We start from the raw sequence: 115,343 nt of genomic DNA on the forward strand, positions 1-115,343 counted from the left end.
CAAAAAGGGCAGCGTTGCAGAGCCAAAGGCACCAATACGATTCCATTCCATCGCAATGAAGGCAAAAAATGCCAGAAAGCAAACCGCGGCGGCTAATGCATCCGAAAAACGCAGCGTATAATATAAGCCCAGCAGACAAACTACTCCTGCAACGGATAAAAAGTAAGACGTATCATCAATTGTAGAATGTGAAAATGCAGGCCAGAGAAAAGCGCTTAAAAAGAATCCTGCAGAAATCCAGATCAAAGCATCATCAATCCCGGAGCGGTAATGTTTATTGGTTTTAACCACAAATTCCAGTGCGGCATAACTGATAAGTCCCAGGACAAGAATATAACCCCAATTATCTACTAAATTTGAGAGCATAAGTGAAATCAATCCGACAGAGAAAGAAACAGTAATACAGGTCAGTATAAAGAGACCACTCCGGATAAAGAAATTAGGGGTGTAAAAAGAAACAGGATAAGCGGCAGACACTTTTTTTAACTCGTCATTATCCATCATATTCATATGCAGCGCATTACTGGCTTGCTGTTGTATAATCAGGTTGTCCAGATTGGTTTTATCATAAATAATCATACCTCTTTTATTTTTTTATTTAACCGGATTAAAAATATAACAAGCCCTATTGACGAAAGTGTAAAATACAGGAAGCCAAAAATGATATTATCATTATCGCGCATACTGTCGAGTCCCCTGATAACCAAACTGCTAATCGTAAAATAGCTGTAAAGTATGGTCAGCAGCAGGAAATAAAAGGATTTATTTTTTACGGCATCCAGATATAAGAGATAAGCCAGAACAAAAACACCTAACAGCCATAAAACACATGATGGCTGCTCATAATGGAAGAAATAACCGCTTAACAGGGAAATAAATCCAATATGAACACCAAAGTGGAGATAGTTGAATTTGAAATGTTTTTTGAAATTGTAACGTTCCGAAAGGAAGGCAACGGCCAATAATATAATGGCCAGCAGTAAGTAAACATTAATCAGCGATGGATCATCATAAGTTCCAGCGCTCAGTAATGCTTTAGGTGTTGCGGCTACCCCCATGTAAATGGCCATGTTGGTAATGGCTAGCCCCAGTATTCCCTGATGATCAAACTGATAAGCAACATAATACAATACCAGCATAGGGATGAGCGTGGCGAGCCCGTAATGGTCGCCGAAGACAGTATACTGAAACTGCAGATAACCCAGAAAGCTGACAAAACTCAGGCAGCCCAATAGCAGGATATAATCAAAAAATGAGTCAGGTGATTTTACTTTTTCCCTGTCAAAAGTTTTTTTCCTTTTAAAGCAGTAAAAAAAACAGCTGGCACTCAGGAGGGCAATCATTAATAAGATCACCTGGTGACCAATAGTATCAATGTTTTTGTAAATCAATATTCCTAAACCGGAGCTCAGTAACATCACGCCTAAATACAAAAGCGTTTTCAACTCCCAGTGTACAGAAAATAGGGGATGATCATGTCTTTCTTTCACTTTTGCAAGTGATGTATCACTGATCAGTCCTTCCTCATGTAATTTTTTATATAAGTCAAAATTCATATCAGACAGGCAATATATTATTCAATTATGTAATCATACGAAAAAGATTTTGTTAAATTGAGGGCGACTGAAAAAATTGAAAAACAGGATTGAAAAACTTATCTTTAATCCCGGGCATATTTAGCCTGACTATTCTTTTTATCCATCAATGGCTTTTTCAGGACAAGGCCAGAATTTACAGGTGCTGTTCTGAAAATCAGAAAGGTACTGTTTCCAGTAGTGCTGGTATTCAGGCTCTGGTTTTACTCATAATTTGAACGGATATACGACGAGAGTAAGTCGGGATGGAAGCACATTGGAAGCAGGGTGGAAGCACGTTAAAAGCACGTTTTTCCAGAGAAACCTGCTTTTGACGTGCTTGCATCATTCATCGTGTCTGCTTGCAATGCACACTATACCCACGCTACATCCCATACCCTTCCGGCTTAATCTTGGGGCAGACCCAAGCCTGCCTTAACCCTGTTCCTTTAGTAAACATACAATCCCTTTCGTGTATCCTTTTACCGGAAAACATATTCCTAAGCAAATTACTGTCAATTTGACAAAAAAAATGTTTGGAACATCCCTTGATATGGCTGGTATGTACTTAAAAATGAGTTAATATATGAGCATAGAAGAAAAGGGAAGTATTTCCATACACACCGAAAACATTTTTCCCATTATTAAGAAGTTCCTTTACTCTGATAATGAGATATTCCTGCGTGAATTAGTTTCCAATGCAGTTGATGCGGTACAAAAGATCAAACGTTTAGCTGCACTGGGTCAGTATGATGGAGAGCTGGGCAATCCAATTGTTGAAGTAGCTTTGGATGAAGAGAAAAAAACAATTACCATTAGTGATAGTGGTTTGGGGATGACAGCTGAAGAGATCAAGAAATATATCAACCAGGTAGCATTTTCGGGCGCAAGCGAATTTGTAGAGAAATTCAAGGATGCTAAAGATGCCAATGAAATCATCGGTAAATTTGGATTGGGTTTCTATTCTGCATTTATGGTAGCTGATCTGGTTGAAATACAGACTTTATCCTACCAGGAAGGTGCTGAGCCGGCACGTTGGGTTTGTGATGGCAGTACAACTTATGAAATCACTGAAGGTAGCCGCACCACTCGTGGAACGGATATTATTCTGCATATCAATACTGAATCTGAAGAATTCCTGAGCAAAAGCAAACTGGAAGAGATTCTTGATAAATATGGTAAGTTCTTACCTGTGCCGATTAAATTTGGTACTAAAACAGAACAAATTCCTGATGGCGAAGATGAAGAAGGCAAGCCTAAACATGTTGCGGTAGAAACTGATAATATTATCAATACCACTAACCCGATATGGACAAAAGCACCTGCAGATTTGTCAGATCAGGATTATCTTGATTTTTATAAACAATTATATCCTTTCTCTGAAGATCCTTTGTTCTGGATTCACCTGAATGTTGATTATCCTTTTAACTTAACGGGAGTACTTTACTTCCCGAAAGTGAAAAACGACTTCGATATGCAGCGCAATAAGATCAAATTGTTTAGTCGCCAGGTATTCATTACTGATGAGGTTAAAGACATCGTTCCTGAATTCCTGATGTTATTACATGGTGTGATCGATTCTCCTGATATTCCACTTAACGTATCAAGAAGCTTCCTGCAGGCAGATAGTAATGTGAAGAAGATCAATAGCTATATCACTAAAAAAGTAGCTGATAAATTACATGAGCTCTTCAATAAAGACCGTAAAGGCTATGAAGAAAAATGGGGTGATATCGGACTTTTCGTAAAATACGGAATGGTGAGCGAAGAGAAATTCAATGATAAAGCGAAGGACTTTGCACTGTTGACCAATACTAAAAACGAGCATTTCACATTAGATGAATACCGTGAAAAAGTACAGGCGATACAGACTGATAAAAATGGTCAGGTGGTGTATATCTACAGTAATGATCCTGCTAAACAGGATAGCTTTATTCAGGCTGCAAACAAAAAAGATTATGATGTATTGCTGATGAACTCTGCAATTGATAATCACTTTGTCAGCTTCCTGGAAAATAAACTGGAGAAAACATTATTGAAGCGTGTTGATTCAAGCGTGGCCAGTAAACTGATTGAAAAAGATGAGCTGGTGGAATCTGTATTAACAGAAGAACAGTCGGCCAAAGTGAAAGAAGTTTTCGAGAAAGCAATTGTTAAACCAGGTTTCCAGGTAGAGATTGTAGGTCTTAACCCGGAAGAATTTCCTGTTACAGTGACTATGGACGAATTTATGCGCCGCATGAAAGATATGGCACAAATGGGTGGAGGAATGAGTTTCTATGGGAATATGCCAGATAGCTATAAAGTGGCGATCAACGGTAACCATAAACTCGTGAACCGAATTCTGAAAACTGAAGATGCAGATGAGCAAAGTGCTTTAGCTAAACAAGCTGTAGATCTTGCCTTACTTTCACAAGGAATGTTAACCGGAGCAGAATTAACGGCATTTGTTAACCGCTCTGTAGAGTTAATCTAATCATTTACCTGTGCATAGATTGCACATATAAACATAAACCCCGCAGTCTGATAAAGGCTGCGGGGTTTTTACTGGCATTTAATTTATTTGCTAATGCCTTCCAAAGCGAAGAGGAAAGCATAATTGAGCGCAATATCCTTTAAATAATCAAACCTGCCAGAGGCACCACCATGCCCAAATTCCATATTGGTTTTAAGGAGCAGGATATTCTTATCCGTTTTTTCGGCGCGTAATTTTGCTACCCATTTAGCCGGTTCAAAATATTGTACCTGGCTGTCATGCAGTCCCGTAGTCACCAGCATATTAGGGTATGCCTTTTTCTGGATATTCTCATATGGAGAATAACTTTTCATGTAATGGTATGCATCTGCTTTTTTAGGATTTCCCCATTCATCAAATTCATTGGTGGTCAGTGGAATACTTTCATCCAGCATGGTATTCACCACATCAACAAAAGGTACCTGTGCAATTATACCATTCCACAGCTCAGGCTCAAGATTGATGATTGCACCCATTAAGAGTCCCCCGGCACTGCCACCCTGTGCATACAGGTGCGCCGGACTAGTGAATTTTTCTGCGACGAGATACTTTCCGCAATCGATAAAATCGGTGAAGGTGTTCATTTTTTTCATCAGTTTACCTTCTTCGTACCAGGCCCTGCCCATTTCCTGTCCGCCACGGATATGTGCAATAGCGTACACAAAACCTCTGTTGAGCAGGCTCAGGTTATTGATGGAGAATGCCGCATCGATACTATGACCATAAGAGCCATAAGCATATAAAAGCAGTGGCGCATTTCCGTCCTTTACAAGGCCTTTTTTATAGACAATAGATATCGGAACCTTAGTTCCGTCTTTTGCTGTCGCATATAAGCGCTCAGTAGTATAATCTTCCGCATTATAACCACCTACTACTACCTGCTGCTTCATCAATTTCTTCGCCTTGGTCTCCATATCATAATCAAATGTGGATACCGGGGTCGTCATCGAAGTATAAATATAACGCAAGGTCTTACTGTTATATTCCGGATTGTTTCCTACAGCAGCAGTATAAGCGGGTTCTTCAAATTCAATATAATGTTCGTTGCCATTTACATTCCGGATTCTTAATTGTGCCAATCCGTTTTTACGTTCTGAGATGACGATGAAATCTTTGAATTCATCAACTCCTTCCACCAGGACATCCTTACGGTGAGCAATCACTTCTTTCCAGTGCGCTTTACCTGTCTGATCCAGCGGGCATTCCATTAGTCTAAAGTTTTTTGCATTCCAATTGGTCAGGATCAGGAATTTATCTGCCAGTGGGGTAACACTGTATAAGACGTCTTTTGTTCTTGGTGTAAAAACGGTGAAGGCAGCATCAGGCTGATCAGCAGGAATCATCCTGGCTTCTGAAGATAAAGTAGCAGAAGAATAAATAAAGATATACTTGCCTGATTTAGATTTATCTACGCCAATATAATTTGATTTGTCTTTTTCTTCATATACAACAGGATCTTTTGTAGCATCAGTTCCCAGACGGTGTTTCTGAATTTTCTCGCTTAATAAAGTTACAGGATGTTTGGCTGTATAAAATAAAGTCTTGTTATCCGCCGCCCAAACAGGATCACCCTCTGTATTCTGGATATGGTCCGCTAACATGGCTCCCGTTTCCAGATTTTTGACCTGGATGGTGTATTGTCTCCGGGAGACATTGTCTACGCCGTAAGCCAGTAATTTATTGTCAGGACTAATACTGAAGCCTGTAGCGGAATAATAGGAATGGTCCTTTGCCAAATCATCGATATCAAGCAAAACTTCTTCTGTGGCAGTCAGGCTGCCTTTTTTACGGCAGTATTTAAAATACTGTTTGCCTTCTTCTGTTTTGGAATAATAGTAATAGCCGTTCTTAAACACGGGCACAGACTCATCCTTTTCTTTGATCCTGCCCTTCATCTCTTTAAAAAGATCGGACTGCAGGGCATCAGTACCTTTCATGATCTGATCCAGATAAGTATTCTCTGCTTTCAGATAATCTACCACCTTTGTGCTGTCGGGACCCTTTTTAAAATAGTCGATCATCCAGTAGTAATTATCAGTTACGGTATCTCCATGTAAAATTCTGGTGGTAGGTTTGATTTCTGCAACGGGCGCTTTAACGTCCGGCCATTTATAAATTTCCATTTTCTTATCTTTGTTTGTACAAGCTATAGTCATGCTAAGTAAGAGCATTCCAGGTAAAATTCTCTTCATTGCTGGTTCGGTGTGAAGATTTAGGATAATGCAAATTAAGATTTTATAATCATATCTGACATGAAGAAATTAATTACGAGAAAGAATATTATCAATGTGATTTTTGCCGGGCTGCTGCTGATCCTGTTATTTTTGCCCTCGGCGAAAGCAATGGTATTACAGGGACTAATGGGTATTGGTTTTTTCAAGCCTGATACGAATATGGCGAAAAAGGAGCCTGAAGCAGGGCTTTCGGGAGTTTTATTTAAAGATGCATCTGGCAAGGTGGTTGATCTGGGAGCGTTGAAAGGTAAGGTGGTTTTCCTGAATTTCTGGGCTGCCTGGTGTCCGCCATGTTTAGCTGAAATGCCTTCAATAAATAAGCTTTATGAACAGTTTAAGGACGACAAAAATGTAGTTTTTATTTTTGTAGATGCGGATAGTGATTTGCCGAAGGCCAGGGAGTTTATGGAGAGGAGGAAATACCAGCTACCTATTTATGCCGTGGCCAGTGAAATTCCTGATCAGCTTTTTAAGGGCTCCTTACCCACCACTGTTGTATTAGATAAACAAGGTCGGATAAGTTATAATGAATCAGGCGCCGCAAATTACGGCGACAACAAGTTTATCGCATTTATGACAAAGCTAAGGGATACGAATTAGTATATTTGTACACTGATTCATCATTAAACGAATAAAACAACAATGCAAGAACCATTTGATATTACTATCGGAACTATTGATTATGCAATTTTTCCTGAAGGGAATGATACTTACGTAGTTTTTAAAGACGGTAAAGAATATTTACAGATACAGAAAGATACGGAATCTACCTGGCTGAAGCTGGATCCTGAGACTGCACTGCCTTTGTTTGAAGAAAATGCTGAGATCAATGCTATTGGTCAGGCTATCGTTGCTTATGTATCGGAGCCGGAAGAGGATGAAGATCTGGAGGAAGAATTGTAATCAGCCCGACCAATGATCGCGGTCCAGGCTGCGATAATGAATGGCCTCGGCCAGATGTTCGATTTCAATGTTTTCACTCCCGGCGAGGTCTGCTATCGTACGGGATACTTTTAAAATCCGGTCATATGCCCTTGCCGAAAGACCAAGTCTCTCCATTGCTTTTTTAATTAAGGCACGTCCCTGATCATCTATCAGACAGATTTTTCTCACGCTATTTGGGCTCATTTGAGCATTATAGTGAATATCCGGATGGGCATTAAAGCGCAGGTCCTGTTTTTCCCTTGCATTAATTACTCTTTGCCGGATCACCTCACTTTTTTCTGCCGGTTGCAAAGAGGTGAGGGCATTAAAATTTACCGGTGTCACTTCTACATGGAGGTCAATCCTGTCCATCAATGGGCCTGAGATTTTATTCAGGTATTTCTGTACCAAACCTGGCGGACAGGTGCATTCTTTCTCCGGATGGTTATAAAAGCCGCAAGGGCAAGGGTTCATAGACGCAATGAGCATAAAACTGGCTGGGTATTCTACACTGAGACGGGCCCTGGAAATCGTTACTTTCCTGTCTTCCAATGGCTGTCGCATCACCTCCAGTACACTTCTTTTAAATTCCGGCAGTTCATCCAGAAACAGTACACCATTATGGGCAAGTGAGATTTCCCCCGGTTGCGGATTGGCACCACCGCCTACAAGGGCAACATCGGATATCCCATGATGCGGACTCCGGTAGGGGCGTTCTGTCATCAAGGCGCTTGCGGCATTTAATTTTCCTGCTACTGAATGGATTTTGGTGGTTTCCAGTGCCTCTGATAAATTCAGGGGCGGAAGGATAGTGGGCAGCCGCTTTGCCAGCATGGTTTTTCCTGAACCGGGAGGACCAATCAATATCAGGTTGTGGCCCCCGGCTGCGGCGATCTCCAGTGCCCTCTTGATACTTTCCTGACCCTTAACATCCGAAAAATCCTGATCATAATTACTGCTGTTTTTCAGAAACTCATCCGCTGTATTGACAATTACAGGTTCAAATGATTGCTTCCCATTGAAGAAACTGATGACCTCTGCAAGATTTTTCATGCCGTAGATAATCAGACCACCTACTATCGCAGCTTCTACTGCATTCTCTGACGGAAGGATGAAACCCTTAAAACCTGCTCTTAAAGCTTCAACAGCAATTGGCAATACACCTTTCATGGGCTGCAGGCCGCCGTCTAAGGATAATTCTCCCATAATGAAGTAATGACCTGCATCTTTACTTGTAATCTGCCCGGAAGCTGCTAAAATGCCAATAGCTATTGGCAAATCATATCCTGTCCCTTCCTTCCTGATATCTGCAGGGGAAAGGTTGACTACGATCTTTTGTCGCGGCATTCTTAACCCTGAGGATTGAATAGCACTTTCTATCCTTCTTAAACTTTCCTTTATTGCATTGTCCGGCAAACCGACGATATGGTATTTATTACCACTCCCAATGCTTACCTCAATGGTAATCGTAATTGCATTTACCCCGAAAACGGCACTTCCATAAGTTTTTATCAGCATCTGCTAACTTATTTCCAAAAAAGTTATGGATGGTAATTTATTTTAAAATAGCAGGCATAAAAAAATGGCTGCCACCAAACCGGTAACGGCCATTCTTCGTGTTTTATTTTAAACTAAAGATGCATCCAATGAAATCTGTAAGGCAGCATATGCTTTACTTACCGGGCAGCCCTCTTTGGCACCTGCGGCAATCTCCTGAAACTGCTCTTCAGTAATTCCCTCTATTTTGGCTTTAAGAACCAGTTCAGATTTAGTGATTACACCCTCTTCCAGTGAGATATTACAGGTAGTTTCCAAAGACTCAGGATTAAATCCTGCCGTAGTTAAATCAAGGCTCAGTTTCATGGTGAAACATCCTGCATGTGCAGCAGCCATCAATTCTTCAGGATTTGTTCCTACTCCATCAGCAAAACGGCTGTTGAAAGAATATTGAGTGTTGTTTAATGTAGTGCTTTGTGTGGTGATATGACCTTTTCCTTCTTTAATTGTTCCGTTCCAAACGGCAGTTGCATTACGTTTCATCCTGTTTTATATTTAAATGATTTAATACTCAAATGTACATGCTCAGAATAGATCGGTCAATGGATTATATTCCCTATTTATTGGATAATTTTCCCGACGGCCGCTATTACTGCAATTGGCTACATTCTTCCTTGTGGCATTTTAGGCATTCCACGCATTAGTTTAGCGGCTGCTGCCGGATTAGAAAACTGTTTCATCACCTTACGCATATCTTCAAACTGTTTGATCAGTTTAGTTACCTCTTCAATTTTATTACCTGATCCTTTTGCAATACGCATACGTCTGCTTTGCTGGATGCTGTCCGGATTTTCGCGTTCGTATTTCGTCATCGATTGAATGATGGCTTCCACATTTTTGAAAGCATCGTCTTCAATTTCCACGTTTTTCATCATTTTACTTACACCGGGAATCATGCCCATCAAATCTTTCATGTTACCCATTTTTTTGATTTGCTGGATCTGGTTGTAAAAGTCGTTGAAGTCAAACTTATTTTTACGGATCTTTTTCTGTAGTTCAGCAGCTTCTTTCTCATCAAACTGCTCCTGAGCACGTTCAACCAGGGAAACCACATCACCCATACCCAGGATACGTGACGCCATCCTGTCCGGATAAAACACGTCAAGTGCCTCCATTTTCTCTCCTGTACCTACAAACTTGATTGGCTTGTTCACTACAGATTTGATCGAAAGGGCTGCACCACCGCGGGTATCACCATCCAGTTTTGTCAGCACTACACCTGTAAAATCAAGACGATCGTTAAATGCTTTGGCTGTATTAACCGCATCCTGTCCGGTCATGGCATCAACAACGAACAGGATTTCGTGCGGTTTAGTATTTAATTTTACATCCGCAATCTCATTCATCATTTGCTCGTCAATCGCTAAACGACCCGCAGTATCAATGATAATTACGTTGTTATTCTGTTTTTTACCTTCAGCAATACCTTCCAGTGCAATTGCAACAGGGTCTTTGGATTCTTTATTCGCATAAACCGGAACACCGATTTGTCCCCCTAAAACCTGTAACTGGTCAATTGCTGCAGGACGGTATACGTCGCCCGCCACCAATAGCGGCTTTTTACCTTTACTTTTCAGGTAGTTTGCCAGTTTTCCGGAGAAAGTAGTTTTACCCGCACCATTTAAACCAGCAATCAATATAATTGTAGGGTTGTTCTTTAAGTCTAATTCTGTAACCTCACCACCCATTAAGGCTGTAAGCTCATCGTTCATTACTTTGGTTAACAACTGTCCCGGAGAAACCGCAGTCAGTACATTCAAGCCCAATGCTTTTTCCTTTACCTCATCAGTAAAAGTTTTTGCTGTTTTATAATTTACGTCGGCGTCCAGCAAAGCTTTACGAATTTCCTTCATGGTTTCGGCCACGTTGATCTCTGAAATGCTTCCTTGTCCTTTTAGAACTTTAAATGCGCGGTCTAGTTTATCCTGTAAATTTTCAAACATTATCTTTACTCCTTTTTGCTCAATTATTGTAAGTAACAAAGTTATTAAATTTTGCCTGAAAGAATTGAATATCATCAACCTTTATTCATTTGAAATTTATTTCGGGCATTATTTTGATTGTTGTAGTATATCTTCTGATAGTCAGGTATGAAATAATGGGTAAATGAATAGCGGTTGACAGGGGCTCTGCTTTGGGACTATTTTTATTTAGCGGTATTTTGAAAAGTAGTTGAAAGTCTGTTAAATAGCCGTTAACGGGGCTACAGACCTATCAAAGCCCTATTAATACCTTGTCGATGACTTGTCAAGGCCCTGTCAACCTATACCTGTCCCATACGAGTTCCCAATTGAACCCGGTACACAGCCATTTGCCTTATATGGTAAAAAATAGCTCTTGTTATTGCAACATCTAAGAAAAAGGAGTGTCTCATAGACATAACTATTTTCTATGAAGCGGCTCTTTTTGTTAGTGATTTGCCTATTGACTACCATTTGTAGTGTAGCGCAAACTGTACCTGTTAAAAAGGAACTCGCCGCGGTGAGAGCTGCAATTATGCCTAAGATTGATGGACTATTAACTGATAACGTATGGTCTGGGGTGGCGGTGGCAACGGATTTTGTGGAGAACAGACCTGTTCCGGGGCGACATGAAGTGCAGGCTCAGCGAACAGAGATCAGGGTTTTATATGACGACAATGCGATTTATGTAGCAGCAAGAATGTATGATGCGCCGGATAGCGTGGTGCAGGAACTGGTGTCGAGAGATAATATTGGCAATGCAGATTTTATCGGACTCATCTTCGATACTTTTTCTGACGGAATGAATGGAAATGGTTTTTATGTCACTGCTGCTGGTGTGCAGTTCGATGCTAAATATTCCCAGGTCGGTGATGAAGACGTCAATTGGAATGCTGTTTGGGAAAGTGCCGTAAAACACGATGAGCAGGGCTGGACGGCAGAGTTCCGGATACCTTATTCGGCATTGCGGTTTTCGGGCAAAGAGGTGCAAAACTGGGGACTGAATATCGTAAGGAGAAGACAAAAGGCGAACAGTCAGCTTTTTTGGAATTTCGTTGATCCTAAGGTAAGCGGGTTAATTAACCAGAGTGGGGTCTGGAAAGGATTGACGGGCATTAAACCGGGTGTGCGTTTATCCTTTTCACCCTATTTATCTACTTATCTCAATCATTATCCCAACAACATTCCAGGGGTAAAAAATACGACCAGCTCTTTTAATGGGGGGATGGATGTGAAATATGGGATCAACAAAAGTTTTACCTTAGATATGACGCTGGTACCCGATTTCGGGCAGGTGCAGGCAGACAATAGAATTCTGAATTTAACACCTTTTGAAGTAAAGTTTGATGAACGCAGGCAGTTTTTCACTGAGGGAACAGAGTTATTTAATAAAGGAGATTTGTTTTACTCCAAAAGAATTGGCTCTATCCCGGCCTACTTCAAAGATGTATCCACAGGCCTTAATACCGGTGAAACAGTGATAAAATCTCCTCAGGAAGGTAAGGTATTAAACGCGACAAAAATCTCCGGCAGAACTGCTGGCGGATTGGGGATAGGACTTTTTAATGCGATTACCAATAAAATGAATGCCGTAATTGAAGATGCGGAAGGTCATCAGCGCGAAACAGAGCGTCAGCCGCTTACGAACTATAATGTCATCGTACTGGATCAATCGCTTAAAAATAACAGCTCCGTTACGCTGATTAATACCAATGTATTGCGACAGGGAGCGGATTACGATGCGAATGTTACGGCTTTTCTCTTCAATCTTAATGATAAAAACAACAAGTATTTTATCAAAGGAGCGGGTAAAATGAGTTATCTGACCCTGACTGAAGACAAAAAAAATGCATATGGATTTAATACTGAACTGGAACTGGGTAAACAAAGCGGAAACTGGACCTGGAGTTATGAATTGAAACTGGCAGATGATCAATTCGATCCTTCTGATATGGGCTTTTTTACCAATAACAACTTCCTGGATCATGAGATTGAATTAGGTTACCAGGAATATAAACCCGGGAAATGGTATAATCAATGGCAAAGCTGGGCGAATATACAGTACTCACGCAGGTACAATCCGGATGCTTATCAGAATTTTAATATTGATGGAGGTTATTATGTGCAGTTTAAAAATTTCTGGACGTTTGAAACAGACCTGGAATGGCGGAGAGACGGGCAGGATTTTTATGAGGCAAGAAATAAAGGGCGACTGTTTAAAACCGGGGCGACTTTTAACGCGCAGATTTATGTAAATCCCGACCGGACAAAAGCGTATAATTTTGGCGGAAATCTGGGCTACCGGAAAAATGAGCTGTTTGACGGGAAAGGGTATGATGCATATTTATATCAGAATTTCCGGCTGAATGACAGGATTTCTTTCGGATCAGACCTGACTTATCAGCCCAGATATAATTACGCCGGCTGGGTGGCTGCCCAGGAGAGCGAAATCCTTTTTTCGCGGTATGACCGACAAACGGTAGAGAATGCTATAGATGCAAAATACAGTTTCAGTAATAAAATGGGACTTTCTTTAAGGATCCGGCATTATTGGTCGGATCGCAGAAATAAATCGTTTTATTTATTAAACCAAAATGGCACCCTCAGTCCTTATGCAGCTACGGCACCAAAAGATACCGACAGAGATTACAATGTTTTTAATGCGGAGTTCATCTACTTATGGCAATTCGCACCAGGCAGCGAACTGAGCATTGCCTATAAAAATGCAGCAGAGCTAAGTGAAAACAGCTACAGAAAGAAATACGCGCGTAATTTCGACTTTATATTGTCCGGTCCACAGAACAATAGCTTATCCATTAAAGTGCTGTATTATATTGATTACCTTGATTTGAAAAAGAAGAAATAACACCTTTTTTACCTTGGAAAGATAAACATGAAGCCCATAGCGAGCGTTTGGCTACCCTGAATCTTAGAATCCGTATTCCTGTCGTATAAACCTACACCTGTAAGAGAAACGTTCATAAATCTATTGATTTTTGCTGTAACAGCCACATCCAGACGATGATTGATATATCCGAAGTTATTGTAGGGTACGAAAACTGCATATCTGGTTTTAAGATTCACGTTTTGAAACACATCTTTTTCAAATGCTGTTACGACCTGAAAAGCGAGGTCATTTCTGAAAGTGGATCCAATAGGTACACCGTAAAAATCAGTTTTTGTAGAAGGGTTATTTGGGTCTCTTGCCTCATCCGCAGCTAAAAGACCTTCATTATCTAACACGAAAGTCTGTCTCGCTGTACCTGTACCAATCCTGGTCGAGAAATATTTGCTTGGTTTGTATTCAAAACCGACAGATTCTGTCAGGTAACCGGGCGACATAAATCTTGAAATCAAGGTTGGAACTTCACCATCTGTTCCTCCAGCATAAGAGAATCCATTGTCAAACTGCGATTCAAATGTAACTGAACCAAAGAAATACCAGTTCTTTGATAATTGTAAGGCGGCCTTGTTATCCCAGAAAATCCGGTCATTGTTTTTTTTCTGCAGTTGATTTTTATTCTTGATCTTTCCGTACTGCAGCACAACTTCGCTCACGTAGCTATAGCTGTCCTTATTATATTCTGCTTTATAATTTACTAATCCACCAACAGCCAGTGAGTTTACACCACCACCTTTCCAGTTATCACTAAAAGAAGCCTGGTTAATGTTAATCCCTATAGATGTTTTAGTTTTCCAGTAATTGATTTTGGTACTAACGATTACCGGACTGATTTCAACAGGTTTAAATTCGATACTTCCTTTTATGACAGGCAACGGACTTCTTTTCAACTTAAGATCCATGTCCTTAATCTCGATAGGGATGGTATCAACCTCCTGTGCAATACTCTGTGTTGAAACTGCAAATACAATTAGTAAACAAGCATATATACCTTTCATTGTTACAAAGAAAAAGAAAAATGTTCTTATTGAAGAATTAAAACAGAAAAGTTAACCATGAATAAAGCTTCCTGGTTTTCAAATAATTCAGATTATAGTCGTTCGCATACGCTTCACGCTCAAAACTGATCATAAAATAAGCTTTAGAATGATTTTTATAGCGAACCAGATTTAACAGATAATTCAATAAATACAGTACATAAAATGGAAGTATCAATAATTCCAGTTGTTGATGGAAGTGAATCTTTTCATGATTGATAATCACGAGGTTCTTTTTCAAACCTGCATTTTTAAAAATCATAAATGGGAATAGTGCCATTGCGTTGGCAGGAAGACCGGACCAGATTACAGGCAGGTACCTCATAACTTTTCAATCTTTATTTTTGGCAGCGATTTCAGACGGAATGCATTCGGGTTCCGCTTATAAGTTGCGTAATTGTTTTTCAGGAATACGATAAAAGCATAGTCGGACGCCATGAGTACAAAATCGTAACTCGGACGGTATTGCTGCATATAATCTTCCAGTTCGTAACCTTTGATGCGTAAGACACGACCAACAAAGGCGGGGTTATATTTATAGTCAATAATCTGCTCTTTATAATCCCTTTCCAGTATGGCTTGCAAATGCCTCGCATTCCGGCCTTTTCTGCTGAGCAGATTGTAAATGGCATCAATTCCGAGCCCTACACCCGATCTGCCCAGATTAAGCAGGTCTTTAGAACTTCCCCTGTCCGTAGCATATTTATATTCCCTCAGTGTCTGGTCGTATCGCTCTTTAGGCGTTAACGCACTACCAATGATGGCAACTTCTCTCAGCTGAACGGCGAGCGACTTTAGCTGGAAAATCACTGTATTATTGCCCTTATATACTATCGTATCTAAACCATAGCCTTCGAGAGCGGCAAAAAGCGTATCACCTACTGCGGCCTGTGTAGCAAATTCTCCTTTATTGTTATTGTATAGCCCCTCGTCATCATGAGAATTGTATATATATACTTTGGCTAAACGCTGCTTGGAATCCTTATCCACCACAAAACCCTTAACTGGCTTTTTTTGTGCCAGCATAGTGCCGTAGATGAAGGAAAACAGGAATAGCAGAACAGATAGTTTCATTGACAGGCAAAATTACGCATAAGCCGCGCTAAGGGCTGTTATATTAACATTATTTAACTACTATCAGCTTCTGGCCTATCTTAACACCGTTGTCCGTAAGACCATTCAGTGCTTTTAATTCATCTATAGTCATATTGTAGCGCTTCGCGATATTGTATAAAGTGTCTCCTTTCTGAACAGTATAATCAGGCGATGTCGTATTGATCACCTGTCTGGAAGGTGGCGTTTCAACAGGAGTGAATTTTTTAGTTTCCTTAGGAATATTCGCATTGATCTCGGTAAAAACACGGTCTTCACGTTTGATCTTGTCAGGCTCCGATTCCGGCTGGTCATACTGGTGCAGCTGATATTTCTCGATGGTATTGATCAGCATATCCGGATATCTTGGGTTAGTGGCATAACCGGCCTGTTTCAGTCCCTTAGCCCAGTTTTTATAATCGTTTTTATCCAGTTCAAACAGTGCACTGTAACGCTTCCGTTTTAAGAATTCTGAGTGATCCTTATAAGATTCTCTTGCGTCTTTATATACCCGGAAACAGTCGTTACTCTTATCGTCATCTTTGTAATATGCTTTTCCGCGCCAGTCTGACGTACATTTGATGCCAAAGTGATTATTTGCATACTTTGCCAGACTGCTGTTTCCGCTGCCTGATTCAATAATTCCCTGTGCCAGGGTGATACTTGCCGGAATACCGTAAGTATTCATCTCTTCGATAGCAACACCTTTAAAAGACTCAATATAACTTAAGGTAGTGAAGTCCTTAAAATTTGGATTGTTCTTATTTGCCGCTTTTTCAATCTGCTTGTTATTGCGGTGGTATTGCCTGGTTTTACAGCTCGAAAAGAAGCCGATTACAAGCACAAGAGGAATTACTATTTTGTTCATTAGAATCTGATTTTCTGTCCTGGTTGCAGCGCTGATCTTTTTAATCCGTTTTTACGCATCAAGAATTTGGCCGTTGTGCCATGAGATTCTGCAAGCCTGTTTAAGTTATCTCCCCTTTTCACCGTATAGGTTCTTCCGGAAGATGCATGTTTAACAGCGGAACGGTTTTTCTTTCTGGAAGAGTAATAATGTCTTTTTTTAACGGCAGCGACTTTTACTACCGGTGCCACATAATCTTCCGGACGGTTATCATACTGATATAATTCGTATTTATTGATAATCGCGATCACCTGAGAAGCCCAGGTTCTGCTGCTCGCATAACCGCCGCGTGCAATGCCTCTGGCCCATCCGGCATAGTCATACTGATCATGTGAATTGAACAGTTTGCTGAATGATGAATTGTTCTCCAGTACCTCTACGAAATTATTGTAAGAATCATCTACGTCTTCATAATCACGGTAAGAGGAATTGATTTCTGTATTGGTGTTCGACCCTTTGATGCCGAAATGATTATTAAGGTGACGTGCTATTTTACTTTTTCCGGCTGCGGATTCATGAATAGCGACAGCTAAAATTACGCTTGCAGGTACTTCATGTGCTCTCATTAATTCCTGAGCATGATCTGTGTGCTCTTCAACGTAATCTTGTATGGTTTGGCTCTGTGCAGTTGTGGTGCCCAGTAAAATAATGCTCAGCCAAGTCAGCAATAGGTGTTTTATCATAATATTATTTTTTTCTGATGATAAACAAGCCATCCCGAACAGGTAAGATTAATTTCTCTACCCGCTCATCGGCGGCAACTTTATCATTAAACGTACTGATATTTTTAGTGTCTTTGTCTTGCTGGTTCGACAGTACTTTTCCGCTCCATAACACATTATCTACAATGATCAACCCCCCGCTCCGTACACGGTCAAAGACCATATCGTAATAGGTACCATTGTTTTTCTTATCCGCATCAATAAAAACGAGATCAAAGCTTTCATTTAAATCATTTACGGTTTGGGTGGCATCCCCAAGAATATATTTTATTTTTGAATCATAAGGTGATTCCGCGAAATATCCACGTACACGATCCTCCAGTTCCACATTAATATCTAAAGTATACAGCAGGCCATTAGGTGCCAGACCTTCGGCGAGACATAGGGTAGCATATCCCGTAAAAGTGCCAATTTCAAGAATCCGTTTAGGGTTAATGAGTTTGCTGAGCATACTGAGTACCCTGCCCTGGTAGTGGCCTGAAAGCATTCTGGGCATTAAAACCTTCAGATGCGTTTCCCTGTCAATTCGCTGCAACAGCGCATTTTCCGGTTCGCAGAATTTTAACAGCAAATCTTGTAAGTCTTCTTTAATCAGGCTCATGTAATGTTCTATAAACGGTGTTCTTCCATATAATATTGTAAAATGATTGTCGCGGCTATCGTATCTACCCGTTCTTTATCTCGCCTGTCATGTTTTTTCAGTCCGCTTTGCATGATGGTTTGATGTGCCAGTTTAGAGGTAAAACGCTCATCTACCCAGAACTGAGGAATCTGTGGAAAGTTCTTTTTCAGGATAGTGGAAAAACCTTTCACATGCTGTGCAGAGTCGGATGGTGTACCATCCATTTGTTTTGGATCGCCAATTACAAAAGCTTCTACCTGTTCTGTCAGCAGGTATTTTTTCAGGTAATCTACAATATCCTTGGGGTGTATGGTTTCCAGTCCGGTAGCAATAATCTGCAGTGGATCTGTAACGGCAATGCCGATACGCTTGGTGCCATAATCAAATGCGATAATACGGGACATATGCTGCAAAGATTGTGATAAATTTACTATTTTGCACCAAATGCAGTTTAAAGACATCGTAGGACAACAAGAAATAAAGCAGCAGCTGATTCAGACAGTTGCTGAAAACAGGGTAAGTCATGCCCAGTTATTTCTGTCTGCGGAAGGTACCGGCGCATTGCTGCTGGCTATTGCTTATGCCCAGTACATCAATTGTTTAAACAGAACAGCAACAGATAGTTGTGGTACCTGTTCTTCCTGCCGGAAGTATGAAAGATATATTCATCCGGACCTGCATTTCTCTTATCCGTTTTTTGCCTCAAAAGATGTAAAGATAGCGGTGGATGTGCTCGAAGAATGGAGATCTATGCTGCTCGCCGATCCATACGTGGATCTGGATATCTGGCGTTCGCGCTTACACGCAGATAATAAACAGGCGAATATCAACATTGCGGAATGTCACGATATCATCAAGAAGTTAAGTTATAAAGCTTTTGAAGCGGAGACGAAAGTACTGATCATGTGGCTGCCTGAATATCTTGAAAAAGAAGGTAACTCTTTATTGAAAATTATTGAGGAGCCACCTGCGAATACGTTGTTCCTGCTGGTGGCGAATAATCAGGAACATATCCTGTCCACCTTATTATCCAGAACGCAGATTGTCAAGATTTCAAAATTGCCACACGATACTATTGAGCAGTACCTGGTTGATCATCACCATCTTTCTGAAGAGCAGGCAGCTATTTACAGCTTCCTGGCAGACGGGAACCTGATCGAGGCGAAGTCGCTCGCCGCCGATGCACACAACGATAATGCAGAGATTTTTGCAGAGTGGCTGCGCATGGGATATGGTAACCGGGTTTCGGACCTGATTACCTTTGTAGATCAGGCTGCGGGTTGGGGAAGAGAGAATCAGAAAAACTTTTTAAAATATGGAATCAGTTTTTTACGGGAGTGCAGCCTCATTTTAAGCGGGGCGGATGAATTGGTTAAATTACCGGCCAGAACGCTGGATACTGCACAAAAACTAAGTAAACATGTACTCAATTTGAATATGTCTTCAGCCATAATTGCAGAGCTTGAGCAGGCACATTACCATATTGAACGGAATGCAAACCCTAAAATTCTCTTTTTAGATGTATCTTTACAATTGGTTAAAATAATAAAGTTTAAAACGCTCCCGAAAGGGACTCAATATATATACAATTAGTTATGGGATGTGGAAGTTGTTCTACAGGTGGCGGTTGCGCCCCCTCGGGTTGCAAAAGTAATGGCTCATGCCTTACCGGAGGCTGCCAGAAAATGGAAGTTTACGATTGGCTGTCTAATTTGGACATGCCTTCAAATTATACACCGTTTCAGGTGATCGAAGTTAAATTTAAAGGCGCGAGGAAAGAGTTTTATCTGAATACAGACAATATTTACCTGGAAATTGGTGAATTAATTGCTGTAGAAGGGTCTACTGGCGGATATGATATCGGGCACGTTTCTCTAACAGGAGAACTGGTACGGATGCAGATGAAGCGCAGAAAAACGCCATTAGATCAGGTTACCCGTAAAATTTACAGGAAGGCTACTGAAGCTGATGTAGAAAAATGGAAACTGGCAAAGGATTTAGAATGGGAAACCATGCATAAAGCACGTACGCTGGCATTGGATCTGCGCTTATCGATGAAAATCAGCGATGTGGATTATCAGGGTGACAAAACAAAGGCAACTTTCTTTTATACTGCTGAAGGTCGTGTAGATTTCAGGGAACTGATTAAAAAGATGGCGGAGACTTTCCGCATCAGGATTGAGATGCGTCAGATCGGGATGCGTCAGGAAGCTGGCCGTTTAGGCGGAATCGGCTCATGTGGTCGTGAGTTATGCTGCTCTACCTGGTTAACTAATTTCAAGACGGTATCTACCGCTGCCGCAAGGTACCAGAACCTTTCTTTAAATACATTGAAGTTGGCCGGACAGTGTGGAAAGTTAAAATGCTGTCTCAATTATGAGCTGGATACTTATCTGGATGCGCTGAAAGACATTCCCGACCGTATAGAGAATTTACAAACGGAGATTGGCGTTGCCCGCCATCAGAAAACAGACATTTTTAAGAAACTGATGTGGTTTAGTTATCCTAATCAGGAAGACTGGATTCCTTTGAAAGTAGACCGTGTAAAAGAAATCATGGCGATGAACAAAAAAGGACAGAAGCCAAGTAATCTTAAAGATGAGGCTGTAGAGCTTGAAACTACGGTTATTATTGAAAAAACACATGATTACGAAAATGTGGTTGGTCAGGATAGTTTAACCCGTTTGGACGAGAAGCCAAGGAATAAGAATAACCGTAACAATAATAATAACAACCGGAATAAGAATGTAAATCCGAACAGGTCTGAAAGGCCGGAGCGGGTAGCACGACCAGTGCAGCCTGCACAGAAGGCGGTACAATCTCCTCAGAAACCGGCTCAACCGAATCAAAAGACGGCACAGCCGAATCAGAAACCTGCTGAAAACAGAAAGCCTGCCGAAAATAGAAAACCAGCAGAGCCCAGAAAACAGGGAGAGAACAGAAGACCTGTTGAAGTAAAGAAAAATCCGGAAACGGCTCCGGCTCCAGAAGGAGCTACGGCTGTAGACGGAGAGGCACCAAAAGCTCCATCCCGTAATAACAGGAACAGGAATAATAACCGTAGACGTAACAAACCATCGGATAAGCCAAAGAATGAAGAGAATTAGAATTTTTGCATTGTTTTTTTCTGCTGTTCTGTTTTTAGGAATAAGCGGATGCAATACAAATAACCTTATTGATACCAACCAGGAGATGCCATCGCGTAACTGGAGTTATGTAAACAGGGTAAAAGCCATTGTTGAGATAAAAGATAACAGCAAGGTTTTTACCCTTAGGTTTAAATTACGTCATACCGCGGATTACGGGTATTCAAATATCTATATACTGATGCACCTGGGCGGCGGCGGCAAGCCTGTTGTTACCCGGCGTTATCAATATAAACTGGCTGAGTCTGACGGCCAGTGGCTCGGAAAAGGATCGGGTAATTTATACACCTACAATCTTCCTTTGCTGTCTGACTATCATTTTCCGGCGCCAGGAAAATATACCATTGAAATTGAACAGAATATGCGCGATAACCCATTAAAGGAAGTGAGCGATGCAGGTATAACTGTTTCGGAAGTGACTGTTAAATAAAAAACTGATCTGTTTACGGTTACTTACAATTTTGGCAGCAATTGTTCGAGTGCCATTCCCCTCGACCCTTTCAGCAGGATCAGGCTATTTTTTACAGGATTATTTTCCAGCCATAGTTCTGCATCTTTAGGTGTGGAGAAGAACTGCCCCTGGTACTTGTCCTTTACAGCGTAAAAATGGGCACCTATAAACAGGACTGTATTCAAGCCTGCTTTTTCTGCCAGTGCAGCAATTTCGTTATGCTGTTGTTCCGCTTCCGGTCCTAATTCAAACATATCTCCTATAATCGCTACCTTATTTTGTGCTGCTAAAGCGGATATATTTGCTAAAGCTGCGCTCATGCTGCTCGGGTTGGCATTATAAAAATCACAGATCACTGTATTGGTCTCAGTTTTTTTGAGTTGTGATCTGTTGTTTACCGGAAGGTAACCTTCCAGACCAGCTTTAATCTCTTCTGGTGTTAGTCCGAAGAAGTCGCCTATGCAGATGGCTGCAAGTATGTTTTCGAAGTTATAAGAACCTGTCAGGTTAGTTTTGACGGGGAAAGATGCTCCGCTTTTATTCCAGCTTAAAGCAATTACAGGATCTGTTGCAGACAGGGTTCCCGATACTGCATTATCTGCCCCTGTTCCGTAATAAACGATTTGTTCAACCCGGGTACTCATTTCCATGATATGAACACTGTCCCTATTGATAAATGCCGTGCCCTTATGTTGCTGAAGGAAGGTGAATAATTCAGCTTTTCCTTTTTTTACCCCTTCAAATCCGCCGAAGCCATCCAGATGGGCCATGCCGATATTAGTGATCATACCATGAGTAGGATTGGCTATGCTGCACAGAAATTCGATCTCTTTCTGGTGATTTGCACCCATTTCTATGACTGCGATTGCTGTATCGTCTGCAATTGACAGGACAGATAAGGGTACGCCGATATGGTTATTGAGGTTGCCTTTTGTGGCAAACGTTTTGTATTTCTCTTTAAGTACTGCATTGATCAGCTCTTTTGTAGTCGTTTTTCCGTTACTTCCGGTAAGCCCTATTACTGGTATTGTTAACTGTGACCTGTGGTGTCTCGCCAGTTCCTGTAAGGTTGTCAGTACATCATCCACCAATATACATTTGTCATTCAGCCTGTAATCTGCATTGTCAATAATTGCATAGGCTGCTCCCTGTTCCAAAGCTTTCGCTGCAAAAGTATTTGCATCAAAGTTTTCCCCTTTTAAGGCGAAGAATAAGCAGCCTTCGATTATAATCCGGGTATCTGTACAAATGATGCGGTTTGTTAAATAATGCTGGTAAATAAGCTGGATGGTGGACATGGCGCAAAATTAATCTAATGTATCGGGTAAAAATACATTTTGAATCGCAAAAAAAAGATACATTAGTATTTAGTAGTGAAATACTATAGCCTAAACCAAAAATACTGTTATCAGCTGCATAGGTCATTCTTTTTATCTCATAAACAGGAGTAAATCTGCTCTGGCAGAGATAAGTGATTGCGGGAGCTGGTCAAAGTTAGACCATTTATTTAAGATGAAAAAAATATTTCTATCGCTCTTGTTATTGTCCACTGGCCTGATCAGCGCTTATGCGCAGGTAAAATCTCCCGATGCTTTTCTTGGATACCCTTTGGGTAGCAGGTTTACTCCTCACCATCAAGTCGTGGCTTATTTTAAATACCTGGCAGGTATTAATAAAAACATTCAGCTGATCAGTTATGGTAAAACATATGAACACAGAGAGCTTATTGCTGCGGTGATCTCTTCAAAAGAGAATATGGATAATCTGGAGCAGATCAGGAAAACTAACCTTAGCCTGAGTAAGGCAGAGAAGGGAATGAATCTGAATAAGCAGCCGGCAATTCTTTGGCTGAGTTATAATGTTCATGGCAATGAAGCGAGTTCTTCTGAGGCCTCAATGAAAACCTTATACACATTTGCCGAATCGTCAGATCAAAAGGTTAAGGAGTGGCTTAAAAATACGGTAGTTATTATTGATCCCTGTCTCAATCCGGACGGCAGAGAGCGCTATGTCAACTTCTTCAATTCGGTGAAACGAGATATTCCTGATGCAGATCCGGATGCAAGAGAGCACAACGAGCCATGGCCAAGAGGCAGAATCAATCATTATTATTTTGACCTTAACAGGGACTGGGCATGGCAAAGCCAGGTAGAGACACAGCAACGAATGGCACTGTATCATCAGTGGATGCCTGAAGTACATGTTGACTATCATGAGCAGAGTTATAATGACCCATATTATTTTGCTCCTGCGGCGGAGCCTGTTCATGAAGATATCACACCTTTTCAGCGTGAATTTCAAATCACGGCGGGTAAAAATAACTCAAAATACTTCGATCAGAATGGATGGCAGTACTTTACCAAAGAGCGGTTTGACCTATTATATCCTTCCTATGGTGATACTTATCCACTATATAATGGCGCAATAGGAATGACTTATGAGCAGGGGGGAATTAATGCAGGTTTGGCTGTAGTAACGGCAAGCGGAGATACGCTGACTTTAAAAGACAGGATTGAACATCATTTTACAACAGGGATGGCTACGCTGGAAACGGTGTCCACACATTCAGCGAAGCTGGTCGCTGAGTTTAAGCACTATTTTGAACAATCGGTACTTACTCCGCCAGGAATTTATAAAACTTATGTTGTGAAAGCAGATAACCTGAGCAGGCTGCGGAAGCTGGCCGACTTATTAACCAGGAATCATATTGATTATGCTTTTGGCGGGGATAAAAGCCTGAATGGATTTAGTTTTGAAAGCAGGAAAAGTGTGGGTTTCAAATTGGGCAGGAATGATTTGGTTTTGAACCTGAAGCAGCCGGCAGCAGTACTGGCGAATGTATTATTTGAACCTAATACGATGGTGAGCGATTCCAATACTTATGATATTACGGCCTGGGCATTACCCTACGCCTATGGTTTAAATGCTTATGGCGTTAAAGAATCTATTAATGGGGCTTTTAGTTATATAGAAGATAAGCAAGATGTTCCTTCGGCTGTAGTGAACCCATACGCATGGGTTTTGCCCTGGAATGGATTGGAGGATGCTAAAGTTCTGATCGCGTTACAGCAGGCGAAAATTAAAGTTCGTATTGCGGAACAGGAATTTACTGTTGGGGGCAAGACCTATCCTGCGGGCGCGCTGCTCGTTTACCGTGCTGAAAATGAAAAATTGAACAAGGGAGTTGCTGCCAAAATTGCTGCTATAGCGAAGGATTTAAATAAGTCTTTTACCACTATAGCGAGTGGTTATGTTGAAAAGGGAAAAGATTTTGGCTCTTCTATTTATCCTCTGCTTGTAGCGCCCAAAGTTGCAGTGGTTGCCGGTGCCGATGTATCTGCCCAAAGTATGGGTGAGGTTTGGCATTTTTTTGAGCAGGAACTGAACTATCCATTGACGGTGCTATCTGAGCAGAAATTAAAAAACATTGAATTGTCAACTATAAACGTCTTGATTTTACCAGATGGATCCTACCTGCGCAATAATATAGAAAAGCTCGAGGACTGGATTAGTCTTGGCGGAAAAATCATTGTGATGGGCGATGCGATTGGAAGTGTAGAAGGCATTAAGCCGTTTGATATAAAAAAGAAAGAATTCCCTGCTGTGCTGGAAAAGGAGAATCTTGCACGTACCTATGCCTCGAAAGACAAGGATAATGTAGACAATGCCATTCCGGGGGCGATCTTTAAAGTTAACCTCGACAAAAGTCATCCCCTGAGTTTGTCGCTTGGAGACTATTATTATACTTTGAAAACAGATGATAAAATATATGAGCCGCTAAAAAAAGGCTGGAATGTTGGTCTTGTTAAGCCGTCTTCCATTGTTTCCGGTGTTGCCGGGACAAATGTCCTCAAAAAATTAGATAACGGATTGCTTTTTGGTGTTCAGCCTGCTGGCAGAGGGAATATTTTGTATTTTTCTGACGATATTTTATTCAGGTCTTTTTGGGAATCCGGAAAACAGTTATTTATTAATGGGTTGTTCCTTATTAATTAAGTGTGTTTGAACACTTAGCTAGTGTTTTGGTTGTGTTTCTGGCTTTTTTAGTTTGGTTAATTGGCTTTTGTGCCCCTTTTTTCAAAATATTCATAAGTTTTTTGTAAAATACATTAGCTTTTGAGATAATATCAGTACATTGTATTATTATTAACTTATTATCAACCTAACTTTACTGATCTATGAAAAAACTTATACTAAGTTTGGTCATGTTTTTGTGCCTTGCCGGGACGGTATATTCGCAAAATCGAACCATAACGGGTACTGTTACCGGAAAGGAAGATGGCATGCCGCTTCCAGGTGTCACTATCAAAGTCGTTGGAGCCCCGGGAGGCACTGTGACAAGTACCAATGGAAAATTCTCTATAACAGTCCCTTCCGGTGGTACAGCATTAATAATTTCCTATTTAGGCTACATTAGCCAAACCGTCAAAATCGATGCTGCTAATACAATTAATGTATCGCTTGCGAGCGATTCAAAAGCATTGTCTGAAGTTGTGGTAACGGCACTGGGGATCCAGAGAAACCGTAATCAGGTAGCCTATGCTGCACAGACGCTTGACGGTACTGCTGTTAGTGAAAACCGTTCACCCAACCTTGGAAGCAGTTTATCTGGTAAAGTATCTGGTTTGGAAATCCGCCAGAACAACACACTCGGTGGTTCTACTAATGTTGTGATCAGGGGTGTAAAATCCATGACACAGAATAATCAGGCTTTATTTGTGATCGATGGGGTTCCTGTAGCGAACAACAACATGAATACCAATGATCAGCAAACTGGTATCGGTGGTTATGATTATGGAAACCCGGCTTCAGATATCAATCCCGATGATGTGGAAAGTATTACTGTATTGAAAGGTGCTGCTGCATCTGCACTATATGGATCACGTGGTAGTAATGGTGTGATTCTCGTTACTACTAAAAAGGGTAAATCAGGATTAAACATTACGGTAAATACCGGGCTGACCTTAGGGGTGATTGATAAAAGCACCTTCCCTAAATACCAGAAGAAATACGGGGGTGGTTACGGTCCTTATTACGGAACTGATGAGTCTAATTATTTAGTAGATAATGTTGATATCAATGGAGATGGTGTGCTTGATCTGGTTGCGCCCTTGACAGAAGATGCTTCATACGGACAAAAATTTGATCCTAATCTGCTGGTTTATCAATGGGATGCTTTTGATCCGACCTCACCGAATTTTGGCAAAGCAACGCCATGGGTAGCTGGTGCAAATGATCCAACAACTTTCTTTGAGAAACCACTATCTAATAACCAAAGTATCGTAATCAGCAATTCTTATGATAAAGGTTCATTCAAATTGGGTTATAACAGGGATGATCAGAATGGTATCCTGCCAAACTCTAACATTCAGAAAAATGTGGTTAATTTCGGGTCTACCTACAAAATCACCGACAGGTTAACTGCAGGTGCTGATGTAAATTATTCAATAGTAAAAGGCCGCGGACGTTATGGCACGGGCTATAACGGCGAAACTGCCTATAATCCAGCTAGTAATTTCAGGCAATGGTGGCAGACTAACGTAGATATTAAAGAGTTAGAAGCTGCTTATTGGAGAGCTAAGGATCGCTCTGCTGCTAATCCTGCATTTATAGGAAAAGAAAACATTACATGGAATCCTGCAGATTACTCTGTGGGCAGTGCGCCGATCTTTTGGGATAACCCTTATTTCTCGCGATATGAGAATTTCGAAACAGATTCAAGGGAACGTGTAATCGGAAATGTGAACGTGAACTATAAAGTAGCCGACTGGTTGAATCTGATGGGAAGATATTCCCTGGATACGTATCACCAGATTCAGGAAGAACGTATGGCTATCGGAAGTTTAAATGTTCCTATGTATTCTAAATATTTTCAGGATTATACAGAGTCTAATATAGATTTCCTGGCTACTTTTAACAAACAACTCAGTACAGATTTTAATCTGTCAGGCTTATTAGGTGTCAATATCAGAAAGCAGAGAACGCAGTCTACTTATGCAATTACTAATGGTGGTTTGGGAATAAATGGTATTTACTCTTTGAACAACTCTGTTAATGCGATTGAAGGACCGATAGAAATAGATGCCAAACGGGAAGTGCAGGGTATATTCGCAGGTGCGACATTGGCCTATAAAAATACTTATACTTTAGATGCAACAATAAGAAGAGATGCTTCCTCCACCTTGCCAAAAGGAAATAATTCCTATTATTACCCTTCAGTATCTGCCGGATTTGTATTCTCTGAATTGTTGAAAGAGGAAAAAGACTGGTTGTCTTATGGTAAACTGAGAGCGAATTATGCACAGGTTGGTTCCGATGCGCCAATTTATATTACACAGAATACTTATAATATCGCTACACCATTTGATGGCAGGGCACAGGCGTCGATCTCCAGTACAAGAGGGTTGATAGAAGCCATCCTGGCTAATCCGAATTTAAAACCAGAGCAGTCAAGAAGTAAAGAGATTGGTGTGGAAGCGTCATTCTTTGGTAGTCGTTTAGGTTTGGACGCAACATATTACAGCACTAAAACGGTTGACCAGATTTTGCCTGTTAAAGTTTCCACTGCAACTGGTTATGACGCAATGTACCAGAATGCGGGTAGTGTTGTGAATAAAGGTATTGAGCTTTCACTGAATGGTTCACCTGTAAAAACAAATAACTTTGAATGGAAAGTAAATGTAAACTGGACAAGAAACAGAAATGAAGTTACTGAATTATTTAAAGACGATGCTGGAAATGAAGCAACCAACTTATCAATTGCGAGTTTTCAGGGCGGTATCACAGTAAACGCAACTCTTGATCAGCCATACGGCACGATCCGTGGAAAGGATTTTGTCTATTTAAATGGTCAGAAGGTGGTAGGTGCAAACGGAAGATATCTGATATCAGAAACTTCTAATGAGGTGATTGGTAACATGAATGCTAAATGGACCGGTGGTATCAACAACAGTTTCAGGTATAAAGATTTTAATTTGAGCTTCCTGATAGATGTTCGTAAAGGAGGAAGCGTATTTTCTTTAGACCAGTATTATGGATTGGCAACTGGTATGTATGAAGAAACTGCAGGTCTTAATGAGTTAGGAAACGAGTCACGTTTACCGATCAGTGAAGGTGGTGGTATCCTTAATGAAGGAGTTTATGCAGACGGTACACCGAATACCACCCGGGTAACCAATGAAGAATTTGGCTCTTATGGTTACAGAAGGCTGCCAGACAAGGCTTTTGTGTATGACGCAGGTTATATCAAATTGAGAGAGGTGATTATTGGTTATAGTTTGCCTAAAACGTTTATTCAAAAATTAGGTCCTGTTAAAGGTGTTGATCTTTCCCTGATTGGCAGAAACTTATGGATTATTCATAAAAACCTGCCTAATGCTGATCCGGAAGATGGTATCAGCTTTGGAAATGTGCAGGGATATCAGGTTGGATCATATCCTAGTGTAAGAAATTACACAGTTAATTTGAAGGTTAGGTTTTAACATTAGTCATAATTATGAAAAAGATATTATTAGCATTAGTTCCGGCTCTCTTTATGATGGCCTGTACTAAAGATTTAGAGACATTAAATGTCGACCCCAAGAAACCACTTAGCGTAACCTCTGCTTCACTGTTCACCAGGGCTCAGCATAATTTCGTGGATATAATTACCTCTGCCAATGTAAACAGGAATGTATTTAGACTTATTGAGCAGCAGTGGCAGGAAACTACCTATATTGATGAGAGTCAGTATGATTTCCAAACGAGAGAAATTCCTGATAATTTCTGGGATATCTTCTATCGTGATGTGTTGAACAATTTTGAAGCATCCAGAAAAACAATGGCCGTTGATATCACAGATCCGGCACAGTTGAAAAATCAGATTGCTATTCTGGATATTATGGAAGTTTATTCGTGGCATTATATGGTAACAACCTTCGGAAATGTTCCTTATACGGATGCATTAAATACAGGTAATGCCTTTCCTAAGTATGATGATGCGTTAACGGTTTATCGTGCGCTTTTAACACGATTGGATTTAGATATTGCAGCTTTAACTGTTGGTCAGCCTAGTTTGGGCGCAGCAGATGCCATTTACGCCGGTGATCCTGCGCAATGGAGAAAATTTGCCAACTCTTTGAAATTGAAGATGGCCATTACTATTGCTGATGCTGATAATGCGTTGTCAAGGACTGCCGCTGAATCAGCTATTGCTAGCGGAGTTTTTACTGCAAATACGGATAACGCTAAGTTTCCATATGTGTCAGCCACACCTAATACCAATCCGGTTTGGGTGGATCTTGTTCAAAGTGGAAGAAAGGATTTTGTTGCTGCAAGTACAATTACTAACATCATGAATACTTTAAATGATCCCAGAAGACCATTGTTTTTTACATTGGATCCAACAGGGAATTATTCTGGAGGTACACCAGGAAGAAGTAGTGCCTATAGCAACTTTTCTCATCCTGCTGTGCTGATTACAACAGCTCCTTTCCCGGGAAACATTCTTGATTATGCTGAAGTACAGTTTTTACTGGCAGAAGCTAAGGAAAGAGGTTATAATGCCGGTGCTTTAACTGCTTCCGCTTATTATACTGCAGCTGTGACGGCTTCAATTTTAGACTGGGGTGGTACTGCTGCTGCTGCAACTACTTATCTTGCGCAGGGAAATGTTAATTACCTTACTGCAGCCGGAACTTATAAAGAAAAGATTGGTACTCAAAAATGGCTTGCATTTTATAACAGGGGTATTGATGCATGGGTGGATCAGCGAAGACTTGATTTTCCGGTATTACCTGAAGCAGAGGATGCGCTATCTGGATTTCCTAATCGTTTAAATTACCCTGTAAAAGAACAAAACGTTAATAATGTGAACAGGTCGGCTGCGGCTGCTGCTATTGGTGGCGATGTGGTGGAGACAAAACTGTTTTTTGATAAAAATTAAAGATAATTTACTTCTTTCACAGCCGGCCCCCTATACGAAGGGCCGGCTTTTTTATTGTTATATATCGGGTTTGTTACGAAATTTGGGTTCTTTCTATATTAAAGGTTGTTGAGTTTGAAAAAGCATAAACATAAAGTCAAATTTATGTAAAATAGCGAGAGGAAATGTTAAAATGTTCTTCTGGCCTTTTTCAAAAAATTATATTTAGGCCTTATTATTAACTAACCTAATTTTTATTACATGAAAAGAAGTATACTCAGTGTACTGTTTTTTCTATTTGTAGCAGTAGCTGCATTTGGTCAAAACCGTACAGTAACAGGTACAGTAACGTCACAAGGGGATAATTTACCTATTCCCGGTGTCAGTGTCAAAATTATCGGAGCTGCGGGCGGCGCAGTAACGTCCAGTGATGGAAAATTCACTATCAGTGCGCCGGCTGGTGCAACATCCTTACAATTCTCGTTTATCGGTTATGTTAGCCAAACTAAAGCGATTTCTGGTTCTGGAACTATCAATGTTGTATTAGCAAGTGATAGTAAAGGCCTTAGTGAAGTTGTTGTTGTGGGTTATGGAACACAAGTTCGTAAGGATATTACAGGATCAGTAGGATCTGTAAAAGGTGCTGCTATTAAAAACTTAGCAAGTCCGAGTTTTGATAAGCAGTTAGCTGGTCAGGTGACCGGTGTTCAGGCTTCAAATACAAGTGGTATTTTAGGGCAGCCGGCACGTATCCGTATCCGTGGAACGAACTCTATTTCAAGTAGCGGTGATCCGTTATATGTTGTAGATGGCGTGCCATATATTTCTGGAGATCAGGGTGCTGTTACACAGTATAACCCTCTTGGAGATATCAATCCTAACGATATAGAAAGTTATGATGTTTTAAAAGACGGTGCAGCAACGGCTATTTATGGTTCAAGAGCTGCAAACGGTGTAATTTTAATTACTACAAAAAGAGGAAAATCGGGTAAAGCCAAGATGACTTATGATTCATGGTTTGCTTTGGCAACGCCATCTAAGCGTTATGATTTATTGAATGCAGATCAGTTTATTGAAATTTCAAATGAGAAATTTGGTTATACTTATCCTGATTCTGTTGTAGCTTATCCTTCTATAAACGCTAATGGTTCGGCAGTTAATACTGACTGGCAGGATGTAGTGCTTAGAAATGGCTTCCAACAAAATCATGCCTTTTCAATCAGTGGTGCAACAGATCAGACAAATTATTATGTCTCTTTAGGATTTGCAAATCTAACAGGAACAACAGTTAACAATGATCAGCGTAAATATAACTTCCGTACTAAATTAGAGCAAAAGGCATTTAATAACCGTGTTACATTTGGTATCAATACTGCGGTTACTTATTCTAAAAACAATGGATTAAATGACGGTGCCGGTTCTGGTGCGTTGTCAGGAAACTTATCCGCTGCTATCAGGTCTTTACCAAACGTTTCGGTAAAAAATGCTGATGGTTCATATAATTTAAATGCAGACCAGACCACTCTGGGAGCCGGATCAAACGTTAAAACTATCGACGATAACTATCCTAACATTGGATATGTTCTTGCTAATAATATTTACAGATCACAAGCATTAAACCTTACCGGAAATGCATTTGTAAAAGTAAATATTTTAGAGGGTTTGAATGCGATGTCTCAGATCGGTATTAACTATATCAATGCTGAAGATTATATGTACTGGAATCCTGTTCATGGTGACGGTAGAGGATCTAACGGTATTGTAGATCAGTACTACCAACCATTATTCAGATACAACTGGCAAAATACTTTAGATTACTCAAAAACATTTGGAGAGCATAAAATAGACGTTGTTGGTGGTCTGGAATTCCAGAAAACACGTCAGCGTTTTATTGAGGCTCAGGGAACTAACCTGTCTTCACCATATTTTGCTGAAAATGGTAATATTATCTCCAGTACATTGTCTAATCAGTTTTATGGTGGTAATGCTTATGAATCTGCTTATGCATCTGTTTTTGGAAGGGTAAGTTATTCATTAATGGATAAATACTTGCTTTCTGCTTCTGTGAGAAGAGATAAGATCTCAGATCTGCCGATAGGAAATCAAAATGTAACTCTTCCTGGTGCTTCCATTGGATGGAGATTATCTAAAGAAGATTTCTTCGCAAATTCTTCTGCTTTGAAATTCATCAATGATTTAAAAATCCGTGGAGGTTATGCTAAAGTAGGTAATGTTGAAATTGGCCGTTTACCAGGTGTTGGTGTATTTTCCCCGGTACAATATGGTGATGTGAGTGGTATCAATTTCACCCGTTTAGGCAACCCATCTTTATCTTTCGAAACCAGTAAAAAAATCAACGTTGGATTTGATGTAACAATGCTTGATAACAGAATCACTTTCTCGGCTGATTACTTCAAAAATAATGTGGATAATCTGATTCTTGATGTACCTACCCCATCTTCTTATGGTGTTCCGTCTAATAAATACTCTGCTAACGTAGGTAGTATGAATAACAAAGGACTTGAATTCTCAATTTCGAGCACGAATATGAAGACTGATAATTTCTCATGGAATACCAATCTGAATATGACTTTTGTTAAAAACAAGATTACAACGCTTGCCAACAACAATGCAGACCTAATTGATACTTATAATATTACACGTGTTGGTGAGTCTATCGGTGCTTTTTATGGTTACAAATCTGCCGGTGTAAACTCTGCTAATGGTAATCCGATGTTTTACAAGGCTGATGGTTCTATCGTTCAGGCAAGTGTTGATACTTATGAATGGTATAGATACAATGCCAGCAACCCTGCCGATATCTCACAAACAGGCGAAGCATTAACAAGTACAGATAAAACTGTTCTTGGGCAGTCTAACCCAACCTGGTTTGGAGGTTTGAACAATACATTCACTTACAAATCCTTCGATTTAGGTTTAATGTTAACCTTTGGCGGTGGTAATAAAATCTATAATGTGACGAGACAAGAGGCTTTAAACAGTACTGGTTTCGTAAATAATGGTGTAGAGATTTTAGAGCGCTGGACAACTCCTGGTCAGGTAACTACTGTTCCTAAGCTTTCTTATTCTGATGATGCTTTGGTATTGCAAACAGGAAATCTGAACAGCAGATTTTTAGAGGATGGTAAGTTCTTAAGGGCACAGAACATCTCTTTAGGTTATACGATTTCTCCAAGATTCTTAAACAAGCTTCAGATCAATAACCTGAGAGTTTACGCACAAGTGCAGAATGCTTTTGTAATCACAGGATATTCAGGTCTTGATCCAGAATTGGCTACTGGTTACTCTACAGCTGCAGGTGCAAATAGAGCTCCTGGTGTAGATTATAATACCAATCCGGTTCCGCGTACTTACACGCTTGGTATTAACTTAGGCTTTTAATCCATAATAATTTAAAAATGAATATTATATCTAAAAATAAAAGTAGCAGAAATAAGATAGTGGCTTTATCCGTTTTGGGATTGCTATTGTTTACTGCTTCGTGTAAAAAGTTTACAGAAATAAAACCTCTGGACGGCCTGGTTGAAGAGATTGCTTTTGATACGAAATCGAATATCGAATTGGTAATGAACGGCGTTTATCAACAGGCTGCAATTGGTAAATACAATGGTGAGGGTGGTAGAGGGTATCCTTTTGGAGGCGCTTCTATTATTCAGGCTGAAATGCGCGGAGAGGATATGGTGAACTTACAACAGTTCTACCAAATTACTTATCAGTCGACGCAATCAACATCTTCGGCAAATAATGTAAATCATTATGAAAACCTTTATTTTCTGATTAATCAGGCAAATATATTCATTGCAGGTGTAAAAACAGCAGTAGAAAAAGGTGTGCTTACTGATGCTGAAGAGAAGGCATATGAAGGGGAGGCAAGATTCTTAAGAGCTTTAGCTCACCATGAACTGGTTCTTAATTTTGCAAAACCTTATGCAGATGGACAAGGCAATAAGCCAGGTGTTCCTTACCGTACAACTGCAATTCGTTCTACAACAGATTTTGATGAGGCTAGTAAAGTGGGCAGGGGACTTGTATCAGAAGATTATACCAAGATTCTTGAGGACTTAGATTTTGCAGAAGCAAATTTAAGTGCTACCTCTACTAATTATTCCAGAGCCACTAAAGGTGCGGCTATTGCTTTGAAATCACGTGTTCACTTACATATGGGTGATTATTCAGCTGTAATAGCTGACGGTGCTAAATTAGGTACTGATGCTTCCGGGCCAACTTTTACAAGTCCGGTTGGTAATTACAAATTAACAGATAGTCCAGATGGCCCATTTGTTAACTATAGATCGAACAGTGAATCTATGTTTTCAATTGCTAACAGTGCTGCTTCTAATGGAGATGTCAATGGCGCATTAGCAAGTATGTTATTGCCATCTGATTTAAACGGAAGAAGCCTTGTGTCAACAAGTCCGAATCTTTATAATGCTAGTTTCTGGGTAACAGGTGATTTAAGAAAAAGCCTGTTACAGGTAAAAGGTTCTAATGATGGTGTTTATTATAATAATAAATATCGTGATGCAATCACAAAAGCAGATTGGGCACCAATCATCAGGTATGCTGAAGTATTATTAAATGTTGCTGAAGCGGAAGCGCGTTCTGGATCTGCTGCTCATGCATTTGTATTATTAAATGCAGTTAGAAATCGTTCTGTCCCTGTCGCTAATCGCTTTATTTCAGCTCCTGCGGATTTGGTTCTGGCTATCTTAAATGAGCGCAGAGTTGAATTTGCTGGAGAAGGAAGAAGATGGCCTGATTTGCATCGCTTAGCATTGGATGCAACTTATGGTCAGGGTGGTATTCCTGCTAAACTTAATGCTGGGCAAGTTACTGGTGATGTCTTTAACGAGAGCACTATTTTAACTCCTGCCAGAGCAGCTATCGCGTATACTGATTATAGGTTCTTGTGGCCTTTCCCATTATCTGAGGTTAACTCTAACCCTTTGATTAAGGCTTCCCAGAATCCTGGGTACTAATTAGAATAAACATATTAGTTGAAAATGGACTGCGTCACTATGATGCAGTCCATTTTTTTTTTTGCTATTATATTTGCGAGCTCTTCATTCCAAATCAGGAATCTGGTCGGTTTCTTTTGTTTACTTGGATGATTATATGCTTAAGATAGCCGAAAATAAAATTGTAAATTTTATTAATGTAAATGGTATGTCGTTGTTTTGTTTCTTAGTTGGTCAATTTGATTATTTTTGACTTTCTTTAATTTATCCATGGATTTTTGGGAATAATTTAGTTGATTTTATAAGATATAGGATGAATTATTCCTAATACGGATTGTTTATTATTTTTGTTTATAATAATTCAATTATTTACTTTTTATTTTCTGGTATTTTTTCAAATAATTGGCTTTTTGTAATCTCTTTTTAATGTTATGTGCATTTAACAGTGATTTTACAATACGTACTGATAATTTTCTACGCAAATTATCAGTTTTTTGAGGGTAAATAGATTTTATTTAGAGCGGTAAATTTATTGTGTTAGAAAAGTCATAATATTGTCATATAAGGGATTCTTTTAGTTTATCTTTTTAGTAATCTGGCTAAATCGTTATATTCGGTTTTAACTATAATTAACCTAAACTAATTTTATGAAAAAACTTCTACAAAGTTTGTTCGTGATGATGCTATGCGTGAATTTCGCGATGGCTCAAGACCGGACAATCACAGGAACGATTACATCAAACGAGGATAAGAATCCTATTCCAGGTGTAACCATTCGTCTAAAAGGTGCCCAAGGCGGCACACAAACTGATGCAAGTGGTAAATTCTCATTAAGAATACCAGCTTCCGTTACCGCTCTTCAAATTTCTTCCCTGGGATTTGTTGCACGTGAAGTTTCAGTTGGCAACTCAAACGTTTTAAATATCACACTAGAGCCTGATGCTAACTCTTTGAGTGAGGTTGTAGTAACTTCTTTTGGTGTACAAAGAGATAAAAGAACTCTCGGTTACGGAATTACTCAATTGAATTCAGAGCAATTGACCACAGCAAAAGCAACAAACGTAACTAATCAGCTTGCTGGGAAAATTGCCGGTGTACGCGTTTCTGGTTCAGGTGGTGCATTTACGAGTTCAAGTGTAATTATGCGGGGTATGACTACATTTACGGGTAGTAACCAACCATTATATGTTGTTGATGGTGTACCTATTGATAACAGTGGAGGTGCAAGTGCGCTGCAAACGGGTGCTGCGGTATCCAGTAGAGCCATTGATATCAACCCTGAAGATATTGAAAACATGGTGGTTTTAAAAGATGCAGCCTCAACATCTGTTTATGGACCACGTGGAGCATCAGGTGTAATTCTGATCACCACAAAAAAAGGTAAAAAAGGGGACAAGGGAACAATTACATACACAACAAATTACAGTTTGGGTAATGTGAATAGATTGCCTAAATACCAGAACGAATATGCTCAAGGTACAAACGGGCTGTTGACGGCAGGTAATATTGGTAATGCTACCGTAGCAGGAAGTGGTATTTCTACTTCATGGGGACCAAAAATTATGGGACAGACGATTACGAATTCATTTGGTAATCCTGAAGTGTTGCAAGCACATCCTGATAATGTGAAAGATATCTTCCAGCAGTCTTATAATTTCCAGAACAATATCAGTTTCACTGGTGGTAACGATAAGTCTACTATGCGCGTTGCTTATGGTAATGCAACCGAGACTTATGTGATTGATAATAACAAGCTAAAAAGAAATAACTTAACGTTTAGCGGAACAACTGATATCACCAGTAAATTAACAGTTGGTGCGTCGATGACTTATACCAACACAAGTTCAATCAGAACACTACAAGGTAATCAATTGTCTAACCCTTTATTCAGGGCATACTTTACGCCAAGAAGTTACGATTTAACTAATATGCCTTTTGAGGATGAGAATGGAAATCAACTTTGGGCAGGTGGCGAGGATCACCCATACTGGACTATCAAACACAATAAGTACAATGATGAAGTAAACCGTATTTTGGGTAACGTTAATGCGAAATACAAATTTACAGACTGGTTGAATGCTGACTTAAAGGTAGGATCTGATTTTTATACTTTGAGAAGTAAAGGTTTTGATGAAATTGGCAACAGAGGTGGTGGTTTTGCTGGTGCAAGTTCAAATGGCGTGGGAGGTATTGTTGATCAGAACAATAGTGTCAGAAATTTAAACTCGTATTTCACATTAAATGCTAACCATAAATTTGGGGATTTTAATCTGAGTGCTACGTTGGGTAATGAGATTTATGAGAATTATAGAACAAATAACAGACTGGATGGCTATGAACTGGTAATTCCTGGCTTTGACAATATGAAAAATGCATTGATCTATAACCCTACTGTTTTCTCTACGAGATCAAGGGTGCTAGGTATTTTTGCTGACGTTGTTGCAGACTATAAGGGATATTTATCTTTAAACCTTAAAGCAAGAAATGACTGGTCATCTACATTAACACCAGCGAACAGATCTATCTTTTATCCAGGTGCTGCGGTAAGTTTCATTGCGACTGAGGCTTTCCCTGCTTTGAAAGTTGATAAATATGTAAACCTGATTAAGTTCAGAGCAAGTATTGGGGAAGTTGGAAAGGGAGCAGATGCTTATAACACTGCGACTTATTATGATATTTCTGGTGCTAGTGATGGATCTGGTCCGATAATCAATTTTCCTTATGAAGGATTAGCTGGTTTTACGCTAAATGATTTTGCTGGTAATCCAGATCTTACGCCTGAATTTACCAGAGAGATATCTTTCGGTACAGAATTAGGATTTTTCAATAACCGTTTAACTATTGACGGAAGTTACTACAATAGAAAAACGCGTGATGTTATTTTAGATGTTCCGGTTTCGGCGACATCAGGTATCACGACTGTAACTAAAAATGCAGGTAGCCTTTCTACTAAGGGCGTTGAATTAATGATTGGTGGAACGCCGTTAAGAACCAAAGATTTTTCATGGGATATTAGTGCAAACTTTACCAAGTACAAATCAGTAGTTGATGCGCTTGCGCCAGGAGTTACGAATATCTTTTTAGGTGGTTTCACTACACCAAATATCAGGTTAGTTGCTGGTGATGAATATGGACAGATTTATGGTACTGCTTATCAGCGGAATGAAGCCGGTCAGCTATTACTTAGTCCGGCTGGTTTACCATTGCCTACTGCTGGTGTAGTTAAAATCGGAAATCCTAATCCTGATTACACTGTAGGTATCAATAACAACTTCAACTATAAAAGCTTCTCATTATCTGTCCTTTTAGACATTCGTAAAGGTGGAGATCAATATTCAAGAAATATAGCTGATGTTCAGCGTAATGGTGTTGCTGCAGAAACAGGAGAGTTTCCACGTTTTGAAGCAGACAATCTTACATTAACAAAACCTTACATCTATGAAGGTGTATATGCTTCAGGCCCTAATGCTGGACAGGCCAATACAACGATGTTGACTGCCCAAAGTTTCTATGGTAATACTGGTAAATATGTTGCCGCAGAAGGTTATATCTATGATACTTCGTGGTTCAGAGTACGTGAAGCTGCGTTGAACTACAGATTACCACAAGATATCTTGAAAAAAACACCTTTTAGAGGTTTAGAATTCGGTGTATTTGGAAGAAACTTATACCTGAGAGCTAAAAATTACCCGCACTTCGATCCTGAGCAAAATGCTTTGGGGGTTAGTAATGCTCAGGGACTTGAGTTTAACTCACAACCAAGTTCAAGAACGTTTGGTGTGAATTTGAAAATAACATTATAAGTTTAAATTGTGAATTATATGAAAAAATTAAGATATATAGTCATTGCCTCATTTATTATGATAGGCATTTTGACAACAAGTTCATGCAAAAAGTTTTTCGATATCAATACAAATCCTGATGCTATCGCTTCTGCACCCATTGATCAGCAATTAAGTTCATTGACGGTAAATGTAGGCTTCTATGCAGGAAGTGATATGAACAGGTTTAGTTCAATCATTGCACAGCAATTTTCTGGTCAAAGCACCGGGGCACAAAATCAGACTCAAGATTATGAAAAATATCTTATTCAAGGCTCTGATGCAAATAATGCATGGGGAACGATGTATGCAACGATTTTAAATGATGCAGAAAACATTATCGTTAAGGCAACTGCAGAAGGAAGTCCTCATTATTCTGGAGTAGCGAAAATTCTTAAAGCTTATGCTTATCAGATTACTGTGGATTTTTATGGTGATGTTCCTTATTCTGAAACCCAACAATTAACGCTGAATACTCAGGCTAAATATGATAGTGCAGAGCAAATCTATACTTCGCTTATTACTGTATTAAATGAAGGAATTGCTGAAGTTAATGCTACTACTTCTAGCAAATCTCCTGGAGACAACAGTACTATTTTTCCAGGTGATTTTGATGACTCAAAAGCTAAGTGGGTAAAATTTGCAAACACACTTAAACTAAGATTGTATTTACATTATAGTGAAAAAGATCCGGCTTTTGCTAAAGCACAAATTGATCAGTTGATTAATTCTGGAGCTGCGTTCATTGCTAGTAATGATGATAACTTTCAGATGTTTTTCGGATCGGTTGCTGCATCACAAAATCCAATCGATCAATACCAGAATGCACGTATTGGATATTTAGTGGCAAACAATAATCTTGTTTCTCTAATGAACAGTAAAGCAGATCCAAGAAGACCATTTTATTTTACTCAATATCCAGCGGGTTCAGGTCAATATTTAGGAAGCATTGGTGGGGCTTCACCTTCTCAGAATTATTCAAAGTTTAATACTTATTTGAGAGGTGCATTAGCTAATGGGTCTTATGCAGGAAATGCTCCTATCAGGATGCTTACTTTTGCAGAGTATAACTTTATAAGAGCAGAAGCTGCACTTAGATTTGCTTCCCCAGGTGTTGCACAGACGTTTTTCGCTGCAGGTATAACTGCTTCAATGAATGATGCTGGTGTTGCTGGTGCTGACATCACTACATACCTAGCTACTCGTGGCGTGTTGGCAGGAACTCCTGCGCAACAATTAGAGCAAATCATTAACGAAAAATATGTTGCAAGTTTTGGTGTGATTGTTGAACCATGGACTGATTGGAGAAGAACAGGTTATCCTGCTACAATTGTTCCACCTGCCAATGCAGTAGTTCAGTTTGTTCCAAGATCACTATACTATCCACAATCAGAAATTGATTTGAATCCAAATGCTAAGCAGAAATCGGGTTTAAATACTAGAATTTTCTGGGATACAAGGCAATAACAATAAGTTTTAATATTAAAAAGCGGCCTTCTATAATTAGAAGGCCGCTTTTTTTTGGAATAACTCCGGTTGTTAATTAAATATAACCCTGGGCTGTAGTTTAATCTACGTTGAAGACCACTGATGCAGTTTTATCAGTGATAAGAAGATCTATTTTCTTTCCGTTGATCATCGCCATATTGTTATCTATATGGCCTACAGGGAAGTTAAAACAAACGGGATAGTCGTAATCTTTTACCAAATCCCATATAATTTGTTCCGGTGTTTTGCCGAAAGGAATGTCTTCCGTTTTAGTTTCATTGAAAGCGCCCACAATAAGGCCTTTAAGGTTTGACAGTTTTCCATTCCGCTTTAGCGTTCGCATCATTCTATCTATGGAATATTCATATTCACCCACATCTTCCAGGAATAATATTTTATCAGTATAGTCCATTCCAGATGCTGAACCCTCCAGGGCAAGGAGGATACTTAAGTTCCCTCCTACCAATATTCCTTCTGCGTTGCCTTCTTTATTTGGGAATTCGCTGATACAATCATATCTAAGTGATTCTCCGAATAATGCTTTTCTCAAACTTTCAAGAGATTCCGCAGTTGCATCCTCGAATGTGCCCGGCATTTGTCCGTGGATGCTTTGTATCTGGCAAACCGCTATCAAATGGGATAGCAGCACAGTGATGTCGCTAAATCCAACAATCCATTTAGGCTGTTCATTAAATTTTGTAAAATCAAGCTGATCAATAATACGAATTGTGCCATATCCTCCGCGTCCCGCTATAATTGCTCTGATTTCTTTATCATCCAGGAAAGATTGCAGATCTGATGCCCTTAAAGCATCATTTCCGGCGAATTGATTGAATGATGCATAGACACTTTTACCTATGATTACTTCCAGGCCCCACTCTTCTAACAATGCTATTGCAGGGGCAATTGACTTCTTTAATTTTTTTGCGGGACAAACAATAGCAATTTTGTCTCCCTTTTTTAGGTGGGGCGGCTGTTTAATCATTGGTAAAACACTTATCTTTGACAAAATAATAAAAATAGTTTTGGATAACAGTAAAATAAAGAGATATACCGTTACGGCGGCATTGCCTTATACGAATGGCCCTGTACATATAGGGCATTTAGCTGGTGTTTATTTGCCTGCGGATACTTACGTGCGCTATTTGCGCTCAAATAACAGAGATGTTAAATTTATTTGCGGCTCTGATGAGAATGGTGTGCCGATCACACTAAAAGCAAAAAGAGAAGGTGTTACACCACAGGTTGTAGTAGATAAATATCATAAAATAATAGGTGATTCTTTCAAAGAATTTGGGGTGTCATTTGATATTTACCATCGTACTTCTTCTCAGATGCACCACCAGACTGCGTCTGATTTCTTTGAAACACTTTATAATAAAGGTATTTTTACGGAAGAGATCACAGAGCAGTATTATGATGAGAAGGCGCAGTCTTTTCTGGCAGACAGATATATCACAGGAACTTGTCCGAAATGCGGTTACGAGCATGCATATGGCGATCAGTGTGAAAACTGTGGCAGTACATTGAATGCGACTGATCTGATCAATCCAAAATCTACATTATCTGGTGAGCCGCCAGTTAGGAGAGAGACTAAAAACTGGTTTCTGCCTTTAGAAAAATATGAAGAGCAATTAAGAGCATATATTGAGAGTCATCCTGAATGGAAACCGAATGTTTATGGTCAGTGTCAAAGCTGGTTAAAGGCCGGTTTGCAACCAAGGGCAATGACTAGGGATCTGGACTGGGGTGTCAAAGTGCCGGTTAAAGATGCAGAAGGAAAAGTATTGTATGTTTGGTTTGATGCACCTATCGGTTATATATCGGCCACGAAAGAGCTTTTTGAATATGCACGTCTTGATGTTTGGAATCCTAAAGCGGAAGAGTATTATATCAACCAGAACGGTGTAGAGAAAGGCAATTGGGAAGAATATTGGAAAGATGATGCTACCAAACTGGTGCATTTTATAGGAAAAGATAATATTGTATTCCACTGTATCATTTTCCCGGCCATGTTAATGGCGCATGGCGATTATATTCTGGCGGATAATGTACCGGCTAATGAGTTCCTGAATTTAGAAGGTCAAAAGATCTCGACTTCTAAAAACTGGGCGGTATGGCTAAATGAATATCTGGTTGAATTTAAGGATAAACAGGATGTTTTGCGCTATGTATTAACGGCTACAGCTCCGGAGACCAAGGATAATGATTTTACCTGGAAAGATTTCCAGGCACGTAATAACAATGAGCTGGTTGCTGTTTTCGGTAACTTCGTGAACAGAGTGGTTGTGTTGACACACAAATACTTTGGCGGTAAAGTGCCGATGTTAATGGAAGTAACTGAGCTTGACCAGCAAGTACTAGATGAGCTGGCTTTATATCCTGCAAAAATCAGTGCTTCGATAGAAAATTACAGGTTCAGAGAAGCGTTGACTGAAGTGATGAATGTGGCTCGCTTAGGTAATAAATACCTTGCGGAGACAGAACCATGGAAAGTAATCAAAACTGACGAAGACCGTGTGCGCACAATCTTGAATATCAGCTTGCAGATTGTGGCTAATCTGGAGATTCTTATAGAGCCATTCCTGCCCTTTACTGCGGATAAGCTGATGAAGATGCTGAATTATGGTGGTCATCAATGGGATGATGCTGGTAAAGCAAATCTGTTGGTTCGCGGACATCAGTTAAATGAAGCGTCTTTATTGTTCGAGAAAATTGAAGATGCAGAGGTTCAGGCGCAGATTGATAAGTTAAACCAGAGCAAAGAAGATAATACCAAAGCGAATGCTGTGGCTGTTCCTGTTAAGGAAAACATAGATTTTGAGCAGTTCAGTGCTATGGATATCCGTGTAGCAACGATCATTGCTGCGGAAAAAGTGGAGAAAACTAAAAAATTGTTAAAGCTTACTTTAAATACTGGCATAGATGAAAGGACAGTTGTATCCGGAATCGCTGAGTATTTTACGCCTGAAGAAGTTATCGGACAGCAGGTTAGTTTACTAGTAAACCTTGCTCCCCGAGAAATTAAAGGAATTTTATCACAAGGAATGATTTTAATGTCTGAAAATTCAGATGGAAAACTTACTTTTGTGGCACCTTTACAAAACCATGCAAATGGAAGTGTAATCAGGTAAGGTATTGGTCCCGTAGTTCAACGGATAGAATAGAAGTTTCCTAAACTTTAGATATGAGTTCGATTCTCGTCGGGACCACAAAAAGCTCGGTAGTATAAGTGCTACTGAGCTTTTTTATTTCAGTTTAAAGTCCCGTATCATTAAATCCTGCATCTCTGCAATTCATCAACTTTTAAATAGAAGGGGTAATTAGTGATGTTTAGCAAATTTCGATGCTGTAACCTTTGGGATAATTACCAAAAAATCATATCCCTTAATTATTCTTTGTAGTTTGATGTCTGTAATATTCAGTCGCCCCGAATTCAGTTCTCTTCTTAACGGAATTAGGTCAAAACAATGCCACTGCTCACCATTAACTGTTTTAATGATAGGTTCCAGAGTCTTGAGCATGTCACTATCAGTATCTATCTTCTCTGACGGAAAACCTTCGAATGGAGATGCCTGTGTACCTGAAATTCCCAATATCATGATGTGCAGGGAGCTTTTATAGTTAGCATCATTGAGGTTGCTCACCATGTTTCCTATATCATAGACTTCAAGAAAGCCCTCCCCCCTGGCGAGATGATTCGCGCCATATTTGAACAGGTTTCGTTTGCCTGACCATTTGCTATAAAGTTCCATCAGTTGGTGCTTCATCAATTGAACCCTTAGCTCATGACTTTGCGATTTATAGATCTTTGCACTTAGTTTGAGCATATCGATAATCTTCAACTCTTCTTTACTCAATGGAAGTTTAGATAAACTGTCTGTTTTTTTTGCAAAATCGTCAGTCAAAAGGTAAAACGGCTTGCTTTGGTCTTTTAGGAAGTTGTCAAAATACAATTTTGAATTAATAGCGATTCGCTTATAGATTTCCTTTGCAGTTTTGTTCCTAGTGGTTTGATAGAGTTCATTACAAATTACTCTATCACCAATTAGTAAGATCTGATCCGTTCCGAGGATTGTAGTATTTGATTGGGTCAGCTGTTTTAAAAGTTCGAATTCCGGGCTGAAGGCATAGAAAGAGAAACTATTTCCATAAGTGTCTACGTAGTTTTGCAAAGCGTCTTTGGACAGATTTTTAATCTTACTCTGCAAGATGGTCGCAGTAAACGGATCGATCTCACAGATGAAATTTTCGAATACAATCTTTGAGGTAATTGCAGAAGTAAAGTAGGGAATTTCATTGGTAAAATGGTCTTCTCCGATAAGGATATCATTAGATGTTTTTGCTTTTTTAATGATTTTTTGCCATCCAAGACCTGTAAATGTATCTGCTTGTTTTATAAAAGTTGTCAGATTTTTTTTTGACAGATTAGTGATAAGGCTATCCTGAGCACATGATATTGTAGTTATGCATGATAAAAATATCGTAAATAGTAGCTTTGGCTGGTTCATTTAAGTTCGGGTATAGTTAATGCAAAATAAGTAAATTATGGCTATCGCAATTTTAATTTTGCTATAAGGTATGTTCCCGGTCTATTTTGTTGAAAGATGTATATAATTCCATTGTCTTATTTAACTGTGCTTTAATCTGCTTTACTAAAATCCTTGGCGCTATTACCCGCATTTTAGCCCCAAAACCCAATAATTCTCTTTCAAGTTCAAAATTCAATATTACTTTAATACTGAAGATCTTTCCATCAGCTTCATTACTTAACAGCTTTTGAGTATGATGTAAAGGTTTTGTAATCACGTAAGGAGCATTGTCATTATCCACCCAGAAAATAACTTCACAATCACGCTGACCGGGGCTTTTCGTTACACCAATACAATCATCATAATAGGTGACCAGATCCAGCGTTTTATTTTCTTTATACTCTTCGTCATGCTCTTCTACCGTTTCTATCCTATCCAGCGCAAGATTCATGATGTGGGAGTTTCGCATATGTTGCATGCCTAAAACAAACCAGCGGTTTCGATATTCTTTGAGCAGGTAACCACTAAAACAAAAAGTGCTCGCCTGCCTTGCTTTAAAAGACCTGTAAGTAATACATATAGTTTTTTTGGCTACGATGGCTTTACGGATCACCTCAATCCATTCCAATCCCTTCAGGTTATCATTCTTTTCGCAATCTACTATCGGCGGACTATGCATTTTCTGCGAATAAATCTTGTCTTCCAGTTTACTCACCATCTCGGTGAGGTCTGTGAAATGATTGAAACCTTTAAATTGTTTCAGCAAGTCAGACACTTCTGACAGTACCTGTATGTCCTGCTGATTTAAAGGACTGTTTGTGATGCTATAATCCTTGTCACTATAGGTGTAATATTTTTTATCGACTACAACAATTGGTGCCTCATAACCTAGCTTGTTGCTGCGCATCATTTCCATGTCAGCCTGTATAGTTCTTCTGCTCACCCCCGTATCTATCCCCTGATATTCATACAGTGCTTCACTGCAGGCATCAATAAGATCATCGAGAGTCCATTTTTTATGTCTGTTCTGTAAACACTGATCAAGAGTACGATAGCGAATAAGGGCATTACGGTTAACTGGCATCTGATTAAAATTATTTTGATGAATTTATGAATTATTTTTTACTGCGCAAATACACTGCGCAGGACCTGTATTTCTTTGTATCATCAAATAACAAAACGATCATGGAAAAAGAAAAGATCAGTAATAGTGAATTGCAAGGCTTAGGGGTCAACGAAGTGGAAATATTAGTGAGTTTTAGTCGTGTGGCTAATGGCTTGCTGAAACACGGGGTAATGTCTAAGTCGGAAATACTGGCTAATCTGGAGGCGTTGATTGATGATCCAATGCCTTATGCCTTAAGAAAAGGTGGTAAGTTTAAGAACCTGGCAGATAGTGTTATTGCTATGCGGAACGAAGGGAAGTTCGTGAAACAGGAGCGTAGTAATTTTAAATTGAAAGAGGAAATAGCTGAATTCCCGGTGTGGGGATTAGAACATATTGAAGTGGGCGCCTTAGCACAGATGAGAACGGCGATACAATTACCTATTGCAGTTGCAGGCGCCCTTATGCCGGATGCTCACCAAGGTTATGGTTTGCCAATTGGTGGGGTATTGGCTACTACAGCAAATACAATTATACCATTTGCTGTTGGGGTAGACATTGCATGCCGCATGTGTCTGAGTATCTTCGATCTCCCTGCCAATATGGTAGATACGCAAAAGGACAAATTGAAAAGTATCCTGGTCGACAATACCTATTTTGGTATGGGATGTACGACAAAATCATACTTTGACAGTTCTCTGTTTGATAGTAAAACATGGAATGAAACAAAGGTTATACGTTCATTAAAGGATAAAGCTTATGCGCAGTTGGGGACAAGCGGAACGGGCAATCATTTCGTAGAATGGGGTGAGTTAACTATTGCGGAGGGGGCTTTGGAAGGTATTCCCGGGGGTAATTATCTGGCCTTGTTATCACATTCCGGATCTCGGGGGTTTGGAGGTACGGTGGCCAACCATTACAGTAGGATTGCAATGACCAAAACCAAGTTGCCTGCTGAAGCAAAACACCTGGCCTGGCTTGATCTGGATAAGGACGAAGGACAAGAGTACTGGATAGCAATGAATCTCGCGGGTGAATATGCAAGCGCTAACCACCATGAAATACATAACAAAATAGCACGGGATTTAGGGATTAATCCGATTAAGAGAATAGAAAATCACCACAACTTTGCCTGGCAGGAGAAGCTTGCCGATGGTACTGATGTCATGGTACACCGAAAAGGAGCAACGCCGGCTGGCGAAGGAGTATTGGGTATTATCCCTGGCTCAATGAGTACGCCAGGATTTGTAGTGCGTGGAAAAGGAGATCTGACCAGCATTAATTCTGCAAGCCATGGCGCAGGGAGGCTGATGAGCCGAAGTGCCGCTTTTAAAACACTGGACAAAGCAACTATTGCAGCTAACCTCATTGAAAAACGTATTACGCTGATGGGTAGTGATATGGATGAAGCGCCAATGGCTTACAAAGATATTCATGCTGTTATGGCTGCGCAAAATGATCTGGTAGAAGTTCTGGCCAGCTTTGAGCCGAGAATTGTGAGAATGGCAGATCCAAGGGAAAAGCCGGAAGATTAATGAGTTAAAATCAATTAAATATTTTAGCTGCGCAAATATATTGCGCAGAACAGATGTTTCTTTGGATTAACAATAAGAAAGAAGGAGGTTTAAAATGAAATTTAACAACTTAAGCAGAACAAAAGATCAGGTAGTCAACAAGGAAGGTGCAAAAGCATTTGCGCTCACTGCGGAAATGGAACTATACACCGCTGTTGTTACCTGGAGCTTAAACGATTCCTTTTATGAAAAGAATGAGGCGCGTTTAATCCGTCTGCAAAAATTGATAACAAAGTGTGATCCCATATTTGTGGGAAAGCTGGCAGTATATGCCCGCACTAAAATGAATATGCGTTCGGTTCCTTTAGTTTTGGTAACGGAACTGGCTAAGTCGCACTCGGGTGATGATCTTGTTGCCCGGGTTACGGCAGGGGTAGTTAATCGTGCGGATGAGATCACAGAACTACTAGCCTGTTATGAATTGTTAAATGAGCGTACTGGTACTAAAAAATTAAACCGGTTATCAAAGCAAATCCAAAAAGGGTTGGTGACAGCCTTTAATCGCTTTGATGAATATCAGTTTGCCAAGTACAACCGGGACGGTAATATCAAACTGCGCGATGCTTTATTTTTGGTTCACCCAAAGGCAAAGGATGATGCACAGCAACAACTATTCGATAAAATAGTAAGCCGCACTTTAAGAACAGCTTATACCTGGGAAACTGAGCTATCAGCATTGGGTCAACTCAATTATGATAGTGAGGAGGCAAAAGCTAATGCTTTCTGTACCAAATGGGAGGAGTTGATAGATAGTGGTAAACTAGGTTATATGGCTTTATTACGTAATTTGCGCAATATAATGCAGGCTGGTATAAGTCATGAGCATTTCCAAAAGGTGTGTGTACGCTTAGCTGATCCCGATGAAGTGACCAAGGCTAAACAGTTCCCTTTCCGTTACCTGGCGGCCTATCGTGAATTGTCATTGGTTTCTCAAAGAGAAGTTCCTTTAAAAGGTCTAACGGAAAGACTGAGTGCTTTTTTATTCGGGAGCAAAGTTTACGCCGAGCGGTTGTCGGCTGCTTTAGAAAAAGCAGTTGAGGCAAGCGCTGTTAACATCAAAGGATTTGATCATACATCCAGCGTACTTCTGGCCTGTGATGTTTCAGGTTCGATGCAAACTCCGGTATCTGCAAAGTCAAAGATACTACTGTATGATGTAGGTCTGATGTTGGCAATGTTGTTACAATCACGTTGTAAAAATGTGGAAGTGGGTATGTTCGGTGATACATGGAAGACAATAGTAGTGCCAGACAACAATATCTTAAGAAACGTTATGGAGTTCCATCGCCGTGAGGGCGAAGTCGGTTATGCAACGAATGGTTACCTGGTAATCAAAGATTTGTTAACCAGGAAAGTTAAAATGGACAAAGTAATGTTGTTTACTGACTGCCAATTGTATAATACATCTTCTACAACGGGTGATCATATTCATGCCTTGTGGTTGAGATACAGAGCGGAAGTTGCACCAGATGCAAAATTGTATATGTTTGATCTGAAAGGCTATGGGCAAGCTCCATTACAAGTGTTGCGTAATAGTGTATTCCTAATAGCCGGCTGGAGCGATAAAGTTTTTGAAGTATTAGATGCGCTGGAGAATGGAGAAAAGGCTTTAGATGTAATCTGTCAAGCAGAACTATAAATTATGTATGGGAACGGTATGTTCCCATACTTCAAGAAATTTGAAAATATAAAGATGCCGTAGAACCGGGTTACTTCGCCCACATGAAGGAGGTTGGTCATTATAACGCAGGTTATAGTGTGGGTTCGAGTCCCAAAGCGATTCCTCCGTCCCGCGTTCGCTGGTTGCTCTTTATAATTATCATTAAGGTGCCGTAGATATATGCTACTTCGTGTCGCCGGTTCGATCCCGGCCTATGGATGATCCATAGTAGCTCAGAATTTGGTAGAGCAGTTGGAGCTTTTGCTCACATATACCGAATATCGCCCTTATAACACATATGCCGTAATTAAACATAAATATACCTCTCAGCTAGCTATGTTTATTGATTGCAGGTTTATTTAAAAATAATAAAAAGGTGCCGTAAATTGGTAATACTTCGGTATGATATTCCCTAAGGGGAAAGGTGCAGATTCAAATTCTGCCTGCAGGTAATTGCAGTAGTCTAAATTAATAACCAATTGCTTTTAGCCCTTTTTAATAAGCATATCAGGAAATAATGAAAAATAGACCTCTAAAACAGAAATCGGCTTGTGTTATTTTTGTTGTATTTGATAAAGATCGTTTCTTGTGGTTTTCTAATTTGTCTTCGTTTTCCTTCTGTAAAAATAATATTTCAAATATTTCTACTAATTTGAAATAAATATTTTAATTTTATGGCTTAACAACACACATAATGAAAAAAATATTATTTACCGCACTGGCAGCATCACTGTCCTTATGTGGGTATGCACAAACGAAAGGCACCAATACTTTAGGGTTCGGTGTAAATGTTAACAGTGGTAAGACTGAGTATAATAACAGTCCGGAAATTAGGAATGAAAACAAAACAAGATCCTTTACTTTGGGTTATGGGCTGTTTATAGAAGACAATACCAGAGTAGGGCTAGACCTAAATTATGGGACTAATGAATTTAGTACTAATGAGAATATTGATCAGTCAAGTAAATTGTATGGTGGAAATCTTACCTATCAGAGATACTATCCTTTGATAAAGACCTTATATGCATATGCAGGTGGTAAAGCAGGTTATTCGTATTCAAAGCAAAAAAATTATAATAGGACAACAAACCAACGGGAAGATACGGCAACGGGTAACAGTTACTCTCTGGGTGGATATGGTGGTTTAACCTGGTTTGTTTCAAAGTGCTTCGCTTTCGAAACAAACTTATTATCAGCGAATATTTCTTATAATAGTCAGGAGCAAAATAACACTAACTTTCAGGACTATAAGACAAAGCAAACTAGCTTTAACATGAGTACAGATGGTTTTATCGACAATCTTGGATTCAAAATTTATCTTTTATTCTAATTCTAATTTTCATTCAAAGCCCTGTAATATTTGCAGGGCTTTTGTTATTTTCTTTTCACTAACGATTATCTGAATTTCCAGCTTCTATGGTCCATCTTTTACATCGTTTCAATTATCAAATAATTCCTGTTGAATTAACTGCTTGATATTGATTATCTTCGCTTTCAAATTAACGCTATCTCAAAATGTTTGAACTTTGGAGCAACTATTACTATTTTGCCGTCCCCTTACAGATTCTTGCTATTATTCATGCGCTTAAAACGGGTAGAAAACAATGGTTATACCTATTGATATTTCTTCCGCTTGTTGGTGTTGCAATTTATTTTTACATGGAATTACTGCCTGAAATTACTCATGGCACGTTCTTGAATAATCTGCAGAAATACTTCCTGCCCAAGCAAAAGATTAAAGAATGGGAACGTAAGGTTTTAATAACGGATAATATCACTAATAGATTAGGGCTTTCAGCAGCTTATGCTGAACAAAAAAAATATGATAAGGCAATAGATTTATCATTGAGTTGTCTGAAGGGCTTATATGTTGACGATCCGGGAATCTTTTTACAATTAGCCAGGCAGTATTTCCATAATGAGCAGTACGAAGAAAGTATTGCCTATTTCGACAAATTAAATGCGAAAAATAGTGGACGTTTTAGTATCGCAGAGGATGAACTGCTCTATGTTAGGGCGCTGGACGGTACAGGTAAAAACGACCTTGCTGATGAAGGATACCGGCGGGTTATCCGGATCCATCACTCGCTGGAAGCTAGATATTATTACGGTCAATTCTTAAAAAAGCAACAAAATAATGCAGATGCCCGCCTGCAATTCCAGGCGATACGTGCAGAAATTAAATTGTTACCCGGATACTTACGCCGGAAAAATGCGCAATGGTCCAGGCGCGCATTAAAAGAGTTGATGTCTACCAAATAATCTCCATCTGTGGATAAAATATTTTGACTACTTTAGGTATCAATTGCCTGATCTGAACAACCAAATATTTTATGGCCCAAAGACGTTTCTTTTTTATATTCTTAATTCTGGCCGTTTTCGTATTTGCGATTGTGCAATGTACTCAGATAGAACGTAAGGACGGTCGTGGGCCTACATATGCTGGTAGTTCTACCTGCATGAAATGCCACAAAGATTTAGCAGAATCGTATACGCATAACGCACATTTCAGTGCTTCAAGAATGGTTACGAAGCCAAATTCTGCAGATAGTCTCCATTTGCCGGACGGTGAGTTCCTTTTCAGTGAAAATACCAAAGTTGGTGTAAAGCATCTTAAAAATGGTTTATATCAGTCGGCCATCGTCAACGGGAAGGATATGAAAACCGAACATACAGATATGGTGTTTGGAGCCGGAATCAGCGCTTATACTTTTGCTTTCTGGTTTGGCGATAAGCTGATGCAGATGCCATTGAATTATTTGACTAAAGAACATCAATGGGTTAATAGTCCTGGTTTTCCGACCGACCAGATTTATTTTGGACGTCCTATTGTTTCGCGTTGCCTGGAGTGCCACAGCTCATTTGCTGATAAAAAACTTGTTAAATCTGCTAATTTTGGCGTAGAAGAAGAATTCATTAAAGGTTCCCTGATCGCTGGTATAGATTGTGAGCGCTGCCACGGACCTGCCGCTCAGCATGTAGAATTTCATGAGGAAAATCCACTGGTGAAAAAGGCTAATTATATGGTAAGTTATAAATCGTTGGCGTTTACAAGAAGAATTGATATGTGTGGGGTATGTCATTCGGGTACAGGGATACAAACGCTGACTTCAACATTTTCTTTTAAACCGGGAGATACGCTTAAAACCCTGCCCCAGTATAATGTTTATAGAGGCGAAGATCCGGATGTGCACGGGAAGCAGAAACAATTGCTGGAAGCGAGTATGTGTTATAAAGTAGGGAAGGCAGAATGTATCACTTGTCATGATGTTCACGATAATACGAAGGTCAGTGTAGAAATCTATTCCAACAAATGTGTAAGCTGCCATAAAGATGCGCATAAAATGGTGCCTGAAAAAAATAAGGTGATGCTTGCTAAAAACTGTATCGACTGTCATATGCCTGTGAAGGAATCTCATGCGATAGGTTTCCAAATGAGTAATAGTAAGGAAAAGATCCCCTATAAGCTAAGGACACATCGTATAGCTGTTTATGAAAGCATCGTAAAGGGTGGAAAGTAAATGTGTTTATTAAAAAATTAGCGGGTAATAATAAGCCTGAAAATTCGTTAGTGTTTTGATTTATAGAATAATATTGGCTGCTATATTGAAATCATGTTTTTAATCATGAAATCTATAGTTGCTTTAAAGCCGTTACTTTTTCAATATGACAGACAGGACCCCTTTAGTGGAAGCACTATTAAACAATAATTTTGAACAGGCTAAAGCCTTGTTAGACAGTGGCGAACGTATTCCCAAAGATATCAGGGAAAATGATTTGCAAACTATATATTCCAGGGTATTCAGAGGAAAGGCATTTGATATTATTGATAGTTTAATAGCGAATGGTGGTATCGAGACAGATGTTTATGAATATGATTCATTTGATAAATCTGTATTTCGTGCTATTGTGAACCTCTCGGCAGAAGAAGATACCCTTGATTTCTTAGGCCGCTTTATCGGCAAATTGGACAATCTTAATGACGAAGTACAGGATGAAACGATTTTAAGTTATTCGCTTGATCAAAAGGCAGATGTCAAGCTGATTAAATGTTTGATAGATGCCGGGTGCAGTGTTAATTACCTGAATAAAAATGATGAAACGCTTATTTTTCAGATAGTCAGTAAGAATATGCTGGATCCAAAGATCGGCGCGGGATATCTGGATCTGCTGATCAATGAAGGTGTAGATATAAATAAAGCTAACATTGTTAGGGAAACACCTTTACTTGTAGCCGTGCAGAAACGAAAATTGGAACTGGTCGATTTGTTACTGGCTCAGGGAGCAAATCCTAATGAACAGGGAAAGGATGATCATACAGCCTTTTTCTGGGCTGCGGCACTTATGTTCGATTTAAAACTATATGAACAATTGTCTGCCTACGCTTCACCGGATTTTGATTTAGTCAGTAAAAACGGGCAACATATTTTAACTGAGTTCTTAAGGATTGCGAGTCGTGAATCTGATATTCCTTTGCTGGTAAAGATATTGGAGCAGGGGGCAGATTTGAAGCAGACTGCTAAATATTATGAAAAGGATAAATCCGGATTAGACTGGCTCGCAGAAAAACCAGCAGTAATTTTTGAGGCTGGGTTTAACGCAGGTGGAATAGAAGTGAATGAACAGGATAATGAGGGGAACACCATCTTGCATAAGGTATGTGCTTTCAATGTAAACTACGATCAGAATGTAGCGAAGGAAACCTATCGGAAAGTCAAGTTTCTCCTGGAAAATGGAGCAGATATATCTCTTACGAATACGAAGGATCAAACAGCTTTAATGCTTGCATCGGATGATAATCTAAAAACCAAAACAGTACAATTATTACTTTCTACCTCAATTAAATCATAGCGAAGATGTCGATGTCGTTCCTTGTAGCCTGTGAAAATGGCAATAGAAAAATAGCTGAATTATTACTTGCCGCCGGCGATGCGGATGTTACTTATACTGATGAAAAGGGCCGTACGGCCTTGCACTATGCTGCTCACAGGGGATATCTTGATATTGTTAAAATATTAATCGATAAAGGGGCTGATCTGGATTACGAAGATCATGATGGTGAAACGCCGCTGTACTTTTCATTACTGCAAAAGCAGAAACAGACTGCGCTTTATTTGCTTGATAAGGAAGCCAGGATAAACATCAATGATAAGCAGGGAAACAGTTTTCTTCACCTCACTGCCAGTACGGGCCAGACAGAAGTTTTAAAAAGATTAATAGAACTGGGACTAGAAGTAGATCAGGACAATAATAAATCGGAAACACCGCTATTGATTGCCGCCGGTTGTGGCAACAGAGAAATTATAAATACACTGCTTATAAGTGGTGCAGATATCAACAGAACAAATAATACCGGAGAGAATGCATTGCTGTTTGCTGTGAGAGCAAAAAATACAGCGATGGCAGAACTGTTGCTGGATAATGGTATTGCTATCAACCATCTTAATCATGAAGGTGAAAGTGGGTTGCTGATTGCTTGTATTGAAAACAACCAGATGATAGTTAAATTGCTGACTAAGAGAGGTGCCGATATCTTTATTACTGCCAAAAACGGTCTCTCTCCAATTTGGTATGCCTGCAATAATAATCAAAAGGAGACAGTCTTGTTATTCCTGGAAAATGGGCTGGACGTAAACTATGCGAAACCCTTCGCTGGTCAGGATGAGGCTATGGATTCTTATCTGGATTGGGCGGAAATGATTAATAATGCTGCATTAGACAGCAATTTTAGCTTAAATGGCAAGAGTACCTATGGTGGTGAGAGTCTATTGCAGGCTGCTGTTAAGGGTGGTTATTTAAGTATGGTAAAATTGCTGGTAGATAAAGGTGCGAGTATTAATCATCAGGATGAATCTGGAAATACAGCTTTACATTATGCAGCCGCCAACAGTAAAAAAGATATAGTGAAGTACTTACTTGAACAGCATGCTGATGTGACCATCGTAAATGTGAAAGAGCAAAAAGCAATCGACTATTCTAATATCAAAGGACACAATGAAATTACGGAACTGATCCTGAAATTCAGTGCGCCGGGAACAGTGGTACAGGCTGTACCGGCGGAGAAAGTTGAAGCATCAACTGTAAATGATATGGCATCCAAAAAGCAGGCACTGATGGATCTTAAGGATTTACTGGATTCAGGAATACTTACCCAGGAAGAATTTGACCTGGAGAAAGCTAAGGTGTTAAAAGGATAAATTTTGATTTGCTGATGTCAACATCTCTTATTTTTTAAGCATACTTCTAAAGAGACCCTGTAAGTAATACTTGCAGGGTCTCTTTTTATAAATATCTCTTTACTTTGCTGAATCGATTAGTCTTATTGCTTTGATAATAAATGGATTATCACTATAATTACAAAAGCGGTTAGGTGAAGGGCGTTTTACGATTTTATTGCGGCCACCACCGTGTAATATGATGATGAAAATGGATCAAAAGTGATGAATAAATTGCTATTCACAATTAAAATATAAACAGATGAAGCAGTTTTTAATAGTACTGATAATAGGTATTCTGGGGACGGATACTTTTGCACAGATTAACCTGATTAGCAATACAGAAGCAAGGAAGTCCCAGAATCTGAATGGAGATTGGCAGTACATTATTGACCCTTATGAAACAGGTTTCTATGATTACCGCTATAAGGAACTAAATGAAAATAATCCGGATGCTTACTGGAATACAGATGTCCAGGTAAACAGAACAGAGAAAAAGGAACATGGATATATTGACAAATATAGCTTGAAGGTGCCGGGCGACTGGAACCATCAGAATCCTGTATTTACCTATTATGAAGGGACGGTATGGTACAAGAAATCTTTTGACTTTGAACAGGTAGCTGCGGGACATAGGTTCTTTCTTTATTTTGGGGCTGTAAATTACCGGGCTGATGTATACCTGAACGGTAAAAAATTAGGTACGCATAAAGGTGGATTCACACCATTTAACTTTGAAGTCCCGGTCAAACTATTGAAGCAGAAAGGCAATTTTTTGGTGGTAAAGGTAGATAACAAAAGGCATGTGGAAGAGATTCCTACGCTGAATACGGATTGGTGGAACTATGGTGGAATTACGAGGGACGTAAAGCTAATGGATGTGCCTTCGACTTTTATACAGGATTTTGTATTGCAGTTAAAAAAGAATACCTCAGGCAAGGCGCCGGAAAAAATGCCTGAGGCAACAGGTTGGGTAAAACTAAATGGTAATACGGCTGACGGGGAGATGGTCACTATTGAAATCCCTGAACTTAAGTTCAGGAAACAGATTCCGGTAGTAGCGGGCACAGCTGCACTTAATTTTAAGCTCCCAAAGCTGCAGCTCTGGGCACCTGCAACTCCTAAGCTGTACAAAGTAATCGTCCGCACAAAAAATGACGTTACAGCAGATCATATCGGGTTCAGAACAATTGAAGCACATGGAACACAGGTGCTGTTAAATGGAAAGCCCGTCTTTATGCGTGGAATCAGTATTCATGGCGAAATTCCTCAGGAGGCGAGACGGGCATATAGTCAGGAAGATGCAATGCAGTTACTTAGTCAGTCCAAAGAGCTCGGCTGCAATATGGTAAGGCTGTCACATTATCCCCACGATGAAAAAATTACACGTCTGGCCGACTCGCTGGGAATGCTGGTATGGTCAGAGATTCCGGTGTACTGGACAATAGATTTTACCAGCGCGGAGGTATTGGAAAAGGCAGAATTACAGTTGGAGGAAATGATTATGCGTGACCATAACAGGGCGAGTATAATCATTTGGTCTGTCGGTAATGAAACGCCAATTACGCCGGCCAGAACTGATTTTATGCATAATTTATTGACAAAGGCCAGAGCACTGGATAATACACGTATGGTCTCTGCTGCGCTGGAAGTAAGTTATGGTTCTGGTAAGGACCACCATATTATCGACGATCCTTTGGGCGAGTTTGTAGATATCGTGTCTTTCAACGAATACCTGGGCTGGTACGGTGGATCACCTGATAAATGTCGAACTACTACATGGGACACGCCTTATGATAAGCCTTTGTTTATCAGCGAAACCGGAGGTGATGCAAAAGGAGGTTTTCATGCAGATTCTCTGACCCGTTTTAGCGAAGAGTACCAGGAATGGTATTTCAGGGAACAGGTGGCTATGTTTAAACGAATGCCGGCGAAGTTTGCAGGTGTTTCTCCCTGGATTCTGGCTGACTTCCGTTCACCGAGACGTAACAATCCATTTTATCAGGAGGGCTGGAACCGTAAAGGTTTGTTTGATGAGAAGGGTAATAAAAAGAAAGCTTTTTTTGTGATGAAAGCCTATTATGATAGTATTGCACAAGCGGAGAAAAAATAATCCTTCAGCTTTTCGTAAATCAATTAATATATTAGCAGGATGTCATCGCATCATATAGTAAAAGAAAAACAAGAGCCTGCCTTATATATCCACGATCTGGGCACGTTCGACGAAGAATATTTAGGTCAGCTGCTGGAATGGAGTCCAACGATAATTGTTAATGGCGCTATTTATGAAAAAGTAATCAGCATGGGGCTAAAAGTAGATGTTGTATTGAACGCTGTGGAAGGTTTAACTTTTCAGGAGAATACAAAATCTATTATGGGTCCGGGTGATGAGTATAATACGGTATTAAACTATTTGATCTCTGAAAAGTATCCGGCAGTAAACATTATAGATAGTGATAAGTCGGTGGCCGACCTGGCATTTTACCTGACCAGGATCAACATTGTTGTCTTCACGCCGCTGTATAAATCATATGCCATCAAAACGGGATTCAGTGTCTGGAAACCTGCCGGAAGCGTATTTTATATTGATGTAGTCTCCTATTTCGAAGCCACCAACCTGTTGCAAACAGAAGAACGTGAATTTGTAGTGGTGGAAGATGGCTTTGTGGAATTTACTTTCCTTACAGAATTTGTGTTTTTGTCCGAAAAATTATGATTAGCCTCAGAAAAGCAAAAGAAGAAGATTTGTTAATAATCCAGAAGATAGGAACTACGACTTATGGGCCGACCTATGGTCACCTGCTGGGTCAGGAACAGGTAGATTATATGTTGAACAAGTTTTACAGTAAGGCGGCTTTATTAGAGCAACTGATTAGTGGTCATACCTTTTTGATTGCACAGGAAGGGAGTAAAGACCTGGCTTTTGTGTCTTACTCTATAGTAGATCATGAACGGTTTGTATTTAAATTACATAAGCTGTATGTCTTACCAGAAGCACATGGGAAAGGCATTGGCAAATTTTTGATCAATGAAGTAGTCAATAAAGTAAGGGAGGCCGGCGGACTCTGGCTGGAGCTGAATGTAAACCGTTACAATAAGGCGAAAGATTTCTATGAAAGGGCTGGTTTTAAAATAAAAGAAACCGTCGACATAGAAATTGGCAACGGTTTCTTTATGAATGATTATGTAATGGAGCTAGCTGTTAGTTAGGCAGCTGGCAAATGTCTAATTGCTTAATTTAGGAATTCTTGTAGGTGTATCTGTGCCTTTTACAATTGTTATTGCACTTTTGGCAATCGCTTTGATCGTAGATAATATATTATCGGTATCGAGCGAACTATACTCATCTTTCACCGTATGGTATAAGGGATCAATGTCAATCTTATCCGTACTGATTGTATGTGCGGGAACGCCTAATGCTGCCAATGTAGCATTGTCACTTCTGTAAAACAGATTTTGCTGTGTGTAAGGATCAGGATGAAATGTAAAAGCGGTTCCTTTCAGGTTTTTCTGCAGGATTGTTCCGAAGTCTGATTTTTCAAAGCCGGTAATAAAGGCAGTATTCTTTCCGAATTTGCTGTCCTTCCCTATCATTTCGATGTTAAACATGGCTACAACATCATCCGGGTTAAGTTGCTGAGAGAAATATTTTGCGCCAAACCCACCGATTTCTTCTGCTGTAAAGGCAACAAAAATCAGGGTGCGTTCATTGTTGTTGAGTTTCTTATAATATTTAGCTAAAGCAATCATTGCTGTGGTACCTGAAGCATCATCATCTGCACCGTTTGCGATGCTATCCTGCCCTACTGCTTTCAGGATTCCCAGGTGGTCATAGTGACCAGAAAATACCACGAGCTCTTTAGTTTTGGATTTTCCTGGTATTACTCCTGCGACATTAAACAGCGGCATTTTTTTTAATGTGTTTGTTAGGGAAACTTTAAATTCTTTTACATCGGTATCAGCAGACAGTACCATAACTAATGCTGATGGAGTGGCTTGCTGAATATCTTTTTCGTCCAGTACGGCACCATTTGAAAGATAGTCTCTCAGCTGACTGAAATCAGCTTTAAATTTACGATCTACCAGAACCAACTGACGTTTCTTACTTCTTGCCAGGGTGCGGTACTGATCTCTGAAAGTTTTTGATGGATCTAATTTAATCCATCCATCACTACTGGTCTGATCGAAAGTCAGGCTTTCTGAACTATTACCAATAACCAGTACATCTTCACTGTTCAGGGCTTTGGTATTCAGAGTTACTCTTGCAGACACAGGGCTAAGCTGATACTTGTAAAATGTCTGTCTGAAGTTAGTTGCTCCATTTAATGGCTTTAGCCCGATTTTTTTAAACTCGGATGCTATAAAGGTAGCTGCCTTATCAATACCCGGACTAAAGGTGGCTCTTCCCTGCATATCATCACTACTCAGCGTTTTTATCAAATGATCAACATAATCTTTAGTGATTATTTTATCAATGTCTTGTGCATCGGCAGTCCGGACCACAAAAATTAAGAGAAAGGCGTAAAGGAAATATTTCATCATTATTTAGTTTTTATTTAGGTTAATCTTCTTCTCTGTCGAAAGAATCCGGATGAAGATAAGAAGGGTCATTCAGTTTTCGCTTCTTTTTTTCTATTGTTGTGGAAACCCTGGTATCATGCACACCATCCACAACTTCAATATCAAAGTCCTTATCCTTTACTGAAGTATGTACCTGACTATCTTCCTGATTCTCTACAGACCTGTCGTAAGGTCCCCTTGAGCTCATCATTTTTACAAATACGGGTAAACATTCAAAGAAAATAAATAACAGACCTATGAAGGTAACCGCCATAGCGGTGGTTGTATCTTTTGTGCCGTCTTTGTTAAAACTGAGTTGTCCTAATGCCCAGTTACGGTCGGCGAAACCCGCTATATTGGCCAGGCTATCCAACTCGTTACCGGTATACAGTTTTTCTGATAATAGGCCGTCAAACTGTTTCCTGCCATCAACAAATGATTCCAGTTTGTTAATACTTGAGTTCAGGGAGTCGAGGTTACGCTCCCGCTGCCTCAGCTCTTCTTCCTTTCTTTTTGCATAAGGACCGTATCCCATCACGCCAGATGTTTCATTCGTTTTGGTACCGAATACTTCAAAATTTAACTTCTGGCGATCAGCTTTTATTCCGCTGTCCAGGGAGTCTCGCTGGGCTTTAACTTCATTCAGTTTATTAATTTCGATGGTATATTTATTATTAAAAGCTTTGTTCAGGGTATCTATTTTTGACCGTTGGTTATTCAGGTAGCTGACTTTTAGCCTTTCCTTAATCTCTTTGTCGAAGATTTTCAATTCGAGCGGGCGGGAGATTACCATTCCGATCATAATCGCCAGTAAGATACGCGGAGTAGCCTGTGCAATCTGCTTCCAGGAGGAAGAGTTCTTGTTAATACTGGATACGATATACCTGTCCATATTAAAAATGGCAAGTCCCCATAGCAGACCAAAAAATATAGCAAAGAGTACTGCGGCGGTATCTCCTTTAAAGACGAAATACATGGCATAACCACCTGATAGCGCTGCGAATAAACCAGTGAAGAATATGGTGGCACCTATACCAACATACTTATTATGTTCGGTGGGGTGTTTTTCTAAGGTAGGCTGATGTACGCCAGAGCAGAACCAGAAGAAACGTGACAGAGCATCCATAGGTGTCAATTTAATAATTTGTTATTTAAACGCCCGGCTACCCCAGTTGTTACAGTACTGAGGCTGAAATTACAAATTTTGACCTCGCCTTGGCATATATATCAATACATAAACTTTATATTTGATTATTAACATTAAAAAAACAAAGAGATGAAAGAAATTAGTGTTCAGGAACTGAAACAGAAAATAGATAATCAGGAAGATTTCCAATTGGTAGATGTGAGAGAGACTTTCGAATATGATACTTCTAACCTGAACGGAGAGAATATTCCTTTGGGTGGATTACTGATTGAAGTCGATAAAATCGCAACTGACAAACCGGTTATTATGCAATGCAGAAGCGGAAAACGTAGTGCTGCTGCGGTGATGCAGCTGGAGCAAATGCATGGTTTCACCAATCTGTATAACTTAAAAGGTGGTATTCTTGCATGGCAGGAAGCTTTTGATCCTAACATGCCTGTCTACTAAGATGAAAAAAAGGATCATTTTAAATACATTTTATACGCTGGGGATTGTGATTTCTGTGGTCGGTTTAAAATGGGCGTGGCAAAATGCCAATTATCCGGTGATGGCTTTACTTGTCGCAACTGCCTTATTCTTTTTGTATTTAAAGATCAATATCGTAAAGGAAGTGAAATCAGATCTGAAAGAGAAAGAAGCCCAGGTCAATGCAATGCCTAAAAAGGAAATAGATTAACCGGAAGACCTCTCAGACCTAATCCTGGGAGGTCTTCCAGTATATATTTCCCCTGTACTAATGCTGGCCTGGCAAAAGGATTGTTTGTAGTGAGATAAGGGCCGTCAAGGTCTGCCCAGTCGCACAAAGGCGCAAGTGTAATACCTGCCTGCGTAGCTACGGAGGTTTCACTCATACAACCAATCAGTACTCTCATCCCATATGACCGTGCTTTTAAAATCATCTGATGTGCTTCGTACATCCCTCCGCTTTTCATCAGTTTGATATTAATACCGTGATAAGCACCTCTGATATTGTCGATGTCTCCAAGTCTTTGTACGGCTTCATCTGCAATCACCGGAATGGGACTACGGCCCGTTAGCCAGGCATTACCTTCTTTATCTAATTTATTCATGGGCTGTTCTATAAATACCGCCCCCTGATCATGCAGCCAGTAAATCATTTCTATGGCCTGTTTGCGATCTGTCCATCCCTGGTTGGCATCTATGTAGATCGGTACATTGCTTACACTCCGTATAGTTTCAATAATCTCTCTATCATTAGCTGAGCCGAGTTTTACTTTTATCACTTTAAAATCTTTCGCATCGGCCACTTTTTCTTTGATGATCTCCGGTTTATCAATTCCTATGGTATAAGAAGTTACGGGCATTTTTAGGGGATCGGCTCCGTAAATCTGATAACAGGGTTTTTGCTGGATTTTGCCGTTAATATCATTCAATGCAATATCTATTGCGGCTTTTATGGCAGGATGACCGGCCTCCAGACTATCAAGGTAAGTAACGATTGCTCCGAAATCAAAGGGATAGCTAAACCGGCTCCAGTCTACTTTGCTCAGAAACTGTTCTGCGGAGTTATAGCTTTCACCCAGGTAAGGTACCATTGAAGCCTCGCCGTATCCATCCGTATTTTCGTAAGTTAATTTCAGCAGTAAGAGTGGCGTGCTCGTTCTGGAAAACCCTGAAATGCTAAAAGGATGTTTGAGTTCCAGGTTAAATGCGGTATGGGATGCTTGCATGGCTAAACAGCTTTGGTAATATCAAAGTTAAAAAAAGGAGTGGGCCACCGAATGTAAAAATAATATCCATAATATTGCGCATTATGATCAGCTCGATATATCAACCCTTTAAAAACTTCGATTTCAAGTTCGAAAACTGTTTTCTCAGTGGAGATACTTTTAAAAGTCCGGTAGTGCAAAGCAATGTGCTGCCTGCGTGGCTGTTGGAAGTAGCTAATTTTAGCGGAAATGAGCAGATTAAATTGCTGGATGAAACTATCCGTTCTTACAATGAATTGAAAGTTCCTGTTAATGCAGAGGTACTTACACATTTTATCGATCCGCTGGAAGATAAAATTGCTGCCGCATTTGCTGAAGGATATGCCGGAGTTTCGAAACTGGAAGAAGTTGAGCTTTTCAAATGGGTTGGGAAATTTTTATACAGCCTGATTTATATAGAGATGAATGCTGCAGTTGGGTTACAGCAACTGAGTAGTGATGGCATTAATATGTCGCAAGGCCTGATGCATAAATTCGGGAATCTGCAAACGATGATTCAGAGTATCTACCTGAATGTGGAATTTGAAGATTTCACACCATGGTCTTTCGTGATCGTTCCATTAACCGAAAGCAGCACTGCATTTAGCTTCAGGGATGAAATCAATACACTCACTTTCTCACTTAAGCTGAAAGATTTTGGAATCATTGCCTGTTTGCAGGATAATGGAACAAATAAGCGGTATCACCAGGAAATACTGGATCAGATAGGTACATCGCCCGTAACTGAACAGCAATTCGAGGAACTTTGTGCCAGATTCTTTTATTCGGCTTACCTGTTTAATCGCCTGCCTGAATATACGGTGATGCCCGTTGAGGGGTCAATCTACATTGATGCTATGCCACTAAGAGGCACAACCAATAAACCGTTGTTTGATGTCTGGCAGCATAAGATCTACGCGCAGGTTTTAGAAAATTTCTGGAAGCCCTGGGGGAACCTGCTGATGGAGATCAGAAAGGATCCTGCGGCTCCAACGAGTTACTTCAATCCACCTTCTTTACCTGCTGCGGGTTAAGCTCCAAAACGTGCGGTGATTGCCTGGATAAAGTGAGGTACAATACCCGGTACCAGCAATATGGTGACGATAATACCTGTAATAGCGCCGAACAAATGGGCATCATGGTTAATATTATCCCTTGAGCTTTTTGACATGTAGTAGCTATATACCAGGTACAACACGCCAAACAGCGCTGCCCAGATCGGAATAGGTAAAGGGAAAATCATCAGAGTGGTCAAAGGATAAAAAAGGATATAGCTGAAAAGCACCGCAGATATTGCTCCGGAAGCACCAAGGCTATGGTAAAACATATCATTCTTGTGCTTAATTACAGAGGGAATATCGCTCAGGATCAGTCCGATAAAATAGACCAGGGCAAAGCGCCAGCTACCTATTGTAGCTTCCAGCTGGAAAGCAAAAAAGAAAAAAGTAAACATATTGAATGCAAGGTGCATCCAGCTGCCATGAATCAATCCGCTGGTCAGCAAAGTATATATATTCGATTTGCGGTATACGCTGTAAGGATGAAGCATGAACTTTGCCATGAGTGATTCATCATTAAAAGCGTAAATACTGGTAACGAGCGTAAAAATAAATATTATGGAGGCAACGGGCGTATTTTGAAGATATTCTATCATGTTTTTTCAGATCTGTAAGTATGGTCTTGCAATTTAGCAAATGGATGGCGTAAACATGGGATTAATATCTCCTGAATGTTTTCCGCGATAGGCCCATTCCTCCGAACTGGTATTTAAGCCCGACAGATAAAAAGGTGTATATGTCTGTTTTTCCTCCGCGGAAGGTTACCCGTGAATCGTCATATCCATCCAGGTTTTCACCGAGTGTAATGTTTCCCTGGTAATTGAAATTCAGTACATATCTGTAAAATCCTTCCCTGTCCGCGAAGTAAAAGTTGATACCGAGGTTCAGTGGAAAATTGATGTCTTTGGTTTTATTTAAGCCTACATAAACAGAGTCTGTATTGATGATATCCCGGGTGATAAATTCTGTGCTGTTCTGAATAAGACCCATGCCTGCGCCGATATATAGGCCTCTGAGGTTGTTTGAAAGACTGTTATAGTTATTATCTATAATTTGGCCCAAAGATATTTTTCCATTTAAAGAGAAGGATGTATAGGAATTAACAAACTGACGTTGCTGCGGATCTGTAGTGTAATCACCGCCATTAATTTCACCCTTTTGCAGTTCCAGCCCTAAACTCAGGAAAGGAGTGAACAAGTAATCCAGTGCGCCATATCCTCCCAGACCAAAGTCGCGCTGAGGCACTTCGGTGAGCGGTCTGGTCAACCCCGCTCCGGCACCTGCAGATAGTCGATAGAAGTTAGACTGTGCAAATAGAGCGCTGGTCAGCATCAGCATAAAGGTGAAGGTAAGTGCCGCTTTCATTTGTTATATTGCTTGAGGATAATGGTGATCTTTATTTAACTTTACTTTTTTTAAAATTATGCTAAAATATAATAACACCAGTCATTCATTACAAAATAGATTTATTGAATACGTTCAGATAGATACGCAATCAGACCCTGAGTCGCCCACTGTACCTTCTACAGAAAAGCAAAAGAACCTGGGTAAGGTATTGGTAGCGCAATTGCTGGAGATAGGGATTATAGATGCGCATCTTGATGAATTTGGTTATGTGTATGCAACGATTCCTGCAAATACAGAGAAGGATGTTCCTGTGATCTGTTTCTGCTCACACATGGACACTTCGCCCGACTGTAGTGGTTTTGGTGTAAAACCGATTATTCATAAAAATTACCAGGGTCAGGATCTGATCCTTCCTGATGATCATACTATCGTTTTGAGGATGTCAGAACATCCCGATCTGAAAGCGCAAATTGGCAATGATATCATTACTGCCAGCGGAACGACATTACTTGGTGCCGATAATAAAGCCGGATTGGCAGAAATTATGGAGGCGGCTGCTTTTATGATGCAGCATCCGGAATTTAAACACGGTACTATAAAAATCTTGTTTACTCCGGATGAAGAGATTGGCAGAGGAGTAGATAAAGCAGACCTTAAAAAGCTGGGTGCGGATTTCGCTTATACCATAGATGGGGAAACCTGCGGATCTATAGAAGACGAAACTTTCTCTGCAGACGGAGCTGTGCTGATTATTCATGGGGTAAGTTCTCATCCCGGTTTTGCCAGGGGAAAGATGGAGAGCGCCATTAAAATTCTGAGTGATATTATCAGTGCTTTGCCTAAAGATAGATTAACACCAGAGGCTACAGCACAAAAGGAAGGGTTTTTACATCCGGTAACCATACAGGGCAATGTAGAGCTGGCAGAAGCACATTTTATTATTCGTGATTTTGACGATCTTTTGCTGGAAGCGCATGGTAAAACACTCGAGGCTATAGTGAAGCAGGTAATGCAAAATTATCCGAAGTCCACTTACGAGCTGAGGATAAAGGAACAATACCGGAATATGAAGAAAGTACTTGATCAGCATCCGCAGGTCCTGGAATATGGTGTTTTGGCAATAGAACGCGCCGGAATACTACCTAAAAGACAAAGCATCAGGGGTGGTACTGACGGATCGCGACTGTCATTAATGGGCTTGCCTTGTCCGAACGTTTTTGCCGGGGAACATGCTTTTCATGGAAAGCAGGAATGGGCTTCGGTTCAGGACATGGAAAAGGCCGTGGAAACGATTATAAATATTGCGGCGATCTGGGAAGAGAAAAGTAAATAGATTATTGTTCAGGATCAGTGAGCCTCATTTCTGCCAGGTACTGATCCTGACCATCATCAAATAACAGGTGGCATTCCCATCCATTTTCGCGGGCTATCTTTTTCAATAATTGCGGATCAATATAAACCCAGTTGAACCACTCTCCTTTTTCAGATTTATATTCGTACTGATATGCTACTTCACCATAATATTTATCGGCAGGCATCTCCGTATCTTCATATAGGTAAGTGATATCCGAACTATCGAATAACAATTGTCCGCCTTGGTTCAGTAATGATTTAGCATGATCAAGAAAGTTCTTGAATCCTTCGATTGTGCCTGTGAGCCCAATTCCGTTCATCAGAAATAAAAGGGTGTCAAATTTCTCTCCCTGGTAATTGAAGATGTCGCCTTCAAAGACATTTTTCAGTCCCCTGCTTCTCATAATATCAACTGCTGCAGCTGAAATGTCCAGCGCTGTAACATCAAAACCCCGCTCTTGTAAAATCAGCGCATGGCTGCCCGCGCCTCCTCCTACATCCAGGACTTTCCCTTCACATAAATCCATCGCTTCCAGCTCAATGTCGGGCATTTCTTCTTCCGTACGGAAAAAAATATCTACCGGCATCTCTTCTGGTTCATCATATGAATTATTCAGCCATAATGTATCTGTAGTGCCATTATTGAACTGATCTTGTAAAGCCTTTCCGAAAACATCCATAGGATAAAGGTATCAAATATATTTTTTAAGGAAGCAGCGGACTGTCCTTGTTGTCAGATTTTCCTGAGTATTCCAATCTTGTTTTAGGCAGACTGTCGGGGTAATTGTCTCTGATAAAAGCGATCATCTCTTCTCGCACAAAGCAGCGCAGGTCAAATGCCTGAGAGGAGTTTCTTGCGCTCATTAAAAACCGGACTTCTACAGTAGCTTCTTTATTGTCTGTGAGCTGCACTACGTTAACTCTCTGGTCCCAGAGTGGATGGTCTTTTAATAATCTGGTCAGCTCATCTCTTAACGGTGGAATGGGAATAGTATAATCCAGATAAAGAAATACTGTTCCTAATAATTGTGCAGAAACCCTTGTCCAGTTCTGAAAGGGTTTTTCTATAAAATAAGTAATCGGTAATACGAGACGTCTCTGGTCCCATATGTTCACTACTACGTAGGTAAGTGTAATTTCTTCTACACGACCCCATTCTCCTTCAACAATCAAGACATCATCTATCCGCATAGGTTGCGTAAAAGCAATCTGGAAGCCCGCCAGTAAATTCCCCAGTGATTTCTGCGCGGCAAAACCGATGATGATACCTCCTATACCTACACCAGTGAGTAGTCCTGTCCCTATTTTTCGCATACTCTCAAAGCTGAGCAGTACAATTGCAACAGTGACCAGTACAATCAGTGAAACCACAAACTTCCTGATAAACTGCAGTTGGGTTCTTATCTTTCTCTCTTTTAAATTATCTTCTTTATTGAGGTCATACTTATGATAAAAATGATCTTCCAATACCTTGATAATGCGAATGAGAATAAGTGCAAAGGTAATGGTGAGTGAAATTTCAATGATCCTGCCAACCTGAGCCCTGACCGTTTTGTCCATCACCATCATGACCATGGACATATTTAATAATAAAAGCGGGAGGAAAAGGCCGACCGGATGATCCAGATGTTTGATAATTGATCTGATCTGAAATGAAGCCCAGTAGCGGGAGACGAACTTAAATATTTTGCTACCTATAAATTTCAGGATCAATCCGAGAGCAATTGCGGCAACAGCAATGATAATGTTCTGAAAGAACTGAGGGATAGGATAACCAAAAAAATCGTCTATATACTCCATGCTGGTTCGGGATTACAATCAAATACCTGATGGTATTCTGGAATAGTTACATGCTTAAAGCCATGGCTTTTGATTCTTTGTGCAAAATTCTGCTGTACATCATACTCACCATGTACTAAAAATAATTGCTGCACCATTTTAGGGTCCTGGCAAGACAGGAACTGCAGCAGGTCTTCATAATCACCATGCGCACTCATTGACTTAATGGACCGTATCTGGGCAAAAACCTTATAATTCTCTCTGAACAGGTATACCGTTTTGTCACCCGCAAGTAGTCTGCCGCCAAGTGTATCCGGCGCACAATAACCTACCATGAGAATTGTATTTTTCTGGTTGCCTATCGCATTTCTGATATGATGTCTTACCCGTCCGCCTTCTGCCATTCCTGATGCCGAGATGATTACACAGGGTCTGCTATCGTCATTTAATGCCTTGGATTCTTTAACATCCTCAATGAATTTCAATCCTTTAAAAGCAAATGGATCCTCATCAATTTTCATCACTTCCTTAACACCATTATTGTATACTTCAGGGTGATTTTTCAATACTTGTGTAGCCTGGATAGAAAGCGGGCTATCCACATAAAATGGTATGTCTGGTAATTTATTTTTGAGTTCCAGTCCGTTTAGAGCATATAACAGCTCCTGCGTTCTGCCTACACTAAAAGCGGGTATAATTACCTTACCTTTTTTGACTATACAGGTCTGGTGAATAATTTCCAGCAGCATGTTTTCTATAGGCTCTAAGTCTTTGTGTAAAGAATCTCCATAGGTAGATTCCATAATGATATAGTCTGCCTGTGGGAAAGTTTGGGGACTCTTTAAGAGCAGATCGCCATATCTGCCTACATCACCACTAAAGGTGAGTCGCTGAGTTTTATCACCCTCTTTTATTTCCAGGTGCACCGCCGCGCTGCCAACAATATGACCAGCGTCTGTAAATAATAATTTTATTTCGGGACTGATTTCGAATTCCTTGTTGTAATCTATTACTTTAAACTGACTCAATGTTTTTACAACATCATCTTCAGTATACAAGGGTTCTTCAATCTCCTCATTGTGCCTGCTTTTTTTATTTGCATATTCCGCATCCTGTTCCTGAATTTTCGCAGAGTCCATTAAAAGTATTCTTGCCAGGTCCATTGTTGCCGGAGTACTGAAAATAGTTCCCGTGAAACCTTCTGCAACTAACCGTGGCAATAAACCGCAATGGTCAATATGCGCATGGGAAAGAATCATATAGGTGACAGCTGCAGGCTCGAATCCGAAATAGCTATTTAGTTTTTCAGTGGCTTCACCCATGCCCTGGAACATGCCGCAGTCTAATAATATTTGTGTGTTGTTTTGTAATGTAATCAGGTGTTTGCTGCCTGTTACCGCACGTGCTGCGCCATGAAAAGCAATTTTCATTTTAAATAGATACGATTATTAGTTAATGAAGCATGCCTGGAATCAATAGTATTGATTAGAATGATCAGCAGGATTCAGGATGTATTGTTGTTTTAATCAGGCAATATTATAATAATGCCGGACTGGCCGGCATTATATATAATTAAGATCTTACTTTTGAAATCTGGTCTTTAACAGAATCAGCTACATCAGCTAATTTGTCTTTCGAAGAGTCTAATAAATCGCAGAACCAGTCTGTTACTTTATCTTTTACGTCATCGCCTTTATCTGTAGATAAGATTAAAGCTACGGCAGCACCAAGGGCAGCTCCTGCCAATATACCTGCAACAATTTTAGTTTCCTTTGTCATAATATCTATCTTTTATTGAATAGATAACAATATGCAAATAAAATAGTTCTTAGTATTTGAATTTACGTAATTGCGTATGCCCGTTATTAAATTATAAAATGCTCAGAACCCTGTCCTATTTCAATCTTGTGCTTGCTGTTGTCTATTTCCTGGGATGGTTGCAAAATGGCAGTGGATGGATCATTGCAGGGTTACTCTTTACTGTTGTTTTTAACTGGCTGGTTCTCCGGAATATTGAGCAGGCGAGCTTTGGCTGGTCATTTCCACAATGGTTTACAGCTGTGTTAACCCTATTATTTGCTTTATTTACCGGGTATAGCGCCATTCTATTGTCGCTCAGTACAATTGAATACAGCAATTACCAGTGGGATACGCTGTTGCTGATCTTTTTAGGCTTTTTGTTTAGCTGTACACTCCTTAGCCACCTTTTTCTGAGTCGTCCTAAAATTTCCTGAAAAAAATGTGAATAACTATTTGACAATTAAACATATTAATCTATCTTTGCAGTCCCTAAATCTTAGGGATGATAAATAATTGTTTAACAAATTAAATACAAGCAAGTGAATACGTTAAGTTACAAAACTGTCTCTGCCAATGCTAAAACTGTTAACAAACAGTGGGTTGTTGTTGATGCACAAGGCGAGATTTTGGGGCGCTTGTCATCGAAGATCGCAATGATCATCCGTGGTAAAAACAAGCCTGAGTACACCCCACACGTAGACTGCGGCGATAATGTGATCGTTATCAATGCAGACAAGATTAAGTTGACCGGAAACAAATTCAGCGATAAGGTGTATACATCTTATACAGGATATCCAGGTGGTCAGCGTTTCATTTCTCCAAAAGAGTTAATGGCAAAACATCCTACACGTGTAATAGAGAAAGCAGTACGTGGTATGTTACCTAAAACAAAATTGGGTGCTAAATTGTACACCAACCTTTTTGTTTATGCAGGTTCTGAGCATCCGCATTCAGCACAATCACCAACAACCATTACACTTTAATTAAAGGAAGAAAGAAATGTCAGTTACTAATACTTCAGGAAGAAGAAAAACTGCTGTTGCGCGAATCTACATGAAAGAAGGCAACGGTACCATTACTGTAAACAGTAAAGATCACAAAGTATATTTCCCTACATTACCTTTGCAATACATTGTTAACCAAAGTTTTGAAGTTTCAGAACTGGTTGGACAATATGATGTAATGGTAAACGTAGCAGGAGGTGGTATTAAAGGCCAGGCAGAAGCTGTTCGTTTAGCGATCGCTAAAGCTATTGTCGAATTAGATGCTGAGAAAAAACCAGCATTACGTGCTAAAGGGTTAATGACCCGTGATATGCGTATGGTTGAGCGTAAGAAACCAGGTCGCAAGAAAGCACGTAAGAAGTTCCAATTCAGTAAACGTTAATCTCAAGGAGGACAAAGACAATGGCAAGAACAACATATCAAGACTTATTGGATGCAGGTGTACATTTTGGTCACCTTACCCGCAAATGGAATCCGAAAATGGCACCATATATTTTTATGGAACGCAATGGGATTCACATTATAGATTTAAACAAAACTTTAACTAAAACTGAAGAAGCTGCTTCAGCAATCAAACAGATTGTAAAATCAGGTCGTAAGATCTTATTTGTAGCGACTAAGAAACAAGCTAAAGAAATCGTTGCTGATCAAGCAAGAAAAGTAAACATGCCTTTCGTAACTGAGCGTTGGTTAGGTGGTATGTTAACTAACTTCCAGACTGTACGTAAGTCAATCAAAAAGATGTCTAACATCGACAAGATGACTAAAGACGGTACTTACTCTATTCTTTCTAAGAAAGAGCGTTTGATGATCCAACGTGAGCGTATCAAATTGGAAAGTTTATTAGGTGGTATTGCGGATTTAAACCGTTTACCAGCTGCTATCTTTTTAATTGACGTTAAAAAAGAGCATATCGCAGTTAGCGAAGCGTTGAAATTAAACATTCCAACTTTCGCAATGGTAGATACTAACTCTGATCCTTCGAACATCGATTTCCCTATCCCGGCGAATGATGATGCAACTAAATCTATCTCTTTAATTACTGATGTAATCATCAAAGCAATTGAAGAAGGTTTAGACGAGCGTAAACGTGAAAAAGATGATGAAGCTGAAAAAGAAGCTGTAGCTGCTAAAGCTGCTGCTGATGCTCCTGAAACTGCTGCACCTGGCGCAAGAAGAGCAAGAAAAGATAACGCTGAATCTGAAGAAGGTACAAGCGAAGCATAAATAATATATTATTGGGTTGTATGTTGAGCGTTGCGGGTGATTACTTACAACAAACAATATACAACCCATAATTTTTTTAGATAAAAACTTAAAAAAGAAAATAAGATGTCAGTACAAATTTCTGCAGCAGATGTAAACAAATTACGCCAACAAACCGGTGCCGGTATGATGGATTGCAAAAAAGCATTAATAGAGGCCAATGGCGATTTCGAAGCTGCGGTTGATTACTTACGTAAAAAAGGAGCTAAAGTTGCAGCCAGCCGTCAGGATCGTGATTCTAACGAAGGTGTTGTAATTGCAAAAGCTACAGCTGACGGAACACGTGGTGTTGTAGTTGAATTAAACTGCGAAACTGATTTCGTAGCAAAAAATGCTGATTTCATCGCTTTAGCAAATAAATTCACTGACTTAGCAGTAGAGAAAAATCCTGCTACTTTGGAAGAGTTATTAGCTTTAGAAGTTGATGGTCAGAAAGTTTCAGATATCATCGTTGAAAACACGGGTAAAATCGGAGAGAAAATCGGTATCTCTAAATTTGAAACAGTTTCAGGTGAAAAAGTTATTCCTTACATCCACAGTAACTACCGTTTAGGTGTTTTGGTTGCTTTGAACCAAGCTGTTGCTGGTGCTGATGAGGCAGGTAAAGATGTTGCAATGCAAATTGCTGCAATGAACCCTGTAGCTTTAGATAAAGCTGACGTAGATACACACACTATCGAACGTGAAATGGAAATTGCTAAAGAGCAAATCCGTGCAGAAGGTAAACCAGAAGAAATGGTTGAAAAAATTGCTGCTGGTAAACTGAACAAGTTCTACAAAGACAGTACTTTATTGAACCAGGAATTTGTTAAGGATTCTTCTAAAGATGTTCGTAAGTTCTTAGATGAAACTGCTAAGGGTTTAACTGTTACGGCATTTAAACGTGTTCAATTAGGATCATAGTTCCTTCATGATAAGTAAAAAGGTCCCTTATTTTAAGGGACTTTTTTTTTGCCCTATATTTAGCAAAATTCATGTGAGATGATTGCAATTACAAACTGTAAGTTTTTTAAAGATGAGCAGCTGATTACAGGTGCATCTGTACTGATTGCCGATGGAATAATCAGGGAAATTACAAAAGAAGAGATACCTGCGGGATATGACATCGTTGATGGAAAAGGAGCCTGGCTGAGTCCGGGTTTTACCGATCTGCAGATTTACGGCAGTGGTGGCGACTTGTTTTCTGCTTATCCAACTGTAGCCACTTTAGCACAGATGGATGATAACCTGATTAGTAAGGGAACTACAGGGTTTTTGGTTTGTCTCGCGACAAATACGCTTGCTGTTTTTAAAGCAGCTATCGCTGCTGCGAAAAGCTATCGTAAACAAGCAAAGGGATTTTTGGGACTTCACCTGGAGGGCCCCTATTTAAATCCTAAAAGATTAGGTGCACATCCGCTGGAATATGTGCATAAAGCAACGCTGGAAGAGGTCAGGGACTTACTCGATGAAGCAGATGGAGTCGTAAAAATGATGACACTCGCCTATGAATTGCAGGACGAAGAAGTGATCCGGTATTTGCGTGAGCAGGGAATAGTCCTTTCTCTCGGACACAGTGATGCAAATTTTGAACAAGCCAATCAGGCTTTTGCCAATGGATTTACTACGACCACGCATTTGTACAATGCAATGCCCTCGATTCACCACAGGAATCCAGGCTTACCTGTAGCGGTACTGAATCATCCTTCAGCTATGGCCAGTATTATTGCTGATGGTGCGCATGTTGACTTTGAAATCATTAAAATGACTTACAAATCTATGGCAGGACGGTTATTTCTGATTACGGATGCGGTGACTGCCTGTGATATTGGTCCTTATCAGCATCAGCTGGAGGGAAAAAAATATGTGACTCCCGAAGGTACAATTTCCGGATCTGCGATCACGATGCTTGCAGCCGTGAAAAATTGTGTTGATCATTGTGATATTCCGCTGTTTTCAGCCTTAAAGATGGCTTCTGCCTACCCTGCAAAGGTTTTAAACAGGCAGGATAAGTATGGGGAAATAGCTGCAGGAAAAGCGGCCAGCTTATTGTTATTGTCAGACGAACTAACCCTGCAAAAGGTTTTTATAGACGGAGTTGAACATTTGATCCGTAATAATTAAAACAAATAGTTATTTTTGGAGTCATGAAGTATAAAAGGATCCTACTCAAATTAAGCGGAGAATCGCTAATGGGCGAAAAGCAATATGGTATTGATAACGACCGTGTAAAACAATACGCTGAAGATATTAAAGCTGTTCATGCCCAGGGCCTCGAAATCGCTATTGTTATTGGTGGCGGTAATATTTTCAGAGGTTTAAGCGCAGAGAAATCTGGTATGGATCGTGCTCAGGCTGATTATATGGGAATGCTGGCTACAGTAATTAACAGTATGGCACTACAAGATGCACTGGAAAAAGTTGGTCTTAAAACAAGACTGCTTACCGCGATAAAAATGGAGCAGATCTGCGAACCTTTTATCCGCAGAAGAGCTGTACGTCACCTTGAAAAAGGTCGTGTGGTTATCTTTGGTGCCGGAACAGGAAATCCATACTTTACTACTGATTCTGCGGCAGCATTGCGTGCAATTGAGATTAAAGCGGATGTAGTATTGAAAGGCACACGTGTAGATGGTATTTATACGGCAGATCCGGAGAAAGATCCTACAGCTACGCGTTACGCTGAAATCTCTTTCAAAGAAGTTTATTCAAAAGGATTAAATGTGATGGATATGACCGCTTTCACGCTATGTGAAGAAAATGAGTTGCCAATCATCGTCTTTGATATGAACAAGACCGGAAATTTCATGAAAATCGCTCAGGGTGAAGAGATCGGTACCCTTGTTAAAGTCTAAATTAATACAATTATATTTCTGATAAATAGCATAAGTTATGAATGACCTCATAAAGAAACAATTACAAGATGCTCAGGCTACAATGGATAAGGCAATTGCCCATTGTGAGTCTGAATTGACTAAAATACGTGCCGGTAAAGCTTCAGCTGGCATGCTGGATGGCATTATGGTGGATTATTACGGTAGTGCAACTGGTTTAAGTCAGGTTGCCAGTATCAATACCCCTGATGCACGTACATTGCTTGTTCAGCCTTGGGAAAAAAATATGCTGGTTCCTATTGAGCGCGCCATTATGGAAGCCAATATCGGTATCAATCCTCAGAATGATGGTATTGTGATTCGTCTTGTTGTTCCACCTCTGACTGAAGAGCGTAGAAAAGACCTGGTTAAAAAGGTAAAGGAAGAAGCAGAACGCGGTCGTATTACTGTTCGTAATATCCGTAAGGACGCGAATGAGAAAATCAAAAAACTGAAAGGCGAAAGCGTTTCTGACGATGAAATCAAGACTGGTGAGGCTGAAGTTCAGAAAATGACGGATCTATATATTGTTAAGGTGGATAAACATGCTGAAGCAAAAGAAAAAGATGTAATGACCGTTTAATTCTAAATATAATATTACGGTAATTAAAAGGGAATATGGCTTTTGCTATATTCCCTTTGTTTATTTTTGCCCTCTATTTTTTTATAAATGAATCTATTAATACAATATCTCAAAAACTATAAAATGGTTGTTGCTGCAGCTTTATTGCTGGCAGCTATAAACATTGGCTTTTCTTTACTTGATCCCTATATCACCGGTCGTATTGTGGATCGTTTTATTGAGAAAAAGGATGTGCTGACGCGTGATGCATTCGTATGGGGGGTACTGGGATTGATCGGTCTGGGCGTAGGCGCAGCGATGGTATCCAGGATCGCCAAAAACTTTCAGGATTACTTTACGAGTGTAGTGATACAGAAAGTAGGTGCACAGATGTATGCTGACGGACTAAAACATTCTTTGGAACTCCCTTATCAGGTTTTTGAAGATCAGCGCAGCGGCGAGACACTGGGTATCCTGCAAAAGGTAAGAGTGGACAGTGAAAAGTTCATCACCTCTTTTATCAGTGTATTGTTTGTCAGTCTGATCGGGATGGTATTTGTAATTGTTTATTCTGTTACAGTGAGCTACAAAGTTACCCTCATCTATTTTCTGGCCATCCCTATTATCAGTTATGTAAGCTGGTTCTTAAGCAGAAAGATAAAGACTATACAGCGGACGATTGTTGCGGAGACTACTTCCCTGGCAGGGTCGACCACAGAATCTTTAAGAAACATAGAATTGGTAAAAAGTCTTGGACTGGCTAGTCAGGAAATTGAGCGTTTAAATAAAACCACTTACAAAATTCTTGGGCTGGAATTAAGAAAGGTAAAGTATGTAAGAAGTATGAGCTTTGTTCAGGGAACTACGGTTAACCTGGTACGTAGTATCATGGTCGTAGTGCTGCTGATCCTTATTTTTGAGAATACAATTTCTGCAGGGCAGTACTTTTCTTTTCTCTTCTACTCTTTCTTCCTTTTCGGGCCATTGCAGGAACTCGGTAATGTAATTTTATCGTGGCGTGAGGCAGAGGTCTCATTAGGTAATTTTAAAAAAATATTAAATACGCCGGTTGACAAAAAGCCTTCAAATCCTAAAGTGCTCAACAAAATTCAGTCGCTCGAATTCTCTGATTTAAGCTTCAGGCATCTTACCGGAAAGACCAATGCATTAAATGAAATTAGTTTCCAGGTAAAGGATGGAGAAACTATTGCCTTTGTCGGCCCTTCTGGATCTGGTAAAACTACGCTGGTAAAACTTTTAGTGGGACTTTATCAACCGGTTATCGGGGAAGTATTGTACAATAATATCTCCAGTAAGGAAATTGACCTCGATCTTTTAAGGGAGAAAATCGGATTTGTTACGCAGGATACGCAGTTATTTTCGGGTACGATCAGGGAAAACCTGCAATTTGTTCGTCCGGGTGCAACAGATGAAGAATGTTTACGCGTGATGGAGCAGGCCGCATGTCAGTCTCTTCTGGCGCGTGCAGACAAAGGCCTGGACACCGTAATTGGTGAAGGCGGTGTAAAAGTGTCTGGCGGAGAAAAACAGCGCTTATCAATTGCCCGTTCGTTATTACGCAAGCCGGATATTCTTGTCTTCGATGAGGCTACTTCGTCACTGGATTCACTTACTGAAGAAGAGATCACGGCTACTATCAGGGAAGTTTCTGATTTCACCAACCATATTACCATATTGATTGCTCACCGCTTGTCAACCATCCGACATGCGGATCGTATTTATGTGCTTGAAAAGGGACATATTATTGAACAGGGCAAACATGCAGATCTTCTTGCCGAAAAAGGATTGTATTATGCCATGTGGCGCCAGCAAGTAGGAGAGAGATAAAATCTCTGTCATTATTTATCAGAATATATCTAGACGTCCTTGTCGTTGATTTCCTGTAAACTTAAGCCGAGCAGACTCTTGGTTTTTGTGTAGGTAATACCGGCGACAAGGATAGTCATACAGCCGCCAAATACGACCGCTGGAACTGTTCTCATCAGTTTGGCGGTTAATCCTGATTCGAATGCACCTATCTCATTAGAGGAACCGATAAACATGCTGTTTACGGCGGAGACTCTTCCTCTCATAGTATCAGGAGTAAGCAGTTGCATGATGGTAGAACGGATCAATACACTTACACTGTCAAACGCACCTTCCAGGAATAAAAATACGAGGGTGAGATAAAAATTTTTAGATAATCCATAACAGATAATACTGGTTCCGAAACCTGCCACGGCAATCAGCAGATTTCTCCAGGGTTTGTTCATAGGAGAAATTCTTGTCATGGCCAGCATAGTTAAAACGGCACCACCAGATGCCGCAGCACGCATGAAGCCTAAGCCTTCCGAACCCACTTTTAAAATGTCGTTCGCAAATACAGGCAACAAGGCTACTGCACCTCCAAAAAATACGGAGAACAGATCCAAACTCATTGCTCCCAGCATCATTTTACTTTTAAATACAAACTGTACGCCTTCGGTGAGACTTTTTATAATGCTTTCTTTAGGGATATATGTAGGAGGATGTGGCTTGAAGAAGAAAATGCAAACCAGTGAGATAAAAATAAAAAGTAAAATCACACTATAGGTAACAGTGATCCCGTAAAAGCCATAAATCAGTCCGCCTGCAGCGGGACCTAAAATAGAAGCGGCCATATAAGATGAACTGTTCCAGGTACTGGAGTTCGGATACAATTCTTTTGGTATAATCTGAGCCATCAGAGAGAAGGTGGCCGGACTAAAAAAACCTCTTGCAATACCTATTCCGAATACCATGACATACATAATAGGTATGATATAACTAACAGGAACGTATGCATGCATCTGACTGGAGGTGGATATCAGCATTACCACTGAACAAAGAAATACCCCTATAAAGATTTTAAGCAACAGGCCTCTTTTCTCAGATTTATCTGCCACATAACCGCCATATAATGCGATTCCTATTGCCGGGATTGCTTCACAAAGCCCAACCAGACCCAAAGCGAGTGGATCCTTAGTTAAATGATAAATGTGAAAGCCGATAATTACGGCCTGCATCTGATAGGCAAACGTAAAAAAGAAACGCATACCAAGATAAGATCTGAACTCCCTGTAACGAAGGGCTGCATAAGGATCTTGTTTGTCTATTATTCCGGGGCTATCCAATGGGGGAAGGTTTTAAACAAATGTAAGCGATAAACCTGCATTTTTGAAATGTAAAATCAAATACTGCTCATAATTATTTTACTTATCTCCTCAGATTTATTGACTATCATGAAATGCCCGCCATCAGTGATTTTTACACAACTCTTTATTGGTCTGATGGAAAATATTTTATCTGATGTTCCATGAATATGTATTATATCTTCTGCTATATTAACATTCTTCCATGTCATTCTACAGTTAATAGCCCATACCATAAAGACATCATCTGTGTCTTGAATGATCTGATGCAGAAGTTTCGATTCTTTCGCTGAAGTAGTGCCAAAATAATAATCTGCTGTAATCAAGTTGCTCCATTTCAGAAACCTGACAGGAAATAATTTATGAATTCTGGTGAAGGCTACAACCTTTTTTATACCAGGTAAATCAAGAAATTGAAATACGCTTTCATCAGCTCCTAACCCACTTATAAAGTATATGGTCATATTTTAGGTTTTAGAGTGATAAACGGTGCGTTATCAAATTAGAATTAGTTCAGCTTATTATAGAAATCCTGATAAGCTTCTTTCATATTCTCTGCTTTATTGATCGCAGAAGAAGCAGCAATTCCAAAAATGCCGGTTTCCATCAAAGCATCTACATCATCTAGAGTTACGCCTCCAACAGCCAGGAAAGGTAAATTAATCTCTTTTTCTTTCAAAATTGAAGCGATCTTTCTGTAACCTTCTAATCCTAACAGTGGTGAATTATTAGGTTTAGTTGTCGTTAGACTGAATGGTCCGCAACCTGCATAATCTGCACCTTCAGCGGCAAGTCTGATTAATCCCTCTACTGTATTCGAAGAGCCCCCAATAGTAATATCTTCACCTAATTGTTCCCGCAGTGCTACAAAATCCGCATCCATATCTTCAATATGAAAGCCCTGTATATCTGCCTTTCTATTCAGGTGAATATGATTGGTAACGATTAGTGTTGCCCCCCAGTCGTCGCAAATCTCTGCTATGGCATTAATATCTTGTAACAGTGCTTCATCATCTTTAGTCAGGCACCTGTATTGAATCCATTTAGCTCCTGCCTCACAAGCAATCTGTGTCTGTTCTATATGCGTTAATGTATCTATGTCGTGTGTAATAAACTGGAGTGTTTCAATAAACTTCTTCATTGGATGAATTCTTTTTGTGTAAAGTTAAGGTGTTATAATTGGAAACAGGCTATTAAAAGAAAATCGCCGGGTGTATGGCCGGCGATTTTCTTTTGGAGTTGATTATCCTAAAATTTAACATTCAGTGACAGAAGGAGGTTTGTTCCTGCCTGTGGGAAATAAAAGTTATCAGTAGTGCGTACGCCGTCGGAAATAGAACCATAAGTATAACCATTACTTTCATATTTTTTGTTCAGGATATTATTTGCCAGTAAACCTATGTTCATGTTTTTCACACCCTTGAAGCTAAAGTCATATCCTAAACGGGCGTTGTTTACCCAATATCCCTTTAACTTTCTCTGTTCGTTTTGAGTATTGTCCATATACTGCTTGTCTACATATTTACTCTGCAGCGCAATAGCAAAACCAATGAAAGGTTTATATACCAGTTCTCCAAATACTACAGCATTAGGAGAGAAGGAGATATCAGTTTTTTTGTAATTGATAGTCGTATAATCATTGATATCATAATTATAAATCTGCTCATTAAACTCTTTGATCTTATTTCTGCTCAATGCTGCGTTTGCATTAATCAGGAAATGCTGACTAATCGTATAAGATCCGTCAATCTCAATTCCGGCACGGTAACTATCAGGAACGTTCTGACGGATATTGCTGCCTACATCTGTCAGTTCACCAGTAATTACCAACTGATCTTTATAAATCATTCCATAAACGTTTACTCCGGCACTGAATCTATTATCCTTAATTCTGTAACCGGCCTCTGCATCGTAAAGACGCTCAGATTTAGGCAATATACCTGCCTTGGTGTTTACATAGTCATCACGGTTTCCCTCTTTATTTGCCACACTGAAAGAGGCGTAAATATTACTTGTTTTGTCAACGAAATATGTTGCACCTACCTTTGGATTGAAAAAATTAAAATCCTGATGTATGTCAAATACCTGCTGATAAGTATCAGTACCTGTGATATCATAGTTAACCCTTCTGTACTGCAGATCAGCAAAAAGACTTAGTTTTTCTATCGGACTATAATTCGCTTTCGCATACACATTGAAATCATTTTTATTACCTCTGCCATCATAATAATGGTCCGAATTATTCAGTGCAGACGCTACTTCAGCCCAGGTAATCTGTCCGAAATGTTTACCGCGATATTGATTATATGCTCCTCCAAGTGTGAAATTTAAATTAGACTGAGGACGATAGTTGAATGCATAGGTAACGCCGTAAAAATTATTATTTAACCATCTTCTTCTAACCAGATCGGTTTCTGTGACAGGCGCACCATTAATTACGGGATTCGGCAGACCATAATTTGCAAATTCCTGATTGTCTTTATATTCCTCATAATACCCCCTACCATAAGTATAATGCAGGGCACCGTTGAAAGAAAACTGCTCGCTGAGCTGCTTTGCATAAAGGAGTTGATAATGATCTTGCCAGTAATTGTCATTCTGATCTTTGTATAAATAAGAATTATATTTCCGGCTGTCCGAGTTTAATAAATTTATAGAATCACGTTCATTTAGTCCGTTGCGGGAAACATAAGCATTCATTCCAGCTATATCACCATTTAATCTCGACTCCGGAACACCATTCCATGACTGATAAGTTCTCTCTGCACCAGAGAAAACATTGATTCGCAATAGGTCGGTTTTCCCATGATAAGCACCGGAAAGGAAATAAGATTTTAAAAGTGATGCGCCGCGGTCTACATAACCGTCCGACTGTATCCTTGATAGCCGTCCGTCGAAACTAAATTTATTATCAATCAGTCCTGTTCCGATTTTAACCGTATTCTTTAGCGTATTAAATGATCCGTAAGTATTGTTCAGCTCTGCATAAGGTGATAGTGCCGGAGAAGAAGTCTGGATATTTAAGCTACCACCAAAAGCACCTGCTCCGTTTGTAGAGGTTCCAACGCCTCGCTGAATCTGGATATTCTCTACAGAAGAGGCAAAATCCGGCATGTTCACAAAGAATGAACCCTGACTTTCTGCATCATTAAGGGGGATACCATTCACCGTTACATTTACTCTTGTTGCATCGCTTCCCCTGATTCTTAAACCAGTATATCCCACGCCCGCGCCCGCATCTGAGGTGACTACAACACCAGGAGTATTATTGATAATAAAAGGAAGATCCTGACCAAAGTTGTTTGCTTCAATTTCAGACTTGCTAACGTTTTTATAAGTAGTAGCCGATTTCTCTGTGGCTCTTGTTGCCATTACAATTACCTCATCAGCAAGATATGCCGATTGTATCAAGCTAAAATCCACGTTTTGGTCGCCATTAACCTCAATTATTTTCTGCTGAGTTTCAAAACCAAGGAAACTTACAGCGATGGTATATTTACCCGCTTTAATATTCGAAAGCTGATACTTACCCATGGCGCCACTTTTTGTACCGTAGCCGGCGCCTTTCAGTACAATGCTTGCACCAGGTAAAAAGGTTTGGTTTGTTTTTTCGGAAACAGATCCCGAAATCGTGTATTGCGCTTTAGATAATAAAGGCAAGAGCAGAACGACCATTATTGCGGTCAGTAACTTTTTCAATTTATTTGCTTTTTTAGTAAAACCTGTTGTAAATAGGGGTAAATACAACACAATTAAACTCCATAACTCCGATCCCTCCGCCGGCATTACCCGGATCAGGTGCATATCTGATAAAAAACGCATGAGCGTTTCTTTCAGATAATGGGTATGATCTCAGCCTGTCTTTGTGTTTTTTACAAAACAAGGCACCCCTTTTGATATCAGCAAATGTATAAAATAATTCAGAAATAGCAATGAAACCGGTGCAAACCTATTTCCCTGCAGCCAGAAAGGTGTCTATTGCTGTAATGGCATTACTTAAACGGTTTTCAATTCCATTGATCAGCACATAGTTTGCATTCAGCTCAGCCAGTTCTTTTAACCAGATATTCATGAAATGTTCCCGCATATGGGGAAAGTCGCGCAAAGGATCTTCCTGCCATGGCAGGTCTATATCAAGCAGCAGATACAGGTCATAAGTTCTTTCCTGCAAAGCATCTAAGACCAATTGTGGTGTTTCGCCAAGCATTTCATCACTCCAGATCTTTACCGTTAAAAAAGTAGTATCGCATAAAATGAAATCCTTATCGGCCATGGCCAGCACAGATTCTTCTAAGGCCACCTGACCATGGAACATATTTATTTCATCCTGCATCGTACAGGGGGCAGTGAGGGCCGCGCAATAATACCGCGCAAATTCAGCAACCCAAAGTGTATGATAATGTTTAGCGAGAAGTTTTGTAAGGGTAGATTTTCCTGTGCTCTCTGGTCCCACGATTGCTATCTTTTTAATCATGTGCTGCTGTAAGTGTTTTTTTCCATTCCTGATAACCCATCCATGCAATATAAATATAAAGTGTATACATCATTGCCGTAGGATAAAGACCTTTTGATAAATAAACGGCTACATAAATGATATCGACAAAGATCCAGATCAGCCAGTTCTGCAATACTTTTCTGGCCAGAAAAACCTGTGCAACCAGGCTGCAGGCAGTACAGAAGCTATCAATATAAGGATAAGCCGCTTTTGTGTTCTGATGAAGCAGAAATCCCGGAATCAGGGTTAAAAGGATAACCGCAATAACAGAAAGAATAATTTCCGGTTTTGTAATTGATATCACAGGTGTGGGCTTCTCTCCGGCATTTTTCTTTTTGCTCCAGAAATACCAGCCATATATATTCATCAGCAGGAAATAAACCTGAAGTCCCATATCAGAGTATAACCTGGTTTCAAAGAAAATCAGTGTATAGATAAGTACGCTTACAATTGCAATAGGCCAGTTAAGGATGTTATTTTTAGCCGCAAGCCACACACATAAAATGCCTGTAAATACACCGGCCCATTCCAGCCATCCGGATTGAATTAAATAATCTACTGCCTGAAGTATAGCTGTACCCACCGTTAATGTCATAGGGCAAATGTAAAAAAATCCGGCAGGGATGAACGTCCCGTACCGGATAATAAACCAAACAAAAATTTATGAAGATTATCCCGCTCCAATGAATTGCGGGGATACTTTTTATTTTTGATTATTAGGCGAAGAGCTGAAGCTGAGTGAAGTTCTGACACTTACGTCTGTTGTCAGGTCATTCCTCAACACATATTCCATTCGTATCCGCAGGCTGTTGCCTTTGATATACTTATCTACAAAACGGGAATTGTCAATATCTAGTACGAGTGAAGATCCTATGTTTTCTGCCACATCACTTCTTGACGCTACCATGACTTCCCCTGTTCCGCTATTGGAGATGAACATTTTTACAGATTTAAAGATTCCCATACTTTTATCATTAGGACTGGATGCAATCAATCTGGCAGAAGCAATCCTTACGTCGCGGATATAATCATTTCCACTCTGATTACCGAAGATTTCATCGAAGCTGCTTGCCGCACTGGTAGATGATACCGTTGTGTTCGCTTTTGATGATGCAGGAATAACCAGCGTTGCTGTATACGGGAAGCTTGACTTGATAATCGACTGCACTGTTCCGCATCCGGTAAATAAAATGACAGCTGCAAAAGCTGTTAATACTAGTGTTTTCATTTTGTGTGCTATTTTTAAATGTACCTTGATAAGGTATTAAACGTACAAAATCTATTCCATGTACATGCCTGAAATTTAATCCAGAGGGATAAGAAAAGTATGTTGTAACAGGTTCAATTCCTTTCCTGACATCCTTTTAAAAAAAATCTGATTTGTATTGGCTAAAAATGTAACTTTGCATCCCGACAGAACAGTCGGGATTCTTCAACATAGCACAGAAAATCTCGCCCAGCTATCAGGTTTGAAAAGACCACATTTTTTTACTTAACAATACTTTAGACTTTTTTAAAAGCCTTATGCCTAAAGACACCTCCATACGTTCAGTATTGATTATTGGATCCGGACCTATTATCATTGGCCAAGCCTGTGAGTTTGATTACTCAGGATCCCAAGCTGCATTATCCTTAAAAGAAGAAGGAATTGAAGTTTCTATTATTAACTCCAATCCTGCAACAATTATGACTGATAAGGTAATTGCAGATCATGTTTATCTCAGACCGCTTACTATCGCGTCTATTGAAGAAATTCTGATAGAGCGAAAAATTGATGCGGTATTACCTACCATGGGTGGACAAACTGCCTTAAATCTTTGTGTTGAAGCTGAAGAACGCGGTATCTGGGAAAAACATGGCGTCAGAATTATCGGCGTTGATGTTGCTGCAATTGAAAAAACAGAAAACAGAGAATCTTTCCGCCAGTTAATGGTGGATATAGGTGTTGGTGTTGCGCCTTCAAAAATCGCTAATTCCTTTTTAGAAGGTAAAGAAGCGGCACAGCAAATCGGCTATCCGCTGGTTATTCGTCCTTCTTATACATTAGGTGGTTCTGGTGGTGGCTTCGTCCATAAAAAAGAAGAGTTTGATGCCGCGCTGAAACGTGGTCTCGAAGCTTCTCCAACACATGAAGTACTGGTAGAAAAAGCAGTTTTAGGTTGGAAAGAATACGAGCTGGAGTTATTAAGGGATAGTAACGATAATGTGATTATTATCTGCTCTATTGAAAACTTTGATCCGATGGGAATCCATACCGGAGACTCAATCACTGTAGCTCCGGCTATGACCTTATCTGATCGTTGTTACCAGGATATGCGTAACCAGGCAATCAAAATGATGCGTGCGATAGGTAACTTCGCTGGCGGCTGTAATGTACAGTTCTCAGTTAATCCTGATAATGATGACATTATTGCAATCGAAATTAACCCAAGGGTATCACGCTCATCAGCACTGGCCAGTAAAGCAACAGGTTATCCTATTGCCAAGATAGCTTCCAAGCTGGCTATCGGATACAACCTTGATGAATTGGAGAATCAGATTACAAAAACGACTTCTGCTTACTTTGAGCCTACTTTAGACTATGTAATTGTCAAAATACCAAGATGGAACTTTGACAAGTTTAAAGGCGCCAATATGGAGCTTGGTCTGCAAATGAAATCTGTAGGTGAAGTAATGGCGATTGGTCGTACGTTTATCGAAGCACTTCAAAAAGCTTGTCAGAGTCTTGAAATCGGTCGCGCGGGATTAGGTGCAGATGGTAAACATAACCGTAGTATCGAAGATATCATGTACGGCTTAGAGCATGCCAGCTGGAATCGTTTATTCCTGATTAAGGATGCAATGAGCATGGGCGTTCCTTTAGAATCAATCCGTAAAGTTACCAAAATTGATAAATGGTTCCTGTCACAGATTCAGGAACTGGTACATCTGGAAACAGAATTAAAACGTTATTCATTAAATAATATACCAAAGGACTTCTTCTTTACACTGAAACAAAAAGGTTTCTCTGATATTCAGATTGCCTATTTATTGGGTAATGTAACAGAGGATGAAGTTTACGACCGCAGAAAATCTTTAGGGATCAAGCGTGTATATAAAATGGTAGATACCTGTGCGGCTGAGTTTTCTGCGAAAACACCGTACTACTATTCTACTTTTGAAGAAGAGAATGAATCACTGCCAACCGATAAAAAGAAAATTATAGTACTGGGATCAGGTCCTAACCGTATTGGTCAGGGTATTGAGTTTGATTACTCTTGTGTACATGGTTTACTGGCGGCAAAGGAAACCGGTTTTGAGGCCATTATGATCAACTGTAATCCGGAGACTGTTTCAACGGATTTCAACATGGCTGACAAGCTCTACTTTGAGCCTGTGTTCTGGGAGCATGTGCGTGAAATTATTGAGCTTGAAAATCCGGTAGGTGTGATTGTACAACTTGGTGGTCAGACTGCGCTAAAAATGGCAGAAAAGCTGCATGAGAACGGAATTAAAATCATAGGAACTTCTTTTGATAATATGGATATCGCAGAAGACCGCGGTCGTTTCTCAGATTTATTAAAAGAATTAGAAATTCCTTATCCCCGATATGGTGTTGCAGAAAATGCTGAAGAAGCAATTGTTGTAGCTAATGAGGTAGGATATCCTGTGTTAGTACGTCCTAGTTATGTATTGGGCGGACAGGGAATGAGTATCGTTATCAACGATGAAGATCTGGAAAAAGCAGTAGTGAAATTACTTGGTGATTTGCCGGGTAACAGGGTGCTGATTGACCATTTCCTTGACAGGGCAGAAGAAACTGAATCAGATTCTATCTCTGACGGTGACGATGTACATATTGTAGGTTTAATGGAACATATTGAGCCTGCCGGTATCCACTCCGGAGATTCATTCGCGGTATTACCTCCTTTCAGTCTTTCTGAAAAAGTAATGAACGATATGGAGACTTACTCTAAGAAAATTGCCAGGGCACTTAATGTGATTGGTCTTTTAAACATTCAGTTTGCGGTGAAAGATGAAAAGGTATATGTAATTGAAGCAAATCCAAGAGCTTCCAGAACAGTTCCTTTCATTGCGAAAGCATATGATGTTCCTTATATCAATATTGCAGCAAAAGTGATGCTGGGAGTAAATAAGCTGAAAGATTTCAATATCGAACGTAAATTAGTTGGGTATGCAATTAAAGAGCCTGTTTTCTCTTATGACAAATTCCCTGAAGTGACGAAAGAGCTGGGGCCGGAAATGAAATCTACAGGAGAATCTATCCGGTTCATTAAAGACCTTGAAGATCCTTATTTCCTGAAATTGTATAAAGACAAGTCAATGTACTTATCAAAATAGTACATTATTATAATAAAGAATCCCGTAAGCTTCAGCGCTGCGGGATTCTTTATTTATAAACAGGTTTACCTTAAAATATTAGAATTTTAAGGTGTGCAACCACTTATGCTGAATGTCAACAGCTATTACGCTTTCCCCCAGATCCTGGTGTTCAGATCCAGCTCTTTCACAATGTCATACATAAAACGGATAATGTAAATATCTCTTTCCAAACAGGATGGATCCAGCAGGCTTTTATATAAAGGCGGCTCAAAGTAATTCTCATCCAGCGGAAAAGCGATGTATAAGTGTGAATCAATAAAGGATAGGGAAACCGTATAACTGCATCTATTATTCAGCTCGCAAAGTTTATCCATCATTGCTGGTGTTAAGATATAGCGGGCTTCAATCTGATCTGTTGAATTAGTGATAAATGTTTTGCTGAACTCTATGTTTTCCAGTTCAACTACCTGACTATCGCCTCCGAATAATCCGGGGACTGCTTTGGCAAACCAGGAGCCTATCGTGCTCCCTATATCCTTTGGCCGCACGATAGTGACACCATGAAAGTTTTTATTGAAATCAGCAGCAAAGATAATTCCCTTAAAGATATCATGCCATGTAGTTGTTTTGCGGCCTTTGCTGTCAGTAGATTCACTTTTATATTCGGCATGTACTTCTGAAAAATAAAAACGGGTTTTATCTGCTTTACCACTAACCTGATCTTCGCTATGGTACCTGTCCGGACTGGTAGAAAAGAGCCGTGTATCATCAAACTCCGATTCGGTCATGCCCTGTAGTGGTTCAATAATTAAACTCTGGTCTATGTCCCGCAATGCAGCACCCACAACTTTCTTTTTAAAGGCATCCTTATAAATGCTGAAAGCAGTAGTGGTTTTTGAATATCGAACCAAACCATATATAATAATTGCTGCACCAGGCACGGCAGCGAAATAACTCAGCCCTAAACTCACACCAGCAATTAGCACAATTGCGCCGCCGCCCATGATAAAGAAGGATTTGCGTTTTGCTTCAGCAATTACCTTTCTGTCGGCCTCCAGTGTTTGTATGATCAGCTGTACCGCAGGATCATTTCTGAAATCGACCGGCATTAACTGTTAAATAGATCTTTTGCACTGATATTTTGTCTTTCTTCAACTGTATTTTCAATTACAGCAACAGGCTGATAACTTAACATTCCTGCAAAAATACTTCCCGGGAACATCATAATTGCGTTATTATAATTCGTAACAGATGCGTTATAATTCCTTCTCGCTGCGGCGATCTGCTCTTCACTTTCTGTCCATGTGCTTTGCAGGTTAAGAAAGTTTTGGTTTGCTTTCAGGTCTGGGTAATTTTCTACAGAAATCATCATACCACTAACCGCCTTCCCAATCTGTTTGTCCAGGTCAAGTTTCTCCTGATTACTGAGCTGACCAGCAGCAGCCTGACTTCTCAGGTTGGTAATTTTAGTCAGCACCCCTTCTTCATAATTCGTATACTGCTTAACTGTTTCTACCAGATTGGGTAAGAGATCATAACGCTTTTTGAGCATTACATCAATAGCGGAGAAAGCATTGGTTACCTGATTTCTTTTTCTGATAAGTCCATTGTAGAAGCTGATGCCAAATACAAGGGCCAGGATAATAATGATTGCAACAATAAGCATGGTGGTAGGTTTTAGGTTATTTATTCAGATTTTTTCAATCTGGTTATAAACATATTAAAATAATCTTGAACCACCTATATCATCTGAAACAATATTTATCCAAACAATAAAGAGAATACATCTTCAATTTTGCTGACGCCAGTAATCTCAATGTTGAACTTTCCTGTATCGAGTCCCTTTAAATTATACTTTGATACAAAAATCCTCTCAAAGCCTAGTTTATCTGCCTCTGAAATGCGCTGCTCAATCCTGTTTACTGCCCTGATCTCGCCTGATAATCCTACCTCTGCGGCAAAACATATTTTTGATGAGATCGAAATATCCTCATGAGAAGAGATGATTGCGGCCACTATCGCCAGATCAATTGCAGGATCTTCAACTCTTATTCCACCAGCGATATTTAAGAAAACATCCCTTGTCCCTAGTCTGAAACCGCATCTTTTCTCCAGCACGGCAAGCAGCATATTCATTCTTCTGGTATCAAAGCCCGTAGCAGACCGCTGGGGCGTCCCAAAAGCAGCAGTACTCACCAATGCCTGTGTTTCTATAAGCATTGGCCTGGCGCCCTCTAATGTTGCCGAAATTGCAATTCCACTCAATTCTTCGTCACGTTGAGACAAAAGTATCTCAGACGGATTGGAAACTTGTCTCAGTCCGGCGCCATGCATGGCATAGATTCCCAGTTCTGCCGCTGCACCAAACCTGTTTTTTATGGAGCGGAGTATTCTGTAGATATGGTGCCTGTCGCCCTCAAATTGCAAAACCGTATCAACCATATGTTCTAAAATCTTGGGTCCTGCAATAGCACCGTCTTTGGTAATATGACCGATTAGGAAAACCGGCGTACCCGTTTCTTTTGCAAAGCGAATCAGTTCTGCCGTGCATTCCCTCACCTGTGAAACACTGCCCGGCGTAGATTCAATATGCGAGGAATGTAAAGTCTGTATGGAGTCTATCACTAATATATCCGGTTCCAGGTCTTCTATCTGCTTAAAAATATGCTGAGTTGAAGTTTCTGTAAGGATGTAACAATCTGCCGCAGGATTCTCTGTAATCCGTTCTGCGCGCATCTTGATCTGCTGCTCACTTTCCTCTCCGGAGATATACAATACTTTTTTGCCTGGGATGTTGAGCGCCAGTTGCAGCATCAGCGTAGATTTCCCTATCCCGGGCTCTCCGCCGATCAATATGACAGAACCGGCGACCAATCCGCCACCGAGTACACGATCAAGTTCCAGGTCACTGGTGGAAATTTTGTGTTCAGTAGAAGATGCTATATTGGCAACTTTATTAGGCTTGTTTAATTTTTTAGATGATCCTGAAGGCTGCCATGCAGGAATATTTGATGCCGGTTTCTCTATGATCTCTTCTACAAAAGTATTCCATGAGTTGCAGGAAGGACACTTACCGAGCCATTTTGCGGTCTCGTATCCGCAACTCTGGCAGAAATATGCTGATTTAGTTTTAGCCAATTTGATTGTATATTTAGATGTCGAATTTAATCATTTCTAAATAGAAAAGCCTGACTACTTTTTGAGCAGTCAGGCTTTTCCATGATGTTTTACCAGGTGTTACAATTTGATTTCTTCGTCTTTGGAAGAGATAAAATGGAACTCCGTTAATAAGTAAGACGGAACCGACTTAACTTTAATTTTTTGTCCGAATTTAAAGAACCACTTCCATTGCAGGGAATAAATACCTTTTTTAATGAATGCTTCAATAAACGGATGTACACAAAGTGTGATGTTCTTCTCGTTTTGCTCCTGTAAAATATAAGTCAGGTTGTTTTCAATGTCATCCATTAAAACAATACTGGCCTTAATTTCTCCGGTACCGTGGCACATCGGGCAAACTTCGTTTGTAACGATGTTCATTTCAGGACGCACCCGCTGGCGGGTAATCTGGACCAGTCCGAATTTACTTGGCGGCAGGATCGTATGTTTAGCACGATCAAGCTGCATGAGCTCTCTCAGGTAATCAAACAGCATTTTACGGTTAACAGGTTTGTGCATATCGATAAAATCGATCACTACAATACCTCCCATATCACGTAGTCTAAGCTGGCGTGCAATTTCTTTTGCAGCCTCCTTATTTACCTGTAGTGCATTTTCTTCCTGATTCTCTTTGCTTGCAGTTCTGTTACCACTGTTAACATCTACTACGTGCAGGGCTTCTGTATGTTCAACAACAAGATAAGCGCCTCCGGCAAGATTTACTGTCTTACCAAAACCGTTTTTGATTTGTTTTTCAATACCGAAATGTTCGAAGATTGGCTCTTTGTGTTTGTACTGTTTTACGATTTTTTCCATTTCCGGAGAAATCTCATGCACATAAGAACGGATATCCTCAAAAAGATTAATATCGTTTACATATACATTCGTAAAATCGGTACTTAAAATATCACGTATCAAAGTTGATGTACGGTCCATTTCTCCCCAAACACGTTTTGATGGTTCTGCCTCAGGTAACTTTTTAATAAAGTTTTCCCACTTGGAAACAGAGTCCAGCAAATCTTTCTGCAATTCTTCAACACCTTTGCCCTCAGAAACAGTTCTGATAATGACACCAAAATTTTTGGGCTTTATACTTTCAATAATCTTTTTTAAACGATTACGTTCGGTATTGCTTTTAATTTTTTTAGAGATTGAAATTACATTAGAAAACGGGACTAATACAATATATCGTCCTGCAATAGAAAGATCAGAGCTTAAACGCGGACCTTTAGTTGAAATAGGCTCTTTGGCTATTTGAACAGGTATAAGCATGTTTTTGGCAACAACCTCAGATATTTTGCCAGCCTTATTAATATCGGCTTCAAGCTTTAAATTATCTAATAATGTTCCACTAACAGTGCCATTCCGCTTAATTTTTGTAAGCTTTAATAAAGATTGAACTTGCGGACCAAGATCGAAATAATGCAAAAAAGCATCTTTCTCATAACCTACATCAACAAACGCAGCATTTAGTCCCGGCATAATTTTCTTTATGCGGCCTAAATAAATATCGCCAACTGCGTAATTGGTGTTAATGTGTTCCTTATGAAGTTCTACAAGTTGTTTATCTTCAATCAAAGCTATGGTTACTCCCGTAGGAGCTGAATCGATAATTAATTCCTTTACCAAAAGCTATACATTTCAAGGAATAAATTCCTTATTAAACACATGGACTGAATAAAATAAAAAACAGATCAACGACTAATAGATACTAAGCATTCACTCAGTATCTATCAGTTGTTAATCAATAAGAATAAATCCTATTTTTTCTTATGTCTGTTTTTTCTTAAACGTTTTTTACGTTTGTGGGTAGCCATTTTATGTCTCTTTCTTTTTTTACCGCTTGGCATAATTTTAAAGGTTTAAATATTTTTATAAATCTGTTTATTATTTTTTGTTTTTCAGCTCTGAAACCTTCTTATCAATGAAAGCAGATAAGGTTGGATTCGCTGCTAACTTTTTACTATTGAGGTAGGCATCAACTGCTTCCTCGTTTTTGCCCAGGTTCTCATATGCTGTAGCCAGATAGAAATAAGCATCTGGTGTTGGCTTTGTTGCTATGATATCTTTAAACCTGGTTATTGCTTTATCAAACTGCCCGGATTTAATCGCGAAGGTTCCAAGACTCATATTTGCTCTTAAGTTCTTAGGATCCTTTTTAACTACTTCGAGCAACATGGCTATACCAGACATCGGTGCGCCCATACCATTAACAATGGTGATTCCCAAACCTGTTTTAGCCTCAAGATTAGTCGAGTCTAACGCAACAGCATTCGTATACGCCGCGTTTGCTTTCTGTAACAGTACAGGAGAGATCACGCTGTCCTGCGTAGTATCGAAAGCTTTCATAAATTTACCACCAGCAGCTAACCAGCTCGCAAAAGTCCGCTGTTTCTCTGCTATAATTTCAAGATATAAAGCGCTTGGTACCGATTGCTCAACATCGTCCCATTTCTCTGCAAGCACTTTCGCTGCGTTTACCTTTTCATCTTCAGACGCACTTTTATATGCATTTTCCAATGTAGTGATTTCGGCCGCTATATTTGCATTAATTGAATTCTTTGCCGCTGTAGAAACCTCTGTTAAGTTAATTGTACTGCTTGCTGACGTCAGCTGGCCACCTGCAGGAACACCTGCTGTTTCCGCCTTCGGCTTCACTAAACCCTTAATCTCTCTTGTAAATAAAAAGCCAGCAAGCAAAACTATTGCTCCTGTAATTAGTATTTGTTTAGATCGGGTGGGGTTCATCATGTGCAGATTAAGCTTCTACGCTTAGTTTTTTAGAGTTGTTCTTTACTTTGTCAACAAAAACTTTTGCCGGTTTGAAACTTGGTACAAAATGCTCAGGGATGATAATCGCGGTGTTTTTAGAAATATTTCTAGCAGTTTTTTGCGCTCTTTTCTTTACAACAAAACTTCCAAAACCTCTAACATATACATTCTCGCCACCAATCATACTGCTCTTGATAACCTTGAAAAACGCCTCAACGGTTTCTTGTACATCTACTTTCTCAATTCCTGTTTTCGTTGATATCTCTGAAATAATATCTGCCTTAGTCATATTTTCTATTATTAATTTATTGTGTGTTTAATATTATAAGTGATTTGGGGTTGCAAAAGTATTGCTTTTTAATGAGATAGGAAAATAAAAGATCAATTATTTGTCGTAAAATCTATCAGGCAAATGCAAGTTTTCCAATCGCAGTAAATATGCAGGCATTTAAAAGGGTAAATAAATATGGCTCTTTAGCTGATAAGAATGTATTTTTGAGGTTATGTCATTTCAGAAAGAAATTATAAAATGGTATTCAAGCCACAAAAGAACGCTCCCATGGAGAGATACGCAGGATGCCTATGTTATATGGTTGTCAGAAATTATATTGCAGCAGACCAGAGTAGAGCAGGGGCTGCCGTACTTTAACCGTTTCCTTGAAGCCTACCCTACAGTTGCTGATTTTGCTGCAGCAACAGAAACACAGATATTAAAATTATGGCAGGGACTGGGTTATTATTCGCGCGGCAGAAATATGTTGTTTACCGCGCAGCAGATTGCGTCTCTGTATAATAACGTTTTCCCTGTTAAATATAGCGAACTCATCAAGTTAAAGGGGATCGGGGAATATACAGCTGCAGCAATTTCTTCTTTTTCATCAGGCGAGCCGCAAGCCGTACTGGATGGTAATGTTTTCCGGGTACTGGCAAGATATTTTGGGATAAACACACCAATTAATAGTACTGAAGGGAAAAAGCAGTTTACTGACCTTGCCAGGTCTATGCTTTCTCAGGAAGATCCGGCTACCTATAATCAGGCTATCATGGAATTTGGCGCATTACAATGCAAGCCTAAATCTCCGGATTGTGCTGTTTGCCCACTACAGTTGTCCTGTTACGCAAAAAATAATAACCTTATTCCTGTTCTTCCCGTTAAGCTGAAGAAATTAAAAGTCAAAACCCGTTATATCAATTACTTTTTGTGTAAAGATGACGATCGTATTTTGGTTAATCAGCGTACTGATAGTGATATATGGCAAAACTTATATGACCTCCCACGAATAGAAACGCCAGCAGAGGCAAGCCTGAATGATGAAGATTTTTTTAAATTAATTAAACAAAATTTTGGTGCCAATGTTAATGCTCAACCGATAATGCAGATGAAGCACCTGCTGACTCACCAAATTATATATGTTCAGTTTTTTGCTTTAGATAATTATATCATTAACTTTAATATCAGCGCAGAAGCAAAATGGGTATCATGGGCCGATTTTGATCAACTGCCACAACCAAAAGTGCTAACCAAATTTATTAACCTCTATTTTAACGAATAGTAAACTCCAAATTCATGTCAGGTATTAACAAAGTAATTTTAGTAGGACATTTAGGCAAAGATCCTGAAGTTCGCCACTTAGATGGTGGTGTTACCGTTGCCAGTTTTCCATTGGCTACCTCAGAAACCTACAATAAAGACGGCAAGAGAATCGAGCAGACAGAGTGGCATAACATTGTCCTGTGGAGAGGACTTGCTGAAGTTGCGTCCAAGTATTTGCAAAAGGGAAAACTTGTTTATATCGAAGGAAAATTACGAACGCGGTCATTTGAAGACCGGGAGAAAATCAAGAAATATGTAACAGAAGTTGTTGCTGAAAACTTCACTATCCTGGGAAGAAGAAGTGACTTCGAAAATACGCCTGTCGGGAGTAATACCACGCCTAAAAGTGAGAATGATTATCTGGACTCACCGGGAGTATCAGGCGATCTGCCCTTTTAATTGGGATAAATAAATATATAACAAAACAGGCTGTCCGTTTAAGGGCAGCCTGTTTTGTTATATGAAATATCCAGTATAATCGTTATTGAGCTTTAACGTAATAAATGTTAAGCCTTATTTTTCTGTTAGCAGTATTATTAAACGATCCGATGATTGCTTTTCCTGCAGTAGTAGGATAAGGGAATAAATTCAGCGTTGAGGAAAGCAATGGGCTTACGGCAAGATATGTTCCGTAATCCTCGATTTTACCGTCTATGATATCCTGTACGTAGTTTGTTACAGTAAAAGTATAACTGGTTTTGGTTGCATCATAATTACCGCCAAATGCAACTCCGGATGTCGCTGTGCGAATATCTCCAGTTTGATTGGTATTTGAATATGGGTTGTTATCTGGCACATTTACCCTTTGTTGTGCAATATCCTGTCTGTACAGCGCTAATTGAAGCGGAATTTTAAACGGAACTGAATCTGCCGGATTATTGATATCTACTACCAGTTCGGCTCTGCTGATCAGCAGTTTCGATCCCAATCTTGTGTTTAAGTTTTTCAGGTCAGGGAAAGTAATTAAGTTTCTCAGTCCACTCATTCCCTGTAAATACGTAGTTGCAGGTTGTGTACCCGCATTCGCTATCTGGTCATTGATTTCAGTAGTATAAACATGCGTAACTGTTGCTGCAACAGGATTTGTTGTAGTTAATATAGGGAACTGGGCAACCACAGTATCAGTCAGAGTAGACGTTGTCGCATTTTGTTTTTTATAATAGATTTCCAGGTTTGAACCTGCAGTACTCAGGTCTAAAAACATGATGCCACCTTTTGCCGAAGCAGAAGATCTTGATGCAGTAATTTTTAAACCCTTAAACTTATCATTAAATCTTACATTTGTGCTTCTTGAGGCAGAGTCAAGTGCGGCAATTTGTGTTCTTATTGTTGCCGGGTCTAATTTAATCCGCAATTGTGGTACAACCGTAATTGCTGTATCTGCTGCTCCTGAAACAATTGAAGTGACTTTGAATTTTGTGTTTGGCTTTACACGTCCGGTAAAGGTACCCAGTACAGCAGGCTGAGCCGCATAAACCGCGTCACTCATCCATGAAGTTCTGGTGGATAAATTTGCAGATAGCTGACTTACATTTACTGTAAATACTTCCGTGGTATCACCATAAAATCTCTGACTCTGTAAGGTACTCGTTGCAAAAGGAAGAACTAATACAGCAGAATCTATTTCTCCTCTAAGTGTACCAAAACTATAATACGTAGAAGAAGGCAGATTTACTGACATCGCCAGGCTGGCGGTTGTTGAACCGAAAACAGCATCATTCATATCTCCAAGTGGATATTTTGATAAACCTGATCCTGCAGAATAAGTTGCTGAGGGGATATCTTTCACAGTCCTTGAGGTCACTGCAATATCATCCAGCAAAGTGCCTGTTACTTTATTATTGTCATCAAGGTCTAAACCTATTGTGCTTGCGTCTTTACAAGACGAGAAAAGAAAAAGACTTATTAACAGGGTCAATAAGTCTAGTTTTGGAAATTTCATATTTAATTTAATAATACCTGTTTTAAGCAATTGAAACCAATTCGTCATTCGAAATCTCTTCATATAAATTATAGAAGTTCTCGAAATCTTCGGTTAAATTAAAAGCTAAAGTTGGCTTATTGGAATCTTTAACAAATTTTAACACATTAGCGTCTATCTTTTCGTCAGCTAATACCACTGCATCAGAGTAAGTTATCGCTCCCATGTGCAAAGTGTTACTATCCGGATTTTCAAACATTTTGGTGTCATCTGCAGTCATATTATTCATTACTGCTTTTTTATGCATATCTGCATTCAAAGTTTCAGTGAAGCAGTTTTCATAAACAGAATAAACAACTTTTGAATTTTTAAACGTAGGATCGTTCTTGTAAGAAGTTTTGATATAAGCAGGAACCAGGGAAGTCATCCATCCATGGCAATGAACGATATCAGGCGCCCATCCTAATTTTTTAACAGTTTCCAATGCACCTTTGCAAAAGAAAATTGTTCTTTCGTCATTGTCCGCATAAAACTTATTCTCTTTGTCTTTGAATACATGCTTACGCTGGAAGTAATCTTCATTATCCAGGAAGTAAACCTGCATACGTGCTGCTGGAATAGACGCAACTTTGATAATCAGAGGGTTATCATTGTCATCAATCATGATGTTCATTCCAGACAGTCGAATCACTTCATGTAATCGGTTCCTTCTTTCGTTGATATTACCAAACCTTGGCATCAGAATGCGGATTTCAAATCCTTTTTCCTGCATAGCCTGAGGTAATTGACGGGTAATCTCAGAAATCTTAGTGAGTTCGAGGAAAGGCGACATCTCGTGTGTAACAATCAGTAGCTTTGTTTTTGCCATCTCCATATTCGTGAATAAATATTTATGTTAAAGAAAAGATAATCAAGGGGCAAAGGTAAGCATTTTATTCAAATTTATCAATATCTTGCCAAGATGTTTTGTTCGCATTATATAAATAACCAAATTGCACTCCGAAATTTTAAATCCTGATTTGGAAGTTATAAACACTATAGCCGCGTTAAAAACGTTGCTGCAGTCACATAAAGTGGCTCAAAAAAAAATTGCTTTGGTGCCTACTATGGGCGCTTTGCATAAAGGACACGTTTCTTTGATCAAAATTGCACAGCAATATGCTGATATTGTTGTGTGCAGCATATTTGTGAATCCAACACAGTTTACAGATCCAAAAGACCTGGAGAAATATCCGCGACCGTTGCAACATGATATTGAAATGTTACAGGAAGCGGGTTGTGATCTCGTATTTATGCCCGCTGTTGAAGAGATGTATCCCGGGCCTGAAGTTTGGCATATCGACTTAGGTGATGCAGAATTTCTGTTGGAAGGTGAATTCAGAAAAGGGCATTATCAGGGAGTTACACAAATTGTAAAGAAACTCTTTGATGCAGTAGATCCGGACTTAGCCTTTTTCGGTCAGAAGGATTTCCAGCAGGTGCTCATGATACGCAATATGGTAGCTCATTTTAGGCTGCCTCTTGAAATTATTTCCTGCCCGATTATCAGAGAAGATGACGGTCTGGCAATGAGTTCAAGAAATATACACTTATCGGCGAGCGACAGGCAGCATGCACTTGTTTTAAATAAAGCGCTGCAATATGTTAAAGATCATTTCAGTTCCGAGCCCGTAGCGCATTTATTAGAAGAGGCCAAAGCAATTATCAATAGTGCTGAAGGGGTTGAGCTGGATTATTTTACAATTGCAGACGGAAATACACTTCTTCCTGAATCTGATAAGAATACACCTAATTTAGTGGCGCTGGTCGCCGCCAAAGTCGGTGAAACCAGGTTAATTGATAACATGATGCTCAATTGACAACATCGTACAGTGAATCAACACAAACTTTATCTAACTTTGCAGCATGATTATCGAGATATTAAAATCGAAAATACACCGTGTTAGAGTAACGCAGGCGGAATTAAATTATGTAGGCAGTATCACTATAGATGAAGATCTGATGGATGCTGCACAGATTATTGCGAACGAGAAGGTTCAGATTGTTAACAATAACAATGGAGCCCGGTTCGAGACGTATGTAATCAAAGGTGAGCGTGGAACGGGTACTGTATGCCTGAATGGCGCAACTGCCAGACTGGTACAGGTAGGAGATATATTAATTATTATGTCATACGGATCCCTTCCTATAGAAGAGGCTAAGAAATACCATCCTATACTTGTCTTCCCGGATGACAACAATCACCTGCTAAAATAGACGAGAATTTTCTTTCTTTATGCTTGCAGGCAATAGCTTTTTGTTAAAATACTATGCATCCATAGTATTTCCGGAATGGAAATACTAAATTTGGTAAAAGTATCTTTCCAAATATAATTATTATGCTATTTCAACTAAGTGAAGAACAATTGATGATCCGGCAGGCTGCCAGAGATTTCGCCCAAAGCGAACTGAAACCTGGTGTGATTGAAAGAGATGAACACCAGAAATTCCCTGCCGAGCAAGTTAAAAAGCTTGGTGAGCTCGGCTTTCTGGGTATGATGGTTGCGGAGGAGTTTGGGGGAAGTGGTCTTGATGCCGTTTCCTATGTGCTGGTGATGGAGGAACTATCTAAAATTGATGCCTCTGCATCTGTTGTTGTTTCTGTAAATAATTCCCTGGTATGTTATGGACTCGAAGCTTTTGGATCGGACTATCAGAAAGAAAAATATTTAAAACCACTGGCATCTGGCCAGCAGATTGGTGCATTTTGTCTTTCAGAGCCTGAAGCAGGATCTGATGCGACCTCTCAGCATACTACAGCTGAAGATAAGGGCGATCATTATTTGTTGAATGGTACAAAAAACTGGATCACCAATGGTGGTACAGCTTCAACATATCTGGTCATTGCCCAGACTGATCCTGCGTTAAAACATAAGGGCATTAATGCTTTTGTCGTAGAAAAAGGCATGGAAGGCTTTACCGTTGGTCCCAAAGAAAATAAAATGGGTATCAGGGGTTCAGATACACATTCCCTGATGTTTAATGACGTGAAAGTGCCTAAAGAAAACAGGATCGGGGAGAATGGATTCGGGTTTAAATTCGCCATGAAAACATTAGAAGGCGGCCGGATTGGTATTGCTGCCCAGGCATTGGGTATTGCTGCAGGGGCATATGAGCTGGCACTGGAATACTCCAAACAAAGAAAATCTTTCGGCAAGCCGATTTCAGACCATCAGGCTATTGCTTTTAAACTGGCAGATATGGCAACTCAGATTGAGGCAGCAAGATTACTGGTTTATAAAGCGGCGTGGTTAAAAGATCAGGGGCTTTCTTATACATTAGCAGGTTCTATGGCTAAATTGTTTGCTTCCAAGGTTGCTATGGATGTGACGATTGAAGCTGTTCAGGTACACGGAGGTTATGGTTTTGTAAAAGAATACCATGTTGAGCGACTGATGCGGGATGCCAAAATTACACAGATTTATGAAGGTACATCAGAGATCCAGCAGTTGGTGATATCCAGGGAGATTCTCCGGTAGCTATATTTCTAAATATTATTTTAAGCCGCAACACAAATATGTGATGCGGTTTTTTTGGTTTAAAACGTAGTTGTTTTTACAAACTTCCTGTCACCTGTCTCAATGGTGCTTCACACCTGAAGTGGAAGTAAGGTGCACTCATTTTGATTCTGTATTGTTCCGACATTTCTCCGTAGGATGTGTGCCCAAAGTATACTCCAACTGTACTCTATCTGTACCTAAATGGTAAATAAGAGGTACAGTAAACATACAGATCAGGTACGGATGGGGTACGGATCCTGCGGAGAAATACAATAGAAGATCCGGTGTAAAACAGATTTTCTATGCCTTCGTCATAGGTTCGTAGTACCTTTCTCTATTCGTCCCCCGCAATAGCGCCAAATACCGCTTTGATCAGCGCTACTACAATAGCAAGGATTGCTGCTGCAAAGAATCTACTGGTATTAAACCCTGTCATCAGATGATCCACTAATAAAATCATTAAGACAGTAATGATGAATGACATCAGGCCCAGTGTAAGGAAGTTGATAGGAAAAGTGAGCAGTCTTAAAACAAATCCTATAGTTGCGTGAGCTAATGCAATATGTTCTGCTGTAATACCAGGAAATCTAAAAGTGAGAATATTTATGGGTGTTTATATCTTTCAACAGATAGATATTTCTCTTTAGTATTTACTAGCTACTACCACTACTTAATTGAACTATGATAAAAATGTATTATGACTTTTAAAATTGTAAATCTATAAGTTTTGTTATTTAAATTTTTTTTAATATTAACAGTTTGTGTTATTCATTTTTTTATGAAAATTATTTGTATAAAAATTTTTAGTTTAAAAATTATTCCTGTATTTTCGTTAAAAAAAATGTAAAATGGATAAAAAGTTTAATTATTTAGCTTTTGCTCTTCTGTTCATGACCATGAGCTTTGGATGTAAGAAAGAAACCAACAATGGTTCGGATTTAGAGAATCAAGTGGTTAGTATTAATAAATCGGATGATGATAAAGTTCTAAAATTTTTATCAATATCGTTAGGTATTGATAAGCAGGAGATTGTTACTTCTGGTAAGAATTATATCATCAGAGAACATAAGTTCAATAGAGATAGTGTTCAGGCTCAATACGACCGTGCGAATGAATATAAACTTAAGTATGAAACTGCTCAATGAAATTTCTAAATAAATTTATGATTTTATTTGCTGTTATAGTAATGGCGAATGTATCTTTCTGTAGAGCAAATGTATCTCTGTCTTCTTTTGTTATCAATAGCCAGTATGTTGAAAATGGAACAGTTTATGTAAATCCTGCGACAGGCAGAGAGATTTTTTGGGGGATAGAATTGTCAAGAACAATTTTGCCGGGGGCAGGCTTTGTTTATGAGAATGGGGAATGTACTTTTACATTGATTATGCGAACAGGAGAAGGTGATGTGGATGTTTCTTCACCAATTACCGTCACTGAAAGCAGTTGGCGTGATAGGGGGGTAGTAACAATAAATCAAACTACTTTAATTCCTGTAAGAAGTTATTATGGTTCTTTGTACTTGAAACTCCACCGTTACAATACTCAAAGTCAAAAGTGGGAAGATGTTTATTCGGGCGTCAATTATCCAATAACTAATGTTCAAACTGGGATTCCTAATGGTTTGAAGCGTTGGATCTCATTAAATTATAGCTTTCCGTCTATTCCTAGCACTAAAATTTATCCTAATAATGTAATTCCTGCTTTAGTTGTTGGTCAAATAATATATTCGCCTAATATGATATATAGCCTCACTTTACAGACTGACGGTAATCTTGTTTTATATAAAAATGGTACTAAGGCTCTATGGTGGAGCACTTCAAATGTGAATGTTGGAGAAAAACCTAAATCTCTATTTTTCCAAAAGGATGGAAATTTAGTTCTCTATAAGGGTGTTACGTTTGATACTGGAAGTGATTGGTCTAGTGGCAGAAATGATAGTGCAGCTAGTTTAGGGACTAATGCTTTTTATGCATTACAAGACGATGGAAATTTTGTTTTTTACTATACTTATCAAAATGGCACAACTACAATGTGCTATGTTCTAGGGAGTACGGGAACGCAAAATGGAGTTAGTAGTCATCCCGTGACATTCAGGTAAACTAAAAAAATCAAAAGTGGAATTTGTGTAAATAATTCTAGGAGGCTGCGTCATTTTAGATAAAGTTTCCTGGAATTATTTTTTTTGTAAAAGATTTTTCGGCAAGGCAAATTATTGTTGATAATTGCTGTCTCTTCATTCGCAAATGTGCTGCATGTACATGACTCTGCCTCTAGGATAGGAGATTAGGAAGTTTTAAGTGGGCAGCGTATTAATGCCTCTATGCTCAGCCCACGCTTTCGCGTGCTAAAGAAAGCATGGGCTAAGCGAGTATGTAGCCAGCAGTGGCAAACCATAGGATTATTAAAAGCCTCCCGGAGGTCTGCCGCTTATTGTCTATTTAGTCGTCCCCCGCAATAGCGCCAAATACCGCTTTAATCAGCGCTACCGCAATAGCAAGGATTGCTGCTGCAAAAAATCCACTGGTATTAAACCCTGTCATCAGATTATCCACTAATAAAATCATCAATACGGTAATGATGAATGACATCAGGCCCAGTGTAAGGAAGTTAATAGGGAAAGTGAGCAGTCTTAATACAAATCCTATAGTTGCATTCGCCAATGCAATTAGCACCGCTGCAATGATCGCCGCTCCAAAACCGGCAATATGTACACCGGGAACAAGATAAGAACCGAGCAGCATCGCTAAGCCCATCAATAAAATTTCAATGATAAATCTCATAATTGATTAGTTTTATAAAATGATTAAGTGTTTGGTTAAAGTATCCCTGATATTAATTGGGACAGCTTGTTTAATTTCATGTTCGTCTGCAAATAATAAGCCAGTTCTGATTAGCTTCTCATCAGACAGCACATCAATCGTATTTTCGAATATAAATCCTGCAGGCATATTACAGGTAGCCAATACGCCGGGTATAGATTCCTCCTTCTCCCAATTGATTTCTGTCTCTCGATTGCCTGCAGAGGAGGATTCAACAGGAATGGAATTGCCTTTGCAGGGGAAAATCCGGATAAGTGACAGCACGATTACTTTTTTGCCGCAACAGCCATTTATACGAGGTTCCGACTATCTGGTGGTGACTTATCTTAATGCAAGTTTCGCAAACTCGGGGATGCTGCTCAGCGGAAAATTAAATCCTAGTGTAAAGCCTCGGGAGGTAATTTTAAAACGTTGATAAGGTGTGGGTTCATCAAAAGAGGAATAATTGGTATTTCATGCCGGTTAGCCATATTAAAAACAAAATTGAATTATTCATAAATACTGGTGTTACTTATATTTAGATATCTGATTTGTTTTTATTTTTGAAATAAATTGCTTACATTTGCGCTGTAATAGAGGGGCAAGAGGGGGCAGATGTCCCCTCTTTTCTTTTATCCACAAATTGGTTTATGCAAGCAGAGAAGAGAGTCATAGAATTAGTAGAAGAAAAAATTTCGGACAGACCGGAGTTGTTTTTGGTTGAGGTAAAGATGTTGCCTAACAACAAGCTTATTATTCATGTTGATGGTGATGAAGGAATAAGCATACAGGATTGTGCAGCGATAAGCAGACATGTTGGTTTTCATCTTGAAGAAGAAAATGCCATAGAGAAAGCTTATAATTTAGAGGTTTCTTCCCCTGGTGTAGGAGAGCCCTTAAGATTAAAAAGGCAGTACGAGAAAAATATTGGCCGTGAAGTAAGTGTTAAGCTTGCAGGCGGCGATATTAAAGAAGGAAAATTGCTTGGAGTAAATGAGCAATCAATTACAATCGAGGCAAAGGTGAAAGAAAAAGGTAAGAAAGCACAATTGGTTGAAACCAGTCTGGACTTTAGTAATATAATAGAAACAAAGGTTTTAATTTCATTTAAATAAAAATGAGTAATATTAATTTAATCGATTCATTTCAAGAATTTAAAGAATTCAAGAACATCGACCGTCCTACGGTGATCAGTGTGCTGGAAGAGGTATTTCGCAGTATGTTGCGTAAGAAATATGGTACTGATGAGAATTGTGATGTAATTGTTAACCCTGACAATGGTGACTTAGAGATCTGGCGTACAAGAAAAGTAATGGAAGATGGCTTTTCTGAAGACGATGATCTTGAAATTGAACTTGCAGAAGTGAAGTTGTTGGATGCAGATATGGAAGTTGGTGACGACTACATAGAGCAGATTACTTTAGAAAGTTTCGGTAGAAGGGCTATTTTAGCTGCACGCCAGACTTTAGTATCTAAAGTACTTGAATTAGAGAAAGACGAGATCTTTAAGAAATATAAGGACAGAGTTGGAGAGATCGTAACGGGAGAAGTTTACCAGGTTTGGAAAAAAGAAACTTTGGTACTGGATGATGAGGGCAATGAGTTAATGATGCCTAAAACTGAACAGATACCAGCAGATTATTTCAAGAAAGGTGATACTGTACGTGCGGTAATCTTAAAGGTGGATATGATGAATAGCACACCAAAGATTATTATCTCCAGGATTGCTCCTGAGTTTTTACAGCGTTTGTTCGAAATCGAAGTTCCTGAAATTTTTGATGGTTTAATTACCATCAAGAAAATTGTTCGTGAACCCGGAGAGCGCGCTAAAGTTGCTGTAGAATCTTATGATGACAGAATTGATCCGGTAGGTGCTTGTGTGGGTATGAAAGGATCACGTATCCATGGTATCGTGAGAGAGCTTAAAAATGAAAACATTGATGTAATCAATTTTACAAACAATGTATCATTGTATATCACAAGGGCATTAAGTCCTGCCAAGATTACTTCAATTAAGCTGGATGATGTAACTAAACATGCTGCAGTTTATCTGAAGCCTGATCAGGTTTCTTTGGCTATTGGCCGTGGTGGACATAATATTAAACTTGCCGGTAAATTAACTGGTTATGAAATTGATGTTTACCGTGAAGCTGGTGAAGAAGATGAAGATGTGGATATCGAAGAATTCTCGGATGAAATCGATAGCTGGATCATTGACGAGCTGAAAGCAATCGGATGTGATACAGCGAGAAGTGTATTGGCATTATCTGTTGATGAGCTGGTAAAAAGAACTGACCTGGAAGAAGAAACTATTAAAGAAGTTATCAGTATATTACAGTCAGAATTTGAATAAGCGTTGACTTGGTGAGGCAACTATGAAATTATAGCCCAAAAAGCATCAATTAATTTCACAGTGCTTCATAACCGTTAAAAAACAAATATATACGGATGAAAAAACAAGAATAAACGTTACTTTTGTATAAGAATTAGAAAAAAATAGGATAATCAATGTCAGACGACAAACCAATAATTTTATTCAAAGCAGTTAAGGAACTTAACGTAGGGATAGCTACGGCCGTTGAGTTTTTGGAAAAGAAAGGCTTTTCTGTTGAGAATAAACCCACTACAAAACTCTCCCGCGATATGTATAATGCATTATTGAAAGAGTTTCAGGGAGATAAAATCGTAAAGGAAGAAGCCAATCAAATTGTTATAGGTAAAATTCGTCGTGATGAGCCTGAGGTAACTGAGAAAGTTGCTGAGGCGCCTAGAAAAAATGTAGAATTTGAAAACGAAGGTATTTTAATCAAAAACCTTCATTCCTACACTCCTCCTCCAGTTGAGAAACAGAAGGAAGAAGTTGCTGTTCCTTCTGCGGAAGTTACAGCAGAAAAGGAACCTGAAAAGGTTGAAGAAGGCACATTAAAAGGTGTTAAAATTGTTGGGAAGATAAATCTTGACGATTTAAACTCAAAAACACGGCCTGTTAAGAAAGAAGAAGTTCAAACTCCTGAAGAGGTTAAACCAGCAGCTCCGGTAACTCCGGTTGTAGCTGAAGAGAAGCCTGCAGAAGTTATTGCGGAAGTACCTAAAGTTGTACAGGAAGAAGTTAAACCTGTAGAGCAGCCGGTTGCCGAAAAACCAGCTGAGGTTGCAAAACCTGAAGCTGTTAAACCTGTGGAGGATATTAAAATAGAAGAAAAACCTAAACCTGTGGAATCACCTGTTGTTAAAGCAGAGCCGGTTAAAGAAGTAATTACACCAAAAGTTGAGAAGCCTGATGAAGTTGAGGTAATCAAAGCACGTTCGGTGAAACTTTCCGGACCAAACATTATTGGTAAAATTGTCTTGCCGACAACGCCTGAACGTAAATCGCAACCTGTTGCTTCATCTGCTGACAGCAATGATGCGAAAAGAAAGCGTAAGCGTAAAAAAACTCCGGGAGCACCTGGACAGCACCAGTCAGCTGGTGGTAACCAATCTCCTGCCGGTCAGCCGGGGGGTACTGCTGCCACTCCTGCAAAACCTGCCGGAGCACCAACATTTACCAACAGACCTGATTTCAGGAACAATACTAACAATACAGCCAACAGGCCTAACTTTAGAAACAGCAAACCGGGAGCACCTGGAGGCGGATCTAAAGAAGAACCTACGGAAAAAGAAATACAGGATCAGATTAAAGCAACTCTTGCACGTTTAAGCGGAGCTGGTAAATCTGGTAAGTTTGCTCAGCGTGCGAAACTTCGCCGTGGTAAACGTGATGACGTTGCTTTGTCGGCCGAAGAAGCTGCAATGGAACTGGAATCGCAATCCAAAGTGTTAAAAGTAACAGAATTTGTTACTGCAAACGAATTGGCCAGCATGATGGATGTACCCGTTACCAAAATTATCGGTACATGTATGAGTCTGGGTATGTTCGTTTCCATTAACCAGCGTCTGGATGCAGAAACACTAACTATTGTTGCTGATGAGTTTGGTTACGAAATACAATTCGTTAAACCGGATGATGAAGGTGACAGTATAGTTGAAGAAGCAGATGCTCCGGAAGATTTAGTTCCAAGAGCACCGGTGGTTACGATCATGGGTCACGTCGATCATGGTAAAACATCGTTACTGGATTATATCAGGAAAGCGAATGTTGTAGCTGGTGAAGCGGGTGGGATTACGCAGCACATTGGTGCATACATGGTAACTACGCCTACGGGTAAAAAAGTAACCTTCTTAGATACACCTGGTCACGAAGCCTTTACAGCGATGCGTGCGCGTGGTGCGAAAGTTGCGGATATCGCGATTATCGTGGTTGCGGCAGACGATGCTGTGATGCCTCAGACAAAAGAAGCAATCGCCCATGCTCAGGCTGCAGGCGTTCCTTTAGTCTTTGCCTTCACAAAAATTGATAAACCGGGAGCAAACTCTGATAAGATTCGTGAACAATTATCGATCATGAATATTTTGGTAGAGGATTGGGGTGGTAAATTCCAGTCACAGGAAATCTCGGGTAAAAGCGGATTGAATGTAGATTTGCTTTTAGATAAAGTATTATTGGAAGCTGAATTATTAGAATTAACAGCTAATCCTAATAAACGTGCTACAGGTAGTGTAATTGAAGCTACTTTAGATAAAGGGCGTGGTATTGTAACTACTGTACTGGTACAGAAAGGAACCCTGAGAGTAGGTGATCCGATTTTAGCAGGTAGTTACAGCGGTCGTGTAAAAGCGTTATTCAATGAGCGTGGTCAGAAAGTTGATCAGGCAGGTCCATCGGTACCGGTACAGGTATTGGGTATGCAGGGTGCACCTACAGCGGGTGATAAATTCAATGCTGTAGAGAATGAGTCTGAAGCGAGAGAGATCGCAAACAAACGTTTACAATTGATGCGTGAGCAGGGACTGAGAACACAGAAACATATCACACTGGATGAGATTGGCCGTCGTTTAGCAATTGGTAACTTTAAAGAGCTGAACCTGATTGTTAAAGGTGACGTGGATGGTTCAATTGAAGCCCTTGCGGATTCATTATTGAAACTGTCAACTGAAGAAATCCAGATCAATATCATCAGTAAAGCAGTGGGTCAGATTTCTGAGTCTGATGTATTGTTAGCTTCGGCTTCTGATGCGATTATCATCGGTTTCCAGGTTCGTCCATCGTCAGGTGCGAGAAAGCTTGCTGAGGCTGAGCAAATCGATATTCGTTTGTACTCTATCATTTACGATGCGATCAATGAGATCAAAGCGGCGATGGAAGGTATGCTTGCTCCTGAATTCCAGGAGAAAATCACTGCAAACGTGGAAATCAGAGATACATTCAAAATTACTAAAGTGGGTACCATTGCAGGTTGTATGGTATTGGATGGAACAATTACACGTAACAGTAAGATCCGTATCGTTAGAGATGGTGTGGTAGTTTACACAGGTGAACTTGCTTCATTGAAACGTTATAAAGATGACGTGAAAGAAGTTGCAAGAGGCTACGAGTGTGGTCTGAATATCCAGAACTTTAATAATATCGAAGTAGGTGATATCGTTGAAGCTTACGAACAGGTAGAAGTAAAAAGGAAGTTGTAATTTTACAACAACATATAGTATCAAGAGCCGTTGCAATTTGCAGCGGCTTTTTCTTTGTCAATGATTATTTATGAAATCTACTGCTCCGATTATCCTATTTGTTTACAATCGGCTTGAACACACAAAAAAGACTGTTGAAGCACTGCAACAGAATTTTCTCGCAGCTGAGAGTGAATTGTATATTTATTCTGATGCAGCAAAGAATAGTGAGGCCAAAATTGCTGTTGATGAGTTAAGGTCATATTTAAACACCATCCGCGGCTTCAGGAGTGTGCATATTGAGCTTCGTGAGAAAAATCTGGGTGTTGATGAGAACATTGTTCGGGGTGTAACGGAGATCATAAATGAAAAAGGTAGGGTGATTGTACTTGAAGATGATCTCGTCACTTCTCCCTGGTTTTTGAAGTACATGAATGACGCCTTAGATTTTTATGAGAATGAAGAAAAGGTAATATCAATCCATGGTTATACCTATCCCGTCAAGGAAAAATTAAAAGAAGTATTCTTTTTAAAGGGCGCTGACTGCTGGGGATGGGCTACCTGGAAAAGAGGCTGGGACTTACTGGAAATTGATGGCAGGAAATTATTAGACCAGTTTACGGACGAAAAACTTAAGACTGATTTTAACTTTAATAATACATATGACTACATTGGCGCATTAACAAGACAGGCCAATGGTGAAACTAAAGAATGGGATATAAGATGGTATGCCTCCGCCTTTCTTGCGGATAAATTAACACTTTATCCGGGCTCATCTTTGGTCGGGAATATAGGCCACGATGCCAGTGGTTCTCATTGTGGTGTAAGTAATCTGTATGACGTTATATTATCTGGGGTGGCTATTGATGTCGAAACTAAAACTATTCCAGATGAGGAGGCTTATTTGGCGTTTGCGAACTTTTTTAGGAGTATTTCAGCTACTCCCCGAATTGAGAAGAAAAGCTGGTTTTCATGGTTTTTTCAATGATGAACTTGCGATCCTGTAGTCCTTTTTGTTAAAACAGGATTAATAAAATACTTAATTTAGCTTTATTCCTGTTTTTATTCGGTGCTTTAAAAACAAGTTGAACCATTTCGATACTCTATTTTTCCCATAAAGATTGGCGCATCTTGAATGATAATCAAGTATAGTATCTTTTGAAAGCGGTGTAATTAAGGTATTTCTGCCTGAAACGGGAATCTGTAGATGACTTAGAATTAGATGCTCCAGACTTTCTACAATTTTTTGAGCCTTATATGCCGTATCTATCTTCAGTTTCGAGGCAGCTGATAACTCGGCATGCTTGTTTTTATCATTGTACAAAAACATCAGGGCAGCAGCTATATTCTTCTTATTTCTTTTGACAACGAGGCCTGTTTGTTCGTTGTCTACTACCTCAATTTGTGCGTTGTCTCTTTCTTCAGTACTAATGGTGACTACCGGCGTGCCAACAGTCATTGCCTCTGCCATCACCATTCCAAAGCTTTCCCCTATCTGGCTGGCCGCAAGAAAAACATCCATTGTTTTATAATAGTACAACAACTCCTGAATGTTTGAAGTTGTATCAAATATTATCAGTTTCTCTGAAATCCCGAGCTCTTCAGCATGTTTTCTTATACGTGGAGTAATGCCTATTAATAAAAATCTGGCATTGTTAACCTTTTTGGAAAAAGAAGCAAATCCGTCTAACGTGATTAAGTCAAACTTTTGATCGTCTGCTCTTCCAACCCGGCCAATAATAAAATAGTTATTTAAATTATGCTGATTTTTAAAGGCTAATAATTTATTGTCATCTGGAGCTAAAGAATTGATATGGTCAACATCAACAGGATAGGGTAATACTTTCCTTTTGGAAATGAAATTATCTTGAAGATTTCTATCTAGATTCATCCTTCGTACCAGAATCATTTTTGATATGTAAAGATCATAATCAATAAGATCATAAAAAGGTGAGTCTTCATACAACCCAAAAACATTGGTTTGTATAATTACTTTAGGCCTGTTGTTTCTGATAATATTAAAAAGATTGTGATCCAGAAGCCCGTTTCCATGCCAGTGAAATACATCTGTTTCACGAAGAATTTCAGCCATCTTATCATAGTCTCCGTTAATCACAATTACCTTAATCCCGAGAGCTTCAATTAAATTAACCCTTTCCCCACCGCTTAGAAAAGCAACAACACTAATATCAAATAGATCTTTGTCTAAAAACTTACTGAATAACTGTAGGGCATATTCTGTACCTCCTAGTCCCAACTGATTTACGGCTTCTACAACTTTTATCTTTTTCATATTTAAACTCAAAAATGAATTTTCTATCTATTATCTATACTGGAACAATATGTCTACCCGATAAATTATATTCCGAATAGTGCTAATCGCTAAGCTTGGCAAAGGTATGTTCTTTTATTAATATTATAACTTAATTGCGGATTACTTAGAAATGCATGTAAAATATTATTTATATGGATATATTTGTTGTCGTTGTATTCAATACCTGCCTCCTTAAAAAAGTGCAGGAGAAAGGTCTATCGCAATTAATATCATATATTCTCCAATGAAAACTTTAAAAATCGGCTATCTTATTTCCTATGATTATGAATTCGTTAAAATGTCACTTTCAAGGGTGTATGATTTTGCTGATGAAATATTTTTTGCGATAGATGCTGATCGTCTCACATGGTCAGGAGAAAATTTTACAATAAAAGATGAATTTTGGGATTGGATCACTCAATTTGACAAAGACCGAAAGATCAGGATTTATCAAGATAAATTTTATGTTGCCGACTTAACCCCCATGCAATGTGATACGAGAGAAAGAAATATGCTGGGGAAATTTATGGGAAAGGCTGACTGGTACATTCAGATTGATTCTGATGAGTATTTTGTAGATTTTTCAGCATTTATTGCAAAGCTCAATAATTACGATACTGAACTTCCAACAACGGTATATTGTAGTGTGGCTACTTTATTTAAAGAACTGCCTTCTGGATTTTTGTTAATCAATGAGTCGCTGGAGACATTAAGTTTCGCAACTAACAACCCGGTCTATGATTTGGCCAGAAACAATACATCAGGAAATATTCATATACACTGGAATGATCTCGTTCTTCATCAGAGTTGGGCCAGAAGCCCGGAAGAGATTCAGCAAAAGCTAAATAACTGGAGCCATAAAAATGATTTTAATGTGAATAGCTTCTATAAATTATGGAATGCTATTGATGAATTCAATTATAACTGCCTGTCAAACTTTCATCCTTTGTACTCATCTACGTGGCCGAATCTGCATTACATTAAAGGAAATTTAAATGCTATCCTCGACTCTCCTAATTTGGGTGATATCCGCGGCATAAACCCACCAGCTGCAAAAAAGAAAAATCTCTTGTCCAGGTTGTGGATGAAGCTTAAATCGAGGTAGTATCAGTATTAATAAATCGTTTAATTTTCCCCATTACACTATTCTGTCGGATACTTAATGACGTTAGTAGCGTAAAAACGTCTAGTTCTTTCTCTTTTTTGTCTGTTGCAGAAATTAGAATTCTAAATGGGGAAAGAAATAAGAGGCTTATTTTCTTTATCGGTCTCTGATATATTTTATGCTTGATACGGTTGGCTAGATAATATTTATCCAAAATCTTATTCCCTTCTTTAAAGCCATCAAACAATTTAGCCTTATAAGCTAAATTAAGCCTCGCTAAAGACATGTAGTGCTGAAACCTTAAGCAAGGGTCATAATAGAGAGTATAACCTTTTAACAGCAGCCTTTGGCAATATTCAGAATCTTCTCCTGCTGTAAGTTTACCGCCCATTCTGCCCACGAGCAAAGACGGAAAATTAGAATACATTTGCTGGTAGAGTTTTGTCCTCGTACCCATTCCGGCTCCCCATAGATGTCCGCGAGAGGATATATCGCCTGCCACAGTTCCTTGTTTACCAACGGCGTATCCCTCTTCAAAATCTTGAAACCAATCTGGGAATTTCCCGTTTTCAGAAACAGCAATACCGTCTCCACCTGCTGCTCCGGCCTCAGGATGCTCCTCCAGGATAGCATACATCCGTTCAACATAATTTTTATCAAGCCAGTTATCATCATCGCAGATAATACTGTACTCAAATTCTGCGAGAGAAAAGGCTTGTTCCAGAGCATATATCTTTCCCTGTCTTATTTCTCGTATCACCCTGAATGGCACACTGCTGGACACTCTGTATTTTTTCCATGTCTCTTTGGCTATTACGGCTGAGTCATCTGTAGAATCATTGTCTACTACAATAATCTCCCAGCTAATAGTCTGATTAAATGATTGGGCAGCGAGATGTGCTAAGGTTTCTGGTAATCTCAAGGCCCCATTATAGGTACAAACAATAACTGTGATCCCTTTTTTCATGTATGCTTTCGATTATCTTTTGATTTTTTTCCAGAATGCTGATGCCCTCAGCAAAAGAGGTTTGAATTTTGGGGTAAGGCATTGCTCAAATAACAACTGTATTTCGGCTTTATTTATTTTTTCAATTGAGTGTCTCACTTTTAAGTATATAAAATATTTTTGCTTAAATGCCCTGTAGTAGATGCGTTCGGATATTAGGCCTTCCAGGAAGATGGTATTCAGTATTTTCAGCTCTTCAAGGAAGTTTAAACCACTCTTGTATGCCTTACCGCTTACATCATTATCATGTTTCCTAAAATAGTTTAACACTTTACCGCTAATGTGCACTTTTCCAAGTTTCGCCAGGCTGATCCAGAACAGCCAGTCACCACAAAATTTAAAATTGGTATAATCATTAGTGATCTCTTTAAATTTCTCTTTTTTCCATATAGCCATACTAGCGTTAAAGATGGAAACCTGCAATGACATATTTTTTTCAATAAATTCAGCGCCATCTATTAATTCGGACAAATGGTGATGGTTCGACTGGAAAATAATTTTTCCAGTTTCATCAACGCAGGAAGACTGGCAATAACTGATTACGCAATTATCGTCTTTAATGATTCCTTTTATAAGATCTTCAAGTAAAGTTGCCTCGCACCAGTCGTCACTCTCCGCAATCCAGATATATTCTCCCCGTGATGCTTCAATGCCCTTTCTCCATTGTATAAACGGACTTCTACTATTTTTCTCATTATATATGATTTGGGAGACTTTTGGATTGTTCCTGTAGTTCTCAATTATTTCTTTACTATTATCAGTTGAACAGTCATCTAAAATCAGTACCTCAAAATCCTGATAGGTTTGTGCTAATATGCTTTCAATTCTCTGGACAAGATATTTGGAATGATTGTAGTTTGGAACTATAACTGAAACTCTGGACATGATATTATATAAATTTAAAGATCACCAGTCATTAATTCTATCGCTTTTGCTAAAGCGGGAATGCTGACGGTGATATTTGCGGAAAACGTATCTTTATGATCGCTTTTGTTAGACAGATAATAATAATCATGATCTAGTGCGGACGATAAAGAAAAGTAGCAATTGTTGTGGCTGTCGCCTTCATTCCTCAACTCAAGGATTTTTCCTTTTTTATGCATGAACATCATATTTGTGAGCCCAGCTCCATGCAAGCCTATCAGGGATTTAGTCTCAGACATGATACCGAGTTGCTCTTTAAAATTATAATCTTCGAAATAATGAATCTCATAATTGAATTGCTTCAGTGTTTCTATCACTTCCT

The 115,343-nt window shown here is 39.5% G+C and carries 99 protein-coding genes, 1 tRNA gene and 1 riboswitch (2 of these 101 running past the window's edge); of the genes, 52 read left to right on the forward strand and 48 right to left on the reverse strand.

Annotated features, from left to right (window positions below; translation table 11 throughout):
* Positions 1-579, reverse strand: the 5' end (the start) of a protein-coding gene (locus OQX62_RS00820) for a hypothetical protein (protein ID WP_265829383.1). It extends 597 nt beyond the left edge of the window; the window shows 579 of its 1,176 coding nt (coding positions 1-579); its start codon is at positions 577-579; its stop codon lies beyond the left edge, outside the window.
* Positions 576-1,556 carry a DUF2157 domain-containing protein gene (locus tag OQX62_RS00825; RefSeq protein ID WP_265829384.1) on the reverse strand — a complete coding sequence of 327 codons (981 nt, stop codon included), beginning with the start codon at positions 1,554-1,556 and terminating at the stop codon, positions 576-578. The genes OQX62_RS00820 and OQX62_RS00825 overlap by 4 nt, the downstream gene beginning before the upstream one ends.
* Positions 1,557-2,160: 604 nt before the next feature.
* Here OQX62_RS00825 and htpG point away from each other — a divergent pair.
* Entirely contained in the window at positions 2,161-4,050 is a 1,890-nt protein-coding gene (gene htpG, locus OQX62_RS00830) for a molecular chaperone HtpG (RefSeq protein WP_265829385.1), read from the forward strand.
* A gap of 83 nt (positions 4,051-4,133) precedes the next feature.
* Here the strand turns inward: htpG and OQX62_RS00835 are convergent, their stop codons facing one another.
* A complete protein-coding gene (locus OQX62_RS00835) occupies positions 4,134-6,281 on the reverse strand; it encodes a S9 family peptidase (protein WP_265829386.1) in 2,148 nt (715 codons plus the stop codon).
* A 60-nt stretch (positions 6,282-6,341) separates the two neighbouring features.
* Here OQX62_RS00835 and OQX62_RS00840 point away from each other — a divergent pair, with 60 nt between their 5' ends.
* Positions 6,342-6,923 carry a TlpA family protein disulfide reductase gene (locus OQX62_RS00840; RefSeq protein ID WP_265829387.1) on the forward strand — a complete coding sequence of 194 codons (582 nt, stop codon included), beginning with the start codon at positions 6,342-6,344 and terminating at the stop codon, positions 6,921-6,923.
* 42 nt (positions 6,924-6,965) lie between these two features.
* On the forward strand, positions 6,966-7,226 hold the full coding sequence (locus OQX62_RS00845) for a hypothetical protein (RefSeq protein ID WP_265829388.1): 261 nt from the start codon (positions 6,966-6,968) through the stop codon (positions 7,224-7,226).
* Here OQX62_RS00845 and OQX62_RS00850 read toward each other — a convergent pair whose 3' ends face one another.
* The 3 genes from OQX62_RS00850 to ffh form a co-directional block, all read right to left on the reverse strand.
* Positions 7,227-8,765, reverse strand: a complete 1,539-nt coding sequence (locus tag OQX62_RS00850) for a YifB family Mg chelatase-like AAA ATPase (protein WP_265829389.1) — start codon at positions 8,763-8,765, stop codon at positions 7,227-7,229.
* A gap of 108 nt (positions 8,766-8,873) precedes the next feature.
* Positions 8,874-9,287 carry an OsmC family protein gene (locus OQX62_RS00855; RefSeq protein ID WP_265829390.1) on the reverse strand — a complete coding sequence of 138 codons (414 nt, stop codon included), beginning with the start codon at positions 9,285-9,287 and terminating at the stop codon, positions 8,874-8,876.
* 119 nt (positions 9,288-9,406) lie between these two features.
* The gene (ffh, locus tag OQX62_RS00860; RefSeq protein WP_265829392.1) at positions 9,407-10,747 is read right to left on the reverse strand and encodes a signal recognition particle protein; all 1,341 of its coding nucleotides are present in this window, start codon (positions 10,745-10,747) and stop codon (positions 9,407-9,409) included.
* Positions 10,748-11,195: 448 nt separating this feature from the next.
* Between ffh and OQX62_RS00865 the strand changes: the two genes are divergently transcribed.
* The gene (locus OQX62_RS00865) at positions 11,196-13,631 is read left to right on the forward strand and encodes a DUF5916 domain-containing protein (protein ID WP_265829393.1); all 2,436 of its coding nucleotides are present in this window, start codon (positions 11,196-11,198) and stop codon (positions 13,629-13,631) included.
* Between the two features lie 8 nt (positions 13,632-13,639).
* Here OQX62_RS00865 and OQX62_RS00870 read toward each other — a convergent pair whose 3' ends face one another.
* Genes OQX62_RS00870 through ruvX form a run of 7 tightly spaced genes read right to left on the reverse strand, consistent with a single transcriptional unit; the run spans position 13,640 to position 18,451 of the window.
* A complete protein-coding gene (locus OQX62_RS00870) occupies positions 13,640-14,665 on the reverse strand; it encodes a DUF3078 domain-containing protein (RefSeq protein WP_265829394.1) in 1,026 nt (341 codons plus the stop codon).
* Between the two features lie 37 nt (positions 14,666-14,702).
* The gene (locus OQX62_RS00875) at positions 14,703-15,029 is read right to left on the reverse strand and encodes a hypothetical protein (RefSeq protein ID WP_265829395.1); all 327 of its coding nucleotides are present in this window, start codon (positions 15,027-15,029) and stop codon (positions 14,703-14,705) included.
* Positions 15,026-15,778 carry a hypothetical protein gene (locus OQX62_RS00880; protein WP_265829396.1) on the reverse strand — a complete coding sequence of 251 codons (753 nt, stop codon included), beginning with the start codon at positions 15,776-15,778 and terminating at the stop codon, positions 15,026-15,028. The genes OQX62_RS00875 and OQX62_RS00880 overlap by 4 nt, the downstream gene beginning before the upstream one ends.
* A 49-nt stretch (positions 15,779-15,827) precedes the next feature.
* The gene (locus OQX62_RS00885; protein WP_265829397.1) at positions 15,828-16,664 is read right to left on the reverse strand and encodes a glucosaminidase domain-containing protein; all 837 of its coding nucleotides are present in this window, start codon (positions 16,662-16,664) and stop codon (positions 15,828-15,830) included.
* Positions 16,664-17,386, reverse strand: coding sequence for a glucosaminidase domain-containing protein (locus OQX62_RS00890; protein ID WP_265829398.1), 723 nt, complete (start codon positions 17,384-17,386; stop codon positions 16,664-16,666). The genes OQX62_RS00885 and OQX62_RS00890 overlap by 1 nt, the downstream gene beginning before the upstream one ends.
* 4 nt (positions 17,387-17,390) lie before the next feature.
* Complete coding sequence (locus tag OQX62_RS00895; RefSeq protein ID WP_265829399.1) at positions 17,391-18,026, reverse strand: O-methyltransferase; 636 nt, start codon at positions 18,024-18,026, stop codon at positions 17,391-17,393.
* Between the two features lie 8 nt (positions 18,027-18,034).
* Positions 18,035-18,451 (reverse strand): Holliday junction resolvase RuvX, encoded by a 417-nt coding sequence (gene ruvX, locus OQX62_RS00900; RefSeq protein WP_265829400.1) that lies wholly within the window; start codon positions 18,449-18,451, stop codon positions 18,035-18,037.
* 40 nt (positions 18,452-18,491) lie between these two features.
* On the opposite strand from ruvX, the gene OQX62_RS00905 reads away from it, so the two are divergent.
* From OQX62_RS00905 to OQX62_RS00915, 3 genes are read left to right on the forward strand one after another with little or no spacing between them, the layout of a single operon-like run.
* Positions 18,492-19,640, forward strand: a complete 1,149-nt coding sequence (locus OQX62_RS00905; protein WP_265829401.1) for an ATP-binding protein — start codon at positions 18,492-18,494, stop codon at positions 19,638-19,640.
* Between the two features lie 2 nt (positions 19,641-19,642).
* Positions 19,643-21,154 (forward strand): PSP1 domain-containing protein, encoded by a 1,512-nt coding sequence (ricT, locus tag OQX62_RS00910; protein ID WP_265829402.1) that lies wholly within the window; start codon positions 19,643-19,645, stop codon positions 21,152-21,154.
* The gene (locus OQX62_RS00915) at positions 21,141-21,623 is read left to right on the forward strand and encodes a gliding motility lipoprotein GldH (protein ID WP_265829403.1); all 483 of its coding nucleotides are present in this window, start codon (positions 21,141-21,143) and stop codon (positions 21,621-21,623) included. The genes ricT and OQX62_RS00915 overlap by 14 nt, the downstream gene beginning before the upstream one ends.
* 23 nt (positions 21,624-21,646) lie before the next feature.
* On the opposite strand, the gene OQX62_RS00920 is transcribed toward OQX62_RS00915, so the two are convergent.
* Complete coding sequence (locus tag OQX62_RS00920) at positions 21,647-22,942, reverse strand: UDP-N-acetylmuramoyl-tripeptide--D-alanyl-D-alanine ligase (protein ID WP_265829404.1); 1,296 nt, start codon at positions 22,940-22,942, stop codon at positions 21,647-21,649.
* 214 nt (positions 22,943-23,156) lie between these two features.
* Between OQX62_RS00920 and OQX62_RS00925 the strand changes: the two genes are divergently transcribed.
* The 7 genes from OQX62_RS00925 to OQX62_RS00955 all read left to right on the forward strand — a co-directional run bounded on the left by OQX62_RS00925 (position 23,157) and on the right by OQX62_RS00955 (position 40,813).
* Entirely contained in the window at positions 23,157-25,640 is a 2,484-nt protein-coding gene (locus tag OQX62_RS00925; RefSeq protein ID WP_265829405.1) for a M14 metallopeptidase family protein, read from the forward strand.
* A gap of 182 nt (positions 25,641-25,822) precedes the next feature.
* The gene (locus OQX62_RS00930) at positions 25,823-29,125 is read left to right on the forward strand and encodes a SusC/RagA family TonB-linked outer membrane protein (protein ID WP_265829406.1); all 3,303 of its coding nucleotides are present in this window, start codon (positions 25,823-25,825) and stop codon (positions 29,123-29,125) included.
* A 14-nt stretch (positions 29,126-29,139) separates the two neighbouring features.
* Positions 29,140-30,567: a SusD/RagB family nutrient-binding outer membrane lipoprotein gene (locus OQX62_RS00935; RefSeq protein ID WP_265829407.1), complete on the forward strand. Its 1,428-nt coding sequence runs from the start codon at positions 29,140-29,142 to the stop codon at positions 30,565-30,567.
* 240 nt (positions 30,568-30,807) lie between these two features.
* Positions 30,808-33,948 carry a SusC/RagA family TonB-linked outer membrane protein gene (locus tag OQX62_RS00940; RefSeq protein ID WP_265829408.1) on the forward strand — a complete coding sequence of 1,047 codons (3,141 nt, stop codon included), beginning with the start codon at positions 30,808-30,810 and terminating at the stop codon, positions 33,946-33,948.
* Between the two features lie 17 nt (positions 33,949-33,965).
* Complete coding sequence (locus OQX62_RS00945; protein WP_265829409.1) at positions 33,966-35,546, forward strand: RagB/SusD family nutrient uptake outer membrane protein; 1,581 nt, start codon at positions 33,966-33,968, stop codon at positions 35,544-35,546.
* Positions 35,547-36,172: 626 nt separating this feature from the next.
* Positions 36,173-39,328, forward strand: coding sequence for a SusC/RagA family TonB-linked outer membrane protein (locus OQX62_RS00950; RefSeq protein ID WP_265829410.1), 3,156 nt, complete (start codon positions 36,173-36,175; stop codon positions 39,326-39,328).
* Between the two features lie 18 nt (positions 39,329-39,346).
* Positions 39,347-40,813, forward strand: a complete 1,467-nt coding sequence (locus tag OQX62_RS00955; RefSeq protein ID WP_265829411.1) for a SusD/RagB family nutrient-binding outer membrane lipoprotein — start codon at positions 39,347-39,349, stop codon at positions 40,811-40,813.
* 100 nt (positions 40,814-40,913) lie between these two features.
* Here the strand turns inward: OQX62_RS00955 and OQX62_RS00960 are convergent, their stop codons facing one another.
* Positions 40,914-41,819: a S66 peptidase family protein gene (locus tag OQX62_RS00960; protein ID WP_265829412.1), complete on the reverse strand. Its 906-nt coding sequence runs from the start codon at positions 41,817-41,819 to the stop codon at positions 40,914-40,916.
* Between the two features lie 40 nt (positions 41,820-41,859).
* Here OQX62_RS00960 and metG point away from each other — a divergent pair, with 40 nt between their 5' ends.
* Both metG and OQX62_RS00970 read left to right on the forward strand, forming a co-directional pair.
* Positions 41,860-43,968 (forward strand): methionine--tRNA ligase, encoded by a 2,109-nt coding sequence (gene metG, locus OQX62_RS00965; protein ID WP_265829413.1) that lies wholly within the window; start codon positions 41,860-41,862, stop codon positions 43,966-43,968.
* Between the two features lie 6 nt (positions 43,969-43,974).
* Positions 43,975-44,046, forward strand: a tRNA-Arg gene (locus OQX62_RS00970).
* A 111-nt stretch (positions 44,047-44,157) separates the two neighbouring features.
* Here OQX62_RS00970 and OQX62_RS00975 read toward each other — a convergent pair.
* Positions 44,158-45,345 carry a hypothetical protein gene (locus OQX62_RS00975; RefSeq protein WP_265829414.1) on the reverse strand — a complete coding sequence of 396 codons (1,188 nt, stop codon included), beginning with the start codon at positions 45,343-45,345 and terminating at the stop codon, positions 44,158-44,160.
* 61 nt (positions 45,346-45,406) lie between these two features.
* Entirely contained in the window at positions 45,407-46,450 is a 1,044-nt protein-coding gene (locus tag OQX62_RS00980) for a helix-turn-helix transcriptional regulator (RefSeq protein ID WP_265829415.1), read from the reverse strand.
* A gap of 26 nt (positions 46,451-46,476) precedes the next feature.
* Here OQX62_RS00980 and OQX62_RS00985 point away from each other — a divergent pair, with 26 nt between their 5' ends.
* From OQX62_RS00985 to OQX62_RS01030, 10 genes are all read left to right on the forward strand, one after another.
* On the forward strand, positions 46,477-48,006 hold the full coding sequence (locus OQX62_RS00985) for an RtcB family protein (RefSeq protein ID WP_265829417.1): 1,530 nt from the start codon (positions 46,477-46,479) through the stop codon (positions 48,004-48,006).
* Positions 48,007-48,100: 94 nt separating this feature from the next.
* Positions 48,101-49,684 carry a TROVE domain-containing protein gene (locus OQX62_RS00990; RefSeq protein WP_265829418.1) on the forward strand — a complete coding sequence of 528 codons (1,584 nt, stop codon included), beginning with the start codon at positions 48,101-48,103 and terminating at the stop codon, positions 49,682-49,684.
* 715 nt (positions 49,685-50,399) lie between these two features.
* Positions 50,400-51,035 (forward strand): hypothetical protein, encoded by a 636-nt coding sequence (locus OQX62_RS00995; RefSeq protein ID WP_265829419.1) that lies wholly within the window; start codon positions 50,400-50,402, stop codon positions 51,033-51,035.
* 185 nt (positions 51,036-51,220) lie between these two features.
* Positions 51,221-51,967: a hypothetical protein gene (locus OQX62_RS01000; protein WP_265829421.1), complete on the forward strand. Its 747-nt coding sequence runs from the start codon at positions 51,221-51,223 to the stop codon at positions 51,965-51,967.
* A 71-nt stretch (positions 51,968-52,038) separates the two neighbouring features.
* Complete coding sequence (locus OQX62_RS01005; protein WP_265829422.1) at positions 52,039-53,226, forward strand: cytochrome c3 family protein; 1,188 nt, start codon at positions 52,039-52,041, stop codon at positions 53,224-53,226.
* Positions 53,227-53,371: 145 nt separating this feature from the next.
* Positions 53,372-54,556 (forward strand): ankyrin repeat domain-containing protein, encoded by a 1,185-nt coding sequence (locus tag OQX62_RS01010; RefSeq protein ID WP_265829423.1) that lies wholly within the window; start codon positions 53,372-53,374, stop codon positions 54,554-54,556.
* Positions 54,557-54,561: 5 nt separating this feature from the next.
* On the forward strand, positions 54,562-55,902 hold the full coding sequence (locus tag OQX62_RS01015) for an ankyrin repeat domain-containing protein (RefSeq protein WP_265829424.1): 1,341 nt from the start codon (positions 54,562-54,564) through the stop codon (positions 55,900-55,902).
* Between the two features lie 280 nt (positions 55,903-56,182).
* Positions 56,183-58,033 (forward strand): glycoside hydrolase family 2 protein, encoded by a 1,851-nt coding sequence (locus OQX62_RS01020; protein WP_265829425.1) that lies wholly within the window; start codon positions 56,183-56,185, stop codon positions 58,031-58,033.
* Between the two features lie 39 nt (positions 58,034-58,072).
* Positions 58,073-58,636, forward strand: a complete 564-nt coding sequence (locus OQX62_RS01025; protein WP_265829426.1) for a thiamine pyrophosphokinase — start codon at positions 58,073-58,075, stop codon at positions 58,634-58,636.
* Complete coding sequence (locus OQX62_RS01030) at positions 58,633-59,130, forward strand: GNAT family N-acetyltransferase (protein WP_265829427.1); 498 nt, start codon at positions 58,633-58,635, stop codon at positions 59,128-59,130. Before OQX62_RS01025 ends, OQX62_RS01030 begins: the two co-directional genes overlap by 4 nt.
* Before the next feature lie 15 nt (positions 59,131-59,145).
* Here the strand turns inward: OQX62_RS01030 and OQX62_RS01035 are convergent, their stop codons facing one another.
* Both OQX62_RS01035 and OQX62_RS01040 read right to left on the reverse strand, forming a co-directional pair.
* The gene (locus OQX62_RS01035) at positions 59,146-60,462 is read right to left on the reverse strand and encodes a M20/M25/M40 family metallo-hydrolase (RefSeq protein ID WP_322973661.1); all 1,317 of its coding nucleotides are present in this window, start codon (positions 60,460-60,462) and stop codon (positions 59,146-59,148) included.
* A gap of 19 nt (positions 60,463-60,481) precedes the next feature.
* On the reverse strand, positions 60,482-61,606 hold the full coding sequence (locus OQX62_RS01040) for a DUF4407 domain-containing protein (protein WP_265829428.1): 1,125 nt from the start codon (positions 61,604-61,606) through the stop codon (positions 60,482-60,484).
* A 150-nt stretch (positions 61,607-61,756) separates the two neighbouring features.
* On the opposite strand from OQX62_RS01040, the gene OQX62_RS01045 reads away from it, so the two are divergent.
* Entirely contained in the window at positions 61,757-62,074 is a 318-nt protein-coding gene (locus OQX62_RS01045; RefSeq protein WP_265829429.1) for a rhodanese-like domain-containing protein, read from the forward strand.
* A 1-nt stretch (position 62,075) separates the two neighbouring features.
* Positions 62,076-62,303 (forward strand): DUF6358 family protein, encoded by a 228-nt coding sequence (locus OQX62_RS01050; RefSeq protein WP_265829430.1) that lies wholly within the window; start codon positions 62,076-62,078, stop codon positions 62,301-62,303.
* Here OQX62_RS01050 and OQX62_RS01055 read toward each other — a convergent pair.
* Positions 62,284-63,318, reverse strand: a complete 1,035-nt coding sequence (locus tag OQX62_RS01055) for a dipeptide epimerase (protein WP_265829431.1) — start codon at positions 63,316-63,318, stop codon at positions 62,284-62,286. The two genes, OQX62_RS01050 and OQX62_RS01055, sit on opposite strands and share 20 nt — an antisense overlap.
* A gap of 83 nt (positions 63,319-63,401) precedes the next feature.
* On the opposite strand from OQX62_RS01055, the gene OQX62_RS01060 reads away from it, so the two are divergent.
* Positions 63,402-64,370, forward strand: a complete 969-nt coding sequence (locus tag OQX62_RS01060) for a hypothetical protein (RefSeq protein ID WP_265829432.1) — start codon at positions 63,402-63,404, stop codon at positions 64,368-64,370.
* On the opposite strand, the gene OQX62_RS01065 is transcribed toward OQX62_RS01060, so the two are convergent.
* Together OQX62_RS01065 and OQX62_RS01070 are read right to left on the reverse strand one after the other, a co-directional pair.
* Positions 64,367-64,990, reverse strand: a complete 624-nt coding sequence (locus OQX62_RS01065; protein ID WP_265829434.1) for a rhomboid family intramembrane serine protease — start codon at positions 64,988-64,990, stop codon at positions 64,367-64,369. The genes OQX62_RS01060 and OQX62_RS01065 overlap by 4 nt on opposite strands.
* Before the next feature lie 61 nt (positions 64,991-65,051).
* Complete coding sequence (locus tag OQX62_RS01070) at positions 65,052-65,759, reverse strand: hypothetical protein (RefSeq protein ID WP_265829435.1); 708 nt, start codon at positions 65,757-65,759, stop codon at positions 65,052-65,054.
* 58 nt (positions 65,760-65,817) lie between these two features.
* On the opposite strand from OQX62_RS01070, the gene pepT reads away from it, so the two are divergent.
* Positions 65,818-67,074, forward strand: a complete 1,257-nt coding sequence (gene pepT, locus OQX62_RS01075) for a peptidase T (protein WP_265829436.1) — start codon at positions 65,818-65,820, stop codon at positions 67,072-67,074.
* Position 67,075: 1 nt separating this feature from the next.
* Here pepT and OQX62_RS01080 read toward each other — a convergent pair whose 3' ends face one another.
* From OQX62_RS01080 to OQX62_RS01095, 4 genes are all read right to left on the reverse strand, one after another.
* A complete protein-coding gene (locus tag OQX62_RS01080) occupies positions 67,076-67,774 on the reverse strand; it encodes a class I SAM-dependent methyltransferase (RefSeq protein ID WP_265829438.1) in 699 nt (232 codons plus the stop codon).
* A gap of 25 nt (positions 67,775-67,799) precedes the next feature.
* Positions 67,800-68,894 carry a mechanosensitive ion channel family protein gene (locus tag OQX62_RS01085; protein WP_265829439.1) on the reverse strand — a complete coding sequence of 365 codons (1,095 nt, stop codon included), beginning with the start codon at positions 68,892-68,894 and terminating at the stop codon, positions 67,800-67,802.
* Positions 68,882-70,303, reverse strand: a complete 1,422-nt coding sequence (locus OQX62_RS01090) for an MBL fold metallo-hydrolase RNA specificity domain-containing protein (RefSeq protein WP_265829440.1) — start codon at positions 70,301-70,303, stop codon at positions 68,882-68,884. The genes OQX62_RS01085 and OQX62_RS01090 overlap by 13 nt, the downstream gene beginning before the upstream one ends.
* Before the next feature lie 142 nt (positions 70,304-70,445).
* A complete protein-coding gene (locus OQX62_RS01095; protein ID WP_265829442.1) occupies positions 70,446-70,652 on the reverse strand; it encodes a YtxH domain-containing protein in 207 nt (68 codons plus the stop codon).
* 98 nt (positions 70,653-70,750) lie between these two features.
* Here OQX62_RS01095 and OQX62_RS01100 point away from each other — a divergent pair, with 98 nt between their 5' ends.
* The 9 genes from OQX62_RS01100 (at position 70,751) to OQX62_RS01140 (ending at position 78,205) form a co-directional block, all read left to right on the forward strand.
* A complete protein-coding gene (locus OQX62_RS01100) occupies positions 70,751-71,107 on the forward strand; it encodes a hypothetical protein (RefSeq protein ID WP_265829443.1) in 357 nt (118 codons plus the stop codon).
* Positions 71,108-71,212: 105 nt separating this feature from the next.
* The gene (gene rplM / locus OQX62_RS01105; protein WP_265829445.1) at positions 71,213-71,656 is read left to right on the forward strand and encodes a 50S ribosomal protein L13; all 444 of its coding nucleotides are present in this window, start codon (positions 71,213-71,215) and stop codon (positions 71,654-71,656) included.
* 16 nt (positions 71,657-71,672) lie between these two features.
* Positions 71,673-72,059: a 30S ribosomal protein S9 gene (gene rpsI, locus OQX62_RS01110; RefSeq protein ID WP_184624409.1), complete on the forward strand. Its 387-nt coding sequence runs from the start codon at positions 71,673-71,675 to the stop codon at positions 72,057-72,059.
* Positions 72,060-72,079: 20 nt separating this feature from the next.
* Positions 72,080-72,904: a 30S ribosomal protein S2 gene (rpsB, locus tag OQX62_RS01115; protein ID WP_265829447.1), complete on the forward strand. Its 825-nt coding sequence runs from the start codon at positions 72,080-72,082 to the stop codon at positions 72,902-72,904.
* Positions 72,905-73,009: 105 nt separating this feature from the next.
* Entirely contained in the window at positions 73,010-73,846 is an 837-nt protein-coding gene (tsf, locus tag OQX62_RS01120; RefSeq protein ID WP_265829448.1) for a translation elongation factor Ts, read from the forward strand.
* A 78-nt stretch (positions 73,847-73,924) separates the two neighbouring features.
* Positions 73,925-75,046, forward strand: coding sequence for an N-acetylglucosamine-6-phosphate deacetylase (gene nagA, locus OQX62_RS01125; RefSeq protein ID WP_265829449.1), 1,122 nt, complete (start codon positions 73,925-73,927; stop codon positions 75,044-75,046).
* A 23-nt stretch (positions 75,047-75,069) separates the two neighbouring features.
* Complete coding sequence (gene pyrH, locus OQX62_RS01130) at positions 75,070-75,777, forward strand: UMP kinase (RefSeq protein WP_265829451.1); 708 nt, start codon at positions 75,070-75,072, stop codon at positions 75,775-75,777.
* 37 nt (positions 75,778-75,814) lie between these two features.
* On the forward strand, positions 75,815-76,378 hold the full coding sequence (gene frr, locus OQX62_RS01135) for a ribosome recycling factor (RefSeq protein ID WP_265829452.1): 564 nt from the start codon (positions 75,815-75,817) through the stop codon (positions 76,376-76,378).
* A gap of 87 nt (positions 76,379-76,465) precedes the next feature.
* A complete protein-coding gene (locus OQX62_RS01140) occupies positions 76,466-78,205 on the forward strand; it encodes an ABC transporter ATP-binding protein (RefSeq protein ID WP_265829454.1) in 1,740 nt (579 codons plus the stop codon).
* 29 nt (positions 78,206-78,234) lie between these two features.
* Here OQX62_RS01140 and OQX62_RS01145 read toward each other — a convergent pair whose 3' ends face one another.
* From OQX62_RS01145 to OQX62_RS01175, 7 genes are all read right to left on the reverse strand, one after another.
* Entirely contained in the window at positions 78,235-79,509 is a 1,275-nt protein-coding gene (locus tag OQX62_RS01145) for an MFS transporter (RefSeq protein ID WP_265829455.1), read from the reverse strand.
* A gap of 56 nt (positions 79,510-79,565) precedes the next feature.
* Positions 79,566-79,991 carry a hypothetical protein gene (locus OQX62_RS01150; RefSeq protein ID WP_265829456.1) on the reverse strand — a complete coding sequence of 142 codons (426 nt, stop codon included), beginning with the start codon at positions 79,989-79,991 and terminating at the stop codon, positions 79,566-79,568.
* A gap of 44 nt (positions 79,992-80,035) precedes the next feature.
* Positions 80,036-80,668, reverse strand: coding sequence for a thiamine phosphate synthase (locus OQX62_RS01155; RefSeq protein ID WP_265829458.1), 633 nt, complete (start codon positions 80,666-80,668; stop codon positions 80,036-80,038).
* Positions 80,669-80,775: 107 nt separating this feature from the next.
* Complete coding sequence (locus OQX62_RS01160) at positions 80,776-83,226, reverse strand: TonB-dependent receptor (RefSeq protein ID WP_322973663.1); 2,451 nt, start codon at positions 83,224-83,226, stop codon at positions 80,776-80,778.
* A gap of 55 nt (positions 83,227-83,281) precedes the next feature.
* A riboswitch (TPP riboswitch) is annotated at positions 83,282-83,429 on the reverse strand.
* A gap of 47 nt (positions 83,430-83,476) precedes the next feature.
* Positions 83,477-84,001 carry an ATP-binding protein gene (locus OQX62_RS01165; protein ID WP_265829459.1) on the reverse strand — a complete coding sequence of 175 codons (525 nt, stop codon included), beginning with the start codon at positions 83,999-84,001 and terminating at the stop codon, positions 83,477-83,479.
* Positions 83,994-84,617 carry a nicotinamide riboside transporter PnuC gene (gene pnuC / locus OQX62_RS01170; protein WP_265829460.1) on the reverse strand — a complete coding sequence of 208 codons (624 nt, stop codon included), beginning with the start codon at positions 84,615-84,617 and terminating at the stop codon, positions 83,994-83,996. Before pnuC ends, OQX62_RS01165 begins: the two co-directional genes overlap by 8 nt.
* Before the next feature lie 108 nt (positions 84,618-84,725).
* Positions 84,726-85,250 (reverse strand): hypothetical protein, encoded by a 525-nt coding sequence (locus tag OQX62_RS01175; RefSeq protein ID WP_265829461.1) that lies wholly within the window; start codon positions 85,248-85,250, stop codon positions 84,726-84,728.
* A gap of 296 nt (positions 85,251-85,546) precedes the next feature.
* Between OQX62_RS01175 and carB the strand changes: the two genes are divergently transcribed.
* A complete protein-coding gene (carB, locus tag OQX62_RS01180; protein ID WP_265829463.1) occupies positions 85,547-88,363 on the forward strand; it encodes a carbamoyl-phosphate synthase large subunit in 2,817 nt (938 codons plus the stop codon).
* A 125-nt stretch (positions 88,364-88,488) separates the two neighbouring features.
* Here the strand turns inward: carB and OQX62_RS01185 are convergent, their stop codons facing one another.
* From OQX62_RS01185 to OQX62_RS01215, 6 genes are all read right to left on the reverse strand, one after another.
* On the reverse strand, positions 88,489-89,454 hold the full coding sequence (locus tag OQX62_RS01185) for a DUF3137 domain-containing protein (protein ID WP_265829464.1): 966 nt from the start codon (positions 89,452-89,454) through the stop codon (positions 88,489-88,491).
* On the reverse strand, positions 89,454-90,011 hold the full coding sequence (locus OQX62_RS01190) for a LemA family protein (RefSeq protein ID WP_265829465.1): 558 nt from the start codon (positions 90,009-90,011) through the stop codon (positions 89,454-89,456). Before OQX62_RS01190 ends, OQX62_RS01185 begins: the two co-directional genes overlap by 1 nt.
* 95 nt (positions 90,012-90,106) lie before the next feature.
* The gene (gene radA / locus OQX62_RS01195) at positions 90,107-91,483 is read right to left on the reverse strand and encodes a DNA repair protein RadA (RefSeq protein WP_265829466.1); all 1,377 of its coding nucleotides are present in this window, start codon (positions 91,481-91,483) and stop codon (positions 90,107-90,109) included.
* Between the two features lie 99 nt (positions 91,484-91,582).
* On the reverse strand, positions 91,583-93,133 hold the full coding sequence (locus OQX62_RS01200) for an Rne/Rng family ribonuclease (RefSeq protein WP_265829467.1): 1,551 nt from the start codon (positions 93,131-93,133) through the stop codon (positions 91,583-91,585).
* A gap of 258 nt (positions 93,134-93,391) precedes the next feature.
* The gene (locus OQX62_RS01210) at positions 93,392-94,255 is read right to left on the reverse strand and encodes a tetratricopeptide repeat protein (protein WP_265829468.1); all 864 of its coding nucleotides are present in this window, start codon (positions 94,253-94,255) and stop codon (positions 93,392-93,394) included.
* A 7-nt stretch (positions 94,256-94,262) separates the two neighbouring features.
* Positions 94,263-94,565: an HU family DNA-binding protein gene (locus OQX62_RS01215; RefSeq protein ID WP_041883022.1), complete on the reverse strand. Its 303-nt coding sequence runs from the start codon at positions 94,563-94,565 to the stop codon at positions 94,263-94,265.
* Positions 94,566-94,779: 214 nt separating this feature from the next.
* Between OQX62_RS01215 and mutY the strand changes: the two genes are divergently transcribed.
* A complete protein-coding gene (gene mutY / locus OQX62_RS01220; protein WP_265829469.1) occupies positions 94,780-95,829 on the forward strand; it encodes an A/G-specific adenine glycosylase in 1,050 nt (349 codons plus the stop codon).
* Positions 95,830-95,843: 14 nt separating this feature from the next.
* Complete coding sequence (locus tag OQX62_RS01225; protein WP_265829470.1) at positions 95,844-96,269, forward strand: single-stranded DNA-binding protein; 426 nt, start codon at positions 95,844-95,846, stop codon at positions 96,267-96,269.
* Between the two features lie 82 nt (positions 96,270-96,351).
* Here OQX62_RS01225 and OQX62_RS01230 read toward each other — a convergent pair whose 3' ends face one another.
* Together OQX62_RS01230 and OQX62_RS01235 are read right to left on the reverse strand one after the other, a co-directional pair.
* Positions 96,352-97,812, reverse strand: coding sequence for a DUF4270 family protein (locus OQX62_RS01230; RefSeq protein WP_265829471.1), 1,461 nt, complete (start codon positions 97,810-97,812; stop codon positions 96,352-96,354).
* 22 nt (positions 97,813-97,834) lie between these two features.
* On the reverse strand, positions 97,835-98,659 hold the full coding sequence (locus OQX62_RS01235) for a glycogen/starch synthase (RefSeq protein WP_265829472.1): 825 nt from the start codon (positions 98,657-98,659) through the stop codon (positions 97,835-97,837).
* A gap of 151 nt (positions 98,660-98,810) precedes the next feature.
* Here OQX62_RS01235 and panC point away from each other — a divergent pair, with 151 nt between their 5' ends.
* The 3 genes from panC to OQX62_RS01250 all read left to right on the forward strand — a co-directional run bounded on the left by panC (position 98,811) and on the right by OQX62_RS01250 (position 101,309).
* A complete protein-coding gene (gene panC, locus OQX62_RS01240) occupies positions 98,811-99,650 on the forward strand; it encodes a pantoate--beta-alanine ligase (RefSeq protein ID WP_265829473.1) in 840 nt (279 codons plus the stop codon).
* Positions 99,651-99,696: 46 nt separating this feature from the next.
* Positions 99,697-100,047, forward strand: coding sequence for an aspartate 1-decarboxylase (panD, locus tag OQX62_RS01245; RefSeq protein ID WP_265829474.1), 351 nt, complete (start codon positions 99,697-99,699; stop codon positions 100,045-100,047).
* Between the two features lie 122 nt (positions 100,048-100,169).
* Positions 100,170-101,309 (forward strand): acyl-CoA dehydrogenase, encoded by a 1,140-nt coding sequence (locus OQX62_RS01250; protein ID WP_265829475.1) that lies wholly within the window; start codon positions 100,170-100,172, stop codon positions 101,307-101,309.
* A gap of 355 nt (positions 101,310-101,664) precedes the next feature.
* On the opposite strand, the gene OQX62_RS01255 is transcribed toward OQX62_RS01250, so the two are convergent.
* On the reverse strand, positions 101,665-101,937 hold the full coding sequence (locus tag OQX62_RS01255) for a phage holin family protein (RefSeq protein WP_322973685.1): 273 nt from the start codon (positions 101,935-101,937) through the stop codon (positions 101,665-101,667).
* A 241-nt stretch (positions 101,938-102,178) separates the two neighbouring features.
* Between OQX62_RS01255 and OQX62_RS01260 the strand changes: the two genes are divergently transcribed.
* Together OQX62_RS01260 and OQX62_RS01265 are read left to right on the forward strand one after the other, a co-directional pair.
* Complete coding sequence (locus OQX62_RS01260) at positions 102,179-102,475, forward strand: hypothetical protein (RefSeq protein ID WP_265829476.1); 297 nt, start codon at positions 102,179-102,181, stop codon at positions 102,473-102,475.
* Positions 102,472-103,428: a hypothetical protein gene (locus OQX62_RS01265; protein WP_265829478.1), complete on the forward strand. Its 957-nt coding sequence runs from the start codon at positions 102,472-102,474 to the stop codon at positions 103,426-103,428. Before OQX62_RS01260 ends, OQX62_RS01265 begins: the two co-directional genes overlap by 4 nt.
* Positions 103,429-103,768: 340 nt before the next feature.
* Here OQX62_RS01265 and OQX62_RS01270 read toward each other — a convergent pair whose 3' ends face one another.
* Together OQX62_RS01270 and OQX62_RS01275 are read right to left on the reverse strand one after the other, a co-directional pair.
* On the reverse strand, positions 103,769-104,110 hold the full coding sequence (locus OQX62_RS01270) for a phage holin family protein (RefSeq protein ID WP_265829480.1): 342 nt from the start codon (positions 104,108-104,110) through the stop codon (positions 103,769-103,771).
* 12 nt (positions 104,111-104,122) lie between these two features.
* The gene (locus OQX62_RS01275) at positions 104,123-104,413 is read right to left on the reverse strand and encodes a hypothetical protein (RefSeq protein WP_265829482.1); all 291 of its coding nucleotides are present in this window, start codon (positions 104,411-104,413) and stop codon (positions 104,123-104,125) included.
* Positions 104,414-104,778: 365 nt separating this feature from the next.
* Between OQX62_RS01275 and rimP the strand changes: the two genes are divergently transcribed.
* The 4 genes from rimP (at position 104,779) to OQX62_RS01295 (ending at position 110,660) form a co-directional block, all read left to right on the forward strand.
* Positions 104,779-105,243 (forward strand): ribosome assembly cofactor RimP, encoded by a 465-nt coding sequence (rimP, locus tag OQX62_RS01280; protein ID WP_265829484.1) that lies wholly within the window; start codon positions 104,779-104,781, stop codon positions 105,241-105,243.
* A gap of 2 nt (positions 105,244-105,245) precedes the next feature.
* A complete protein-coding gene (nusA, locus tag OQX62_RS01285) occupies positions 105,246-106,481 on the forward strand; it encodes a transcription termination factor NusA (protein WP_265829486.1) in 1,236 nt (411 codons plus the stop codon).
* Positions 106,482-106,636: 155 nt separating this feature from the next.
* Positions 106,637-109,693: a translation initiation factor IF-2 gene (gene infB, locus OQX62_RS01290; RefSeq protein WP_265829487.1), complete on the forward strand. Its 3,057-nt coding sequence runs from the start codon at positions 106,637-106,639 to the stop codon at positions 109,691-109,693.
* A 70-nt stretch (positions 109,694-109,763) separates the two neighbouring features.
* Positions 109,764-110,660 (forward strand): glycosyltransferase family 2 protein, encoded by an 897-nt coding sequence (locus OQX62_RS01295; RefSeq protein WP_265829488.1) that lies wholly within the window; start codon positions 109,764-109,766, stop codon positions 110,658-110,660.
* Positions 110,661-110,711: 51 nt separating this feature from the next.
* On the opposite strand, the gene OQX62_RS01300 is transcribed toward OQX62_RS01295, so the two are convergent.
* Positions 110,712-111,965, reverse strand: a complete 1,254-nt coding sequence (locus OQX62_RS01300) for a glycosyltransferase (protein ID WP_265829490.1) — start codon at positions 111,963-111,965, stop codon at positions 110,712-110,714.
* Positions 111,966-112,230: 265 nt separating this feature from the next.
* Here OQX62_RS01300 and OQX62_RS01305 point away from each other — a divergent pair, with 265 nt between their 5' ends.
* Positions 112,231-113,091 carry a hypothetical protein gene (locus tag OQX62_RS01305; RefSeq protein WP_265829492.1) on the forward strand — a complete coding sequence of 287 codons (861 nt, stop codon included), beginning with the start codon at positions 112,231-112,233 and terminating at the stop codon, positions 113,089-113,091.
* Here the strand turns inward: OQX62_RS01305 and OQX62_RS01310 are convergent.
* The 3 genes in view from OQX62_RS01310 to OQX62_RS01320 are tightly spaced (at most 14 nt apart) and all read right to left on the reverse strand, a layout consistent with a single transcriptional unit that may run on beyond the window.
* Positions 113,078-114,058: a glycosyltransferase gene (locus OQX62_RS01310; protein WP_265829494.1), complete on the reverse strand. Its 981-nt coding sequence runs from the start codon at positions 114,056-114,058 to the stop codon at positions 113,078-113,080. The genes OQX62_RS01305 and OQX62_RS01310 overlap by 14 nt on opposite strands.
* Before the next feature lie 12 nt (positions 114,059-114,070).
* Entirely contained in the window at positions 114,071-114,982 is a 912-nt protein-coding gene (locus OQX62_RS01315; protein ID WP_265829496.1) for a glycosyltransferase family 2 protein, read from the reverse strand.
* Between the two features lie 14 nt (positions 114,983-114,996).
* A protein-coding gene (locus tag OQX62_RS01320) for a glycosyltransferase family 61 protein (RefSeq protein WP_265829498.1) crosses the window boundary here: on the reverse strand, positions 114,997-115,343 show its final stretch. Its footprint extends 616 nt past the window's final position; the window shows 347 of its 963 coding nt (coding positions 617-963); its start codon lies beyond the right edge, outside the window; it ends in the stop codon at positions 114,997-114,999.

Source organism: Pedobacter sp. MR2016-24 (genome assembly GCF_026239655.1).
Lineage (GTDB): Bacteria > Bacteroidota > Bacteroidia > Sphingobacteriales > Sphingobacteriaceae > Pedobacter.

What these genes read in the sequence shown, in the direction of transcription:
- OQX62_RS00825 (WP_265829384.1), bottom strand. Translation starts at nt 1,556, where the DNA reads ATGAATTTTGACTTATATAAAAAATTACATGAGGAAGGACTGATCAGT.
- htpG (WP_265829385.1), top strand. Translation starts at nt 2,161, where the DNA reads ATGAGCATAGAAGAAAAGGGAAGTATTTCCATACACACCGAAAACATT.
- OQX62_RS00835 (WP_265829386.1), bottom strand. Translation starts at nt 6,281, where the DNA reads ATGAAGAGAATTTTACCTGGAATGCTCTTACTTAGCATGACTATAGCT.
- OQX62_RS00840 (WP_265829387.1), top strand. Translation starts at nt 6,342, where the DNA reads ATGAAGAAATTAATTACGAGAAAGAATATTATCAATGTGATTTTTGCC.
- OQX62_RS00845 (WP_265829388.1), top strand. Translation starts at nt 6,966, where the DNA reads ATGCAAGAACCATTTGATATTACTATCGGAACTATTGATTATGCAATT.
- OQX62_RS00850 (WP_265829389.1), bottom strand. Translation starts at nt 8,765, where the DNA reads ATGCTGATAAAAACTTATGGAAGTGCCGTTTTCGGGGTAAATGCAATT.
- OQX62_RS00855 (WP_265829390.1), bottom strand. Translation starts at nt 9,287, where the DNA reads ATGAAACGTAATGCAACTGCCGTTTGGAACGGAACAATTAAAGAAGGA.
- ffh (WP_265829392.1), bottom strand. Translation starts at nt 10,747, where the DNA reads ATGTTTGAAAATTTACAGGATAAACTAGACCGCGCATTTAAAGTTCTA.
- OQX62_RS00865 (WP_265829393.1), top strand. Translation starts at nt 11,196, where the DNA reads ATGAAGCGGCTCTTTTTGTTAGTGATTTGCCTATTGACTACCATTTGT.
- OQX62_RS00870 (WP_265829394.1), bottom strand. Translation starts at nt 14,665, where the DNA reads ATGAAAGGTATATATGCTTGTTTACTAATTGTATTTGCAGTTTCAACA.
- OQX62_RS00875 (WP_265829395.1), bottom strand. Translation starts at nt 15,029, where the DNA reads ATGAGGTACCTGCCTGTAATCTGGTCCGGTCTTCCTGCCAACGCAATG.
- OQX62_RS00880 (WP_265829396.1), bottom strand. Translation starts at nt 15,778, where the DNA reads ATGAAACTATCTGTTCTGCTATTCCTGTTTTCCTTCATCTACGGCACT.
- OQX62_RS00885 (WP_265829397.1), bottom strand. Translation starts at nt 16,664, where the DNA reads ATGAACAAAATAGTAATTCCTCTTGTGCTTGTAATCGGCTTCTTTTCG.
- OQX62_RS00890 (WP_265829398.1), bottom strand. Translation starts at nt 17,386, where the DNA reads ATGATAAAACACCTATTGCTGACTTGGCTGAGCATTATTTTACTGGGC.
- OQX62_RS00895 (WP_265829399.1), bottom strand. Translation starts at nt 18,026, where the DNA reads ATGAGCCTGATTAAAGAAGACTTACAAGATTTGCTGTTAAAATTCTGC.
- ruvX (WP_265829400.1), bottom strand. Translation starts at nt 18,451, where the DNA reads ATGTCCCGTATTATCGCATTTGATTATGGCACCAAGCGTATCGGCATT.
- OQX62_RS00905 (WP_265829401.1), top strand. Translation starts at nt 18,492, where the DNA reads ATGCAGTTTAAAGACATCGTAGGACAACAAGAAATAAAGCAGCAGCTG.
- ricT (WP_265829402.1), top strand. Translation starts at nt 19,643, where the DNA reads ATGGGATGTGGAAGTTGTTCTACAGGTGGCGGTTGCGCCCCCTCGGGT.
- OQX62_RS00915 (WP_265829403.1), top strand. Translation starts at nt 21,141, where the DNA reads ATGAAGAGAATTAGAATTTTTGCATTGTTTTTTTCTGCTGTTCTGTTT.
- OQX62_RS00920 (WP_265829404.1), bottom strand. Translation starts at nt 22,942, where the DNA reads ATGTCCACCATCCAGCTTATTTACCAGCATTATTTAACAAACCGCATC.
- OQX62_RS00925 (WP_265829405.1), top strand. Translation starts at nt 23,157, where the DNA reads ATGAAAAAAATATTTCTATCGCTCTTGTTATTGTCCACTGGCCTGATC.
- OQX62_RS00930 (WP_265829406.1), top strand. Translation starts at nt 25,823, where the DNA reads ATGAAAAAACTTATACTAAGTTTGGTCATGTTTTTGTGCCTTGCCGGG.
- OQX62_RS00935 (WP_265829407.1), top strand. Translation starts at nt 29,140, where the DNA reads ATGAAAAAGATATTATTAGCATTAGTTCCGGCTCTCTTTATGATGGCC.
- OQX62_RS00940 (WP_265829408.1), top strand. Translation starts at nt 30,808, where the DNA reads ATGAAAAGAAGTATACTCAGTGTACTGTTTTTTCTATTTGTAGCAGTA.
- OQX62_RS00945 (WP_265829409.1), top strand. Translation starts at nt 33,966, where the DNA reads ATGAATATTATATCTAAAAATAAAAGTAGCAGAAATAAGATAGTGGCT.
- OQX62_RS00950 (WP_265829410.1), top strand. Translation starts at nt 36,173, where the DNA reads ATGAAAAAACTTCTACAAAGTTTGTTCGTGATGATGCTATGCGTGAAT.
- OQX62_RS00955 (WP_265829411.1), top strand. Translation starts at nt 39,347, where the DNA reads ATGAAAAAATTAAGATATATAGTCATTGCCTCATTTATTATGATAGGC.
- OQX62_RS00960 (WP_265829412.1), bottom strand. Translation starts at nt 41,819, where the DNA reads ATGATTAAACAGCCGCCCCACCTAAAAAAGGGAGACAAAATTGCTATT.
- OQX62_RS00975 (WP_265829414.1), bottom strand. Translation starts at nt 45,345, where the DNA reads ATGAACCAGCCAAAGCTACTATTTACGATATTTTTATCATGCATAACT.
- OQX62_RS00980 (WP_265829415.1), bottom strand. Translation starts at nt 46,450, where the DNA reads ATGCCAGTTAACCGTAATGCCCTTATTCGCTATCGTACTCTTGATCAG.
- OQX62_RS00985 (WP_265829417.1), top strand. Translation starts at nt 46,477, where the DNA reads ATGAATTATTTTTTACTGCGCAAATACACTGCGCAGGACCTGTATTTC.
- OQX62_RS00990 (WP_265829418.1), top strand. Translation starts at nt 48,101, where the DNA reads ATGAAATTTAACAACTTAAGCAGAACAAAAGATCAGGTAGTCAACAAG.
- OQX62_RS00995 (WP_265829419.1), top strand. Translation starts at nt 50,400, where the DNA reads ATGAAAAAAATATTATTTACCGCACTGGCAGCATCACTGTCCTTATGT.
- OQX62_RS01000 (WP_265829421.1), top strand. Translation starts at nt 51,221, where the DNA reads ATGTTTGAACTTTGGAGCAACTATTACTATTTTGCCGTCCCCTTACAG.
- OQX62_RS01005 (WP_265829422.1), top strand. Translation starts at nt 52,039, where the DNA reads ATGGCCCAAAGACGTTTCTTTTTTATATTCTTAATTCTGGCCGTTTTC.
- OQX62_RS01010 (WP_265829423.1), top strand. Translation starts at nt 53,372, where the DNA reads ATGACAGACAGGACCCCTTTAGTGGAAGCACTATTAAACAATAATTTT.
- OQX62_RS01015 (WP_265829424.1), top strand. Translation starts at nt 54,562, where the DNA reads ATGTCGATGTCGTTCCTTGTAGCCTGTGAAAATGGCAATAGAAAAATA.
- OQX62_RS01020 (WP_265829425.1), top strand. Translation starts at nt 56,183, where the DNA reads ATGAAGCAGTTTTTAATAGTACTGATAATAGGTATTCTGGGGACGGAT.
- OQX62_RS01025 (WP_265829426.1), top strand. Translation starts at nt 58,073, where the DNA reads ATGTCATCGCATCATATAGTAAAAGAAAAACAAGAGCCTGCCTTATAT.
- OQX62_RS01030 (WP_265829427.1), top strand. Translation starts at nt 58,633, where the DNA reads ATGATTAGCCTCAGAAAAGCAAAAGAAGAAGATTTGTTAATAATCCAG.
- OQX62_RS01035 (WP_322973661.1), bottom strand. Translation starts at nt 60,462, where the DNA reads ATGATGAAATATTTCCTTTACGCCTTTCTCTTAATTTTTGTGGTCCGG.
- OQX62_RS01040 (WP_265829428.1), bottom strand. Translation starts at nt 61,606, where the DNA reads ATGGATGCTCTGTCACGTTTCTTCTGGTTCTGCTCTGGCGTACATCAG.
- OQX62_RS01045 (WP_265829429.1), top strand. Translation starts at nt 61,757, where the DNA reads ATGAAAGAAATTAGTGTTCAGGAACTGAAACAGAAAATAGATAATCAG.
- OQX62_RS01050 (WP_265829430.1), top strand. Translation starts at nt 62,076, where the DNA reads ATGAAAAAAAGGATCATTTTAAATACATTTTATACGCTGGGGATTGTG.
- OQX62_RS01055 (WP_265829431.1), bottom strand. Translation starts at nt 63,318, where the DNA reads ATGCAAGCATCCCATACCGCATTTAACCTGGAACTCAAACATCCTTTT.
- OQX62_RS01060 (WP_265829432.1), top strand. Translation starts at nt 63,402, where the DNA reads ATGATCAGCTCGATATATCAACCCTTTAAAAACTTCGATTTCAAGTTC.
- OQX62_RS01065 (WP_265829434.1), bottom strand. Translation starts at nt 64,990, where the DNA reads ATGATAGAATATCTTCAAAATACGCCCGTTGCCTCCATAATATTTATT.
- OQX62_RS01070 (WP_265829435.1), bottom strand. Translation starts at nt 65,759, where the DNA reads ATGAAAGCGGCACTTACCTTCACCTTTATGCTGATGCTGACCAGCGCT.
- pepT (WP_265829436.1), top strand. Translation starts at nt 65,818, where the DNA reads ATGCTAAAATATAATAACACCAGTCATTCATTACAAAATAGATTTATT.
- OQX62_RS01080 (WP_265829438.1), bottom strand. Translation starts at nt 67,774, where the DNA reads ATGGATGTTTTCGGAAAGGCTTTACAAGATCAGTTCAATAATGGCACT.
- OQX62_RS01085 (WP_265829439.1), bottom strand. Translation starts at nt 68,894, where the DNA reads ATGGAGTATATAGACGATTTTTTTGGTTATCCTATCCCTCAGTTCTTT.
- OQX62_RS01090 (WP_265829440.1), bottom strand. Translation starts at nt 70,303, where the DNA reads ATGAAAATTGCTTTTCATGGCGCAGCACGTGCGGTAACAGGCAGCAAA.
- OQX62_RS01095 (WP_265829442.1), bottom strand. Translation starts at nt 70,652, where the DNA reads ATGACAAAGGAAACTAAAATTGTTGCAGGTATATTGGCAGGAGCTGCC.
- OQX62_RS01100 (WP_265829443.1), top strand. Translation starts at nt 70,751, where the DNA reads ATGCTCAGAACCCTGTCCTATTTCAATCTTGTGCTTGCTGTTGTCTAT.
- rpsI (WP_184624409.1), top strand. Translation starts at nt 71,673, where the DNA reads ATGTCAGTTACTAATACTTCAGGAAGAAGAAAAACTGCTGTTGCGCGA.
- rpsB (WP_265829447.1), top strand. Translation starts at nt 72,080, where the DNA reads ATGGCAAGAACAACATATCAAGACTTATTGGATGCAGGTGTACATTTT.
- tsf (WP_265829448.1), top strand. Translation starts at nt 73,010, where the DNA reads ATGTCAGTACAAATTTCTGCAGCAGATGTAAACAAATTACGCCAACAA.
- nagA (WP_265829449.1), top strand. Translation starts at nt 73,925, where the DNA reads ATGATTGCAATTACAAACTGTAAGTTTTTTAAAGATGAGCAGCTGATT.
- pyrH (WP_265829451.1), top strand. Translation starts at nt 75,070, where the DNA reads ATGAAGTATAAAAGGATCCTACTCAAATTAAGCGGAGAATCGCTAATG.
- frr (WP_265829452.1), top strand. Translation starts at nt 75,815, where the DNA reads ATGAATGACCTCATAAAGAAACAATTACAAGATGCTCAGGCTACAATG.
- OQX62_RS01140 (WP_265829454.1), top strand. Translation starts at nt 76,466, where the DNA reads ATGAATCTATTAATACAATATCTCAAAAACTATAAAATGGTTGTTGCT.
- OQX62_RS01150 (WP_265829456.1), bottom strand. Translation starts at nt 79,991, where the DNA reads ATGACCATATACTTTATAAGTGGGTTAGGAGCTGATGAAAGCGTATTT.
- OQX62_RS01155 (WP_265829458.1), bottom strand. Translation starts at nt 80,668, where the DNA reads ATGAAGAAGTTTATTGAAACACTCCAGTTTATTACACACGACATAGAT.
- OQX62_RS01165 (WP_265829459.1), bottom strand. Translation starts at nt 84,001, where the DNA reads ATGATTAAAAAGATAGCAATCGTGGGACCAGAGAGCACAGGAAAATCT.
- pnuC (WP_265829460.1), bottom strand. Translation starts at nt 84,617, where the DNA reads ATGACATTAACGGTGGGTACAGCTATACTTCAGGCAGTAGATTATTTA.
- OQX62_RS01175 (WP_265829461.1), bottom strand. Translation starts at nt 85,250, where the DNA reads ATGAAAACACTAGTATTAACAGCTTTTGCAGCTGTCATTTTATTTACC.
- carB (WP_265829463.1), top strand. Translation starts at nt 85,547, where the DNA reads ATGCCTAAAGACACCTCCATACGTTCAGTATTGATTATTGGATCCGGA.
- OQX62_RS01185 (WP_265829464.1), bottom strand. Translation starts at nt 89,454, where the DNA reads ATGCCGGTCGATTTCAGAAATGATCCTGCGGTACAGCTGATCATACAA.
- OQX62_RS01190 (WP_265829465.1), bottom strand. Translation starts at nt 90,011, where the DNA reads ATGCTTATTGTTGCAATCATTATTATCCTGGCCCTTGTATTTGGCATC.
- OQX62_RS01210 (WP_265829468.1), bottom strand. Translation starts at nt 94,255, where the DNA reads ATGATGAACCCCACCCGATCTAAACAAATACTAATTACAGGAGCAATA.
- OQX62_RS01215 (WP_041883022.1), bottom strand. Translation starts at nt 94,565, where the DNA reads ATGACTAAGGCAGATATTATTTCAGAGATATCAACGAAAACAGGAATT.
- mutY (WP_265829469.1), top strand. Translation starts at nt 94,780, where the DNA reads ATGTCATTTCAGAAAGAAATTATAAAATGGTATTCAAGCCACAAAAGA.
- OQX62_RS01225 (WP_265829470.1), top strand. Translation starts at nt 95,844, where the DNA reads ATGTCAGGTATTAACAAAGTAATTTTAGTAGGACATTTAGGCAAAGAT.
- OQX62_RS01230 (WP_265829471.1), bottom strand. Translation starts at nt 97,812, where the DNA reads ATGAAATTTCCAAAACTAGACTTATTGACCCTGTTAATAAGTCTTTTT.
- OQX62_RS01235 (WP_265829472.1), bottom strand. Translation starts at nt 98,659, where the DNA reads ATGGCAAAAACAAAGCTACTGATTGTTACACACGAGATGTCGCCTTTC.
- panD (WP_265829474.1), top strand. Translation starts at nt 99,697, where the DNA reads ATGATTATCGAGATATTAAAATCGAAAATACACCGTGTTAGAGTAACG.
- OQX62_RS01250 (WP_265829475.1), top strand. Translation starts at nt 100,170, where the DNA reads ATGCTATTTCAACTAAGTGAAGAACAATTGATGATCCGGCAGGCTGCC.
- OQX62_RS01260 (WP_265829476.1), top strand. Translation starts at nt 102,179, where the DNA reads ATGGATAAAAAGTTTAATTATTTAGCTTTTGCTCTTCTGTTCATGACC.
- OQX62_RS01265 (WP_265829478.1), top strand. Translation starts at nt 102,472, where the DNA reads ATGAAATTTCTAAATAAATTTATGATTTTATTTGCTGTTATAGTAATG.
- OQX62_RS01270 (WP_265829480.1), bottom strand. Translation starts at nt 104,110, where the DNA reads ATGAGATTTATCATTGAAATTTTATTGATGGGCTTAGCGATGCTGCTC.
- rimP (WP_265829484.1), top strand. Translation starts at nt 104,779, where the DNA reads ATGCAAGCAGAGAAGAGAGTCATAGAATTAGTAGAAGAAAAAATTTCG.
- nusA (WP_265829486.1), top strand. Translation starts at nt 105,246, where the DNA reads ATGAGTAATATTAATTTAATCGATTCATTTCAAGAATTTAAAGAATTC.
- infB (WP_265829487.1), top strand. Translation starts at nt 106,637, where the DNA reads ATGTCAGACGACAAACCAATAATTTTATTCAAAGCAGTTAAGGAACTT.
- OQX62_RS01295 (WP_265829488.1), top strand. Translation starts at nt 109,764, where the DNA reads ATGAAATCTACTGCTCCGATTATCCTATTTGTTTACAATCGGCTTGAA.
- OQX62_RS01300 (WP_265829490.1), bottom strand. Translation starts at nt 111,965, where the DNA reads ATGAAAAAGATAAAAGTTGTAGAAGCCGTAAATCAGTTGGGACTAGGA.
- OQX62_RS01305 (WP_265829492.1), top strand. Translation starts at nt 112,231, where the DNA reads ATGAAAACTTTAAAAATCGGCTATCTTATTTCCTATGATTATGAATTC.
- OQX62_RS01310 (WP_265829494.1), bottom strand. Translation starts at nt 114,058, where the DNA reads ATGAAAAAAGGGATCACAGTTATTGTTTGTACCTATAATGGGGCCTTG.
- OQX62_RS01315 (WP_265829496.1), bottom strand. Translation starts at nt 114,982, where the DNA reads ATGTCCAGAGTTTCAGTTATAGTTCCAAACTACAATCATTCCAAATAT.